This is a genomic window from Shewanella indica (assembly GCF_002836975.1).
Classification (GTDB): domain Bacteria; phylum Pseudomonadota; class Gammaproteobacteria; order Enterobacterales; family Shewanellaceae; genus Shewanella; species Shewanella indica.
Genome location: NZ_NIJK01000039.1, coordinates 1 through 110,159, shown reverse-complemented (window position 1 = coordinate 110,159; position 110,159 = coordinate 1). Strand labels below are relative to the sequence as shown.

The window sequence follows — 110,159 nt, the reverse complement described above, 5'->3', positions numbered from 1 at the left end:
TGCTGGCTCATCCGGTTACTCATTCAGGGTTCAGGTTACAACACGATGATCTCATATCTCGGACTTATTCGCACCTTCCCTAGGTAATCCTTTTTATTAGTAAATGTACAGGCAAGGTGAACTTCGTAACCATTTTCGATTGCTTTGAGGGCTATCGGCAATCTATGTGAAACAAAAAACCAATCCACATTGACAACAAATAGTAATTTTCTCATATTGAAGGGCGTTGTTGCCTAAATCAATCTTAGGTATGCCTTTTCCTAAAAGGGTTCCTGGTATTAATTGACCCTCTGGCGAATAGGCATACCCAGTCCTATGACTTTGTTCATCACTTTCACACCAGCCAGTGCCTCGCCGACTTGGCCGTTGTAGTCCCGCAGGCTCAATTTCGGGCTAATCAGTTGCTTGTAACGATACATAGCTGTTTCTGACAGGGAGCGTTGGTGATAGTCATTCTCTTGTTTCCATTGTTTGAGTTCATCACTTTTCAGAGCGCTGACGGCCTCGTTTCTGGGATGACCTTCTTCCCAATAACCTGCATTTTTTCGCGGCGGTATCGTAGGTTTACACCCTCTGCGTTTCAGCAGCTTATGACATTTTTTGGTGTCATCAGCACCGTCAGCTGACACTTGTTTTACCTTGCGCCTTAGTGGGTTTAATAACGTTGGGAGAACCTCACTATCTGCCACACTCTCTAAACTGACTTCGGCTGCGATGACTTCATGTGTGGCCGCATCTATCGCAAGGTGCAACTTACGCCAAGTTCGGCGTTTTTCCTTACCATGTTTACGCATTTTCCATTCACCTTCGCCATATACTTTCAGTCCTGTGGCATCGACAACTAAGTGAGCAATCGCGCCTCGGCAAGGGGGGCGGTAGTTAACTTTGACTGTCTTTGCCCGCTTGCTGATGCAGCTGTAACCAGGTGAAGTTAATTGCAGACTCATCAAACTAAACACTGAGTTGAGAAAACCTTCTAGTGCTCGCAAGGGGAGATTAAACAAACCTTTGAGCATTAAGGCGGTTTCTATCGCCGTGTCACTGTATTGAAATCCCCGACCTCGACCACCATGGTGTTCAGTGTGACACCAGAGGTTGAGCGCCTGCTCGTCTATCCAAAAAGTCAGTGAGCCTCGGTTGGTCAACGCCTTGTTATATTCCGGCCAATTGGTAATGCGAGATTTAGATTTGCCCGTCTGATAGCGGTTCCTGCGTGGTATTCACAGGATCTGATCGCATCTGAGACGGAAGGTTCATTCATTTAGGCAACAACGCCATATTGAAGTACTCGTATTATCAAAGCATACTTTATTCATTACAACATCACTCGCCCCAATATGAACCCAAAAGAAAATCGGCATGCTTACTACTAAATGGTTCCCAACCACTTCCATGGCAAAATGTAAACTCACCAAAATATATCTTTCCATCAACATTATATAAATCGATTCGTACATAAGGAAAATCTGAAGAGAGCTTCTCTGCTACATCAAACATTTCATCCATATTTTCTGGCCACTCGTAGTCAGTAGACACTTTCGAATATTTAGGTTGTATATCAAAGTCCAACATTCTTAGTTGTCTATCAAAAAGACTTCTCTTATGGGTTGTAAACCGACCTTCATCGATTTGAATTATAATTTTTTTTAAATTATTTTTTTTGAAAACGTGAAACTTATAATCTGAAGGTAATCTACCATCAGAATGCTTAAGAAGCTTTTCGAAAACGATTTTTGGAGACTCTATATCATAAAAATGCTCGTCAACAATATTACCTACATTTACTGTTAAGTATTGATTAAAACGATTAGTTAGTTCGGATTTATCAAAAGCATTTAAATCTGTTATAACTTCTACGTTTTCGCCGCCTCCCCCATTAGAAGTTTTCATGACAAATTCTGATGGCAAATCGTTAAAGTCACTTATAGATAACTTAGTAACTTCTTTTATCAATGGAATAAGGTATTCACCTCCTACCTTTTCAGAAACAAGTTCTCTAACAGTATACTTATCAACTAATTTAGAATATTTTTTTGGATCATCATTAAACTTACGGTGAATAATTTTTTCAGAAAAACTTCTAGGACACTTAAAGTTAGGGATATACCTATGAGTAATAATGAACCTAAAAAAAGTATATCCTTTGGGTGACAAAATATAACGGGATATATCTCTAATAATATTCTTTAACCTTCTATTCATTTAATCAATAACTCCGACAATGATAAAAAAAAGATGAATAAAAATCAGGATAATCAGATTCATTATATATTACACCTGGTTCTGTTAATTTAAAACCATTATTATAGAATGAGTAAAAATCAGATACTGAGGCTTCAAAATCTTTCACATCAATATGAAAACTATTTTTTTTATGCTTCGTATATTTTGAAATTTCACCAACAGGGTTAACTACAGGACAGAGCCCAGCTCTTAATGATTGAAAAACAGAAATTGCCATACCTTCAGCCAAACTAGGCTGTAAGTAATAGTGATACTGAGACATTGTATTTTCGACAATTGTAGGATGTAACTCACCGTTAAAACTAATAAAACCTTCAAGGGATCTAGTTTTTACGTAATGCTTTAGTTCATTTAAGGTACCATCATCTCGACCAAATAAATCAAATTTAACAGAAAGCCCTTTTTCTATTAATTTTTCAACAAATTCAATTGCAAACTGCAAGTTTTTTTGCCGACAATAACGTCCTACGAAAATAAATTTAAGTTCAACAAACTTTGATACATTTATACTTTCTACTTTTTCACGAAAGCAAACATTCATAGGAACATTTATTATTTTTTTATTTCTGATACCACAAAAATTTTTGACCAACCAGTTACTTGTATCAGTTGAATCACTAAAGATTTCAGAACAACACCGAAGCGATATACGTGTGACAAAATTATTGACTATATGTCCAAAAGCAGCTACATGTGCAAAATGAATCCTTTTGATATTTGTAAAAGCCAATTGACACAAAACACCAATTATATGTGCTCGCCACAAAGAAGTTACTAGAACATCTGGGCTTATCGATTTTACTGTTTTAAATGCATCAATATAACCATTACATATGTGGAGTCTTTTCTGACAAGTCTCTGGTAACGATTGCTTAATTTTATCACCTGTAGGTGTTACTGTAACAATGTGATAGAAATCTGACGAGTTCATTAATAAACTTAGAACGCCTACTTCAACGCCACCTACATCCATACCATTAACAATATGAACAATACGTTTTTCATTTTTCATGAAATATAACCTTTTCGTCTATAATACCAAAGCTTTCAGTTAAAGCATGATGGAAGCTAGTACCTGCTAAAATTACTTTTTCTGATGGAATCTCATGAATAGAAGATGAAAAAAGAGTTAGCGCCGATTTAAATTTAATAGAGTAGAACAAAAAAAACTGTGATGGAAATACGTTAGTTATTACATCAAACCCAAAACTAGCATAATCCGTTTTCTCTCGAGGGTGAGGTTTAATTATTGGATTTTCAATTCCATAATGTTCAACAAGTTTTTTATACAAATCAACCTTCTCATCTTCTGTGACAAAACCATCTTCTGAAATTGGTTGTGTCAGTACAACATTACGACCAGAAACTTGATCTGCAAGATTTTTCATATATATAGTATCTAAACCAAAAACTGACGTTATACTTTTCTTTTCATCATCATCTAATTTATTCCATTCATTTTCAAATGAAAAATGTATTCTTTTGTCATATAAAGGAGAATTTAAATTAACATTTTTACTAAGAACAATATGTTTAACATGTTTATCTAATCCATGCATTTTTTTGAATCTTGTAAAGGGAAATATAATATTTTTTAACTTAGAACGCGGAAACAGCTCTCCAATATAAGTCCTATCTCCGTCCTCAATAATAATTGCTTCTTTATTTAGGATTGAAGAAAAATAAGTACAATCTTGGCCAAAATGTTTATGATTTAAAAACCTTATCCTAACCAGCCATTGATAAATGTAATAGTAATAAAAATAATAACACATCCCTTTCAAAGACGAAAACTTATAAACAGGCAATGGAAACAGACTATTAGAAGGTAAACGTACTACTCTACTTAAATAGTTACTCATAACAAAATCTGTTTTTTTAACTTTTGGATCATTACATATTAAATATATCAATAAACCATGAAAATTATTGACTACACATAAATTTCTCTTATTCATAATGCCTTACTAGGCTCGATTGCCTATGCCTTATAATTTCAAAAATAAACCACCAATAGAATACATCAAAAAACGTATAAAACATCATTGTATCAGTTAATGCTCTAAATACGTATGACATAACAATAAAAATAGTTGGCCAAAAACATCTATACCTGAAAGCAATAAATACAGGAGAAAATATGAAAAAAGAAAATAAACCAGAGTTGGTTGCTAACGATATCAATGAATTGTGAGGAGCATACTCTCCAATAGCAAGAGTACCACAATAAGAATTGCCAAAACTATTAAAGCCTAAAAAGAGACTATGTACGTTAAAAGTGGATATATAACACTCTAATACTCTCTGACGATTTTCTCCAGTAAAGCCACTTTGTTCAAATCGAAATAAAGCAAACTCTATAGGTTCTTTTATATAATCCCAAGAGTAAAACAATAAGATGACAGTTGATAATGAAATAGCCCACTTCACCATCTTAGATTCATATATATACATCAAGACCGAAAACACAAGCAAACTCGAAATAATTCCACTTCGCCCACCAGCAAGTATACATACAATCAGGCCAACTAAGGATGCAATTAGCTTCACTCTCTGAGTACAATTTGACATATATATGTATGAAAACCCGAAAAGCATAAATATAGATATAAAATTCCTGCTATAACCATCAAAAACATCTTGGCTCAATGAAACACCAGAAAAGATCTTAAATAAAAAATAAGCCGTTATTAGAAAGTAAAAAAATAGTGCATATTTACAATCAACGCCATATTTTGAAACAATATATGCAATTGATATCGAGCAAAAAAAGAAATATAAAGGCTGATAAAATTCAAGTTTCCAAAACAGATGCGTGAATAAGATCATAATTCCGACAGAAAAAACCAAAAAAATATAGAATTGTGAATATTTTTTATTAGACAAAACCTCGGCAAATAATAATAAAAATACGCAGAACATTGGTAACGCTGCAATTAATTTTATTCCAGTGACAAAAAGAATCAAGACTGAAAGAAAGTACAAAAAAACCAAAAAATTTTGCACCATAGATTTAAAATTCATATAAACCTAATTGATTTATGTAATTGGAGATATTTACATTAATTTTATTAAAAGACCTAGAAATCATAATCAACACTCAAATGAAATCTTAAATTTTACACATTAAAAATGCAGTTCAATCTAACTAAAGTTATTTTCAAACTAACATCATAACAATATTAAAAACTTATCTTGATTTAATTTTATTAACACCTACAACGATACTGTTCTCTGGCACATTCTTGGTTACTACAGCATTCGCAGAGACCACACTATTTTTTCCAATCTCCACATTTCCTAAGATTTTAGCTCCAGCACCAATGATTACATCATCATTTATTATTTGTTTACAAAAAACACTATTACCATTTTCATTAAAATCTTTAGCCCCTAATGTAACACCCTGATGAATGGTAACTCTCTCTTTGATAACAGCACCACCTCCAATAACAATTCCAACTGGGTGCCTTAATATTAAACTTTTTGAAAGTAAAGCACCTTTACAAATCTCTACTCCATATTTTCTTAATAGCCTATATCTAAAGTATGAAGCAACATTACGAGATAATAAAAATGAACTTTCGTCAAAAAAAGATATTAATCTATAGTTTAACATAATCAACTCTGGAAGAGGTCGGTATATAATAAAACTAATTATTTTTTTTACTTTCATAAAGGCTCCAAGGCATAGATTTAACTTTCGATGCTAATATCCATGTACATATAAACCGTGCAAAAGATGATATTAAACCAATATATATTGCCCCTTCTAGGCCATATTTAGGAATAAATATAATAAGCAATAAAATATTCACCACTCCTACAATGATTGTTACAGTAGATAGTTTAGAATTTTTTCTGCTGTAAAAAATATAGTTGGTAACCATCAAATACATACCATAGAAAACCTGAGTCCAAACAACAATCGAAATAAAACTAGACACTTCTTGATATTTCTCACCAACAAAAATAAGGAAGAGATTAGGTCCTATAACCCCTCCTACCATTCCAATGGCAATCAAAACAAGCATGTATTTATATGTGTTAGATACTATTTTCCTATCAGTTCTTGAGCAATTTTTATTTAAATTTGAAAACAACCATGGTACATAAGCTTTATTGATTGCATCAAATATCATTGAAAGTACCATGCTAACCTGAATAACAGCCATATATAGACCTAAATATCTCATGCCTAAATAAGCACTAATAAAATATCTATCGGCCATATTTATAATTATCATTCCAATTGAGTGAGGTAGCAAAGGTAGTCCAAAAGATAAGACCTCTCGGAACCTATCAAGTTTAATACCTAACTTTAACTCGTTATATTTATATAAAAAAAGTATAGAGAATGAGCAAAATATAGCTGCTGTAAATATAGCAGAATAAATTCTGCTATAAGGGCCTGTATCTGAAAAGTAAATTAACCAAAGACAGCTAATTAACAAACAGAACGAAAAGGATAATTGAAACACTGCATACTTAAAAGCATTTTCTCTTACTTGCCATATAACTAATCGGACTTGATTAAAAGTATTTAATGTCGAATATAATATAGCCGACATTAAAATCCCTAGAGGCATAATCTCTTGAATTTTTCCCGCCCCCAACTTAAATAACAAAAATGAAAAAACACTAATTATAGTAGATGATAAGACTGCAATGCTCAATCCTGAAAATACATATGTGGAAAAATCGTAGTTATCTTCTTTATCATAAAATTTTCTAGCAATTGCGCCACTTACATTCAAACCAATAAATATACCCATCATGGGTAAAAGAGTTTGGAATAAAGCAATAAGCCCATAATCCTCTACTGATAAAGTTCTGGTGAGTATAGGAATAAGAATAAAAGGAGCTATAGAGCTGGTAATATTCGAAGCAATATATATTAAGGCATTTTTTTTCATACTAATTTAATTTTAAGATCTAACAATTTAATATACCTAACTCTAATTAGAGTTTGTTATTCATAAATACTTTCAATAATAACATTGCTTACAAGTACATAAACTTTTATTCATTTTATAATCATAGAAATAAAAATTTGCATATATAAACCGTAATGTTTATACATCAACAAAAGTTTTTTGTTTACTAGTTAACCAAGTCTCATTGTTTGTTAGATACTCTATAAATAGAGTATCGCTATTACCATATCCAAATTCTTGAATCGGCTCAAAATGTGTATACTTAGCTTTTGATATTGCATCTAGTATCTCTACCTGTGATTCTGGAGAGTTTATTATTGACAGAGCATTCGAGCGGTTGTCTTGTCGGGAGCCAAGATTTATTGATGGTATACCATAAAATGGCATTTCCCGTACGCCAGCACTGGAATTACCAATCATTAAGTCTGCATTTTTCAAAAGAGTCAAAAAATACTCGAATCGAATACTTGGAAATACTTTAAATCGAGGGTTATCTGATAATCTTTTTAACTCATTGATAATTATTTCAGAACCATGGTCATTATTTGGATAAATAACGATGTAATTTTCGTTACTCTCAAGAAGAGCATCAATGGTATTAGTGATATTTTCTTGGAGGCGATCGACCTCTGTTGTTACCGGATGATACATGAATACAGAGTATTCATTATAAGGTATATCGTATCGTGACTTCACTTCGTGTAGAGTTGGAAGGCTTGGTGACGTCATTATATCGAGATCGGGCGAGCCAATAACAAAGATAGAAGCATCAGACTCACCTAGTTGTATCAAACGAGACTTAGCCGCCTCGTTGGAGACAAAATGAAGGTGTGACATTTTTGATACTGAATGACGGATTAATTCATCAATCGTACCTGATACTTCACCACCTTCAATGTGTGCTACGAGTATGTTATTCAATGACCCAACAATAGCTCCAGCCATAGCCTCCACACGATCTCCATGGACTACAATCATGTCAGGTTGCAATTCTTTTACGTAGTCTGACAGTCCTTGAATGGTTTTTGACAATACAACGTCCATAGAGTCATGTCCGTTTTGGTTGATGTATTTGTATAGGGAACTGAAACCAGCTTTTTCTACCTCGTTAGCTGTCATTCCATATTTTGCAATCATATGCATTCCAGTGATAAAGATGTGCGACTCAAAATCCGAATGCTCCTCAACCTTTTTTATCAAACTTTTTAACTTACCAAAGTCAGCTCGCGTGCCTGTCAAAAATAATATTCTTTTCATATTTTATTTAACGTATTCTTTTTTAAGTTGAACATCTGCCGGAATTGATTGGGTCGCAACTCTACCAATAAGCGAATCATATTCTTCGGCAAGAAAATCCCCAGTGCCAGGGCGTTTTACCCAAAGGTTTTCACGAGTTAGTTCTTCACCTTCCTCAATCTCTGCAATGGTAACAACGCTAGCGTAGGCAAAATCAATAGTAACTTGTTCCTCTTTCGCTGCTTCTTTTTTGCCACCACGCATTTGAGCCATACGTTTAGATTGAAAAATCAACTCCGCACATTCTTTTGCATCCATAGAGCAAACTATATCCGGTCCTGGTCGATCTTTACTGTCGGTAAAGTGACGTTCGAGCACTGACGCTCCTGCAGCAACCGCACCTAAACAAGCTAGGTTGTCAATACTATGGTCAGATAAACCGACAACGGCATCAGGGAATGCTGTTTGAAGCTGTTCCATTGCACCAATTCTAATAAGGTGGTCTGGAGTTGGATAAAGATTAGTCGTATGCAATAGACAGAACGGCGTCTCATGCTTGCGGAAAATATTGACTGCCTTTTCAATAGAAGGTATGTCATTCATGCCTGTACTAAGAATAATCGGTTTTCCGAAGCTAGCAATCAGGTCAAGTAAAGGGTAATTGTTACACTCTCCTGAACCAATCTTATATGCTGGAACATTCATTCGCTCTAAACGCAACGCTGCAGCTCGAGAGAATGGCGTACTAATAAAGATTGCTCCTTTTGATTCAACATACTCTTTGAGCTTAATTTCATCTTCTTCATTAAGTGCACAACGCTCCATGATTTCATAAATTGAAACATCTGCATTGCCTGGTACAACACTTTTCGCTTCACCACTCATCTCGTCTTCAACCACGTGAGTCTGATGCTTAATAACCTCAGCACCGCCCTCAAGTGCAGCATCAACCATTTCAAAAGCAACTTCCAGAGAGCCTTCATGATTAATACCAATCTCTGCAATAACTAGCGGGTCATAGTCTAGACCAATTTTACGTCCAGAAATTTCAAATACAGGAGTTGTCATTTATTTGCTTCCTTAAGCTTTAATAGTCTTTTTACTTCAATCAGGTCTTCGAGCGTATCAATATCCGCGGAATCATCTTCTGACATGACGTAAGGGAATACATTTGTTCGTGGAAAGTGGTTATTCAATTTAAATTCACTAATAGAAAAAGTGTATATAGCACCATTCGGCTGAAAGGCTCTGGGTAAATCTTGTCTTCTCTGGTACGGAGCGTCATTACTATAAAGACCTGAAATAGAGCCATCTTTACGTTGGATGTATGATTTTATTGGTGTATGAGAGGGTTCAAAAACGCTAATGACAAAGTTAGCATTTACACTTTCATAAAGCTCTATCGCTTCGGTGATATGATGCGCTTCGCGGAGCGGCGATGTTGGTTGAAGGAGAACCATTCCCTTATATTGAGATTCTCCTCTATCTTCCAGCCATTTAATAGAATGCGATAAAACATCAATACTAGTTGCGGTGTCCGTCGCTAACTCATTTGGTCGCTCAATAATCTCTGCACCTAGACTTTTACTGATACTAGCGATTTCAGTATCTTCCGTTGAGACTAAAACTCGATCGATATAGGGGCACTCTAGGGCAGCCTGTATTGTCCAACCAATAAGCGGAGTACCACAAAGAGGAAGAACATTTTTCCGGGGCAACCCCTTCGAACCACCTCGGGCAGTAATCAAAGCTACGTATTTATCCGTCATATCAAACCATCATTTTTGCACTAATTGATCTCAGAAATTCAAGCCACTTGAGACACTTTTTATTCATTTTGAGACAGCCTATTTTCACTATCTCATTGTAATTACTTGTTTTTGCCTAGTTTCCTAAACCCGCCCCAATGGGCCCACAATTTCATTTTTTTAACTTTCTTTTCTAGCAAAATGCCTGACAAGAACTATCATCACGGCCAACATACCGCCTAACATAGTACCTAGTACGCAAATTAGTGCTCGCTTTGGCTTGGCTTTTTCTTCGGGGACAAAGGCTGGGTCGATTGTTTTAAATACATATTCATCCCGCACCTCGGCAAACATTATGGTTTTAGCCTGTTCTTCTACCAACTTGTAGAGAATGGCTCGAATGTCGGCAACATTAGTGAGCTCAATCTGTTTATTTAAAAAGTCGGTACTTCGGTTAGCCTCCGCAACATCCCGCTCTTTCATGGTTAGATTGATATCTGCAACTAACCAATCTAACCATTGTTTGGCTACAAAAGGAGATTTATGTTCTATCGTGATTTTAACCATCCCTGTCTCTTTATCTTTATTGACAGAAAAAACTTCTAAAAACTCTTTATGAGCCTCCTGTAAAGAAGGTTTTGGCTGAAATGGGGGCTTTACCTCACGCACCCAAGTCTTACTTTGTTGGTTATACATTTCAGGATCAAATGACAAACTGTTGTCGGCCATGTGCCACTTATCGACCGCCATTAGCTCAGGCAATATTTGGTGTTTTTCAATAAAGTTACCGATAAACTGCCTTGATTTGAGTACTTCAATCGCCAGTTGTGTCTTATCAGTGCCACCTTTGCCGCCTAAGTTAATCCCCGCCATACTGGCAAGGCCACCAAACTGGGAGGCAAGTCCCGCAAGCGCTCCTGCGCCCTGCTCTTCCGACGCCGGGGCCAATAATGCCTCCGATTTATAGATATTCGGTAGCATTAATGCGATAACCACAGAGGCGACGGCAAACACCAGGGTGATACCCGCAATAAGCCATTTACCTTGCCAAATTACGCTGAAAAGCTCACGAAGATCGATTTCATCATCTCTTAGCGCATTCGCCGCAAACTGTGCGTCAGGATGATGCTGAGGGGTAATATTTGATGTCATATTTTTTTATCTAGTAATAAGTGGTTTTGATTTTGCTCCAGAGCGGCTTAACGCCTCTCTGGAGCAAAGCCATTTTATTTTGGGGTTACAACCCGGAAATGCTTGCTACTGCCACCGCTGTGTTGTAAATGATTTGAGTCACCTGGCTCCAGAGTGTCAGGTTATCCTTATACTCTGTATCCAATGGAACTATGATGGTGTCCCCGGGTTGCAGATTATCTTCACTGCTGAACCACATGGAGCGTTTAGGCATCATTACCGAGCCATCAGCCTTTATTACATAGGTTCTGTCTTCATCAGCACGCTTACGGGTACCACCGGACATATCAAGATATTGGTCAAGAGTAATACCTTCTTTATACCTATGGGTCGATGCATGTTGTACTTCGCCCATAACTGCTATGGTCTGTTTGGTTGATGGCACATAGAGAATATCTTGATCTTCCATCTGGATATTTGCTTGGGATATCCCCACTGAGATAGCCGGCAAATCCACCACCAAACGGCCGACAGCCTGAATGCTTTCCAAATCTTTCAGCATCAATTGAGCATCGGCATAATTAACTAAGTTGCCATCCTTGGAGACCCCTCTGGTGGCGATATCCCGCCGCAGTTGGTCGGCCAACTTTTTGATTTCCATCTGCTCCTGCTTACGCACCGATTCCCGCACAAACACCGCAGAAGGGAGATAAGCGTATTCGGTAAAGCCACCGGCCCGTTGGATCACATCCTGCAGCGTTTCACCGCGGCGGATATTGTAAATACCCGGGAACTTAACTTCGCCACGTATTTCTACGGTTTGATGTTCCTGCCAATCAGGGGTGGTCATCACAGTAAGGATATCGCGCCCTTCCAGTGGCAAATCAGCAGTTTTGTTCCCCTGAAGCGCACTGGTTAAGTCCACGGTTTTATGCTCTATGGATGAACCGCCGGCATTGGTAACAGTGCGGGTTAACTCAGCCCTGGCTGTGTAGGCGCCTTCTTTCAGGCCCCCTGCTGCTTCAATTAAAGAGCTGACAGAGGCATTAACCGTCAGCGGGTACATACCCTCATGGCGAACCTGGCCGCCAACGGCAACAATTTTTACACTGTCACCGGCACGTGCCTGGGCGTTGAGTTTACTGATAACCGGGAACAAGAGTTCGCTACGATTCATCATGTAGCTATATTTGATTAAGTCAGTGTCATCAAACAGGTTCAATAACATCTTACTGACTTCTGAAATTACAACTGCCTGTTCATCACTTGTTGCATCGCTGTCATCAACCACTACCCCACCAACAGCGTTGCGCCTATGCAAAGTTTTACTTTGCAGCAGGTTGAAACCTGCCTTGAACAGATCATTTCCTATCAGCGAGTTACCCGAAAGCGAAGTCACCTTGGCCACTCTTTGCTTGACCAGCTTATTCAGCTCATATCGGTTAAGGCTATCGTCACTGAAGTTGAAAACAACCAGCTTATCTCTTGGTTGCAGTACCAGGTTTTCATCGGCGTCCTGATTAACAATCGCCTTTCCCGGTGCAAATTGGTAGACCTCTATGTTGCCGTAGTCATCCACCTCACGAAGCAAAATTGCATAATCCAAATCGGCGGATATTTGTAAATCAGACCAAATTGATTTGAGAATGTCATTCACTCTCAAACCTTGATGCCATTGGTACTTTCCAGGCCGAACAACAGCGCCAACCAGAGTCACGGCATTATCATATTGCCCTGAGGTTCCCTTAACCCTAACCACATCGCCTGCTTTGGCCACTGTTTTTTGACCTTTGGCTGAAGTGAGATCAACTGTGAGCAAAGATTTAAGGCCTTGGTCATTGTAACGTTCGACCACACTGGCCTTTGGATAGGAACCCGGCTTAACACCGGCGGCCATATTCACCACATCCCCAAAGGTTTCACCGCCTTTCAGCTCATAGATAGCAGGGCGACGCACTTCGCCGGCCACACTGACCAGCCCACCCACAGGAGGAATAAACACTACATCTCCGGATTGCAATCTCAGATCGCCGGAGGCATCACCGCGCATCAATAAGTCATAAAGATCCAGAGTACCGACCAATTTGCCGCCACGCTTCAGCTGTACCTTACGCAGCGAACCTATTTCATTCACGCCGCCGGAGACAAACAGCGCTTGAGTCATGGTTGACAGACTGGATACAGTGTAAGAACCGGGTTTGTAGGCATCACCGGCCACAAAGATACGAATAGAGCGCAGTTCACCCATAGTGATATTGGACTCTATGCCTATCATCTGGTGTTTGATGCGTTTTTTAAGGGTATCTTTGGCTTCGGCAAAACTTAAACCGGCAATACTGATAGGGCCGAGTTCAGGGAACTGTACAGTGCCATCGCGATTAACGGTAAGTGAGAACTCTCTATTGGTTTTACCGAAAAGTTGCACCATCAGGGTATCCCCTGGCCCCATCAGATACTCACTGGGAACCGGCACATCGGAAACCGGAGCAAAAGTGCTGGGTTCACCGGCAAACAAGGAGTAACCAAAACGCTTGAGAGCACTCTTGTCTGTTGCTTCAACCGTAAAGTCTAAAGTTGGCTTTTCGCCCCCATTAGCGCTGTTATCCTTTTTTTCTCTTGGATAAACAACTTGCGGATTGACCGGTTTCTGACTGATGTTACTGCCTCCACTCAATATGGAAGGATCTATTCCATACTGCTTGGCTAACCTTTCCTGTTCAGCGCGAGGCAATTTTTTGAATTGTTCGATCATTTGAGGTGATGGCGTAACAGCTTGAGCTTGCGAGCCAAGCAAAGCCAAAGCGCCGATACCCGCTATGATGAGTTTTTTGGTTTTCTGTAACACCAGTTGTCTCCGTAATGGTGAATAGCACTAAAAATCAAATGAACCTTTCAGCAATGCAACAACCGCGTTTAACGCCATAAGCGCTTCAACCCGGATTCCATTTGAGACCAACGCCTCTTACTTGCTGATTTTTTAAATGGCGGAAACTGAACAGTTTCCGGTTTAACTTCTCTGAACCTGATAATAGCGTTTAGCCGTAAACATCAGACTCATTGAGTTATACAGGTTTTCGCACCATCACAGGGTTACCGTTCCGCGTGGCGCTCAGAGAGCTTCGGCGTCCACTAAGAATATGAAACTATTCATATTCTTGTCTTTCAGACACGCTACCGTTCCGCGTGGCGCTCAGAGAGCTTCGGCGTCCACTAAGAATATGAAACTATTCATATTCTTGTCCTTCAGACACGCTACCGTTCCGCGTGGCGCCCAGAGGGCTTCGGCTTCCACTAAGAATATGAAACTATTCATATTCTTGTCCTTCAGACACGCTACCGTTCCGCGTGGCGCTCAGAGAGCTTCGGCGTCCACTAAGAATATGAAACTATTCACATTCTTGTCCTTCAGACACGCTACCGCCCATGGATTGCGGCCTCCAACTTGCCCTTTGCGATGCAAAAACTATATTTTTTAAAGCGTTAAAAAAATGCTACCCAAAGTCTTTAAGGTAACATTCATTTCCTGTACCAGGTCTTACTTTGCCGGGGGATTATATCCCACCCCCCCAAGTGATGCAGTTCAAAAAACACCCAACCCTTGTTAAGCTGAGCAATAATTCAACCACCAAGTTACAGCCAGACTATTTTTGCAAAAATGAAAAATATAAGATATTGATTTTTTGGAAAAAAATGCAAATTTATTCATAGTTCGCAAATGTTGAGCTTTGTAACAATGGGAAATGTCTTACACGGGCATCATGCAATTACGCACACGCTGCTTTAATTGCCTTTTGGTCCACTATTATGCTCTTGTGCTGACCAAGGAAAGTAAACAATACTTTACAGCGAGTATCGCCGCATTTTTCAGCAAATATGCCATCAAAATCAGTAAATGGCCCTTCGGTAAACTGTATTTTATCACCGGATTGCAGGGGCTTTTCTGTGATCAAGGGCGTAGCTAATTCACGTTGTTTGAGCTGATTGATCAGTTGCTCATCAATTGGCAGCAGTTTCTCACGGCAGTTAACCAAATTGGCAACACCGCGAGTAGAGCGGATCTGACGCACACTGGTCAGTTCAGGATCAAACTTGATGAATAGGTAGTTGGGAAACAGAGGTTGCTTTTGAACGACAGTTTTGTTTTTCTCTTTCCTTTCAAGCCGCACCATCGGCAAATAGGTCTCAAGCTCTTGGAGCATCAGATTCTGTTGAGCCCTCACTTCACTGCGAGGTTTACAGTACAAAAGGTACCAGGCCTTCATGGTGTTCTCACTACTTGGTTTCTGTCGGGTGACGTCCTATCACAGCGGGCAATCATATCAGACATAAGTTTACAATTGAAAGTGAATTTCAGGTTTCCCCCTCCCCCCACTTTGGTCTAATTGAAATTACGGTTACAAACCGAACAGGTCTGACCACACAAAGGCATGTATTGCTCATAAAGCCGCCGCTTCCCGGCCCTGAAATTGACTTTGTAACTGGATCCAGAGTATATAAGGTGAGCTTTGTTGCTTTTGATGAACAAATTACAATACAGAAAACCAAAGCCTCAATCACAGCGCATTAAAAGACATGCCCATAACACTTTACAAAACAGTGTGATGTTAACGGCAAAACAGCTGGGATAAATACAATCGCTTTCTGTGTCGACTTTTGTCACACGGCCAATTAACAATTTTAAGGTGGAAGACTTCATGAGCTTAGCAAAACCTCAGGGGACTGTGCTCGGACATCCCAAGGGATTGTTCCTGCTGTTCACAACAGAGCTTTGGGAACGATTCAGTTACTATGCGATGCGTGCCATTCTGGTACTTTATCTTGTTGACCAAGTAAGAACCCAAGGCGCAGGGGGGTTAGGCTGGACTCAAGCAGACGCTTTGAAACTCTACGCTTGGTTTACCGGCTTGGTCTATCTGACACCACTTTTAGGTGGATGGTTGGCCGACAATGTTCTTGGCCAGCGGAAAGCGATTTATATCGGTGGTGCCTTGATGGCGATAGGCCAATTCACTTTGGCAGCCCCCCATAGTTGGGTGCCCGGGATGGAGACCATAGTCTTTTATGCCGGTCTTGGTACCCTGATTGTGGGTAACGGCCTATTTAAGCCTAACATTTCAACCATGGTAGGTGACCTATATGAAGAAGGCGATCACCGCCGCGACGGCGCCTTTACCATCTTCTACATGGGTATTAACTTGGGTGCCGCCCTGTCCGGCTTTGTTGTCGCCTGGGCCTATACTAACTTTGGCCATAAAGAAATTATCGATGGCGTTGAAGTGACAGTTAACAACTGGCAAGCCGGTTTCTTCTGTGCCGGTGTCGGTATGCTGATCTCTCTGCTTATTCAGTTCCTTTTTGCCCAAAAACTCTTGGGTGATATAGGTACAGTTCCAGCAGCAAAAATTGAAAAACAACGTGCTGCCGAGCGCGGTGAAGTAAGAAAAGAACCCCTGACTAAAGTTGAACGTGATCGCATTAAAGTGATCATGGTGATGGGTCTGTTTACCATCATCTTCTGGGCGGGTTTTGAGCAGGCCGGTGGCTTGATGAATCTGTTCACCAATGAGTTCACCGACCGCTTTATTGGTAATTGGGAAGTGCCGACAACTTACTTCCAGTCACTGAACGCCATTTTTATCGTGGTTTTTGCCCCCGTGATCGCTTCTATCTGGATCCGTCTTGGAAATAGAGAACCCAACTCACCGGTTAAATTTGCTCTCGGCCTGATACTTTTGGCTATTGGCTTCCTGTTTATGATAGGTGCAGTACTGGAGATGGGTGGCGACGCCTCTGCCAAGTCCAGTATGTGGTGGTTGGTTGGTGCCTACTTCTTCCATACCATGGGTGAGCTTTGCCTTTCCCCTATCGGTTTGTCTATGGTCACTAAGTTGGCCCCTCTGCGTATCATGTCACTGCTGATGGGCTTTTGGTTCTGCTTTATTTTTATTGCTAACTTAACCGCAGGCTATGTAGGTTCCTTTATCGGTCACGGCGGCGAGAAAGAAGAACAACTGGCCAATGCCATGTCTATCTTCTCCGGCATTGCCATCACGGCAGCTATTTCAGGCGTGCTCCTCTACTTTATGGCCGATAAACTGGTCGATTGGATGCACGGCGCAGAAAGCAAAATTCACGATCACTCCGAAGAAGAAGCTTTGGAGCAAGAAATTGCCGTAACAGGTGAGCATGAAGCGATAAAACGCTAATAATCATTCGGTTACCGAATAAAAAAGGCTGCAGTATGCAGCCTTTTTTATCTTTTGCAATTTAATGACTTGCCACCTTGGCTTGGTCATTATGAAGCGTTACAACGACAGTTGCACAAAGCCCCCCTGGGGGATTTTGGGATTAAAACTCAGCCCCAGGAATCTGTCTTGTTGTAGCAGCATCCTATGTTCTGCCTCACTGGTAACTACACAAAGCTGCTCTGCGGGCATTAAGCTTCGAAATTGAGTTGTGGGCTTACCCCACTCAAGTAGGCCCAACTGCAGCGAATCTGCCAGCGCCAATGGCGTAATGCCATCTTGGTTACGTATATAACACCTCAGTCCCCTGCCCGCTTGGGCAATGGCTGCCCGGTAACTATCAAGTTCTATTGCCACGTAAATCATATCGCAATAGAGATCCAAGCCTGATTTGACCAAACGATCATTCAGATAGCTCAGCATGTTGAAGGGTTCTATCACCACAGAACTAACACCGGTACGATTAAGTTTAAGCTTCTGATTAACAAAACTCCGCATCAACACGCTGGCAAAAGCCGCGCGATTATCCTCCGGATGAAAGTGCGCCATATACATAATTAAATGATGGTTACCAACCATGGCAGAATCGATAAAGTAAGGACTTACCTGTTCGTGCTTGAACAAACTGTAATCCAATCTGGCCTTGGGATATTCAATACGGCTCGCGGGGAATAACTGTTGCTGCACGCATCTGGCTGCTTCTGCATTTTGCTCAAGCAAAGCCAGGTTTTCATTCAGCTCCATAAAAGAGAGTTCTTCCACGTCCCGATTAACAGCAGCGTGCTCCTGATCCACAGATGTCAGGCATTGATTAATAGCGTGCTCGATACTGTAAAGATCGGATACTGGCTTAACCAAGTAATCACAGGCACCTATCCGCAGAGCCTCGACTACATCGGCCATAACCTGATTTCCGGAGATCACAATGGAAGGAATAGCGGGGTTGATGCGCGACATCGCCTTGAGCATTTCCAAGCCCCCCATTCGAGGCATGGAAAGATCGGCTACCACCACATCATATTTCTGGCTTTTGAAACTCTGCAGCCCTTGCTCACCGTCCTCGGCTTCAACAACATTGGCGCCCCGTCCACTCAAAAAGGCGGCAACAATATTGCGAAAAACAGGGTCATCCTCAACCAGCAGTACATTGAGACTGTTCAGCGCCATGGTTAAATCCCCGCAGGTATCAATCGCCGGTAACGAGTAACCTTTAACCTCCTGCGGGTAGAGAAGCAGAGGGTGGGTTACTCCAGTTCCTGCATATATTCATCTAGCAACTCGTCTTCGTCCTCATTCGAAGGCACATTGCCGTCGTACACCTTATAGTCCATGTGCTGTATGTAAGCGTCTTTAACGAAAGTGTATGGATCGAGCGCGTTGTCTACTAATCTTTCTTGATCTATGGCAACTGAGCGTGCGTGGAGATTCTTCAGCCCCCACTTGATCACTGACTGCCACATAGTTAATTCTGACAAAGGAAAGTATAGACCATCCACCCAATCTGAAGCGAGTTCACGGGTGATATAAGGACCGAAGAATGGTGCCATAAAGTAAGGCCCGTTAGGTACACCGTAGTAACCCAGCACTTCGTTGAAGTCGTCCTGTTTACGGGGCATTCCCATCATATCGGCGACGTCAATCAGGCCGAGCAACCCCACGGTTGAGTTAACGGTAAAACGGCCTCCGGCATTCAAGGCCCAGCCCCACTTGCCTTGCAGCGTGTTGTTTACCAGACTGTGGGGCTCTTCCAGGTTAAGAACAAAGTTATTAATGCCTGATTTAACCGGAATGGGCAGATAATCGTTATAACCATGAGCAACTGGACGATAGAGATACCTATCCAGATAAAGGTAGTTGAAGTCCCACATGGCTCGGTTGAACCCTTCGATAGGATCCCGCGGGTCACTGTAGCTGATGCGTACGTCCTGTGTATTCTTTCCTTCACCGCTTTCTGCAGCCACTGCCGAATGAACCCCCAGGGCAGCCGCAAGCATCAGAATCCATTTAAACTTCATATTACTCTCTTTGTATAAGTACCACTGTAGTCAAACCGAAAAACTGTTAAAGCTTTGATTACTATGCGCCGATAACAAGATTATCCAGTGCGACAATCAACCTTCTACCAATGCCGATTCGGACGGATAAGGATACTTCGCTGAGGAAATAGATCAAATTTAAATTTACGATTGCCCATCAAGAAATCAACTAGAGGAGTGGGGTTTGCAACAATGGATCCAATCAAAGGTACAATCCCGCCTTCAGGGCCAGGGCCTTCCTCTCAAACAAACGTGTCTATTCCGCTGTTACCGGTAACTGTAGTGGATTTAGGTAGCGAGCTCAGATTAGAGTTGCAAAATACTCAGTACCAATTGCAGTTCGTCGAACCTCAGGCCAACACACAAGCTAAAGCACTTATATATCAGTCCAATACTGCCCTGCTGGAGCTGACCCGTCCCTTAGGGGAGATTATTCAAGGCAGGCCGGTGCAATTGCTGTGGCTGGCGAATGAAGTACAGATAAAGCTGCCGGATGCACTGATGCAGCTGGCAGCCAAAAATGGCATCAGCCAAACCGTACTGCAACAGTTGGCAGCCAGACCACAAGGCTACCCGCTACCCATGTTAACTGTTTCTCAGGCTGATATGCGCTTTGCCAACGGTACCAGCATAGCCTTTCCGGCGCAGTTACAACTACCGGCAGGAGAATATGTCGCCAAGGTCATCAGCAACAATCAAGGACTGCAGCTGGAATTAAGCCCTATTAACGCAAGACTGGATGTGAAACTATCGCCGGCCCCTGCTTTGTCAACAACAACGACCGATGTGGCAAATGAGCGTCTGATAACCAAGCCGGAACTCGCCCAAACCTATGCCAGGTTAATCAAACTTCTGGAACAACAACCCAAAGCTCAAGCGCCGCAAATAAACTCAGAGACCCGAGCGAGTATTGACTCCAAAACCAATTCAATAACGGCGCCTGGCAGTAAGGTATCGACAGCTGCATTACCTTTGACACAGCAAACACTTGATAAAATTAGCTTGGTTGAGTCAAGAGCGGCTGTTTTACCAAGGACAGACAAAGCTTCACTTCAGGCTTTACAACAGTTGGCAAGGACGACTACAGCAGAAAAACCAACCGCCCCAACGGAAAAGCCAACGACTAGGACAAGATCCGATAAAGTAACACCAGAGGCGCCGAAAACGCCCGAACTCAACTTTCTTCAGCGCGCCTTTAACAAAGCCGGAGCCATGCCGAGGGCCGAGGCGATGGCTCTTGAAGTCAAATACAACCAGGCGACAGAGCTACTCAAGCAGCTACCGGCATTATCGCCTGTCCCCCTGAGTGAACTGACCGAGCCCTCTTTGCTGAGAGCTGAACTACTGGGCCTCACTGGATTACAACTAACCCACCAACAAGCACCGTCGCAAACGCTGACACAAGCCGGTGCCATTACCACCTTGTTTCAGCTGTTGCTTGGCATCAGGGCCGGCAATCAAAACCTCAGTGTACCTCAGCGTTTGAAGCAATATTTAGAAGGGTTGCAAAGTCAATCCGGTCTGCAAAATTACCAACTGGCCTCGCTGGAAAAGCAAGGTACACTGGACGCCCTACAACAAATGTCTCAAGCGGTAGCACTCTATCAACAGGCCAATACAGATAACGGCGGTCAATGCTGGTATTTTATGCTGCCCTACTATCTCAACCAAAGAAATGAGCAACTGGAAGGCAAGTTCGAGCATCAAGAGTCGGATCAGGACACGGACAAAGACAAAGCCTGGCAGTTGCAGCTCAAGTTTAACCTGGGAATGGGCTCCTTGCTCATTAAAGCGCAAGTGAAGGATACCAAGGTCGACCTGCAGTTTATCGGCAGCACCCAAACCCTGATCAATAGAGTCAGTAATTTCCTGCAACCACTGTCGCAAAAGTTGCTTCAGTTAGGACTCACTCCCAATGAATTGAACGCCCATGTTGCCCCTGTACCCGCGTCCCTGTTGCCCGGCGATCATTACCTGGTACAACTGAAGGCCTGAGGAAAGACCATGCCCGAAGATTCAAACGACAAGCCAAACAAACCTCGTCAGGCGGTGGCCCTGAGTTATGATGGCAAAACTGCGCCCAAAATCACCGCCAAAGGGCAAGATCTGCTGGCTGAAGAGATTATCGCTTTGGCAAAAGAGGCGGGTATTCATATTCATCAAGACCCTTACTTAAGTGATTTTCTGCAAATGCTGGAGTTGGGACAAGAGATCCCCAAGGAACTCTATCAACTGATCGCTGAGCTGATCGCTTTTGTCTATATGCTGGATGGCAAGTTTCCCGAGCAGTGGAATAACCTGCATCAAAGAATTGTCGACAAGGCCTAAAGAAAGAGAGCTAACACAGCCAAAGGGTTACCTTGAAAGCTGCAACACCTTGAAGGGGATTCATTCGTTTTCATTACGATAGAAATAAAAAGAGCGCATCCAAGATGCGCTCTTTTTATTTGGTTGATTATCAGGCCCGGGCTGTCTTGCCATGCAAGCGAATTAAGAGTTCAGCTTCCGCTTTGGGTAGCTCACACTCACGGATCAGCTCATCGACACCGGCTCCCAGTTGCACCATTTTCATTGCCCGGCTGTATAGCTTGGCCTGAGGGTCCTGCTGCATTGACTCATCCAGACGAGCATTTTGCTGCGCGAGACGTTTTTCAAGCTCCAACACCCGACGGCCAACGCCTATGGTACCGCTACGCAGCTCCTGCAGCTCCCGCTTGAAGGACTCTCTTTGTCGGTCGCTTTCCTTGACCAGGACAGTTAACGCCTCAACCTTGTTCCTGAGCTTGTTGCTTTGTTTTTGCAGGTACAGCACCAGTCCGAGACAGGCAATGACATATACCAGCGCAGCGATCAAGAAACCATCGCCCATCATGGGTTAAAACTCCTTTTCCACCAAGGCCTATCAGATCTGTGCCAACTCGGCCCATTCATCATCTGAAAGCAGCTTGTCCAAGTCGACCAAGATCAATAGCTCATCACCACGGTTGCTGACGCCCTGAATAAACTTGGCACTCTCTTCGGTACCCACATTCGGCGCGTTATCGATTTCAGAACGGCGCAGATAAACCACCTCAGCCACACTGTCGACCAAGATACCTATCACCTGCTTTTCCGCTTCGATAATTACGATTCGGGTAGAGTCGTCCACTTCTGAGGAAGGTAAGCCAAAACGCGAGCGGGTATCAATAACAGTCACCACATTACCGCGCAGATTGATGATCCCCAATACATAGTGAGGAGCCCCCGGAACCGGGGCAATTTCGGTATAACGCAATACTTCCTGAACCTGCATCACGTTGATGCCATAGGTTTCGTTATCCAGCCTGAAGGTTACCCACTGGAGAACGGCATCGTCCTTGCTTGCAGATACCGCTGCTACATTTCTTGAATCAGTCATATTTACCTCAGTCTATCGGATCCTGACAACCTAACCCGGCATTGAGCATTTCAATCAATGCCTGCACATGTAAAATGCCACACATTTGTTCTTTCACTACTCCGGCCAACCAGGGGCGTTTACCTTGACTGCCTCGCCAGTTGACCTGCGACTTGTCAATTTTGACCGCATTGACCAAAGACTCACAAGCCAAACCCCAATTACTGTTCTCTAATACTACAAGATATTGATAATTTACGGATTGAGCCAGTTTATCATCATATTTTTCCGGCATAACCCAGGCACAGGTATCAACGATATTCAGTTGTGAATCCCGGTAGCCCTGAACCCCCATAAACCAGCTTGGGCGTCCAAAAATATGATTAATACGCTCTATTCTGACGATACCGCCCAGACTTATCAGCGGCACCGCCAATGTCAGTCCCGCCACTTTAAAGAACAATACTTGAAACTCGTCTTCCAGTTGATCCTTAAGCGGTTCTAGAGGCACTGCCGGTGCGCCGACTTGCGTCTCCAATTGCACCACTTCCTGTCGCTCAGGCTCTGTTAGCTCTTGGATCTGAGCCTGTTCGCTCACGGCGGCATCAGTTTGAACATTCAACTGTCCGGCAATAGCTTCCACCTGCGGTTCAAGCTTATTAACCGTTTTCAACGGCGTTTCTGTAGCCACTTCAGCCGCTTTCGTCTCAGCAACCGCCTCTTTAAACACCGGCGCCAACAACTGCTCCAGCGCATTGCGGTCAAGTGTCGGCGTCTTCTGCGCTGCCGGATATTGCTCGGCACTTGTATCAGGCCGGGAAATGACCGTCATCTTGGGCTCAGCCTCTATTGGCGCAGCAGTATTATCCCTTAACCCAGTGGGTGTCGTTTGGGCTGCCGGGTCAGACTCAGTCAGCAACAGGTTGAAATAATCAAAAACAGTCTCATCAACCGATTTTGACATGATTAAACTCCCCCGCCAGCAGATAATCGAGCAAACGCTCGTAGGCCTTCACCCCCCGCGTGTTGGGGGCATAGTGGGACGCCGGCAGGTGGGCCAAACTGGCGTCGCGAAACTTGGTATCCACAGGGATCACATCCGGCCATAAGGTATCGCCGTATACCTCGCCGAGATGCTGCAAAGCTGCGGGCGAAGCCTTGGTGCGTCTGTCATACATGGTTGGCACTATGGAGTAACTGTAGCGGATCTTCTTCGAGCGCCCCATCAGCTCCATAGTTTTGATCATTCTATCCAGGCCTTTAATCGCCAAAAACTCGGTCTGAACCGGGATCACTATATGTTGGCTGGCTGCCAGAGCATTGACCATCAATACCCCCAGCACAGGAGGACAGTCGACCAAGGCGACATCATAGTCATCCTCAACCGACTTGAGAATATTACGCAGCACCAGCCCCATGCCTTCCTGGTGACCAAGGGCGCGATCCAAAGTGGCCAACGCCATAGTTGCCGCCAAAAGATCGACTCCCTCAACCGAGGTGGGAACCGCATGCTGCTTTACCAAAGAGGTATCAAGCTGCTTATGAGCCAGAAACAGGTCATACAATGAGCCTGGCACCTCTTCCGAATCTATGCCCAAATAGTAACCCAGCGAAGCATGGGGATCTGTGTCTATCATCAGAACCCGCTGACCACGCTTGGCCAGCGTGCCCGCCAAACTGGCTACTGTTGTGGTTTTGCCCACTCCGCCTTTTTGGTTTGCAATGGTCCAGACCTTCACTTTCCGCCCCTTATTCTCGCCTTGTCGGCCAACTCGTGAAACGAGCCACTATTATTGTCGTTCTTGTCTTGTACGGCTACTCATTACCCTCTTCACGGGTAGTGACCCGGATCCCACCGTGAGGTAAACGTATTACTTTTACGCCATTTTCCAACTCCGTCACCCTGGCACCTTCAGTCTCAGCTTGGGGCGCTGGCGTTACAGCAGTGCCTTGAACCGTTATTTTTTCAGGGTTCTCTGCGGCCGCTGCAGCCCGGGGAGCTTGCACTTGAGGCGATACATCCGCTGCCGTCTCTGCCCCCGATGCCACCTTAGGTCTAATCACATCCAATAAGGATGCAGTCTGCTGCGGATGACGGCTCATCCAATCGGCAATAATCGCCGCCTGTTCATCCGGCACCATCAAGAGCACTTGGGACGACTCAAGCTGGGTGACTTCCTCACTCAGTTGCTGGTTCTTTTGTCGCAAATCCCAGTAAAGTGCAGCCACAACCAACAGGGCAACCAAACATAAAAACAGCGCCAACCGGTATCCCAGTATGCGCGTTTCGTTATCAGCCACGAGCCGACTCTCGCAATATCGCTTCAGCCATATTATCCAGCGAAATGGATTGGCTGGAAATGCCGGCAGTTGTCACAGCCTGCGGCATACCATAAACAACACAGGAAGCTTCATCCTGGGCCCAGATGGTAGCACCAACACCTTTAAGCATACGCGCCCCTTCACGGCCATCGGCGCCCATGCCCGTCAGGATAACCGCCAAAACATCACCGCCAAAAGCCTTGGAAGCTGACGCAAAAGTGATATCGACGCAGGGTTTGTAATTCATATCTTCATTGCCGGCGAGAATTTTAATCCGGCCTGTAGCCCCTGAACGCTCCAGCATCATTTGCATGCCGCCGGGCGCGAGATAGGCGCAACCGGGTCTGAGCATGTCGCCGTTGACAGCTTCTTTGACTTCTATCTTACACAAACCATTAAGCCTGCTGGCAAAGGCCGGTGTAAAAGCTGCCGGCATATGCTGTACCAATAAAATGGGATGCGGATAGTCCGCCGGAAACTGGGTCAATATTCGCTGTAATGCCACCGGCCCACCGGTGGAAGTGCCTATAACCAGCAATTTATATTGCTTGCCACTGGCTCTTGCAGGCGCCGCCCCCGCACTGCGTCTCTGCAATTGACGATTGGCTGAAATACTTGCTGCTGTGGCGCTCTGGCGCGGCAAACTGCTTGACGCTGCGGGCCGGTTTGACGAACCAAGCGGCGTAGGCGTTACGTTCGGCCGAACTATGGGGCGAAATATCCGCCTGCGTCCCAACGCCTTGACCCTTTGCTGCAGCAAACGAATCGCTTCATCCTTGTTGGTGGCAATATCTTCAAACCGCTTGGGAAGAAAATCCAAAGCCCCTGCGTCCAGCGCATCCAGGGTTGCCTTGGCGCCATCATGGGTTAAAGAAGAGAACATCAGGATAGGTGTCGGATGAGTGGCCATTATCTGCCGCACGGCGGTTATTCCGTCCATTATCGGCATTTCAATATCCATGGTGATCACCTGAGGCTTGAGCTCAGCGGCCAGCTTAACGGCTTCTGCACCGTTATTGGCCATTCCTATCACTTCAAGCTCAGGATCCTGATTGACTATTTCGCTGACTCGTCGTCGAAAGAAGCTCGAATCATCGACAACCAAAACTTTAATGGTCATTTAAATCCTTATACAGCACTTCAACGCTTGGACTTGGCGTAGTGCTTCAATAATCCTGGTACATCGAGGATCAGCGCAATACCGCCGTCCGATGTTATAGTGGCCCCCGCCATCCCCGGCGTACCGTGCAACATGGAGCCCAGCGGTTTAATTACCACCTCTTCCTGACCTATCAGGGCATCTACCACAAAACCTATCTGCATGGTGCCAAGCTGAACTATGACCACATGGCCATGTTTCTTGTCACCATGCTGGAAGCTCATCGGTTTACGGCTGAGCCAACGTTCGAGATAGAAGAGTGGCACCGCTTTGTCCCGAACGATCACAGTCAATTGCCCATCTACAATATTGGTCTTGGTTAGATCCAGATGGAAAATCTCATTCACGCTGGAAAGCGGCAAGGCAAACACCTGCTTGGCAACTTCCACCATCAGAGTGGGCATAATCGCCAAGGTTAAAGGTACCTTGATCTCCAGACGGGTGCCTTTACCCTTGACCGAGTCGATATGCACAGAGCCGTTAAGCTGAGTAATACGGGTCTTGACGACATCCATCCCAACACCTCGGCCGGAGATATCAGAAATCTCTACCTTGGTCGAGAAGCCGGGGGCGAAAATCAGGTTATAGGCTTCCTGATCGGACATTCGGGCGGCGCTATCTTCATCCAGCACACCACGACTTATGGCAATCTCTTTGAGTTTGGCAGCGTCCATACCGGCGCCGTCATCCTCAATTTTAAGCAGGATATGGTCACCTTCCTGACTGGCCGCCAAAGTAATAACCCCGGTTCTGGGCTTACCATTGGCCTCGCGCACATCAGGCATTTCAATACCGTGATCCACTGAGTTACGCACCAGGTGCACCAGGGGGTCGGCAAGGGCTTCGACCAGGTTCTTATCCAGATCCGTGTCTTCACCTATCATCCGCAGATCTATCTCTTTATTGAGACTGCGGGCCAAGTCGCGAACCACCCGAGGGAAACGACCGAATACTTTCTTAATCGGCTGCATCCGGGTCTTCATCACGGCCCCCTGCAGATCGGAGGTCACCAGATCCAGGTTGGCCAGCGCCTTGGACATCTCTTCATCTTCGCGGGATATCCCGAGGCTGACCAAGCGGTTACGTACCAATACCAGCTCACCGACCATATTCATGATCTCATCCAGGCGAGCCGTATCTACCCGAACAGTGGTTTCCCCCTGAGGCACACTGGTCGCAGCCTTGGCAGGAGATGTGTCTTTGGCAACAGCAGGAGCCTTGGCCTGAGGTTTGGCGGCCGCTTTAGGTGCCTCGACTTTGGCAGCAGCTGGAGCCGCCTTCGGCGTAGCAGCGGCATTCGCTGCCGGTGCTTTGGGTGCGGCTACTTGGGATGCAGATGCTTGAGATGCAGCAGGCGCTTTGGCACTTGCATTACCCGCAGCAGGCTCTGAACCACTGGTGTTAGCGCCAGGGCCGGCGCCTTTGCCGTGCAACTCATCGAGCAGTTTTTCAAACTCATCATCGGAAATTTCATCGGCATCGACACTGGCAGATGCGGCTTCCTCAACAACAGCACTGTTGGCTGCAGGCGCCGCGGCAAACTGCCCCTTACCATGCAATTCATCGAGCAGTCGCTCAAATTCATCGTCTGTGATGTCATCTGAAGAGGAACTTACAGGAGCGCTGTCGCTGGACTTGAGGGCGTCACTACCCAAAGCCGGAGCACTGCCGGCAGAAGGGCCCTTGCCTGAACCATGCAAGGCATCCAGCAAGGCTTCAAACTCGGCTTCATCAATTTCATCTATACTGGCTGCGCTGCCTTGAGTCGATGTCTCGGGAGTCTGTGAAGTTGGCTCCTCAAACAGCTCCACCGCGGCACTATCAAGCATGCCATCAAACAACTCATCAACACTCTCATCGCCGGTTTCTACTGCGGCAGGCGTTTCAGCCTGAGCCTGTTCTGAAGGTAAAGGCGCACCTGAGCTAAGCAGCTTGAGTTTTGCCAATAACACTTCATCTGCAGCTTCCTGCTCCTGGCCGGATTGGGTTTGGTTGAACATGGTGTTAATCGTGTCCAACGCTTGCAGTATGATATCCATCAACTCGGAGTTGACACTGCGCTTACCGGTACGCAATAAATCGAAGGTGTTTTCTGCCTCGTGACAGACATCCACCATGGGCCCTAACCCGAGGAATCCTGCACCGCCTTTGACCGTGTGAAATCCCCTGAAGATGGCGTTGAGCAAATCTGTATCTTCCGGATTGTTTTCCAGAGATACCAGCTGCTCTTGCAACAGCTCAAGGATCTCGCCAGCTTCAATCAAAAAATCCTGGAGTATCTCTTCATCAACATCAAAGGCCATTAAATTGACTCCTAATTAGAAACCCAGACTTGAGAGCAGATCATCGACTTCATCCTGACCATTCACCACGTCTTCGCGTTGCTCTGCGTTCAGTATGGGGCCTTCTGCCTCTATGCTCTTATCCTCAGCGCCGCAGAGATCATCCAGCGGCTGCTCACCGAACACTGTCAGCAACGAAACCAAGCTGTTTTCCACTTCCCGCACCAGCTCTATGACCCGACGGATCATCTGTCCGGTCAAATCCTGAAAATCCTGAGCCATCAGTATCTGATTCAGTAATTCCCGCAGCCGACAAGCATCGGCTTCACTCTGTTGCATAAAGTGTTGTACGTCATGACACAGGCCCTTGAACTCATGCAAGGCCAAATCACGGCGCATCAGCTTATCCCAGGCGGGTTTGACATTTTGCAGATTGGTACTCAGAGCATCCGACAAAGGCAAGCATTCTTCGACTGCGTCCATAGTTTTGTTGGCTGCTTGCTCTGTCATATCAATGACATAGGTAAGGCGTTCTTTGGCGTCTGGGATATCAGTGTTGGCAAGCTCAATAAGGCGGCTATCTACCTGAAAATCCACTAAGGCGTTGTGCAACTGGCGGGTCAGCTTACCGACTTCTTCGAACAGATCCCTTTGCAGGGGAGCCGCCAGTTCCCGCAGCAATTCGTCGGCCTTATCCTGCTCTCCCTGACTGAGCAGGGCAACCAATTCCTGTGCCTGCTCCAAAGTCACCAGCCCGGATGTCTCTGCTTTCATTGCATCACCCCACTCAACCGAGCCGTTCGAAAATCTTATCCAATTTCTCTTTCAACGTAGCCGCGGTAAAAGGCTTAACAACATAACCATTCACGCCGGCCTGAGCCGCCGCAATAATTTGTTCACGTTTGGCTTCGGCAGTTACCATTAACACAGGGATATGTTTGAGATGCTCGTCGGCACGAATCGCCTTGAGCAGGTCGATTCCCTGCATCCCAGGCATGTTCCAGTCGGTCACGACGAAGTCAAAGTCGCCCTTTTGCAGCATAGGCAGAGCTGTTGAACCATCGTCTGCTTCCTGGGTGTTATTGAACCCCAGGTCTCGCAACAAGTTCTTAATGATCCGTCTCATCGTTGAAAAGTCGTCAACGATGAGAATCTTCATATTCTTGTCCAAGGTTTCCTCCGGTGAGCTGACATACTTATAAGTTGCTCAATCATTAATTACGCTTGTGTCCAGTGCTTGAGTTTGGCTTTCAGCCTCAGCATGGCCTGACTATGGATCTGGCTCACCCGGGACTCACTTACCTCAAGAATGACACCAATCTCTTTTAAATTCAGTGCTTCGTCATAATACAGCGACAAAACCAAGGCATCGCGCTCTGGCAAGCGCTTAATGGCATTGGTTAAGGCTGATTGGAATTGGCTTTGAGCCAGGCCCTCAAAAGTGTCATCTGCCGGCATATCTTCCGACATCAACACATCGGGCGCTACCCCCAAATCTTCTATTCCTATGATTTTACCGGTGGAAACATCATTGAGAATATGATGGTATTCATCCAACGACATCTCCAATCGCTCGGCAATTTCACTATCACGGGCATCCCGCCCCAACTCCTGTTCGAGCTCATCCATCACCTGAGCGACTCGCCGGTTATTGCGATGAACCGAGCGTGGAACCCAGTCGCCACGGCGTATCTCATCTATCATGGCGCCACGAATGCGGATCCCGGCAAAGGTCTCAAACTTGGCGCCTTTGCTGCCATCAAACTTGGATGAAGCTTCCAGCAATCCCATCATGCCGGCCTGCAGCAGGTCATCGAGTTGAACCGATGCAGGCAGACGGGCAAGCAGATGATGGGCTATTCGTTTTACCAGCGGTGCATAATGCTCAACGATCTGTGTCTTATCGTTTAAACCTGCGTATGCAGCCGCTTTATTCACTCGTACCATCCTCTCGGTAATCTGTCCTTTGAACCAAGCGCTCAACAAAAAACTCGAGATGCCCCCCAGGTTGCTGAGGTATAGGCCAGCTCATAATCTTGTTTGCCAGTCCATGATAAGCAATACTGGCCGGAGACTTGGGATAGGCTTCCACTATCAATTTCTGTTTCCGCACCGACTTGCGCAGGTTCTCATCAAACGGAATGGTTGCCACAAGTTCAAGTGCCACATCCAAAAATCTGTCAGTTACTTTACTGAGCTTAGCAAATAACTCCATCCCTTCCCGCAAACTCCGTACCATATTTGCGACAATTTTGAAGCGGAACACACCATGCTCACGACTGAGGATCTTAATCAGCGCATAAGCATCGGTAATAGAGGTGGGTTCATCACAGACAACCACAAGTACATCCTGTGATGCACGGGAGAAGCTGAGTACCATATCCGATATCCCGGCAGCCGTATCGACTACCAAGATATCAAACTGGGTTTTCATTTCACTGAAGGCGCGGATAAGCCCGGCGTGCTGAGCCGCAGTCAGTTCGACCATGGCCTGAGTCCCCGAGGTGGCGGGAATAATACCTATTCCTTTTGGGCCTCGAACGATAATATCATCAAGCTCCGACTCTCCCGATAGCACATGGGACAAATTGCGTTCGGCGCGTAAGCCGAGCATCACATCCACATTAGCCAACCCTAAGTCAGCATCCAAAACCAGGACACGTTTGCCTTTTTCTGCCAGAGCAACCGCGGTGTTGATGGAGACACTGGTTTTACCCACGCCCCCCTTGCCTCCGGTCACGGCAATTACTTTTACTTTTTCGTTATTTGGTTGATTCATCATTCGTAAACCGCTCGCTTGGTCCCGGGTCATAGCTTTACTCAAATGCATAGGTCATCTCTTCTGACCTGGCTTTATTATTAAAATGACTTGCTTCAGTCTTGTTCAATATGGCCAATGCCTGCTTGGCCAAGGTCAGGGTATCAGCGACCTGCATATCCTCAGGAACCCTTTGACCATCAGTAATATAACTTAATGATAATCCACTTTGGATCAACACGCTCAACGCGGCACCCAAAGAGACGGACTCATCAAGTTTAGTTAAAACCGCCCCTGCGAGATCAATTCGCTGGAAATGACTTACCGCCTCTTCAAGCACCCGACGTTGGCCGGTCGCCGAGAGCACCAGATAGCTACGAATAGGCAAACGGGTATTGGCGGCAAGGTTATCCAGTTGTTGGTACAAGCGCATATCCCTTTGCCCCATACCAGCGGTATCTATCAAAACCAGCTTCCGGCTGCGGAACTGATACAGTATCTGCTCCAACTCATTGAGGTCATGAGCCTGCTTCACCGGACATCCCATTATTTTGCCATAAGTTGCCAATTGCTCAAAGGCTCCGATGCGATAATGGTCCATGGTAACCAACAATACGGAATCCGGGCCATGATGGGCAATAAAACGGGCCGCCAATTTAGCCAATGTCGTGGTTTTACCGACTCCTGTAGGGCCGACCAGCGCGACAATACCGCCCTGACGCATTAAATCATCACCCTGATTATCAAGCAGGTTTGCCAGACTTTGCGGCAAGGCATGCCCAAGCTCAGCACTTTGATAGTGCTGACTCAGCGATGCCAGACGCTCGGCAACTTCAGGGGAGAATTCGGCTTCCAGTAATTTACGTTCCAGCATGGCACCGACAGGATCGGTGCGGCTACGCTGATCCGCCATCAAACTGGACAGCTGATGAGTCAACAAGCCGCGCAGAGAAGCCAACTCTTCACGCATGGCCTCCATCTCTTGTTGTTGCTTGGCGCTATTGCCCTTACTTGCCCGCTCAGGTGTTTTTTCCCGCAGCTGTGGGGCTGGTTTATGCTCTTCAGTGAGCCCTTGGGCCCAAGCCGGCATCTCCAGTTCCTTGACGTTACTTTGCTGTCCGAGCTGTTCATTCAAACGGCTCTGTTGCCGCTCAAGTAAAGCCTGCAATGAGTCGGCCACAGGCTCTGGTTTGGCTTTTCTGTTAGCCTGTACATGCCCAGCGCCGAGGGAGACTTTATCCTCCCCCAATTCCATAAAAGGCGATGCAGTTGGTGCCGCTGCTGGCTTGGGGTCGTCATAATCAACCGCTGCCACTATTTCAATGCCGCCGGTAACCTTTTTATTGGACATGATCACGGCATCTGCGCCCAGAGTCTCTTTCACCTGAGCCAGGGCTGCGCGCATATCTTTGGCAAAAAAACGTTTAATCTTCACTCTCGGTTACCCCTGTTGGCCAACGGCTGCCACTATACGTATCTGTTTCTCGTCTGGGATCTCCTGATAAGAGATCACCCGCAGATTGGGAATAGTGTGCTTAACAAAACGAGACAAGGTTGAACGCAGCATGCCGGATGTCAGCAATATGGCGGGCTGACCGACCATTTCCTGCTTCTGGGCTGCGCCTGCCAGTGACTGTTGCATACGCTCTGCCAGTCCCGGCTCGATATTCGGACCTTCGCCCCCTGTCGCCTGCATTGACTGATGCAACATCTGTTCCAATTCTGGCGCCAAAGTTATGACGGGGATTTCCGGCTCAGGACCGGCTATCTCCTGCACTATCATACGCTTGAGGGCAATACGCACTGCGGCGGTCAACACCTCGGTATCATTACTCTTGGGCCCATACTCAAGCAAAGTTTGCACTATGGTACGCAGATCCCGAATTGACACCCCTTCATTAAGCAAGTTTTGCATCACTTTAACCACATTACCCAAGGTCATCACATCGGGAATAAAACCATCGACCAATTTGGGCGAATGCTTGGCCAGCATATCCAGCAACTGTTGCACTTCTTCGTAGCCCAGCAGTTTGGAAGCGTTGTTGGTCAAAAGTTGGCTGAGATGGGTAGCGACTACCGTGGCGGCATCCACAACCGTGTACCCCAGTGTTTGGGCGTGCTCTCTGAGCTCGGGTGCAATCCAAACCGCATCCAGGCCAAAGGCGGGATCTTTGGTTTCTATGCCATCAAGCTTACCGAATACCTGGCCCGGGTTGATTGCCAATTCGCAATCGTGACGCACTTCGGCTTCACCACTGGCCACCCCCATCAAGGAGATACGATAGGCATTTGGGGAAAGGTCCAGGTTGTCGCGGATATGCACCGCCGGCACCAGGAATCCCAGCTCCTGAGACAACTTCTTGCGAACCCCTTTGATACGGCCAAGAAGCTCGCCGCCCTGACCTTTATCCACCAAAGGAATAAGGCGATAACCTACCTCCAAGCCTATGGTGTCAACATGACGCACATCGTCCCAGCTAAGCTCTTTGGGTTCGCTAAGGCTTTTCTCGGTCGGCCCTTTCTTGGCCAGTTCCAGCGCCTGTTGTTTGTTCTTTTCATTGCGCTTATAGATAAAGAAAGCGCCCACAGAGGTCAGTACTGCAAAGGTTAAAAATGCCAGATGTGGCATGCCGGGTACTATTCCCATCACAAAGAGCACTGCCGAAGCGATCATCAAAGATTTGGGATTGTCGAACATCTGCTGTACGACCTGCTGTCCCATATCGCCGGACTCATTCTGGCGGGTCACCATCAGCGCCGCAGCTATCGACAACAGCAGCCCGGGGATCTGCGCTACCAAGCCGTCACCTATGGTCAGCAGGGTGTAAATCTCTACCGCTTGGGAAAAACTCAACCCGTGCTGGACTATACCTATGATGAAACCACCGAGAATATTGATCACCAAGATCAAAATACCGGCAATCGCGTCCCCTTTAACAAACTTGGAGGCACCATCCATAGAGCCGTAGAAGTCAGCCTCGCGGGTCACCTCTTCGCGGCGCACCCTGGCCTGCTCCTGGTTAAGGATCCCAGCATTGAGGTCAGCATCAATCGCCATCTGTTTACCCGGCATGGCATCCAAGGTAAAGCGAGCACTTACCTCAGAGATACGCCCTGCACCTTTGGTCACCACGGCAAAGTTGATGATAATCAGAATGAGGAACACCACTAGACCCACGGCATAGTTACCGCCGATCACCACCGAGCCGAAGGCTTCAATCACTTTACCGGCGGCATCACCACCATTGTGACCTTCAAGCAACACCACCCGGGTAGAGGCGACGTTAAGCGCCAGTCTGAGCAAAGTGGCAACCAGCAAAACGGTCGGGAAAGCGGCAAAATCCAGCGGCCTTTGGGTATAAACAGCCACCAAGAGCACCACCAGCGCCAAAGCGATATTGAAGGAAAACAGGATATCCAGCAGAAAGGCCGGCATAGGCAAAACTATCATGGCCAATGTCGCCAGCACCAGAAGCGGCGTGCCTACGCCCTTGAAGTTTGCCGGTTTTACTTGCCTCAGTTGCCCGAGCGTCGCTTTAACATCCATTCACTATTAGCCTGAAGTTTGACACTTGGGCTGAGTTCAGCAAGTTTCACGCCAAGTTCACCTCAATACTGCTTGTATTCATCCGGAATGGGTTGATTGAGAGGAATGGGTTTGGGCCGTGTGCCCTTGCCTTTTTGGTATTGCCTGAGCTGGAACACATAGGCGAGCACTTGGGCCACAGCGGTGAAAAGACCTTCGGGGATCTGTTGATTAAGCTTGGTGGTATGGTAAATCGCCCGCGCCAATGGCGGCGCCGACACTATGGCGACTTGGTGCTCCCTGGCAATTTCACGGATTTTAAAGGCCACATCGTCAACACCTTTGGCAAGCACAAAGGGCGCCGGTGACTTGTCGACATCATATTTTATCGCCACCGCAAAGTGCTCAGGGTTAACCACTATCACATCGGCATTGGGCACTTCGGTCATCATCCGCCGCTGGGCCATCTCCCTTTGCAACTGGCGAATACGGCCTTTGACTTCAGGCTTGCCTTCAGTGTCTTTGTACTCGTCCTTGACTTCCTGTTTGGTCATCCGCAACTGTTTGGCGTGATTCCAAATTTGAAACGGCACATCGATCACCACTATCACCAAGGTCGAAGCGCAGAGCAAAATAAAGATCCATACCAAGAGCTCCAGTGCATGGCGTATATTGCCCGGCAAGTGATCCTGCGACAACCTCAGGATATCGTCGAAATAAAAACTCAGCAGCAGATAAGCCGATAGTGCCACCACAGAAAACTTGGCAATCCCCTTGGCCAACTCCACCAGCGCCTGTACCCCAAACATACGTTTAAAACCGTTCAAGGGGTTCATCTTGCTGCCCTTGGGCATAAATGCCTGAGCCGAGAAACTAATACCACCGAGGACAATATTACCGACAAAGGCCACGAAACCGAGAAACAGAATAAAACCGGCCATAGGCCAACCCAGCTCGGCGGCAACTATACCCCAGACATTGAACATGCTGTTGGTATCGAATATCTGATCCCGCTCCATGGAGAAGAGACGGCTCATGACCGAGGCCAGACTAGCAGCCAGACTTGGCCCCAACATGGCAAAACCCATAGCTGCGGCCAATAATACCGCCGAGGTACCTAACTCTTTTGACCTTGCAACCTGCCCTTTCTCTCTGGCCTGTTGCAAGCGCCTGGAGGTTGCCTCCTCGGTTTTTTCCTGCCCATCTTCGTTTTCTGCCATCAGGGCACTCCATCCAGATTACAGGTCAGCTCCAGCATGTCACACAGCAACAGCTGCGCCGCATGCCAAACCTCATCGAAGTGAGCCATTACAGGCCCCAGCGTCAGCCACAGAATAATCAGCCCGCCTATCATGGTGACGGGAAAACCTATGGCAAAGATGTTCAATTGTGGCGCCGCCCGGGTCATTACCCCGAAAGAAAGGTTAACGGTAAGTAAAGCCACAATGGCCGAGATAGACATGGTCAAGGCGGCACCAAACATATAGCTGCCCCACTCGGCCAGGGTACGATAGTTGGCGATTTTTATCCCTTCATTGGATACCGGCAAGGTTTCAAAGCTTGCCACCAACATACGTATCATCACCAGGTGACCATCGACCGCCAGGAAGATCATGGTGGTGAGCAGCAAAAAGAAGTTACCTATCACAGGTGTCTGCTGCCCTGAGCTGGGATCCACCATGGAAGCAAAGCCTAAACTGGTTTGCATACCTATTATCTGCCCGGTCAGTACAAAGGTTTGCATAATGAGCAAGGTGACAAACCCCATGGCAGTGCCGATAAGAATTTGCTGAGCAGTAATAAATACCGCCGCCAGAGAGAAAAGCTCCACCCCGGGCATGGGCGGCAGGACGGGGGCTATCGCCACAGTCAGGGCCAGCGAAAGCAACAAACGGACTCTGGCAGGCGTGGTATTGGCACCGAAAACCGCCATCACCATCAACATGCTGGCCACCCGAAACAGGGGCCAAAGGTAGGCGGCCAGGGTTTGTTGAATGCTGTCGAACAATATCTCCATGGTTCAACCCACCACTTGCGGGATCCTGTGAACCATCTCGATAAAAAACTCCATCATGGTACGTACCAGCCAATGGCCGAGAAACATAAGTGCGAACAGAGTCATCAAGAGTCTGGGCAGAAAACTCAGTGTCTGTTCGTTAATAGAGGTTGCCGCCTGAAACACGGCCACAATCAAACCTATAACTAACCCGGGCACCACTATGGCCGAAACCATCAACACAATCACCGCCAGGGCTTCGCGAAAAATGTCGATCAGTGCCTCGGGAGTCATTTATGCCTCCTATAAACCGAAGCTGCCGGCGAGCGTACCCATCACCAGGGTCCAGCCATCGACCAGTACAAACAGCATAATTTTAAACGGCAAGGAAACAATCATGGGGGACAACATCATCATACCCATGGCCATCAGGATACTGGCCACCACCAAATCCAGTACCAGAAATGGCACGAACAGCATAAAGCCTATCTGGAATGCGGTCTTGAGTTCACTGGTGATAAAGGCCGGGATCACCACAGTCATGGGAGCATCTTCAGGATTGTTGATATTCTGATAACCTGAGATCTCAATAAAGGAGTTGAGATCTGTGGTGCGGGTCTGCGACAACATAAACTTTTTAAGCGGCGATTGTCCGGCATCGAATGCCTGCTGCAAGGTCATGCTGTCATTCATGTAAGGCTGCACTGCGTCATCATAGATACGGTCAAACACTGGCGCCATGATAAAGAAGGTCATAAACAGGCTCATACCAATAAGAACCTGGTTGGAGGGAGTCTGCTGCAGCCCTATCGCCTGCCGCAAGATAGACAAGACGACTATGATTCGGGTGAAAGAGGTCAGCATGATCACCATAGCCGGCAGAAAGCTCATGGCGGTCATCAGCAGTAAGATCTGCATGGTCACCGAATACTGGGTCGAACCATCCGGCCCGGTCGTCACGGTTACCGCAGGAAACAGCGCATCCTGAGCTTGGGCAAAGCCTGGCAATAATATCAGGGGAAGTAGCAGGAGTGGCCAATATTTCATCATGGTTTCACCCTGGCTTGTCTGAGCTTGGCGGCGAAGCTCTCGTTGTCTATAGTCACCGGCCGCTCCAGCTTATCCACCAGGGAAACTTGCGCCGCGGTAACTCCCAGCAGGTACTGTTGACCGTCCAACTCCACCAACACCAACCTTTCTTTTTGCCCCAGCGGGGTAACCGCCAGGGTCTTGATAGCCGATTGGCTGCCCGGCACCAGATTAAGGCGTTTAACCAGATAAGCCAGCACAAAAATCAGCGCCAGTACCAGGATAAGCCCACCCATCATGCTGGCCATAGTCGCCAGGCTATTGCCGCCGTCGTGAGTCAAGGCGGTTGCCGCCTGGGTCGTTGTTTGAGTCATGGCCACCGGCTTATTTAAGTTTCTTAATGCGTTCTGTCTGGCTTATCACATCCGTCAAACGGATACCGAACTTGTCGTTAACCACGACCACTTCACCGTGAGCAATCAAGGTGCCGTTGACCATCACATCCAGAGGTTCACCGGCGACTCTATCCAGTTCCACTACCGAGCCTTGGTTAAGCTGCAACAGATTGCGGATACTGATAAAACTGCGTCCCACCTCCATGGAGATAGTCACGGGAATATCCAAAATGGTATCCAGTTTGGCGGCTTCCTCTTCCGACAAGGGTTTGGCATCATTCTTCAGCTCATCCAAATCAACCGCTTTGGCCTCCTCTTCAGCCTGCTCAGCCATGGCGGCCGCCCAATCGTCCATCTCTTCAGTACTCATTCTCTCTCACCTTATATTTCCGAGATATCCTTGGATTTCCCTTTGCGGGTTACCAGCTGCAGTTCGGTCTTGACCGTTTCCGGACGCGGGATCTTGTCGCAGATCTTTAGCGCCAGGTTTTCCTTGACTCTCCCCAACTTACATCTGTAAGTAGGCAAGTCTTCAATCTTCATCACTATATGCTCAGGCAACTCAACCGGGATCACATCACCGGCCTTAAATTCCATCACTTCTCTTAAGGTCATCTCTTTTTCAAGCAAGCGCGCATCCAGCCCCACTTCGACATCCATGATCTCGTCTTTCAGCGCTTGAGACCAGCGCATATCGGTATCTTGCTTATCGCTTTGAACCCCGGCATCCAGCAACTCCCGGATTGGCTCGATCATAGAATAAGGCATGGTGATGTGGAAATCGCCACCACCACCGTCTACCTCAATATGAAAAGAGTTCACCACCACCACTTCGGTCGGGCTAACGATATTGGCCATCGCCGGGTTAACCTCTGAGTCCAGATAGTCGAATTCGACATCCATCACAGGCGCCCAGGCATCTTTGTAATCTTCAAAAATAATCTTCAACAGCAGTTGCACTATGCGCCGCTCTGTCGGGGTGAACTCCCGTCCTTCAATCTTGGCGTGGAAACGGCCATCACCACCGAAGAAGTTGTCCACCAGAATGAACACCAATCTGGCTTCCATGGTGATCAGTGCCGTGCCCTTGAGCGGACTAAAGCGCACCATATTCAAGCTGGTTGGCACAAACAGAGTGTGCACATATTCACCAAACTTGAGCATCTGTACGCCGTTAATGGAGACTTCGGCGGCCCGGCGCATCATGTTGAACATGCTGATCCGCAGGTGACGGGCAAAGCGCTCGTTGACAATTTCCAGGGTCGGCATCCGGCCACGGACGATACGATCCTGTGAAGAAAAGTCATAGGACTGAGCTTCAAGAGTCGACTCCTGCGAATCATCTTCTTCGACGTCGTCCACGCCATGCAGCAGCGCATCAATTTCGTCTTGGCTTAATAAATCACTCACGATATTGCCTTCGCCTCTTGTCCCTGTTACTGCATCACAAAGCCGGTAAACAGCACTTTCTCAACCACTTTTCGGCCTGTTACCGGTTGCAGCGTGTTTTGCACATTGAGCAGCGCCAACTGCCTGAGCTCATCCTTACCCGCCTGGCTGCTGAGCTTTTCGACATCGGCACCGCTGAAGGTAGTCAGCAGTGCATCTTCAATCAATGGAACATGCTTCCTGATAGTGACATCGTCATCACTGCCCCGCACCATAAGCTGCACCTTAATCTCCACCAGCCTGGAACGGTTGGCCCCCGGCAGGTTGAACAGAAATGGTCTGGGCATAGCGACATAGAAGGCTTCCCTGCTGTCGTTGACCTGAGTGACTTCGGTACCCTGCTCCCCCTTGGCTGCATCGTTCGCAGAATCATCTGAGCCACCCAGGAAAAACCACAAGCCAGCGCCAATCAGCAGCAACACCACCAGACCTATGCCACCGAAGATAAAGAGTTTCTTTCTACTTTTAGGCGCCTGCGCCTCTTGCAGCTCAAGCTCTTCTTGCTCTGCCATCCTCTTTCCTATCCCTTAATCAACCGCACTGCCCGCGGAAAAATGCCATCCCTATAGGTTACCTGCTCAGGCGTAATAATCTATACCCGAGCCATAACTTGTTGTGTGATTTGTGCTTTGTACCGTTTCTTCGACGGAAATTTCACCGTTGGTGCTCTCCTGGGCAAAACCACCGCCATTGCCACCTTGCTGCTCGCCTTGCTCACGACCACCTTGGGAAATATGGCTATCGGCCAGGTTCATTCCCTGCTCCTGCAACATTTCTCTCAATCTGGGCATAGCCTGTTCCAGCATATCCCGGGTTTGCGGTTGGGTGACATGGAACTGCACTTGGGTCTGATCGCCATGCACCTGAACCCTGACCATCATGGCTCCAAGCTCAGGTGGGTCGAGACGAATTTCAGCCTGTTGCACACCATTACTGACCATGGTGATCAACTGTTGCCGCATCACGGGGGCAAAGCGTTGCACCATATCGGCGGTTTGCAGTGATTGCTCCATCCCCTGCCTCAACGACAGTTGATATTGGGCCATCTCTCCCCGCTGGGGAGGCTGTAATCCTTGTTGATGCAGCTGTTGCTGGAATGGGCTGATATCTGTCTGGGTTGATGCCGCATCACCCTTGAGCGCCTGATGTATGGCGTCACTCACAGGGCTTCGCACCTCGGCAGCAGTCTGAGTACCTTTCACCTCAGCCTTGACTAAGCTGGCGAGAACATCCTTGGCGACAGCTTTGTCACTCTTGCCGTCAGCGCCAACAGCCGTTGCCGCCGCGGTCACCGCAGCACCCAACTTGCCGGCAGTATCTGTCTTGGCATTATCGGCAATTACGCTTTGCGCCAAGATCTTGTCACTCTTTTCCTCTGTGGCATTGAGCACAGCTTCACGAACCACAGCTGCCATACCATCCTGAGTCGCCGCCTTACGCGCTGACTTATCAGCATCCGCCCAGCCCATTTGTTGCTCGCCTTGCTGAGACTTGGCCTTATCTGCCATAACCGTCTTATCAAGAGCCAGCAAAGGAGCATCTATAGTTTCATCCTCTGCTTTGCTATCGCCTTTGCTTGCCGCTTCCTGATCAGTATCGGCCAGTTTGGCACTGTCTTGTTCACTCTCGTCGCCTTCGTCAGCGGTAATCAGTTCTGCGCCTTCCAGACTATCTGTCACTACCATGCCAAGCTCGACACCACTCTGTTTAAGGTTTTCCAAGAGCTTCATCTGCTCTTCGGGAGACATGGCCTTGATCTCATCTTCCTTGAGCCCGGTGAGAGCGGCAATCTGTGTTAGCAGACTTTGCTCATCGACTTCGGTGGCCATAGCGGTGACCATAGTGCCGTCTTCAGACGGCAAGTTCTTGCCCATGGCTATCTGCCCCAAAATGAGCGAGACATCAACGGCCTGTTCAGCATGGAGGTTTTCACTATCAAGACTGCCGCCGGGAAATGTCGGCTTAACGCTTTGTGAGTCGAATGAAAATTTAGTCTGCGCCTGTTGGTAAGCGGCGAAAAAAGCTTCGTTATCAGTAGATTGTAGTGCATCTGTGGCGGAAACTCCCTTGCCGCCCGCATTGCCGATCAGGATATTGGATAACTGCTGCATGCCTTCCTCCAGCACCTAGGCCCTCAATAGATAAAGATAGGCCGAGTCAGAATTAATGTCTCTGTCTCAAATAAAGCAAAATTCACGCCAACAAAAAATATAGAATGGATTCTTAAGGAATTGTCCGGGAATGAAAGTCTGTGGAAGCTCAGTGGTTCAGCTTGCGACGAAAAAACTGCTGGGAAGCAAACTCATCGATGAGTTTCTGCTCCTGTTTGGCGGCTTTGGCTTCGGCCTGCAGGGCTTTTTTCTCCAGCAACATCTCCACCGCCTTACGCTTTTGCTGCTTCTCCAGCCAATGTTGCTGCCGATAGCCCCGCTGCTTATCTGCCTCGGCAACCACGGCGAGTTGTTGCCCTATGGCATCATCTACCTGACGCACAAATCGATGAAACTGCTGGTAATAGGAGGCGCCAATGCTCTGCCCCTGCTGGGCATCGAGTTGCTTCATATAGTCGAGACGGTATTCCTGCAGCGCCTGCAACTGAGACTTACGCCTCTGGCATTCCATTTGCGCGGCTTTAAGCTGCAGTGCCGCCTGCTCTTCGGCTTCGACCGCCAGTTTCAACACTGTGTGCAAAGGATCGGGTTTCGCCATCTGTATTACTATTCCTTAAAATTGCCTGCCTTGCGGGCCTTAACCCGACTCTCTCAATCAGGCTCTGGCTACCCTATTCTCAGCACTTTTTTGTCGAGCCCCAAAACCCATGCACAGAGTGATATTACACCTTACATTGGGCTGCAAGCTGCCCCAACATCTGCTGGCAATCACTGAAACTAATAGCATCGCGCATCCCCTGCCGCAAAAAGGCGTTCATGGCGGGTTGCAGGCGTATGGCGTTGTCGATACGCGGATCCGAGCCTTGGGAATAGGCACCGATAGAGATCAGATCCCGGTTTTGCTGGTAGAGCGAATACACCTGCTTGACGCGCCGCATCGCTTCGAGGTGCGCCTCACTTATCACCATAGGTGCCACCCGGCTGATGGAAGCTTCAATGTCTATCGCCGGATAATGTCCTGAGTCGGCCAAGGCCCGCGACAGCACTATGTGACCGTCCAAAATGGCCCGCGAGGCATCGGCAATGGGATCTTGCTGATCATCCCCTTCGGTAAGCACAGTATAGAAGGCAGTGATCGAGCCCTGCCCTTCACCGCCATTACCGGCGCGCTCCACCAAACGGGGCAACTTGGCAAATACCGAAGGCGGATAGCCTTTGGTTGCCGGCGGCTCACCGACCGCCAGAGCGATTTCCCGCTGCGCCTGGGCATAACGGGTCAGGCTATCCATCAACAGCAGAACATCATAGCCGAGATCGCGAAAATACTCGGCTATCCGAGTCGAGGTTTCGCAGGCGCGAAGGCGCATCAAGGGAGAGGTATCTGCCGGAGCAGCTATGACCACAGAGCGGGCCCGTCCCTCTGCGCCCAGGATCTCTTCGATAAACTCTTTTACTTCCCGGCCACGCTCCCCCACCAGGCCAACCACAATAATGTCGGCCGTGGTGCCGCGGGTCATCATGCCAAGAAGCACACTCTTACCCACGCCGGAGCCGGCAAAGAGCCCCATACGTTGGCCCTTGCCCACGGTAAGCATGGCATTGATGGCTCTGACGCCTACATCAAGCGGTTCGGTAATCGCCCGTCTGGCCAAGGGGTTGATTGCCGGGCTGTGGCGCGAGGCTTGTTCGTCTGTGTGCAGGGCGCCCATACCATCGAGCGGCTGGCCGTTACCGTCCAGCACCCGACCAAGAAGACTCAAACCAACGCTGAGCCCGGTTTGCTCACCGAGCGGCATCACTTTGGCTCCGGGCAGCACGCCCCTGAGTTCTTCCACCGGCATCAGATACAATAGCTCATCGTCAAAACCTATCACCTCGGCAATAAGCTTACCCGCCATGGTATCTATAGCGCAGAGACTACCGACCGGCGCCCGGCAACCACTGGCTTCCAGCGTCAGGCCAACCACCCGCACCAACTGGCCGCTGGCAACCGCTTGAAACGGCGCTTGCTTTTCGGCCAAGTGTTTGAGTTCACTCAGCAGTTGGCTTCGGCGCTGCTGCATCATGAGCGTCTCCTTCGCTGGGCTGTTCGCCCTCTTGACTTGCGGTCTCGGCCTTGTCGCTCACAACGGCTGTTTGTTCATCTGCAAGCGTTTGCCCCTGCTCGCTGTCCGGTATAGGCGGGCTTTGCCTATCGTCTATTGCGGCCTGTTGCTGAGCAGCCCTTTTCGCCAACATGGATTGTTCGGCTTCAAGATTGGCAAACACCCCGTCCAAACGGGTTTCCAGACGCATATCCACTTGCGAGCGTTGGCTGTCCACCACACAATCGCCCCGGTTGAGGCCGGGATCGGCTTCCAGTGTCCAGCGGTTACGTGCCAGTTGTTCTTCACCGTAGAGCTCGCTGACCAAAGCCATATCTTCGGGATGCAGGCGCAGATTCACTTTCTGCTCTTTGAGAGGCAGGGCATCTATCCCTTGCCTGAGCGCCGCCAGTATATGTTCCGGGTGGGTCTTCAGCTCATGGGCAATAAGATTGCGCGCCAAAGTGCCGACCAAGGTCAGCAAAGATTCTTCTATCTGGGTATCCAGCAGCGCCAGCGGCGCCTCGAACTGAGCGAGCAAAGCGTCGAAACGCTCTATCATGGCGGCGGCCTGTTGCAAGCCTTCTTCCCGGCCTTGCTCAAGCCCCTGGGCAAAACCTTCACTGTGGCCCTGTTCCAAGCCCTGAAGACGGCCTTCCTCCAGGCCTTTGGCCAGCCCTTGTTCCTTGCCTTCGGCAAAACCTTCCTGCTCGGCTTGCTCGCGGATAGATTCGATTTCAGCCAAAGTCGGTGGTGATACAGCCTCTTCGGCGGCCTTGGGCTCTATGCGTCCAGGCTTATAGCCAAACAGATTACTCGGCTTAAGCGGCATGGCGTCACCCACATCGGGCAACTGCCAATGAACAAACTCGTCTGCTTCATCCGGCGGCAAAATGTTGTGGGACACCTTTTTGTCAGTCATTCAAACTCGCCTGTCAGAGGAATTCTTCACTGCCGCCGCCACCGAGCATAATTTCTCCGGCATCGGACAAGCGACGGGCGATGGACAATATCTCTTTCTGGGCCACTTCCACTTCGCTGATACGAATTGGCCCCATGGCCTCGAGATCGTCACGCAGCAATTCGGCGGCACGTTTGGACATATTGCCGAGGATCTTTTCCTTCAATGGCTCATCGGCGCCCTTGAGCGCCTTCATCAGTACATCCTGCTGCACTTCCCGCAGCAGCGTCTGAATACCACGGTCGTCGACATCAATAAGGTTTTCGAACACGAACATCAAGTCCTGGATCTGCTGCGCCATCTCTTCGTCGGACTCGCGCAGGGTTTCCATCAGTTGGCTCTCTACCCCGGTATCCAGGTAGTTCATAATGTTGGCAGCAGCCTTCAAGCCACCCATCTTGGCGGCCTGGGCGCCACCCTGACCGGCAAACTGTTTCTCCATGATGTCGTTAAGCTCCTGCAGTGCTGCAGGTTGCACCTCTTCGAGGTTGGCGATACGCATCATCAAATCGAGACGGGTGTTTTCCGGGAACTGGGCAAAGATTTCCGCCGCCTGATCCGGTTCAAGATAGGACAAAACAATGGTTTGGATCTGCGGGTGTTCATTCTGGATGATAGTCGCCACCTGCCTGGCGTCCATCCACTTGAGCGAGTCGAGGCCTTTGGCGCCACTGCCCATGACAATCTGCTCGATAAGGTTACCGGCCTTGTCTTCACCCAGCGCGGTAGTCAGTGCCTTGCGCACAAACTCTTCGCTGTTAAAGCCTATGGAGGAGTATTTCTGGATATCATCCAGAAACAGCTTGTGAACCGCAACCACCTTCTCCTGGCCGAACTCCTGCATGGCCGCCATGGCCATACCCACCTTTTGAACCTGTTTGGGTTCCAAGTGTTTGAGAATAGAGGCCGCATCGGCTTCACTGAGACTCAGCAACAAAATGGCGGTCTTCTCAATCCCGTTGAGATTCTTGACGTCGAAGCCGCTCTCGGCTGGTTTATCCGCTTTTTTTTCAGGCATCTTCTTGCAACCAGTTCTTCACCACTTGGGTGGACAGTTCAGGTTCATTGGCCACCAGAGCACGTATGGCCTTAATCATATCATCATCTTTGTGCAGATCCGGTATCAGAATCGAACCGTCATCGGCATAGCTGTATTCACTTTCAGGTCGGTTGAGCATGCCCAGGGTGTCGGCAGCGTACTGATCTTCAATATCTGCCAGCTCATGCCCCAGCGCAGGTTCATCCGGCATATTCTGGCCATCGGGATAGATGAGGCGTTTGAGCATGGGACGCACCACGAACAGGATAAGCACCAAAATCACCAAGGCACCTATGCCGAGTTTCATCGCCCGCCAGAACCAGGGCTGCTCCCACAGAGGTGGCTCAGGCAAATCTTCAACCAGTTGATCCATAAAGGGCACAGTCACCACTTCTATCATGTCGCCCCTTTGGCTGTTGAAGCCAACGGCGCCTTCCAGCAAGCGACGGATATTGGCCATCTCTTCACCTGTGCGAGGCACTCTGGCGACCTGACCATTTTCACCGGCAGCACCTGCCTTGTAGTCGACCGCCACTGAGACACTGACCCGGCGTACCACACCTATCTGCTGACGGGTATGGCTGATGGTGGTATCCAGCTCAAAATTACGGGTCGCTTCCCTATGGCTGTTGCCTGAAGTAACACTGCTGCTTTCTGCGGCATCGGCAGCGTTTTCAGGAATATTGGACTCCATCGGCGGCTGATTGGAAAGGGCTCCGGGGATGCCGCCACTGCTGCCACCAACGCTGTTGTTTTCCACTGTCATTTCACTGCGAAGTGATGGCAGATCCGGGTTGAAACGCTTGGCTGTTTGCTCGACGGCGGTGAAGTCCATGCTGACATCCACCTGGGAAGTGAAATTTTCCGGGCCGAGGATCGGCATCAGAATCGAATCTATCTTGTTGCGGTATTCGTTTTCTTTTTGCTGCACCAGCTCAAGCTCGCGTCTGGCGCGGGCAGATACCCCATCCTGACTGCCTGAGTTCAGCAAGCGGCCGTTGGAGTCTGTCACAGTCACCCGGCTGGGATCCATGTCATGAACTGCAGAGGCAACAATATCTACTATTGCATCAACCTCTTCCTGGCCCAAACCGCCCCTGCGGGTACTGACCACCACTGTGGCACTGGGTTTGGCGCGATTGCGGGCGAATACATTTTCCTTTGGCAGCGCCAGGATCACCTTGGCACGGCTGACACTATTGAGCTCTTCAATCGCCCGCGCCAGATTCATCTCCTGACTCTGCTTCAGCCGGGCTTGTTCCATCCGCTGACTGACACCAAAGCCGGAATCCTGGCTCAGATAATCCTTGGCATCGGCGCTGGAATCTATACCGGCGCGGCTCAGCATCATCTTCACGTCCTGGTACTTGTCTTCAGGCACAGTAATCACATCGACTTCAATCTTGTACGGCACCCGGTTCTTATCCAGTACATCGAGAACCTGTACCATCTCCTGGGTATCCATCTTGCCCAGTGGCCGATATTCAGGCTCCTGAGCCCAAATCATCACAAATACCGCCAGTGCCAGACAGATAGCCAATGCCAGGATCATGGTGATCTGCCGCAGCATATCCACTCCCCCGAGGGAGCCCAATACACCCGACTTATTTTCCTGTTGGGCCCCATCCAGCGTAGTTCCAGCGGCGGAAACATTGGATCCTGCTACTAATTCTGTGCTCACTGTGCGTTCCTGTTATCCGGGATCTGTGATGCAAGCAGGCCTTAAACAGGCATGCTCATAATCTCTTTGTAGGCTTCAACCAGCTTGTTGCGCACCTGCACTGTGGCCTCGAAGGCAACGCTGGCTTTCTCGCGGGCAATAACAGTGTCAGACAGAGACACAGTGGTGTCGCCCATCTCCAGCCGGGTAGCCAGATTGGATGATGTGCTTTGCAACTCACTGACATTGCCGACCGCCTGGGCCAGCAATTGGCTAAAGTCGGCCCCTGAGGTATTGCCCACCTGACGTACAGGCGAAGACTGAAATCCCGTTGGGGCAATTTCACCTTTAAGTGATTGCATTTCCTGCAATAAAGAATTGGCACCTATTTGCATCTTCTCACTCCTGTCGTCAGCGAATTGACGAAAAACCTGGGTTACCGGACTCTATGCAATTAGTTTGCCAAAAGTGGAATAATCAAAATTGAGATGGCTAAAGGCCCTGTATTCAAGCAGAGCCAGAGGAAAAACATAAAGATTGGAAAGCGGCCTGACGGCCGCTTTGGGCGATATTCAGGCGGGCACCTCTATGCCCATCTCGCGCATGCGCGCCATCTTGTATCTGAGAGTGCGGGCACTGATCCCCAATTTCTCGGCTACCAGCTTGCGACTGCCCTGACACTGGGCCAGAGTCTCGAGAATAATCACATGCTCCTGAGCCTTGAGCTCATCACCGAGCGCCTCAGGCGTTTCCTGGGCTGTGGTATCTCCCAGCGCAACATCCTGCAAATCGATAATGATATCGCCGGCTTCTATCTGCCCTTGATTCAAGATCAGTGCACGCTGGATCACGTTATCCAGCTCACGGACATTCCCCGGCCAGCGGTGGGCCAACAAACGCCGCACGGCAGCATCGCTAAGAGCTGGAACCGGGTTAATTGCCGCATTTTCGGCATGGCGTGCCAACAGATGCTTGGCCAGCGGAATGATATCCGCCGGTCTTTGATTCAATGCCGGCCAGGCAAGCGGGAACACATTGATCCTGTAATAAAGATCTTCGCGAAACTCGCCCTTGGCCACCATCTCTTTCAGATCCCGGTTGGAAGTTGCCAGTACCCGGACATCGAGCTTAATGGTCTTGCGGCCCCCCAGGCGTTCAACCTCACGCTCCTGCAGCACCCGCAGCAGCTTGGCCTGCAAAGACAGCTCCATCTCGGAAATCTCATCGAGCAGCAGTGTGCCACCATGAGCTTGTTCAAACTTGCCGGGGCAAGCCTGATAAGCCCCGGTAAAGGCGCCTTTCTCGTAGCCAAACAAGGTGGCTTCGAGCATATTTTCCGGGATGGCAGCGCAGTTAATCGCCACAAAAGGCCCGTCAGGTCTTTGGCTGTGCTGATGAATATAGCGAGCCAACACCTCTTTGCCCGAGCCGCTGGGGCCACTTATCATCACAGAGGCGTCAGAAGCGGCTACCCGCTGCGCCAATGCCAGCAAGGCCAAGCTCTTTTCATCAGCCACTACGGGGCTGCCACTAACCACCTTGGGGCGTAAATAACGACTCACCTGATTAAGCAGCACCTGAGGAGCAAACGGCTTGGCGAGATAATCTACCGCTCCCAACTTGATAGCACTGACGGCATTATCAATAGTGGCATAGGCCGTCATCAACAGGACTGGCAGCTGCGGATGTTGCTGACGCAGATAATCCAGCAGCCCCATACCGCCGATACCCTCCATCTGTACATCGCTTATCACCATGTCAAAACGATTACCTTTCAAAGCCGTTATCGCTTCTTCGGCGCTGGCGACGTCAACACACTCGTAACAGGCCAGCAGCAAGGTATCGAGCAGCGCTTCCCGGAGCGCGGCGTCATCTTCCACCAAAAGAATTTTTGCTTCGCTCATACCGCCCCCCCTTGAGAAGCTGTCATCAGTGGGAAGCTCAGCGTAACGGTACAACCGGCGTCCAACTCACAGCTGAGATCCAATTTGCCGCCGTGGCTGCGCACGACTGACTGCACCACCGCCAGCCCAAGTCCTGTGCCCTGACGCTTGGTGGTAAAGAAAGGCTCCAACACCTGTTTTTGCATCTTGCTATCAAGCCCCTTGCCGTTATCTATCACATCAAGGCGCAGTACCTGGTCACAGCTCAGGCGCAGAATGACGTTTGTGGCACCGGCTTCCAGGCTATTGATCACCAGATTATTGATGGCAGAGCTCAATCCATGAAGATTGACCTGCATCTCGCGGTCACCTTCAAGTTGCAGACTCAATTCGGCGTTTTGCTTGGCGGCAATTGGCTCGCAGTTGGCCATCACTTTTTCCAGCACTGTCGAGAAAGGCACTCTGTCGCAGGCTTCCTCTTGCTTACCTTTGGCAATCAACAACATATCATTGACCTGCTGCTCCAACTCGGAAAGTCTGTCGAGCAGTTTGCCCTGAAAACGCTCTCTGGAGCCGGTATCCAGCCTTGGGCTGCCCAAATTGGCGGCATAAAGTAAAGCGGCAGAAAGCGGAGTGCGTATTTGGTGCGCCAGAGTGGCAACCATTTTTCCCAGAGCAGACAGGCGTTCAAGGTGGGAAAGGTTTTGCTGCAATAGCCGGGTTTCGGTGAGATCGGTCAGCATAATCAGCTGCCCCTGCTCAGGTGTCAGCGGCGTAATCGCCAGTTTCACCCGGCGGCCATTGCGCAGGGAAACTTCATGACCATCGTCTTTTTGCGGTGCGAAGGCGCGATTGATGATAGTCAGCCAGCGCTGACCCACCAGAGGAACACCCAACAAAGATTCGGCAACCGGGTTGGCTTCGCTGACCAAGCCGTCACCATTGAGGATAACGACGCCCGAAGGCATGGCCTGCAGAATATGCTCCATACGATTGGACATATTGGCGGCTTCCCTTACCGGGATCCATTCGCGGCCATGATGAGAGATGGTTTCGAGCTGTGCCAGCGGGCTTGCAGACATATTAACCCCGTCAAAAATACGATGCTGACAGGGTTAATGCAGACTTTATGCCAACTTAAAAGTCAAAAATTATCAGGATATTAATCTTTACTCATGCCGTATTTACGCATTTTCTCCACCAGAGTGGTACGGCGAATACCCAGCATTTCAGCGGCGCGGGCAACGACATTATCCTGCTGATCCAGTGCTTGGCGTATCATATCGATTTCCAACTCAGCCAAGAGATCCTTGAGATTGACTCCTTCAGGCGGCAGCTCACTGGGGAAACGGGTATCAGGCAGATCAACCGGTTCTTCGTCATTGAAGATAGATGCCAAGGCATCACGCTCAAGCTGTTCTTCGCTAACCTCAACCGAGTACTCGGGCACATCAATATGACGGTATTTAACCGGTAGATCATTAACGTCGACCAGACCACCCGGATAGAGGATAGTTAACCTCTCAACCAGATTGGACAGTTCACGGACATTACCGGACCAGCCATGTTCCTTAAGCGAGTCGATGGCACGCTGGGTAAAACGCACCCGGCCCTTACCTTCGTTGAACACCCGGCTGACCAACTCCTGCAATAATAGCGGGATATCATCCCGGCGCTCACTAAGGGGCGGCATTTCGATGGGAAATACATTGAGACGATAGAAGAGATCTTCGCGAAACTCTCCTTCTTCAATCATGGTTTCCAGATTTCTGTGAGTCGCGGCCACTACCCGTACATCGGCGTTAATCGCCTTGTTGCCACCCACACGTTCAAACACTCTCTCCTGCAACACCCGCAGCAACTTGACTTGCATCTGCAGTGGCATATCGCCGATTTCATCGAGGAACAGAGTGCCGCCTTCGGCCAGTTCAAAACGCCCCTTACGGGAGCTGATGGCGCCGGTAAAAGAACCTTTCTCATGACCAAATAGTTCACTTTCCAACAGTTCCGGCGGAATGGCACCGCAGTTGACCGGAATAAAAGGGCCATCACGACGCTCTGAAAGATAATGGATATTACGGGCAACCACTTCTTTACCGGTACCAGAGGGGCCCAGCACCAACACTGTGGCATCAGAGCCGGCCACCTGGTTGATCAGGTGGCGCACATTGGCGATACCTTCGCTACGGCCAACAAGACTGCGGAACAGTTTGGTTTGATTGGCACTGGTAGGTACCTGAGGCCGCTTGACCTGGCCAAAAACCTGACAGAAGTGCAATAACTCGGTTAACTGGGAATAGCTCAGGGGTTCATCAATCCGGCCAAGCAGATTCGAGGAGCTAATGCTACTCTGTCCAAGCAGCAACATGGGCTGCCATGGCAGTTTGAACATCAGAGATTGTAATGCATCACCCTCTACGCTATCTGCAACCAAAATCATGGCCCGACATCGAGTTTCCGGCGATTGTGCATCAATTGTATCGGGAGCCACGACTTCGACTTGCTCACCAATAAACTCTAAAACACAAGACAAGCGATTGGTACGCTCAGAGGGGGGTCCGACAAGTAAAATTCGTTGATCTGTATGCATCATTCAGTGGGCCGCTAAGCTTTGGCAATTATGGATTCGCATTAATTATTAGTGTTAGTTGCTCTGGAAAGTCTGGCAATGCTTTCTTCACATACTCAGCTAAATTTGTAGCAATGCTGAATATTGTATTATCGGCACGATATAAGCAAGCCTAGGATGGCTTTTCTGCCTACCCCTTCCAGATTTTAGTCTAAATTCAGGGTACAAACACCGATATCGTCAATTAAATGACGGGTGTCAAAAAGGCGCTTTAAGCGCCTTTGTTCAGAGTGAGCAATAACTCAGCGATTTTCTTCATGAGCCGTAAGGTGATGTTTATCGGCGGGGATAGCATCCCAGGCTTCTTTGATATCCCGCAGCACAGCCGCAACATCATCCAGAGCCTGCACATCATTGTTGAGATTCGCCTCTGTAATACGTCGCAGCATAAAGTCGTACAAATTGCTGAGGTTGGTAGCGATTTCACCACCGGCTTCCATTACCAAGCTTCCTCTTAACCCCTGGATAATACCAATAGCTTTACCCAAGAGGACGCCTTTTTGGGCAACATTATTTTGCTCCATCGCAGCTTTGGCCTGCGCGATTCTTTCCAAAGCCCCGCTGAACATCATTTGAGTGATTTTATGAGGACTCGCCTCAGAAAGCTGGCTTTCCAGAGAAACTGTTCTATACGACTGCAGTGAACCTCTCATAGCTCGTTCCTACCTTTCAAAATCTAGGGATCGATAAACATTCAGTTTGCGATCATTCCCCCGGAGCGTAATCAAAGTATCGGCATAGGCTTTCCTAACAACAGAAATCCGACGTTCTATGTCCAAAGTCAGTTGGTGTTGTTGTTCCAATACATCTTGACTACTTTCCAGTGGTAATGTTACCAACTGTTCGATTAATTTTTGGCGCTCGAATACCAAACCTTGCAAGACTCTGGCCAACTCTTCATGTTCTTCCAACTGCTCCATCAAGCATTGCTCAAGTTGGTCTACTACCCCCACAAGCTTCTTGGACAAATTTGCCAACTCGTCCAACAGTATCTGCTGCTCCAAATTCAATTAACCTCCATAATAGAGTTACTTATCATTGGATACCAATCCAGGGAGAGAATTCAAACGCTGGCTCAGCAAGGCTCCTTGAGAGTTGAGTTGACCAACCAATAAATCCATCGCATTGTATTGTTTAGTGAGCCTAGCCTCATAAGCCTTCATTTTTAATTCCAGAGACTCGCGTTCATCTCCAATCCTGGCCAGACGATTATCCAGTGATTCATCACGACTATCGAGCAATCCGCCAGTTTGGACATAGGTATCACCAACGCTTTTCATTTTAGCCGCGAATCCATTCTCTTCATTGGTAAAAAAGTCTGTGACATTGGCTAAATCATTTTCCAGCACTTCTTTTAGACGATCTTCATCAAGTTCCAAGGAACCATCGCGGGTAGTCTTGATCCCCAGATTGGCCAACGCCATACCTTCACCGTAAGACGATGAGATAGCCCCCCTAAATTGCCCTTGTAAACTCCGGATAAGAGAGTCACCTTGAAATACGCCTGACTGCTTGGTCTTAGGATCATAACTCGACATCCCACGGGCCGTTTCCATCATGCTGTTATAGGCATCAACAAACTCTTTAATCGCCTTGGTTGCCCCAGCCCTGTCCGGCTCTATAGTCAGAGTTGTACTTTTATCGGCATCCGCATCCTTGAGGTTTAATGTCACCCCCTGAATGGCATTCTCAACCTCATTGGAATTTGATGTCACCTTCAAACCATCAACATACAATATGGCATCTTTAGCGGCTTGAACTTCCGTCATTGCGAAAGTATCTGCCAACGCAGTGCCAGTATCATCTGTAGCCGATAATTGAATCTGATTGTCTGTTCCGGTCTTATTGGAAGTCAGCACCATCTGGGGGCCGGCATCACTGTTGATAATAGTCGCCGTGACCCCTACATTATCCTCTGCGCTATTGATTTTTTTCACTATATCCTGCAGCGAATCATCACTGTTGACCTCAATTGCAAAGCTTTCACCTGCAACATCAATGTCCAGCGAACCACTGCCAATAGGGGAGGTCACGTCGGTTACATTGGCCGAACCCAGCTTTTGGCTCTGCGCCAACTGTTCAACCACCAGGTTGTAACTGCCGGCAACGGCATCCGGCGTCGCCTTGGCCGATAAATAATCGCTCTTGGATAAGTTGGAAGTAAAGCCGGTAAAGGTTTTGCTTTCAGACAAGGGTTTCAACTTATCCATAAACTCGGAAATACTGCTTTTCAACGCACCTATCGCCGAAATTTGAGTGTTGATCAACCCTTCTGTCTGATTGAGCCTAGCTTCCTTGGGGGCTTTCTCGGCATTAACCAAAGCAGAAACAATACCACTAATATCCAGCCCAGAACCTATGCCGGTCGCAGTTAAACCCGCCATGCTAACCTCCTAAATATTGTGACGTACCAGTTACGCCTCAGTCTTCATCAATACACCGGCAATTTCAGACATTTTCTCAGCCAAGGCCAAAGCCTCTTCGGAAGGAATTTGTCTTATCAGTTCACCCGAGTCCATATCCATCACACTGACAACTGGCATTCCTTGCATCTCATCGACCCTGAATTCCAACCCCTTACGCATCATGCTCATCATATCAGTCAGAGAATCTGTCAGCGCTATCAGGGTATCAGTATCTACTTCAGCCTCGACTGGCTTTGCGGACGCAACACCGGCTAGCTCTGTTGGATTCAAAGCAGCTTTCGTGCCAACTTCAGCCAACTTGTCTGAGCTGCTATTCTGTTGTGCCCTGTCATATTTTTCAGTTGCTGGCGTTGCCACAACTGAAATTGCAGGAGCCATTTGTATTTCACCGCTCATAGGTTTCTCCCTACTCACTGTTACGGTTTGCCACAAACTTAAGGACGCACTTTCATCCTTTGGACATCTGGCAATCGGTCACATCATAACCAGTACAACAAAAGCCATAAAGGACTAAAACATCATCCGATGACATTGCAAACCCATTATTCCCGGTACGTCAAATAAAAGGGAGGGCACTAAGCCCTCCCCCTCCTGATTATAACCTTTTATGCCTTAATCGCTTGGATTACAGCAGTGACAGAGCCACCTGAGGCAATTGGTTAGCCTGGGCCAGCATGGCTGAAGAAGTCTGAGACAAAATCTGCTGCTTGGTCATCTGTGCCGTTTCCTTGGCAAAGTCCACGTCCTGAATCCGGCTACGGGCGTCTGAAACGTTAGTAGAGATGTTGTTCAGGTTGTTGATAGTAAAACTCAGACGATTCTGCACCGCACCCAAATCTGCTCGTTGGCTATCAATGCCGGCAATTGCAGCATCAATCACGCTAACAGCACTCTGTGCTCCATCGGCAGTGGATATGTCAACACCTTCAATTGCTGAAAATCCTGAATCGTCCTCGCCAACTGTTACGGCAACGTCTGCTTTAATGTCCGAAGAATCACCCTTAGTAGCTTTTGATACTGTCAAAGCAGTACTGCCATTTTCCATAAAACCACTGTACTTCAACTCTGTGCCAGCAGTGTCTTTAACAACAGAAACTCCAGTATCGGCTAAAGCAGTATTGATTGCAGACGCCAAACCATCAATATCTGATACATTTGTAAAGTCAACTGTAAGCGTTTTTGTCTTACCGTCCGCATCAGTGTAACCGAACTCCAAAGCCTCGTTACCGGTTTTACCAATCAAACCGGTAACGTTAGCAGCTGCAAAAGTACCCGTGACTTCCTTTCCTGACTTGCCTATTGCATCAGCGCCCACATCTCCCAACGTGACGGAAATCGTTTCATTGGCATTGGCGCCCACCTGGAAGGCCTGAGTTCTGTAGCTGCCGTTAAGTAGTTTCTGACCACCAAAAGCTGTGGTATCGGAAATACGGGTCAATTCTTCCTGGAGCGAGGTAATCTCTTTTTGCATAGCAGCACGGTCTTCAGCCGAGTTGGAGCCGTTGGCCGATTGCAGTGACAAATCACGCATCCGTTGCAAAATATTGGTGGACTCCTGCATGGCGCCTTCGGCCGTCTGGGCGATGGAGATACCATCGTTAGCGTTGCGTTGGGCTACATCCAGGCCGTTGATCTGACTGGTCAAACGGTTAGAGATCTGCAGACCGGCAGCATCGTCTTTGGCGCTGTTGATACGCAGGCCACTGGACAGACGCTCCATGGAGGTTTTCAATGCACTGTTGGCATTATTGAGGTTCTTTTGTGAACTCAGGGAAGTCACGTTGGTATTGACGGAAATGGCCATAATAGGTTCCTCTCTTGCTGGTTGACCGCTGGCTGGCTGTCAAGCCAAGCGGAGCTAATCTGTTACAGTCACTGTAACGGCAGCCAACTGAGAGACTTTAGCCAAAAAATCATCATTTTTATAAATTATAACTAATTAATTGTATTTTAATGACTTTTATACAGTCGTGCTATTGCTATAACTTAATTTCCCGCTCACATTAATGAGTAAAACCCACAGCAGCGGCTTTGGCCGCTGTTGTGGGTTGATACCATTGCAGTTTTTATTTACCTGTCAAGTTTAACCAAGCAGTGACAGAGCTACCTGAGGCAACTGGTTAGCCTGGGCCAGCATGGCAGAAGAAGTCTGAGACAAAATTTGCTGCTTGGTCATAGTGGCCGTTTCCTTGGCAAAGTCCACATCCTGAATCCGGCTGCGGGCATCAGACACGTTGGTACCAATACTGTTCAGATTATTGATTGTAAAACTCATCCGGTTTTGCACCGCACCCAAATCTGCTCGTTGGCTATCAATGCCGGCAATTGCAGCATCAATCACGCTAACAGCTCTCTGTGCTCCATCTGCGGTGGATATGTCCAAATCTTCCACTGTAATCAGCCCTGTATCATCACCACCCAAGGCCAATGCTGTCTCTGGCGTGACTGCTGCTGGTGTAGCTGCATCATCCACTGCTGCTAACGTCAATGCATCACCATTGTTTGCAATACCACCAAAGTTAATATTGCCAGAGTCCACACTCACAGTGCCCCCCGTATCAGCAAGAGCTGTGTTTATCTTGGCCGCCAAGCTATCTGCATCATCACCTGTGGCAACGTCTACTGTAATATTGCTTGCAGTGCCGCCAGCAGGAGTGTACCCAAATGTTAAAGTACCTGAAATGCCATCGCTGTTGTTATCATTTGTTGTCAACGCTGCAATGTTTGCTGCACTCAATTGACCTGCAACAGTCTGCGCACCCTTGCCTATTGCATCAGCGCCCACATCTCCCAATGTGACGGAAATCGTTTCATTGGCATTGGCGCCCACCTGGAAGGCCTGAGTTCCGTAGCTGCCATCCAACAACTTCTGATTCCCAAAAGAGGTGGTCTCAGAGATACGAGTTAACTCTAACTGCAGGGCCGACAACTCTTTGTGCATGGCGGTGCGGTCTTCGGCCGAGTTGGAGCCGTTGGCCGATTGCAGTGACAAATCACGCATACGCTGCAAAATATTGGTGGACTCCTGCATGGCACCTTCGGCGGTCTGGGCGATAGAAATACCGTCATTGGCGTTGCGTTGGGCCACATCCAGGCCGTTGATCTGACTGGCTGGTCAGACGGTTGGAGATCTGCAGACCGGCTGCATCGTCTTTGGCGCTGTTGATACGCAGGCCACTGGACAGACGCTCCATGGAGGTCTGCAGATGGTTGTTGGCGCCGTTAAGATTTTTCTGCGCCTTCAATGAAGTTACGTTGGTATTAACGGTAATAGCCATGTTGAGTTCCTCTTCCTAGTTTTAGCGCCAAGACTCGGAGCTTGGCTAAAATTGTTAACAACTTATCTGACAGACGGGTAGGTCTTTGTTTACTGTTAAATAAAGTCAAACAGGGAAACAGAACCCACTCTACTGAACACATTTGAAACGGCGTTCAAGGCCAACTGCTGTTTTTGAAATTCGGTTATCGCCGCGGCGTAATCGAGATCTTCCAGCAGTGACAATGCCGACTTATTCACCAACTCTTCTTCTGCATGATTGCTGCTGTAGCTTTCGAGGCTCTTGAGACTATTGCCCGCAACGCCTCTGGCTACACCGAGTTGAGTCATACCACTATCAAGATTATCCAATAACTGTGCCAACTCAGCTTGTCCGTTGGGGGTATTGATCAGATCGGGATCCTCCAGCAGGGTTATCGCCTGTTGAATGGTGTCGAAAATAGGTACCTCGGCCTTAGGTTCCATGGTGAAGGAATCCCCGCCAGCCGGCGTGCCATCCAGCTTCACCTCTATACCGTTGAAGCTCACTGGATTACTGGCATCGAAGTTAGCCACATTGCTGACAGCCGTACCGCTTGAATCCAACACTTGCAAATCAACCCCACCAGCGCCGTTATCGGTAAAGTTAAAGGTGTAGGTATCAGCCACATGGCTCCCAGGAGGGCTTATTTTGGCACTGAGTACCCTGAACTCCCCGGTTTGCGGGGCCAAATAATTGACGCCGTAGTCACCCAAGGCGTTGGCAGCATTCATAAAAGCCGAGTCCCCGGGAATATTGGTGCCCATAGCAACCCCTTGTGCCACCAAGGCATCACGAACGCCGCTATCACCGCTGTAAACCATGTTGCCGCTGGCATCGAAGGCAAAGGGCTGAGTATCTGTGTTGTATCCGGCAAACAGGTAATTGCCTGACTCATCCTGGGTATTGGCAATACTTAGAAGTTCATCCAAACTGCTGCGCATTTCATCGGCAATAGTTTGCCGTTCCGAGGGACCAAGGGTGCCATTTACTGCACGCAGCATCTGTTCACGAATGCCGGTGACCAAAGTTTCGGCGCTGCCGAGCTTACTTTCCGCCAAAGATAAGCGGTTTTTGCTGTAATCCACATTCTTGAGATACTGCTGCACCAGCGCGTTTTGCTGATAGAGGTTGTCTATGCCGATAGCTGCCACCGGGTCATCACCGGCAGTGTTGACCTTTTTACCGCTGGAGAGCTGTTCGAGGATCCTGTTGGTATCGGTTTGCTTCTGCAGAATGCTGTTTAAATTCTGCTGGTACATCTGTGAAGTTGAAATACGCATCTCTCAAGCTCCTATCGAACCGAACTGAACAGGGTGTCGAACAGGGCATTGGCCGTAGTCATGATCCGTGCCGATGCCTGATAGGCCTGTTGGAACTGCATCAAATTGGCCGCTTCTTCATCCAGGTTAACTCCCGACTCCGACTGCACCCTGGCATAGGCCTGGTTGTAAATGGCCTCTGCCGAACCGGCCCTGACTTGGGCAGATTTGGTTTGGCTGCCAATATCCAGCTTGGTCTTTTCAAACACATCACCCAGGGTCGACTTACCGTTATTCATTATCTTGCTGTCACTGAGTTTGGCCATGGCCAAGGCATTGGTGTTGTCACCCGGCGCAAAGCTGAGATCAAAGGTGAAACTCTCACTACCGCCACTACTGCCATCGACTTCAAAAGTAAAACCAAAGGCGCTGATCTGCGGCGGAGTACCCGCAGCCGTCCCGGTTGCCAAAGAAGCGCCGTTGACATCAAATACTTCATAGGAAGGCGGATTGACACTGGTATCCAGGGTGAATGTCAGCTCACTGTCAGTCACGGGGAAGTTAGCCGCGCTTCTGTCGTCTATGCTGACCAACTTCACTGAAGTGCTGCCTGAATTACCTGCGTTAGCGGTAATTTTCGGCGCCGCTGCGGCAATACCCTTGGGATCTGACATCACCACACCTATGTTGGCCGCCGCATTGGCCGTTGGCCGTATTTCAAACCTGTCACCGGCAGCCATGGCACCGGCATCAATTTTGATACTGAAGCCGTTGGCGCCTTCCAGAGTATCGCCGTTGAGCGTCAAATTGGTCACCGCCCCCGTCTTCATGTCCTTGAGTTCATAATTACCGGCATTGGTATAGTTCAGCTCATAACTGCTGCCGGACAGGGCGCCGACATCATCGATATTAACGCTCAAAGAAGCTGTGCCCGCGTTGCCGGAATAGGCGCCGACACGGCCAGCGGCAATCACAGGGTCATTGATATCGGTAAAAATGGGTTGTCCGAGTTCGCCATTGAGATCAAAACCCTGGGACTGCATCTCGTTAAAAGCATCGGCAATCCCCAGCGCCAACTGCCCCAGCTCATGGCTGGCGGGCATCAGGGTGTTGTCACGAAAATCAAATAAGGCGCCCAGTTGCCCCCCAAGCTTGGCGGGGTCGGCCTTCAACTCGTTGCCCCCGAGGCTATAGGTCAGCTCTGGCTCATTGGGGAAGGGGTCACCTGCGGTCATGCCCATGGTCATGGCCACTTCACCGGATACCAACATAAAAGAGCTACCCAGCATGATGGAGCGAGCACCGTTTTCCAGCGGGATCACATTGACTTCGGCGTACTGGCTTAACTCTTTAATCAGCGCATCTTGCTTATCCAACAACTGCGCATCGTTACCGGGTGACTTCATCAGTTCAAGATTGATCTGCGCCATCTCTTTACTGATCTCATTGATCCTGGTGGTAATGCTTTCAATCTGATCATTGGTTTGCTGCACCTGACCTGTCAGATGACTCTGCATTTGATTGAGATTCTGCGCCAGTTGCGAGGCCGAATTGAGCACAGAGCCGCGGATCCCCAGATCCGCTGGCAGGTCAGCCAAACTATTGAGACCGGAGAAAAAGTCATTCAATGAGGCTGGCACCGCCTTGCCTATTTGGGAAAACAGCTGATCCAGCCCGCTGAGCTTGGTGTAGCTGGCCTCGGCAGCACTGAGCCCTGTCTGACCGATACGCAGCTCTCTGGCAGCATAATCATTGTAGATACGCTTTACATCCTGCACATAAGTACCTGTGCCATAGAAGTTATTGCCAAGACGCATTGAGGTGGAGCTGCCCTGTATAGCCACCTGGCGGTGATAGCCTTCAGTATTGACGTTGGCAATATTGTTACTGGTCACCCCCAATTGTGATTGGGCAGCCAGGATCCCGCTGCGGGCTATATTGAACAGATCCATAGACATGGGTTATCGCTCCTGCACCTTTACTGGCCCGGCTTTGAGCCGAACTCCTGCAACAACTGACCAAAATCGGCCTTGATGGTATCCAGCACTTTCATCACCTTGTTGGCATATTGAGGATCCGTGGCGTATCCCGCCTCGGCCAGTGCCTTGATAAACTCGTCGGGATTAGCGGCCATCTTGCGCGCCTGGCTGTAACGATCGTTATCGGAAATAAAGCGGACAAAGTCGTTAAAGCTCTGCTCAAAACTGTCGTACACCCGAAAGTCAGCTTTTTGCCGCACAGCTGTGCCCTGCTCATATTCCAGGGTAGACACCGCCGCTTTCTCACCCTGCCAACGTCTGTCGGCCTTGATATTGAACAGGTTGTTACTGGACTCACCTTTATGACCACGGACCATTTTCTGGCCCCAACCGGTTTCCAGAGCCGATTGCGCCAGCAGCACTTCGGGTTGAGTCCCCAAGGCATCGGCAGCAGCCTTGGCATGAGGATAAAGCTGTCTGACAAACTCTTCCTGACTGCCGATTGCCGGCCGCGCCTGCCGCCATGACGGCAATACTTTGCCGCTCAATACCTGCTGCAGACTGTCACTGCTTGGCAGCGCGGATGCTTTGGCCGCAGTCGCTTCAACACCGGATATCTTCTCTGCCTGGCCGCCGCTCAAGGCCGCGACACTGCGGTTATCGACATCGCCGCGGAGCACTGAGGCCGGGGTAATGCCGGAATTTTCCGGTGACAACTGCTGCACCATGAGATCCGCCAGCCCCAGCATGCCTTTGGAGGACAGCTCCACCGACATCTGCTGATCGTGCATCTGCTCGTAGAACTTGGTGTACTGGCTGTTCATCGGGCTGTCGGATTCAAATATCGCGTTGGCATCTCGCATGCTTTTCATCAACATCTGCACAAAGATGCCTTCAAACTGCTGCGCGACTTCCTTAAGCGCTGCTTTTTGATCCTGCTGCGCCTGGGCTCTGAGCTTGTCCAGCCCACCGAGATCCAGAAATTGCGCCGCGTCAGCCATTTTGTTCATAGTCGATAAACCAATGTGCCATTAATCAGATGATGATGAGTTCACCATGCAAAGCCCCTGCCATCTTTAAGGCTTCGAGGATTGCCAACACATCCGATGGCGCCGCGCCCACCATATTCACCGCCCGCACCAACTCATCGAGGGAAGTGCCCGGGTTGAACATAAACATACGTCTATTGTCCTGAGCCACATCTATGGTGCTGTTGCTGGTCACCGCAGTCTGGCCACCGGCCAGGGCGTTGGGCTGAGAAACCTGAGTCGCTTCGGCAATGGTGACGGTAAGGCCGCCATGGGTCACTGCCGCCGGCAGGAGTTTTACGTCCTTGCCGACCACTATGGTGCCGGTGCGGGAGTTGACTATCACCTTGGCCGACTCATCGGCAGGCTCAACCTGAATATTTTCCAGGGTGGCCAGGAAAGATACCCGCTGCGACACATCTCTGGGGGCACTGACCTGAATGGAAGAAGCATCGAGCGCCCGTGCCATACCCGGGCCGAGTAAGCCATTAATGGCATCGGCGGTGCGCTTGGCGGTGGAGAAATCGGCTCTGTGCAGGTTAAAAGTCAGGTGATCGCCATTACCGAAGGGGCTGGCCACTTCACGCTCGACTATGCCGCCGTTGGGAATACGGCCCACGGTTGGCGTGTTCTGGATAACCTTGGAGCCATCAAGGCCCTCGGCACTGAAACCGCTAACCACCAAACTGCCCTGGGCGATGGCGTAAACATTGCCGTCCACCCCTTTAAGGAAAGTCTGCAGCAAAGTACCGCCGCGCAGGCTCTTGGCTTCACCCAGGCTCGATACCGTCACATCCAGGGTTTGTCCCGGCTTGATAAAGGGTGGCATATCGGCATGCACTGCCACCACGGCAATATTCTTGATCTTGGGCCTGAAGTTATCCGGCAAATTGATGCCGAAATTCTTCAACATGGTCTTGAAGGTCTGCTCCGTGTAACGGGTCTTCTCCCCGGTGCCCGGCAAACCGACCACCAGACCGTAGCCTATCAACTGGTTATCCCTGACCCCTTGGATATCGGCGATATCCTTGATGCGCTCGGCCTGTCCCGGCAGAGAAACCAGCAAACAGGCTAGTGCCATGATTAATTTGATTTTCATGAGCTTATCCTCAGAAAGGCCACCAGTCAGAGAGGAAGAACTGGCTCAGCCAGCCCACCTTTTGCGAATCGGCAAAGGTGCCGGTACCGCTGTATTGAATACGGGCATTGGCGACTTTGGGTGAATCTATGGTGTTCTCGGGAGTAATATCCTGCGGCCGAATAATGCCGGTTACCCGGATAAACTCGTCGCCATTATTGATGGTGATCCACTTTTCACCGCGAATAACCAGGTTGCCATTGCCCAGCACCTGCATCACATTGGCCGAGATCTGCCCGGAGAGGCTGTTGCTCTGATCGGCATCGGCCTCACGATTGGTATCCATGCTGTCGCCGTAACGGAAATCCAGCGGATTGCCCTTGATGGTGACATTGCTGCCGCCCATGTAGAGCGGGTTCACCGACATGTCCGAGCCTTTCTTGATCTTGTTACCGACGCTTTTCTTCGCCTGGGTTGACTCCACCAGCACCACAGTGATGATGTCCCCTACCCTGTGCGCCCGCAGATCCGAGTAAAGCGAAGACGCCTGGCTATCCTGATAAATAGAGCCGGTCGGCGCTATCCGGGTTGGCGGTGCTTCAGGATACACAGGCGCATAATAGGGATCATCGGCTATGGGTTTATTCTGGGTAGCAGTGCAAGCCCCCAGAAACAAAGCCGGAATGATAAGGAACATGGGTTTCATCACATCACCTCATCACAGATTCTGGTTCACGTAGGCCAGCATCTGGTCTACGGCCGAAATGACTTTGGAGTTCATTTCGTAAATCCGCTGACTCTCAATCAGGTTAACCAGCTCTTCGGTCACGTTAACGTTGGAGGTTTCCAGCGAGCCCTGACGAATGGAGCCCAAACCGTCGAGCGAAGCCGTGCCCTGAATCGGGGTACCGCTGGCGCCCGTCTCCAGATAGAGGTTTTGCCCTATGGGATCCAGGCCGGACGGATTGATGAAATCAGAGATGGTCAGCTGGCCCACCACCTGGTTTTCGGCGGCGCCCGGGGTTTTAACCGACACTTCACCTTCGGCGGAAACGGTGATACTGGTGGCATCGTCCGGAATGGTAATGGCAGGCTGCAGCACATAGCCGGCGCCGGAAGTCACTATCTGGCCGGTATCATCCAGAGTGAACTGGCCGTTGCGAGTGTAGGCTGTGGTGCCATCGGGCAGTTGGATTTCAAAGAATCCCGGGCCTTCAATCATCATATCCAGCGCGTTGTCTGTGGTTTGCAGATTACCCTGGGAGAAAATCTTCTGGGTGGCTACCACCTTGGTACCTGCGCCCAGGTTAAGGCCATTGGGCAGCTTGGTGTTGGAAGCACTGATACCACCGGCCTGATTGACCGTCTGGTACAGCAAGTCTTCAAATATCGCCCGGCCCTTTTTGTAGCCTATGGTGCTGGCATTAGCGACGTTATTTGAAATCACCGAGATGTCTGTTTGCTGGGCATCTAACCCAGTCTTACTTATCCATAACGCGGGATGCATATCAATTACTCCTAGCTAATGCGCATCAGTGAAGCGGACGACTTGTCGTTCTCTTCTGCGGTTTTCATCATTTTTACCTGCAGCTCAAACTGACGTTGCAACTCAATCAGGTTGACCATCTCATCCACGGCATTGACATTGCTGCCTTCCACGGCGCCGCTTTCCACGTTGACAAAGGGATCGGCGGCGGCCGGATTACCATCCAGAGTGCGGAACAAGCCATCTTCACCGCGCATCAGGTTCTGATTGCCCGGGTTGACCAGCTTGATGCGCCCCACTTCTTCTATCACCTCGGCGGTTGCGCCCTGGGGACGAATGGAGATAGTGCCGTCTGTGGCAACCTGAATTTTGTCTATCGGCAACGGCAGCACTATTGGGCCGTTATCACCCATCACAGGGTTGCCCCTGTCATTACGCAGCAAACCTGTGGTGTCAAAACTCAGACTACCGGAGCGGGTATAGGCCTCACTACCATCGGCGGCCTGCACCGCAATCCAGCCTTGATCTTTGATGGCAATATCCAGATCCCGCCCGGTCGATTTGATAGGGCCGGACTGAAAGTTGGCCGAGGGCGACTCTGTCATGGCGAACACCCGGGTCGGCAAGCCTTCGCCGAAGGCTTGCATCGCACGAGCCTGAGCCATGTCGGCCTTGAAACCATCAGTATTGGCATTGGCCAGGTTGTTACCCCTAACCGCCAGCGCATTCATGTTTTGTTTGGCGCCAGTCATGGCGACATAGAGAAGTTTGTCCACCTGCTGCTCCGTCAATCTTTTTACCTATTCAGGTAAAAGCAAACATCGTGCCAATAAAATGAGCAGTTGAGCACTAGGACAGCAGAAGAACTTCAGTAACTTGGGAATTAATAGGCGAAGGTGCGGCAAGACATTGCCGGGCGGCAATGTCTTGCACAGGAAGGCTTAGCGGATCTGCAATACGGTTTGCTGTAGTGTATTGTTCACTTCCAGAGTACGGGAGTTGGCCTGGAAGTTACGTTGGGCCGAAATCAAATCCACCAGCTCAGTGGTCAGGTCAACGTTGGATTGCTCCAGTGTGGATGAACGGATACTGCCAAACACACCGCTGTTGGCCTCACCGGCCAGCGCCGCGCCTGAATCCAGGCTGGCTTTCCAGGAGGTATTACCCACCTGGCTCAGTCCCTGCTCATTGGAGAATCGTGCCAACGCCACCCGTGCCAGAGGTACTGTTGAGCCATTGCTGTACTTGGCAGAGATCAAACCATCAGTACCCACTTCAACATTGGTCAAACGGCCCACTGTCACACCATCCTGCGTCAATTCCGTGGCGTTGAACTTTTCCGAGAACTGGGTCGGATTGTTGAAATCTATGGTTATCGCTTGAGTGCCGTCAGCAGCCGGACCAAGAACGTTGGCCCCGCCAACTCCCAACTGCTCTGTGGTGATCACCGCAGGATCGGAACCTATATAACCGCCGACATCGTTGAACTTAAGCACAGCTCCGGTCCAGCCACCTGCAGTTTGTGCTGTGCCTGTACCATCCGCAGTACCGTCACCGTTAGTGTCCGTGTTGTAGGTTCCGGCGCCGCCACCCAGATTGACCGGCTTGTCGTCAATGGCGTAGTAGGCCACCCAGTTACTCTCACCGGTATGAGCACCATTTTCCGGACGCACAAAATAAGTGGTCAAGGTGTGGGAGTTACCCAGAGAGTCATAAATGGTCACTGCAGTGGAGTTATTAAAAGTATCTGACTTGGATGGGTCAAACAAAGCCGGGTCTTTAGTTTCTTGAGTGGAGTCCAGGTTCATGCTGATGCCAACATTGTTGGTTTTCTGCGGGCTACCGGCAGTATCCGGGATCTGCACCGGCTTGGTGGTAGTCAGACTTACAGAAGTGGAGTTACCATCTTTATCGACCGGGAAGCTCTGCAGATAATTACCGGCAGCATCGACCAAAAAGCCGTTGTCATCACGCTTGAAGGCTCCGGCGCGGGTGAAAGAGTAATCCTGACTGCCGACACTGGATGATGTCACGAAGAAACCACCACCGTTGATCGCCATATCCAGCGCGTTGTTGGTGGAGTTCAGGTTACCCTGATGGAACTGCTGCGCCACCTGAGTGGTGGTGACACCGCCGCCCACTGTGGTTCTGCCGTTGGAGAAAATCGAGCTGGCGTACACATCGGCAAACTCGGCCCGGGATTCTTTAAAGCCTATCGTATTGACGTTGGCAATATTGTTGGCCGTGGTATTGAGATCTTTCTGCGCCGCAGCAATCCCACTCAGAGCAATGTTAAAAGACATAATTCACCTCATGATTTTTAGATACTGTCCGGCACCGCCGGGGCAGAAACAGAATTAAACCTCGGAAACAGCCAGCACATCGGCGAGCCTGATCCCGCCAATACCTCTTAGGTTCAACACGGCGCCGGTGGCAGAGTTGAGTGATACACTGGTCACGTGGGCATAGGAACTAACGATAAGATCCTGGGACTTACCATCAACAACCCCGCTGGCCTTCATGGTATAGATGCCTGTATCGACAGGGTTTCCGTCCTTATCCAGGCCATCCCATTCCACATCTATATTGCCGCCGGCACTACCGTCGACCTCGAAGGTTTTGATCACCTGACCGGCTTCATCTTCAATCGTTACTTTAATTGAAGGGATCTTTTCCGGTGATGTGATCACCCCTTTGAGCGTTGGGTCTTCCTCGGAAACATAGCCGGTGCCCGCCGGGATCAGCACTTTCTGCCCCACCAAGCCTGATGCCTGCAATGCCTGACTCGAAGTCATTAACGAATTGAGGTTAACTATTTCTTCATTCAGGTTAGAGATACCATCCACTGTGGCAAACGACGCCATCTGGGCGATCATCTGATCGTTATCCACCGGCTTGAAAGGATCCTGCATAGACAACTGCTGACTGAGGAGCGAGAAGAAGTCTTCCTGGGTCAGTTGTTGATTATTGCTTTTCTTGGTTTCAGTACCCGATTGCACCTGGATACTGTCGAGAAAAGGGTTAACTGAATTGACGCTCATGGGCTATGCCTCCGTTATTTGCCCATTCTCAGGGTTTGTTGCAGCATGGACTTGGCTGCATCGGCTACCTGAACATTCATCTGATAGGAACGGGAGGCGGAAATCATATCGGCCATCTCTTCCACTACATTGACATTGGGTTTGTAGATAAAACCGTCGGCATCGGCCATGGGATGATCCGGCGAATACTCTTTCAGCAAGGGTTTATCGCTTTCCACTATGCCTTTGACTTTGACCGCTGCCCCTTGTTGCTGTTGGCCATTAGCCTTGGCCAGTTCGGCCTCAAAAATGGGATGCCGTGCCTTGTAGGTCTTATCGATACTGGAAGAAACAGAATCTGCGTTGGCTATGTTACTGGCGGTAGTATTCAAACGTACCGACTGCGCCGACATTCCCGAACCCGCAACATTGAAAATATTGTACAAACTCATGATTAATCTCCTTTCAATGCCTTTTTCATGCCGGCGAACTTACCGTCGAGGAACCCAAGCGACATCTGATATTCAAGCGCATTTTGCATAAAGGCCTGCTGCTCTTTTTGCATATCGACTGTGTTGCCATCCCCAGTGTCCGGTTGATCCGGCACCCGATATTGCACATGTTGGGCTGTCAGCGCCTTGAGGTCGAAATGCTTTTCAGACGTTGCCGCCATATTCATTCCCTGTTGCCGCCCTTTGGCCGCCTGCAACGCCGAAGAAAAGTCCACATCCCGAGCCTTGTAGTGCGGGGTATCGGCATTGGCTATATTGCTGGCAAGCACTTCGGCACGCTGGGCGCGAATACCCAGAGTGTATTGATGTATGCCAAGGGCCTTATCAAAACTGATCGCCATAAAACCGCCTCCTCCAATGACTCGACAAAAACAAAGCAAGCTTTGTGCCAGGAATGATGGCTATAGCAACAGATGAGAAATGGATTGCGATTGACTTGAGAGATAAAAAAGAAAGAGCCCATCAAACTTGACAGGCGGCCATTGAAAAACATTGAAAATCAAGGAATTAGATAACTAATTTTTCTTTTGATAATAAATACCGGGATTGCAGCGAATCATATCGAATTCATCGGTCAAACCGGCAATCGACTCACTGGCCCCTAAAAACAATATCCCCTTGGGATTGAGAGCGGCAGCAAATTGCCGCAGTATTTTTGCCTTTGCCTCCGGGGCAAAATAGATAAGTACGTTACGGCAAAAAATGATGTCGAACTTGCCAAGCAAGGTGTAACTTTCAAGCAGGTTGTGAGCCCGAAAACTGACCAAACGACGAACATTGTCCTTTACCCGCATATTGCCATTGGGCAGGGCTTCAAAAAACTGACGCTTACGCTCTTCAGACAGGCCCCGGGCCAATGCCAGCTTATCGTACTCGGCATTTTTACAACGCTCGAGCATGGACGGCGATAGATCGGTGGCCTGGATTATCGCCCCACCCGGCAGAGCTCCCGGCTTACGCTGTTGATATTCGAGCACTGTCATCGCCAGTGAATAGGGCTCCTGGCCGGATGAACAGGCTGCCGACCAAATCTTCAACGGCCGACCCAACTTGGCAAAACCGGGCAATAATGTATTGCCAAGTAATTCAAAAGGATACTTGTCCCGAAACCAAAGAGTTTCGTTGGTCGTCATGGCATCAATGACTTCAGCCCGTAATTGGCGCTCTGTGGGTCGCATCGATTGCTTAACAACGTCCGACAGGGATGGCAAACCATATTTCCCCATCAAAGGCGCCAAACGGCTGCGAACCAAATACTGTTTGTTCTCACCCAATACAATGCCACTGTGCTGCTCAAGAAACAGCCTGAATTGATTGTACTCAGTTTCCGCGAGAGATTTATCTGGCACCTTAGTGTCCTAACTATCCGTAAAAACGTCACTGCGAATTGAGGCAGCAACATTTAAAAACTGGGGCTGCGTTATACCCCAGCCCCCTTTGCAACACAAGCAGACCAACTCACTATAGCCATAAAAAGTCACAGCAGACAAAGGCTATAGACTCAGATGCTTGTTAACAGCAGAAGCCAGTTCGTCGGGGTTGAACTTGGCAATAAAATCATTGGCGCCCACTTTCTGTACCATGGCTTGATTGAATACCCCGCTCAACGAGGTATGCAGCACTACCTTGATATTTTTCAGCTTGGGATCATCACGGATCTCGGCGGTCAGAGTGTAACCATCCATTTCCGGCATTTCGATATCCGAAATAATCAACGGGATTTCATCGGCAACATTGTCCATACCAGACGCTATATTCTTCAGTTTTTCCAATGCTTCCCGACCATCTTTAGCGGTATCTATCTGCAGATTCAACGAAGACAATGCACGAATGATCTGCTTGCGCGCCACAGAGGAGTCGTCAATCACCATAATATGATAATGCTGCTCCCTGTCGATTGTGAGAGATTCATCCATTTCTTGGCTGATATCTGTCTTGACCGGTGAAATTTCATCAAGAATTTTCTCCACATCGAGGATTTCAACCAGTTCACCTTCGATTTCCGTCACAGCGGTCAGGTAAGAGTATCGTCCCGCTCCTTCCGGCGGCGGCATGATAGACTCCCAATTCATGTTAATGATCCGCTCAACTGAACGAACCAGAAAACCCTGCACGCTGCGGTTGTATTCGGAAATAATGATGAAGCAATCCTTGACATCATCTATGGGTTTACCGCCGGTCGCCGCACTGAGGTCGATAACAGACACAGTCGTACCACGAATATGGGCCACGCCCTTAACAAAGGAGTTCAACTTGGGCAATATCGTCAGTGGTGGGCACTGCAAAACCTCTTTGACTTTGAATACATTGATACCGAATCTTTGTCTGCCGTTAAGTTTGAACAACAGAAGTTCGAGGCGATTTTGTCCAACCAGTTGAGTGCGTTTATTGACTGATTCAAGAATGCTCGACATAAGGCTGCCTTGTTGTCTTTATATTGAGAAATACCCGCTGTCCCACAGACAGGCATACTATTTGCTTTATCCAAGACACTGATGCCCAGTCAAATTTCTGACTAAACCTAAGGTGAAGCCAGTACTGGGAACCGCGAATCATTGAAAGTATAGGTGTAATCTGGCGAGACAAGCTAGCCTGTTCATTATGAAAGTAAATATTGCATACCTTTTGGCTACAATTTTAATGCCCATCGCAACAATGGCGGCAGAGAGCAGCTTCGTTCCCAGTATATCGGCCATGGAAAGCCTGGCTAAAGAGGCAGTGGCCAAAAAAGTGCTGGCGGGCACAGATGCACAAATTACCATCACCCCGCAACGACTGGATTCCAGGCTCACGCCCCCTAGATGCAATTCACCTTTGACGGCCGAACTTGCCAGCGACAGAGAGATAAGCCGCAACAATACGGTGCGCATAGGTTGTAACAGCCCGGAGCTAAGCTACCCGTGGCAAATCTATGTCTCGGTACGGGTAGATATCAGTTATCCTGTGGTGGTGGCCACTCAAACTCTGGCTCCGGGCACTGTGCTGGGGCCGGAAAATCTGGCGCTGCGTTACATAGATGAAACCAGTCTGCGCGGCCAGCAGTTCGAGGATATTGCCACAGTGACGGGTACCCGCCTCAAGCGGCGCATAGCCAAAGACTATCCGTTATTTGCCGCCAATCTCTGTTTTGTTTGCAAAGGCGACAGAGTCTCTATTTATGCAGGTAACGAGAAGTTTCAAATAAAAACTGTTGGTGAAGCCCTGCATGATGGTAACCTTGGAGAACAGATTAGGGTAAAAAACACTCGCTCAGACAAAGTGTTGGAGGCTACCGTCACCAATGTGGGCGAAGTGGAAGTTCGAATGTAAAAAATGCTAAAGTTCTCCTTGGCTATGCCGATAAGACAGCAAGGTAATCAGAGAAAAGGCTGGAGCCGCGATGGCTATGGATATTAAACAACTGCAAAATCAACCCAGGGTGAATACAGGTTCACTCCCCAAGAACACGGCTCAGAGCAATCAAACAGCTCAGCAAGGGGCTGCTCCGCAGAAAACCGACTCGGTTGTGGTGTCGCAGCAAGCGCAGCAGCTGCAAGGAGTTCAGAGTAAAATGGCCTCCCTGCCGGAAATAGATCAAAAGAAGATCAGCGAAATCAAATTGGCAATCGCCGAAGGCAGATACAAGGTTGACCCGGAAAAACTGGCAGCCAACATATCTCAATTTGAATCAGAACTGAGCGCACTCAATAAAGGATCCTGATGCCTGATACCCCGGATATAACCAGCCTGATAGCAAAGCAGATGACTCAACTCGAGCGTCTGCTGAACTTGATTGAGCAGGAAAAAAATGCCCTGCTCGATCGCAATGCCGATAATCTATTGCAACTAGCCCAAGACAAGAGCAATCTGCTCAATGAGGTCAAGGCAGTCGATGAGGCGCTCTCCTCTCATCCTGAACAAACTAAACTCAGTCAGTCGCCATTGGCCGAACAGGTCAGTGAAGCCCGCGAACTATTGGCTACTTGCCAACTACGCAATCAGGAAAATGCCGGCCTGATAGAGCTGAGTATGGCCAGTATCAATCGCCTGGCACAGGCGCTGCAGGTGAGCCGCAATGCCTCCAGTCTGACTTATGACGGCAAAGGCAAGACTTCAACCATCGCCACTCTGGGCAACGATCTCAAGGCTTGATTTAAAGCCCTGCTGCTGTTCCATTGCTTAAGCTAATTCAGTAAGTTCGGCTTCTTGGTGCGACCCAAACTCCTGTCCCCCCTTGCCTTCCCCCGACTAAACTCAGGGCGCTAAAGCCAAGGGGGTCAAATACAAGATGCCCCCCAGAACAGAACGTATACCCTGCTCTCAATTCAGCAAAAATTCTTAAGCCACAAAAAAAGCAGCCAAAGAAGGCTGCTTTTGACTTATACCCATTACCCTAAAAATAAGTGATCTCTTTCACTCTTTGGGGGCGATTTTGTTGCTGATACAGATCCCACACCTGGGCGAAGTCCAGCTCCAGCTCGGTCACATAATGATCGCCGGCCGGATAACTGCGCACAACCCTGGCGCCGCGGATCACCCCGGAAACCGAGGCCTGGATATTATCGCCTTTCAACATCCAGTCACTGACCTTGCTATCAGCCGACAAACGTTGGCCATAAACTTGTTCGGCCAGTTCCCGATAAGCGGCAATCTTGGATGCTTGCATCGCCATCAGCACCTTTTGCGACTGTTCCTTGGCTGGTTGGCTGGCCAGCGGGGCATAGCCTATTGCCGTCAATTTGGGAAAACTGCTTGGCGCCTCTGTCTCCCACTGCACATATCTGTCCTTATCGGCGCAGCCACCCAGAACTAACGCCAATGCCAGCGTGACCAATGTCAGTGTGTTGTTCCAATACTTCATTACTTGTCTCCCACTATCCGACTCTTATCTTCTCCGCGGTTTTCATAGCGATAAAGCAGGCCTTCTTTTGACACCACCTTGTGGGATGGCGCCAGATAACCCGGTAGTTGCGCCTCAAGCACCCGCGCCCCGGCCGTCGAAAGCACCCGATTGTTATTGACGTTAACAATCCGACTGTTGAACAAGATCTCACCTTTAGCCTGGCTCATGCTGGTGACCAGTACATGATCCACCGCAATATCCGTCGGCAATTGTTGCCAGTCGCGGGTAAGAATAAAATCCCCCTGTGGCGTTACCCGCACCGCTTCGGCCAGGTTCAAATCCACCAGATTAAAGCCGCGCTGATGAAAAGCCGTCATTAAGCTCTGCTGTAGCTGTGAGGCCAGTGCGTTACTGCCTTGCATATCCTCCACCATCGCAGGCGTCATCACCAATAGCGGCTGAGTCGGTTTGAGAGCATCATTATGGATTACCAATTCATCCACCAACTGATGTGCCAATAGATTGACTGGTGCTTGTTGCGGCTTGAACTCAGCTTGCGGTTGCTGTGATGTCGTACTGCAGGCAGACAGCAGAAGTAAAGGCAATATACACAGGGCTTTATACATAATATCCGTCTCACTGTTGCCGGAGTGGGCTGTTAACTTCATTCAGGAGCCTGACGTAAACCTTGAACCAGCAGGCTTATTCTACTTAGTCAGTCATACAACACCTGCAGGATTGACCCAAGGACGTTGCAGACAGTAATAGTGTCGGTAACATCGTCAGCACCAATAATGCCAAGCTCTTTTTATTTGCATTAAAACTATGCAAATAAAATACCAACCAAGAACTTAGGGAAAGTGCGAACAAGCCCCCATATGTGCTCTGCTCCGGCGTACAGGTCTGGATGCAACGGCAAATGCCCCCAGGCCTTTGCAAGAAGCACAACACAGCAGGCAGGCCCGTAAGCCACACAGCAACCTATTCCCTACATCAAGAAAGTGCCACGAGAACTTATTCGCACCTTCCTTAGCCCTCAGCGTCCACCGGCGAGTTCTCTGGTTTAGTCGTGTTTAACAACTTTGAGAAATAAGCCTAATTGAGCATCTCATTGGCCGTAGTAACTGACATAAAATGGCCGAACCACTTGTATTACTTATTTATCCAGCCTTGCTCTTTCAGACAACAAGGTTTGTCGAAAGCTTCTTTGGCTTTATCGGCAAATGCTTGCCGTTCTTTAGCCTGGCATTCACAAATAACACAGTCCCCCCTGCCTTGCTCTGGCATAAAATTTGAATACCAAGCGATACCAACTTAAGTGGCGGCAAAATTCCGTCACCCTGACTTCCATTTTGAGGAACCGCCTTATGAGATTGTGCCCCTTGTTCTGGCTGCCGTTGCTGGGCATCAGCCTCAACGCCATGGCAGAGTGGACCGAGGCCCGAGGTGAAGCCAAAATAATCAATGGCAATCTAACCCAGGCACGGGAAGCGGCAATGGACAACGCCATCAACATGGCACTGCTCTCCCGTGGTGGCAGTTTTCAATCGACCCAGAGTGTCAGCCAGGGGCGCTTGACCCAAAACGATTTCAGCCTCTCCAGCCAGGCGCAGATAAGCAGTGTCGAACTGGTCAGCGAAATGCGCCAGGGAGACAAGCTCAAAGTGGTTATGCGGCTCGATATTCTCGACGGCCCGGATAACAAGTGCCAAAGCTCAGCCATCAAGGCCGCTATCCTGGTCCCCCAGGCCGCCATTAAAGACAGAAGCCAACTGCGTTATGGTCAGTTGGAAAACTTCCAGCGAAGCCTGTCCGAACGGATAGCAGCAACGCTGGATAAACAATCCTCCACCAGCTTTGCTCACCTGCACGCCAACGAGCGGCTGGATATCAAAGAGGAGCTTATCAATATCCGCGGCTACCGCCTGCCGACCTGGATAAGTGAAATTACCGACAGCCAATATCTGTTGCTGCCGCAAATCATAGATATCTCCACCGAACCGGTCGAATCCGGCTTTATGGGCCTATGGGACAACGAGCCGCAGCGGCTATTTCAGTTGCAACTCAGCCTCTATCATGGGATCAGCGGCGAACAGATCTGGTATCAGAACTACAGCATTTCTGCCCCCTGGGAGTTTGCCAAAAATGAATCCGTCCCTCCCAACAGCGACAGATTCTGGCGCGCCAGTTATGGACAAGCCATAGACAAGGTGCTGGCCAATGCCAGTAAAGATATCGATATGGCACTGGCCTGCAGACCGCTGCTGGCACAGATAGTCGTGCGCCAACAAGATAGAGTGATACTCAACCTGGGGCGACGCAACGGCATCCGCGTGGGTGATCAGTTCCAAATAGTGCTGCAACAAAACCTGCCCGACCGCATGAACCAGATGCGCGCCGTGGCCGGAGAAACCCGGGCGAAAATCACCATAGTTCAAGTCACAGAGGAAAGTGCCATCGCAGTGCTCAGTGGTGAAAATGCCGCCCTTAACATTCAGGTGAATGACATCGCGATTAAGATTTAAGCAATTAAATCCAAAGCCTTTTCATCCGGGTGAAAACCAGTATAATCACTGGCGTCTCCCTATAGCTCAACAGGATAGAGCAGTCGCCTCCTAAGCGACCGATCGGGGTTCGAGTCCCTGTGGGGAGACCAGCATTTTCTTCTTGTGCCTGCTTGCATAAGTCTCAAGCTTTTTTAGAACCCATCCTCTGCCGATTCAGGCGCTTCAAATTAATGATTTTGTTCTCTGATAGTTTTCTCTTTTAAAAACATTGAGTTGGTGATGTAGCTATCGTTGTTTTAAGCCAACCAACTTGGATTTAGCTTCCCGCTAAGCAATAACCCATCACCTGCGGTGCGGATGGGCAGGAAGCTCGAATGCCGTGAAGGACAGGACGTCCGAGAACGGTCCTTTTGGCACAGGCGATCCTGTGACATGACGAGAGCTGCGCTGTAACATGCTTTCGAACGCGAGTCATGGATGGTGAGCTGGCCGTTAAACTGGGAAGTTGTTGTGACCCCATCCCTTATCTCCATGGATGGGGTGTATGCCGACATCTGTCTGGAACAAATTCGATAGTAGCCTCGACGAAAACATCTGACCTACAAGGACGTAAGAAATGCCGAATTTGTCGGGAACAAAATTCGGCCCTGTTTTCGACGGTCACAGTTCCGCCTGAGCCTGGGAATTAGGTGTATACCTATGACCTTTCCCACAAATTTATCCGGAATAAATTTGAACAGCTTTAGCTGGCCCGTGGGGAGAGGTCAGAGAAAATTCTACTTATTGCTGCGGTTATTTTCGGAGAGACTACCTCCCGCGGCAAAGCCCGAGATGTGTTCATCTCGGGCAAAGGGAACTAACGTACCCGATTGAGGAAATGAAGATGTTTCTCATATTGGTCAAGAATATCAGCAATCAGTTGATTGCGGTTGTAACCACAGATGTTGTATTGCTGAGCGCCTTCATTCAAATAGACTTCAATGTATAACTGCGATTTGGGACGAGATTGACTACGTTCGCCAATAAAGGACGGAATGCTCGCTTCTCGTGCCCAAGCACCATAGACAAAGTTACGTTCATCTCCGTGGTCAACCATCAACGAACACGCGTGTTCATGTGATGTGATGTGTGTGTTGATCCCGTTTTGTTTGAAGACATCGGCCACTTCATGCATCACCGCCATAATGTCATGTTGTAAAAACTGTAGCACTTCTGTTTTCTCTGGGATCGTGATGAGTTGCTCTAGATGTTGCTGCCAGCCGATCTCCTGGATCCGCGCTAAAGTACTCGGTGTCGCTTGATTGAGGTGATGGGCACTATCAATTTTGACCATCTCTTGTCTGAGTGACTTCAGTAGTCCAAAGCCAACCAGAATTAACACAGGGGCAAAAGGCAGTGCAGAAGCTAACGAGGCCGCTTGTAAAGCAGAAAGGACATTCTGCCCCCCGGCTAAAATCAATGCCGCAGCCACTAGACCTTCAGAAACAGCCCAAAAGATCCGCTGTTTTGCGGGTGTCTCATCGCCATCTTTGGCAGTTAAGGTGTCAATGACCAGAGAGCCTGAATCGGAAGACGTCACAAAGAAAGTAAAAATCAACAGGGTAGCAACCACCGACGAGATGCTAGCGAGGGGTAAGGTATCTAAGAAGCGAAACAGAGAAGTTGGGGTATTCGCAAACACTTGCTCAACCAACTGCGGCATGCGCTCTGTCATGATACCGTGCAGCGCCGTATTCCCAAAGACCGTCAGCCAAATAATCGTGACCCCGACAGGCACAAATAAGACACCCAAGACAAACTCTTTGATGGTCCGTCCGCGTGAAATTCTGGCCACGAACATGCCGACAAAGGGTGACCAAGCAATGAACCAGGCCCAATAGAACAGCGTCCATCCGCCTAAAAAAGAGTTGGTTTTGTCACTGTTGATGTAGGCATAGCTATTGAAAGTCATTTCGACCAGCGAGGAGATGTAGCTCCCGACATTCTGGGCCAGTGACTGGAAAATAAAGAGTGTGGGGCCCGTGATGGCCACGAAGATCAGTAACACGGCAGCAAGATTTAGGTTCCACTCCGATAAACGGCGGATCCCATTATCCAATCCGGTCACCACCGAGAGGGTTGCCATGACGGTTACAATCGCGATGAGAACCAATTGGGTGAGCGTGCCAAAGGGGATCTCAAACAGATAGTTTAAGCCGGAATTGATCTGTAACACGCCCAGTCCAAGGGAGGTTGCGATCCCAAACATGGTTCCAAAGACCGCTAAAATATCAACGGCATACCCAATCGGGCCGTAAATTCGTTTGCCGATGATCGGGTAGAGTGCTGAGCTGATCCGCAGTGGCAAACCATGACGAAAACTAAAATAGCCCAACGCCAGGGCCACAATGGCGTAAACGCCCCAGGCATGGACACCCCAGTGGAAGAAGGTGTGGGTCATCGCCTGACGTGCAGCCTCAACGGTTTGCGGCTCACCCTCTGGTGGGTTTGCAAAGTGAAAGATGGGCTCGGCCACCCCATAGAATATTAATCCTATCCCCATCCCAGCGGAGAACAGCATCGCAAACCACGAGCGAGAGCTATATTCGGGTTTGCTGTGGTCTGGTCCCAGTTTGATTTTCCCAAATCGGCTAAACGCGAGGATCAGTGTGACAATCAGGTAAAACCCCATTGAGAGGAGATAAAACCATCCAAATGTCTCAATGATCCATGATTGGAGCGAACCAAACCAACGGCCTGCGGTTTCAGGCATCGCGATGGTAAATAAGACGAACAGGACAATGAGTCCTGCGGATGGATAAAAAACAGGTGGGTTGATCCCCGCCATACGGGGTTTCGTGACTTCAGTTGGATTACTCATAATCAGATGGCTTGATTCACCTTATTGTTGGTGGATGGTCGCTTCGCAGCCTGATCTGCTCTTGTGCGCCGAGCTTGCGTCGATGAGATGCTGAAAAGGTGGGCAAATATGGACGATGCAGCAAACGTGAACGTGAAAACCTATTCACGATTGTGAGTGCTGGCGAAAACATGTGGTTCAGGGCGAAGGGCGGCTTGTTTCATATGGCTGGTATTGTGAAAGATGAGCCGATATTATGAAAACAATAATTTCTGATAGAAGTATTATGAAACGTGATAATAGAACCGTTGAAAAGTCGTCCTTTTGATTTGGTGCTGCTCAAAACCTTTGTGCAAGTGATCGATAGCCAAGGTTTTACTGCTGCTGCTGAAGCCTTGCATCTGGCACAGTCCACCATCAGTGCTCATGTGAAACGGCTCGAAAGTCAGGTTGGAACGCCTCTGCTAGAGAAAGGTCAGCGGATCCCGTTCCCGACCCCAGTGGGACGGAAGGTCTTACTGCACGCTAGGCGATTGCTCAGCCAAAATGCATTGGCATGGCAAGATATCGTTGAGCCGAGGATCGATGGGAGCGTGCGGCTGGGGATCCCCGATGATTATTTAGTCTATATGCCAACGGTCTTGTCGGAGTTTGAGCGTCGCTTTCCAGATGTAGAGCTACAGGTTTATTGTGGATTGAGTGTCGAGTTGCTCGATCAGATGCAGGCGAAAATGCTCGATTTAGCCATCACCACTCGACAACCTAAAAGTCCGGGTGGTGAAGTGCTCTGCCAAGAGCAGACCGTCTGGGTCGGTGCAGACCGACTTGAGATCCAAAAACGGCAACCTCTGCCGCTGGCGGTCTCGAAAGATGGGCTCTGTATTTTTCGTCAACGAGGGATCGATGCGCTCAAGAGTGCAGGTATTCCGTGGCGGATCGCCTATACGAGTGCCAGTCTGTCAGGGTTAACTGCTGCTGTCAGAGCGGGGCTTGCTGTGACGATCCTCACTCCTTCCATGGTGCCTTCAGGCTTGCAGATCCTGACATCTGAGCATGGAATGCCCACGCTACCCATGACGGAAATTGCACTCCATTTACAACCTGAAGCCGAAACCAATGAAGCCACACGCCGTCTTGCCAACGGGATCCGAAAATATATCCATAGGTCAGTGAGTTAAACTTACAGAGGCGTTGCTCCATCTATGGGAGTCGTTCTGTAGTGGCATAGTTGAGAACCACTAGAGAACCACAGGACGGAACCACTGGAAGAGAGAACCACAGGACATCCTAAACATTTTACAGAGAACCACAGGACATCCTAAACATTTTACGGACTGAGAAGCATACCTTGCGGTCTCAATCTCTTATAAATGACGATGAATGATTCGAAGTAGACTCTCTAAGATGAGTAATCTGCGTGCTTCATGCAAAAACTGCGGTTGCCAAGCATGCCAACGGCAGGCTTAAGCCTGTTTATGCAAAATCACCAAGGGTTTAAGGTTAATGGGGATGTATTGCTTGGCTTTGTTGCTTACCCCGGCACCATTTACCACCATATTTGGCCTTCATCGCACACATGGCATCCCATCGGCCACTCATGCCACTGTACTGACGGCGAAACTCCTTGGCGGAAGTTATCCAGGCATCGTCACTGATACCAAGCTCAAGCAGTAGTTTGGGACTGGAACAGGCAATATAGCCACGCTTGTCTTCCCGCACCGCCCGGCCTGTCCAATCAATCAGCTCCAGATAGTCGGCAAAGTGAAACGGAATGCCGCTTTGTTCGGTGGCAATTGTCGCACCATCAAATTGCAGCAGTAGCTTAACTGAAGCGTTGGCAGTTGCTGGCTCAGCAACTTCCTCTATACGCTCCTGAATGGATGTGTAATCAGAAGTTTGCAGCGAATCTGCAATACCGGCGCGAATGGGATTTAAATCCACATACATCATGCAGGCCAGCAGCGCCTGTTCATCGAGCAATGCCTGCGACTTAAAACGTCCTTCCCAGAATACGCCCTTACAGCCATCTTCTCGATTGGCCTTACGGGCGATATCTTCGTTTAAACAGCGCATAAACCAACTGATACTGCCAAGGCGTTCCTGCCAATCGCTAATCAGCGTATCCAACAGTATTCGCTCACCTTCTGAGAGACTATCGCCCTTGAGGAACTTTGCCGCCACAGGATTGCCACTAAAGAGCCCTGTCCAGCGCTCAATGACTTCAAATGGCGACAACGATTGTTGCGCTGCAAGGTCGATTTTGAGCACCAAATGGTAGTGATTACTCATGACCGCATAAGCGCAAACGTCGATGCAGAATATTGACGACAACTGCCTGATTTTATCCACTATCCAGCCACGTCTATGCTCGTAACTGCGCCCCGACAGTGCATCTTCACCACACAAAAACGCCCTTCTCACGCAACGGTTAATCACGTGGTAAAAGGGCGTACTTTCTGCATCTATCAACTGGCGACGGGCAGTGGTCATAACCAACCTCGACTGAGCTTTGATGGGTATTTCAAAGCCTAGTCGAGGCTGTGTGAAACATCAAAAAGATATGGCTGTCCTGTCTTTTTCCTGTTAACCAACCTCGACTGAGCTTTGATGGGTATTTCAAAGCCTAGTCAAGCCTGGGCGAAACATCAAAAAGATATGGCTGTCCTGTATTTGACTCGTTATTTATGAAACATCAAAAAGATATGGCTGTCCTGTATTTGACTCCATCCTGTATTTGACTCCAACTGGTGATTGACCGACGGAGATCATGAATGGTGACACTTTTGCCCTTGCCTTCGCCCACAGTCCCGCTCTTTCAGTTATCCGGTCCTAGAAGCAGCCCTGACTGGATTTTTCGGTCACACCGCCTGTAAGGCTGTTATCCGCATAAACATCATTCCAGTATTACTGGCCTATATCTATCCCATTGATTGTACGGGGCCTTCAACTCTTGTAAAATCCGTCAGCAGGCTTGAGTGCGGGCCACTTTTGTGGTCACTGGAAGGAAAATCGGTAAATGGAATTAGTCAGCTCTTCGCATTGCGCGGCATCTTATGCTGCGCCTCCATCTGTAATTTTCGATGCCATATTCGGTGCACTTTTCGATGCACTTTACCGGGCATCTTGCAATCCATCTCGTTCTACATTTTCCGGCGCACTATCGACAGCGAATCAGGCCAAATCCAGGGCTTGTGTCCCCCTAAGCCCAAGTTCATCAGAACGATAAAACTACGGCGTTAAGCATCTGCAGTGGCCAACAGGCTAATAACCATACCCTACAATAAGTTGTTTATATTATGTCCCAATTTATAGAATCCCTCCCCGACTACTTTAATGCTGTTAAAAACAGTGACGGCTTTCCTGAAAAGTTCATCAACGACCTTTTCCTGATTGGTAAATGCAGCGCCGATACCGACTGCGTGAAAGAGATCCGCCAACTGCTGAAACAGCATGCGAGCCAGGATATTCAGAATGCCTTCAAGTGCCGCAAGAAACTGATTAAAGGCGAGAAAGAGCCTGATATGAGAGATGTCTTCTGTGTCCTTTGCGAGTATGCCAGCCTGTCGGCCGAGCTGGATGTCGATTACCTCTATGCCAGGCTTGGACATACCATCATAGATATTCGAGCCGGTCAGCCGCTGGAGGCACTCTGCGAGCAACCCGAGCTGTTGGCGCGTTTCCCCTCGGTGACTTTTCTGGCCATCGAAGAAGTGCCCTTTTGTGGACAACAGTTGCCCGAAAGTATCGGTAGCCTGCCACTGCTTGAAAAGCTCAACATTGAAGGCGATTACAAGACACTGCCCAAGAGCATTGAAAAGCTAAAGAAACTGCAAGAGTTTAAAATTGACTCAGTGCCGCTGGAAAGTCTGGATCTTGATTTTCGCCAACTGACAAACCTCAGCAGCCTAACCTGGTACGATACCCCTATCTGCGGCGCCGAGCTGTTTGATTTACCGGCGGGATTGACCAAGATTGATTTGGCGTTAGTCCCGGATTTACAACGCCTTGGCACTAACTTGGATAAGCTGCCACAGCTGCAACACTTAAAAATCTCATGCTGTCCCCAACTTGCATCTATTGATGAGCAACTGACCTTAGCCAACCTCAATAAGCTGACACTATGGAAAAACCCGTTATTGAGTTCAATCCATGCCAATACGGTGCTTGGCAATCAAAAAACATCTTTCACTAATGGCATAGATATCCGCTTTGCCCCAAAGGTATATGAAGATATAACCCGGCTTAAGATCCAAGAAAAGAAACTGCTGGCATTGGTCTGTGAGCATGCTGCATGTTTTCCTCATCTCAAAGAGTTGCACCTGGGTTATGCCAGAGACTTAACCGGCATTCGCTTCCCTTTCAGGGCGTTTTCGCAACTGGAGAGCATCTGGGGGGCAGATTTCGGCGACGACGGCTTCTGGGATGAACTGCCTCTATGTCAAAGCCTTAAAAACCTTAGTTTTAATTCGACCAACTCGGAAACCATCCCCGAGTCGTTTAAAAAGATAGCGGCGCTGGACAGCCTCAGCATAATAAACGGCCAAAAACTCACCATAGATGCGTCATTGTTGCCGCGAAACATCAAAAAGTTGGAAATCGACCGTTGTCATCGCCTTATTGCACCGACCAGGCTACTAACCCTGGATGAACTCATTCTAAACCATTGCCCGGTGGACAATGAACGGCAGCTGTTCAGCAATATTTCTACAGCTGTGATGAAATACTACCCTGACGATGGCACGCCAAACACGGGGAAAGAGCTGTCTCAATACCTGCCTCAGCCAGAGCGACTCACCTCCTTCACCACTAGACTGGCGACAGCTAAAATCGCCGATCTATTAATGCATTGCCCCAATCTAGTGTCGCTCAATATTGACCCAGCCCAAGTTGAGACTGAGCTTGAGGATGGATGCGCGGACCCAAGGGAGACTTTACCTGGTTTGAATTGCCCCGCCGTTACCCAGTTGACCTCGCTGGAGCTGCACAATACCAACATCGTTACCCTTGGCCCATTGCTAACGAGCAGCCCCAAGCTTGAAATAGTTAAACTCAACAAATTCAACGATTTCCCTGCCAATGTTTCGCTGCCACGGCTGAAAACCCTGTTGATTTCACGCAGTGATCTTAAAACCCTGGCCTCACTCGATGCGCCGGCATTGGAAACCTTGAAACTGGTCCTGTGTTATGAGTTTGGTCTGGAAGCCACCAAGGCCTTGGTGAAATATACCCGCTTGCATCACCTTAAACTGATGGGAATGCACAAGAGCCTGGATCATTTCCCCATAGAGCTTAAAGCACTACCGTTAAAACGGCTTTCTCTGAGAGGCGGCGATATCAAGGTTATCCCTGATTTTATCGGTGAGTTTACCGAGTTGGATACCTTATCTCTGGAGGATTTTGTCACTGAGTCTCTACCCGAGTCCATGTTGGCGCTTGAGAAGCTGGAACGCTTGAGTATCGATTGCTGCAAATTCCTTAAACCCATCCCTCCCAGCTTCAGAAAGCTCAAGCTGAAAGTCCTTTGTTACACCATAAGCAAATTCGGCGGTTTCAACATGAACCCCAAGCTGTATCAAAACTTGCTGACCCCGAATTACACCGAGCAGACCAAGTATCTCGACGATTAAGCCGAGCAATTGCAAAAGCGTGTCTGAATCTCTCTTTGGTTAAGCCAGACAAAGAGTGATTCGGCGCACTCATGCCGACTCAGGTCGTAATCTCCCGTACTCAAAACGATAGAGATGATCGGCCAATCTGGCTGTTTGATGTTCACAGTGAGAAACCATCACCAGGGTACAATGGCCGGCGAGGCGTTTTATCAAGGCTTCAATTTGTGCAGTAGCTTCGGGATCGAGTGAAGAGGTAGGCTCATCGAGCAATAAGATATCCGGCTCAAAAACCAGGGTGCGAGCCAGGCAAAGGCGCTGCTGTTGCCCGCCGGATAAGGTTGAGGCCGGTGCCGACAGGCGATCTTTGACCTCATCCCACAACGCCGCCTGCTCAAAAGCTTGCTGCATCTGTTTCAGCGCGGCCTCCCCCTGCAGGTTACCGACCACTTTCAAGGGGAGTAACAGGTTTTGCGCCACACTGCCGGGAAGCAGCTGCGGATGTTGAAACACCATACCAACTTTACGGCGCAAATAGGGTAACTCTGTGGTTTTCAGTTGATTGACCGAAAGCGGCTTATCTGCCACGCAAAGCGTTATCTCCCCCCGGGTGCGACTATGTTGATATTCGTCATTGAGGCGATTGAGCGCCCGTAACAGGGTGGTTTTTCCCGAGCCTGACGGCCCGCTGAGCACATTGATCCGCCGCCGATGGATCTGCATATTGATGTTTTCGAGTGCCGCTTGTTGACCAAAATACACACTGAGGTTAGACACAGTGCCCGCGACATCCGCAGCCTTTGATAACGCCATACTAATGATTCCTTCCGGAAAAACGTGTCACCCAGTTGGCCGTGGAAAATACCGTGGCAGTTAAACACAGGAGTGTCAGCGCGGCACCAAACGCCATCTGCAATTCGGCCTCGCTCTGATACTGGGCACTGTAATAAAAAATCGTAAAAGGCAGGGCTTCAAACCGTTCAAAGATCCCGCCAGGTAACCCCGCATTGGCAACGGCGCCGGTCAGCATGATCACCGCGGTATCTTCTGCGGCCCGGCCGATAGCCAACATGATGCCGCCGCGGATCCCGCGCTCGGCCTGGGGCAACAATACAAAGCGCAAAGCTTGCCACTGTGTCATGCCGAGTGAGAGTGCGGTTAAACTCAAAGACACAGGCAGCGCCTGCAGCGCCGTGCGGGTAGAAACGGCCAGATAGGGAATGATCAACATCGCCAGGCAAAATGCCGACAGTGCCAAACAAGTGTTGGCAGAAGGCTGCAAGGTGTTGCGCAGTAACAGAATAAGGGTAAAGCCAAATAAGCCCATCAATATAGAGGGAACGCCGGCCAGGATATCGACCGCCAGCTCCAATAGCACCTTTGCCTTGGATGTTTTCGCAGTTGCCAGCCAAATTCCGGTTGCCAGCCCGGGCAGCAAGGCGATCATCAAAGCACTGGCAACCACCGCCAGGGTTCCAACACAGGCAGGCCAAATCCCATCCCAGATAGGCGCCTGTCCCAAGAAACCTTTTAAGGGTTCAGTATCACCAAAATAGAGCGACAGGCTGAGCGTGGGAACGCCTCGATATAGAATAAATCCCAGCAGTGACAAGAGACACAGCAACAGCATGGCGCTGCAGAATAAACACCAATAATGGAAACACTTGGCTTTCAAGACCCAGAACCCTCGGTGGTGGCCTTGGCAGACGAGGTCATATAGCGGATCAACAGAGTCACCAGCACACTGATAGTGAGCAGCAACAAACCGGCGGCAAACAGTGAGTTATACATGGCGCTGTCATTTTCCGTGGCCAGCACCAAGCCAATATGCGCCGTCAGGGTGCGAACCGAATCAAATACACTGCCCGGAAGCTGTGGCGCATTGCCGGCCAGCATCAAAGGCAGCAAGGTATCGCCTATGGCCCTGCCAAAACCGAGTAAGGCGGCGCTGGCCATGGCGCGGCGGGCATTGGGTAATACCAGATGATACAGGGTCTGGAGATCGCTGAACCCCAGAGAAGCAGACACCATTCTGAGTTCTTTGGCCAAAGGGCGACATTGGCTGTCCAACATCATCACCATCACAGGCAAGATCAACAGCACTATCACCAGAGTGGCACTGATGAGGCTGAACCCCGAACCGGTTCGAAAGGTTTCCCGGATCAGCGGCACCAGCAAAAACACAGCGGCCAACCCATACACCACGGTCGGGATCCCGGCCATCAAGCGGATCAGCGCCCGGATAAAACGCGCAGGCCTTCGATAGCGAGGTAATAAACAAAACCCTGTGATGCCAAGGGCGATAGGAAATGCCAACAGTAAGGCCAGCAGTCCCAACAAACCGGAGCCGGCAATCATGGCAACTATGCCAAATTGCCCCTGCTCCGGTTGCCAGTGTAACGACAACACGCTGGTTTGCGGGTTGAAAAACACCGGCAATGCAAACCACATCAGAAACCCAAACAGCAGCACTATCAGCAATAATACTGATGCGGCCAGAAGTTGCAGTATCCGCTCAGCGGAGATCTGTGTGGTCATGAGTCATTAATGTCCGACAGGAATATATCCGGCTTCACGGATAAATTCAGCGCCGTCTGGGCCATAGATATAGTCAATAAACGCCTGGGTCAGTCCCTGAGGTTGTCCCTTGGTATTCATATACAGCTTACGCACTACAGGGTATTCGCCGGAAGCACAGGCTTCATTGGTGGGCAGCACATTATCCAATATCGGCGCTTTCACTGTCTGATCGATATAACCGACACTGCTGTAACCTATGGCACCGGGATCGCGGGCAATCGCAGTTTTCATCGCACCATTGGAAGGCACAACATTGGCCTGAGTAGAAACCGGCGACTTATTCAGCAACTTTTTAACGAATACCGAGCGTGTACCGCTGGCTTCATCACGGGTGAAAATATTGATCTGCCGATCTTCACCGCCCAGGCTCTTCCAGTTGGTTATTTTACCGGAATAGATATCCATCACCTGTTGCGAGCTCAGCTGTTGAATGGGGTTGGTCGGATTGACGATAACCGCAACGCCATCGATGGCAAATGGGAAAGAAAGCAGACCGTATTTCAGTTCGCCTGGCTTCAGAGGGCGGCCGGTATTACCGATTTCAACCAGTCCCTTGGCAACCTGCTGCGCACCCACGCCACTGCCACCACCGGCAATTGTAATGCGAATGTCGTTATTGGCAGACATAATGGTTTTTGCCGCCTGCTTCATCACAGGGATATGCGCGGTACCACCGGCAATGTTCAAGGTACCGGACAAGTTTTCAAAGCGATCGAGCTCAGACGCCATGCCAACAGCAGGAACCGCCAGCACAGAGCATAATAACAACTTGATAAATCTGAATTTAAGTCGCATGTCATTTCCTTTGGAATGCACTTGAGCCGAAACAGTCAGCCCAAATAAAGAGGTGTGGTTCAGTGCCGAGCCTCACGGCGCGCAATGATAACAATCACATCAAATCAACCTTTTGACTCAAATCACAAATAAACCCAACAAAAGTAACCGCCCCAACGACAGGAACCTATGACAGTCAGGAACAAACAACCGAAACCGAGCTCAGAATGATTTCCATACTGGCACTGCAGCTCAATATGCTGCCGTTGGCCGAAACTACTCTGGCTGAGTTAAGCCGCTTGAACGACAGTTTTCTACCGCAGTATGCCCATGTCTTACGCCTCGATGGTAAAGGACAGCAGGCACTGGAAACCTATCTGGATTACCTCGGCAAATACCCGCAAGACTTGCAGGTATGGTTGAAACTGGCGTTGTTTATGCGTGCAGTGCAACAAAATGAAGCCGCCATCACCGCATTTTCCAAAGTCCTCGAGCTCGACCCCAATAATCTCAGCGCCAAGCAGGGATTAACCGAACTGCAAACCCCGAATTAGCGAAGGTGCAAGCAAGCCCCATGTTTGCTCTGCGTCGGCTTACAATCTGGGATGCAAGACGTGGTTCGCAGCAAATGGCTCAAGTCCTTTGCCAGTGGCACGCCTTCCCCTCGCCGCCGCATGCGGCCTTTCTTTTCCCCTTTCGCCACCGTTATAATGCCCCGGCAAATAAGCGCAGTTCCGGAGAACAAAACTTGAATCACAGCTATATTCCACTCGATCAATATCGCCGCAAATGGATCTTCAACCATAAGGATCTGCCGGTCAGTGACCAGGATAAGACGGCTATATTGCCGCTGGATCAAAAGAGCGCCATGGAAGTGTGGAATCGCTGGATAAGCAACAAAAGCAGCTGTGCCGAAGACTTTACCAAGGGCGATTGGGCCAGCCGCAGCTCCACCTGGCACCAGACCGAATACTGGCAAAGCCATTGGGACAGCGAAGACAACAGCCTACCGGAACCCTTGGCCGATTTTATCGATTGGCCGGCAGATGCCCCTGTGTATTTCTGCTATGAAAAGTATCAGGTGATCCAAACTCGCTGGGAAATCTTTGCCCGTAACTGGAAATGCTTTCTGTTTTTCGATGATGGCCCTTTGCTGATAAGTCCCAAACACAAGCAAGCCGTCTGGTTCAGTCAAGATGGCAACTTCAAAATGGGTCTGCGGGGCTAAGGAAGGTTTTTGGCAAACATTCAGTGAGCAAGAAGAACCTTGCCGGTTCAGCCACTCAGAACGACCAATACCAAGAGAACAAGATGAAAAAAATAACCTTAACCGCTCTATTACTTGGCTTATCGCTGTCTGCCACAGTGGATGCCCGCGAAATTGCCGGTGAAAATATTCCAGATACTCTGAGCATTCAGGCGGCAACGCCGCTTAAGCTCAATGGTGCCGGGGTTCGTAGCAAGTTCTTTATGGATCTCTACATAGGCAGTCTCTATCTGCCAACAAAAGCGACCACTACAGCCGAAGTATTTACGCAGCCTCAGGCGGCGGTCAGCTTGAAAATAGTCTCGGGTCTTATCACCGCAGATAAGATGCGCTCGGCGATAACTGAAGGTTTCGATGACGCCACAGGCGGCAAAACCGAAGCTATACAAGCCGATATCGACCGATTTATGAGCCTGTTTCAGGAAGAGATCAAACAAGGCGACAGCTTCCTCCTGTATACCAGCCAGGAAAACGGTGTCAGTGCCTACAAGAACGGTGAGTTGCAAGACACTATCGCCGGAGAGAACTTTCGCCGCGCGCTGCTGAATATCTGGCTCGGCGATGAACCGGCGCAGAGCAGCCTGAAAAAAGCGATGCTGGCCGACTGAACTCCTCAGCCAGAAAATCGCTCAATCGAAAGGGAGAAGTTGCCCGCCACGGCGGGCAACTCAATCAAAAACGATAGCTAAGATGAACAGCGCCTGCCGGATAGTTATCCAACTCGCGCTTGATCTCAGGTTCACTCAACTCAAGTTCCGGGTTGATGAAGTAACCCACATAGGCGTTGAGATTGAACCCTTGTCCCAACTGCCAGCCCAAACGGGCGAAGCTGCTGATTTCGGTCAATTCCAGCGTTTGCTCATTTTCCCCCACCAAGATCCGCTCGGTGCGCTGGGAGGCTCCCAGCCCCAACTCCATATCCGGTGAGATCCGATAACTGAACTCTATCCCGGCCGGACCGGTAAAACCTGCCTGAAACGGGTTGCCCACCCGCCATCTATCACTGAGTTGCCAATCGATAAGCAGATAAGGAACCGTACGCACCTCACTGATATCATTAAGATATGCAATACCAAAACCCAACATATTACCCGAGTTGAACCTGTGAACAGCACCGGCTATCACACCATAACTTTCGGCATCCGAAGAGGAGACTTCATCACTGTAGGCATACTGTAACTGAGGCGTTAGCATCAAGCTCCAGTGTCTATTCAGATTATATCTCAGGCTGATGGAAGCTGAATAACGCTGAGCAGAGTCAAACTGGCTGGCAGCAAAAATCCTATCGGCAACACTATTGTCAGGTAAAGCGGAAAAATCCCAGTCCAGTTTGTCATAACCCAGGCTGACACCCAGCCCCCAACGTTTATCCAGTTGCCAGTCAGCCCGCGCGCCCAGAAGATAACTGCGACGCCCCAGTTCCCCGCCACCATCAATATCCGAGTCGGCATTTTCAAAAGTGGCCAGACTCAGGCTATAGCGGGATGTCGAAGCCTCTGCGGCAAGCAACCCTGCACTGGCACTCAAAGTGCTCAGCAAGATAACTGTAGCCGTTTTGTTCATCTCATGTCCTTTTGCCGTTTAAATAAAACTCAATTATAACCGTACGCTACCCCAACCTATGCGCTTTAAGAAACAATCCGGCCGTCTCAAGGCAATAATCCCTGTGCTGCGCCTCGAGTTGCCCCGTGTCCAGCCCCAACTCTTTTCTGAGCCGTAGCTCACCAAATAACATCAGGCTCAGCCTCACCGCTGCTTGGCGCTTATTGCCGAAGTGATAACCGCCATGACGCTCAACCTGAGTAAAGAAATCCACCAGCAACCCCAACATGTACTCGGGTCCGGCATCGAAATAAAGCTGCGCCGGTTCCGGATGAGTATCGACCTGGGAAACACAGGCGCGATAAACGGTAATAGCATCTTCACTGACGATCAGCTCGCCGAAATACTCGGCAAACACCGCCAGCGCCTGCTCCGGCCGGGCGGCGTCGGCCAACAGTTCTTCGGCAACCTGACGCACCACACACTTGGACTCGATAGCCGCCACAAACAGCTCATCCTTACAGCCAAAATGAGCGTAAACCGTTTGTTTCGATACCCCGGCCCTCTTGGCCACTTCATCCATGCTGGTATGGGGAAACCCCTGGGCACAGAAGAGTTCAATAGCGGCCTCCAGTATCTGAATCCGCTTCTGTTCACTACGAGTTAATTGCTGATTATTCATAACCTTATGACTTACACCTTGTTCGGCAACGTCTTGGAAGGCATTAGAACATAAAATAGACTAGACAGTCCAGTTCAGCCAATTTAGACTAGCAAGTCCAATTTAACTTATTGCTAACAAGCGGTAATCAGCACAGGGAGACGTCATTGCAACAGCGCATCAAGGAAGTTAAAAAACCAAATGCTTCGGGGCCGAAAATCAAATTTACCCAGCCCCAAGGTTCGGGCCGCAGCGCGCTGTTGGCAGCCCTTACCTTGATGTTATGCCTGTCAGCCTGCCACCCACAGCCCGTTGAGCAAAGTGAAACCAAGCCCGCAGTGGTCAGCAGTGCCGCTCTTGTACTCAAGCCAAGTTACACCAAGCTGCAGCAATTCAGTGGCAGCGTGCGCGCCGGCAATACCACAGGCATAGGTTTCGAGCTCCCAGGAAAACTGCAAAAACTCCTGGTAGATACCGGCGATAGAGTCGAGCGAGGACAATTGCTGGCACGGCTGGATACCAGCTTGCTGGAAGCCGAACAGACCGAATTACAGGCGGCACTGGATCAGAATAATGCCGATATCAAACTGGCCCAGGCAACGTTGAAACGCTCACTGGAACTCAGAGCCAAACAATATCTTTCCGAGCAGCAGCTCGATGAACTCAAAGGCAAACTGGCCAGCTTGGAAGCCGGGCACGCCAGGCTGGGAGCCTCACTGAAAGCCAATGAACTTAAACGGCAAAAATCGCTTCTCATCGCCCCCTTCGCCGGGGTGATAGCCGCCAGAGAGCATAATCTCGGTGAAGTCATTGCCCTGGGCAGCCCGGTCTTTACCTTGGTGCAAAGCAACAATTTGCAAGCACTGATAGGGGTGCCGCTGAATATTGCCGAGCAGTTGCAACCTGGTGTAATTCTCAAGCTCAGAGTCGCCGAACACTATTACCAGGCCAAGTTAAAAGGGATCAGCGGCCAAATAAATCCCGTCACCCGCACAGTACAACTCAGGTTTAGTATCGACTCTGCCTCTGAAACCACACCTATCAATGGCGAACTGGCTTATTTGCAGTACCGCCGTGAAGTTCTCCGTGAAGGCTACTGGGTCCCGGTGTCGGCGCTCACCGACGGTATTCGCGGTCTGTGGAATCTGTATGTGCTCAAACAAGATACCGATGGGTTTAAACTGCAGCGCCGTGATGTGGAAATTCTCTATACCGAAAGCGACAACGCCTTTATCAGCGGCGCCATCAGCCCGGGAGAGCAGTTTGTCACCACGGGCCTGCATAAGCTGGTTGCCGGGCAAAGAGTCGCGCCAAGCGCCGCATCAGCAGCAAGAGGTGGACAATGAACCCTCTTATTAAGGCTTTTGTCGAGAATGGCCGCCTCGCCAGCCTATTGATAGCCCTGTTGCTGGTTGCCGGGCTCGGCGCCATATCCAGCCTGCCACGCACCGAAGATCCCCATATCACCAACCGCTTTGCCTCTGTGATCACCAGCTATCCAGGAGCTTCGGCCGAACGGGTCGAGGCACTGGTGACTGAAGTACTGGAAAATGAGCTGAGACGACTGGAAGAACTCAAGCTTGTCCAGTCCACCTCAAGACCCGGGGTCTCGGTGATTCAACTCGAGCTCAAAGATACCGTCACAGCAACCGAGCCGGTCTGGTCCAGAGCCAGAGATCTGCTGGCCGACAGCAGCAACCGCTTGCCGGCAAGTGTCAATCCACCGGTACTCGACGATCAACTGGGTTACGCCTATACCGCCATCATAGGCCTGGGATGGCACGGCGGCGGTGAAGCGCGCCCCGACATTCTCAGCCGTTACGCCAAAGAGTTGCAAAGCAAACTGCGGCTCTTGAGCGGCACAGACTTTGTCAAACTCTATGGCGCGCCGACGGAGGAAATTCTGGTCACGCTGGATGGCGAACGTATCAATCGGCTCGGGCTGACACCGGGAGCCGTTGCCGACATTCTCAATCGCGCCGATACCAAGGTGTCGGCCGGTGAAATCAACAATCAGAGCTTCCGGGCATTGGTGGAGGTTTCCGGCGAGCTGGATTCGCTGGAGCGAATCCGTCAGGTGCCGCTGAAGACCGACCGTTTCGGGCAACTGATCCGCCTTGGCGATATCGCAACAATCAACCGCCAGCCCAAAGATCCGTGGGATAATCTGGCGCTGCTTAACGGTGAGCCCGGTATTATGGTGGCCGCCCGCATGCTCAACAACACCCGGGTGGATATCTGGAGTGAACAAGTGCGCCGGATCACAGCCGAGTTGGAACAAAGTTTTCCCGCCAATATCCGCATGCAATGGCTATTTGAACAGGAAGGCTACACCAACGAGCGCCTGCAGGAACTGCTGTTCAATCTGCTGCAGGGGTTTGTGCTCATTCTTTTGGTGCTGCTGGTGACTGTCGGCATGCGCAATGCGCTTATCGTCGCCTTGTCACTGCCACTGACGGCACTATTTACCCTGGCCTGCATGAAGTTTACCGGCCTGCCCATTCATCAGATGTCGGTCACCGGCTTGGTGGTGGCACTGGGGATCATGGTGGATAACGCCATTGTGATTGTCGATGCCATTGCCCAGCGCCGCCGCGAGGGTATGAGTAAGCTGCAGGCGGTCAACACCACCATCAGGCACCTGTGGCTGCCGCTTGCCGGTTCCACCATCACCACCATGCTGGCATTCGCGCCGATAGTGCTGATGCCTGGCGCCGCCGGCGAGTTTGTCAGTGGTATCGCCATTTCAGTGATCTTTGCCCTGCTCGGCTCTTACCTCATCTCCCACACCCTGATAGCCGGTCTCGCCGGGCGTTTCAGCCGCGCCAGGGACAACAATCGCTGGTATCACCACGGAGTGAACTTGCCAAGGCTGGCCGGTGCCTACCGTCATAGCTTGCAACTGGCACTCAACTATCCGAAAACTGCTGCGCTGCTGATCGGTATCTTGCCGCTGACAGGCTTTGTGGCCTCCGGGCAGATGACAGAGCAGTTTTTCCCGCCTTCGGATAGAAACATGTTCCAGCTGGAGCTCTATCTTTCGCCCCATGCCAGCCTGGCGAGGACAGAGCAAAGAGTCAAACAGCTCGATAGAGAGCTACGCAGTACTGACGGCATAGAAAGCGTCAACTGGATCATAGGCGGGAACGTGCCCTCGTTTTACTACAACCTGACGCAAAAACAGCAGGGCGCCAGCCAATACGCCCAGGCGATGATAACAACCCGCGACTTTCGCACCGCCAATCGCTTAATCCCCGAGTTGCAACAGCAACTGGATAGAGACTATCCGGATGCGCAGATCCTGGTGCGTAAACTGGAACAGGGCCCGCCCTTCAACGCCCCTGTGGAGCTAAGGCTCTATGGCCCCAACCTCGACAGCCTGGCCGAGCTTGGAGATGAGGTGCGGCGACTACTGGCCGAGACCCGGGATGTAATCCACACCCGGGCAACCCTGAGCCCAGGGGCTCCCAAGGTGTGGCTGCAACTTGATGAAGATGCCAGCCTGATGGCTGGCCTGAGTCTGGGAGAAATCGCTTCGCAAATCCATATGTCCACCACAGGCATCACAGGTGGCAGTTTGCTGGAGCAAACTGAATCGCTGCCGGTGAGAGTCAAGCTCGGCGCCGGTGTCGGCGAACAGCAATCCAAACTGTCGCAAATAAGCTTGCTGGCGCCCAATGGCAAATCGATTCCGCTTTCGGCCGTAAGCCAAAGTCATATCAATGCCAGCCGCGGCGCCATTCCTCACTATAATGGCCAGCGGGTTAATATACTCGAAGCCTATATCGCCTCAGGAGTGTTGCCGCAAAAAGTACTGGAGCGGATTAAACCCAAGCTTGCCAAGCTCAATCTGCCCGCCTCCTACCGGATAGAGATAGGCGGTGAGAGTGCCAAACGCGATGAAGCCGTGGGTAATCTACTCTCCAATATCGTCTTGGTAATCACCTTATTGCTGAGCGTATTGGTGCTCTCCTTTAACTCTTTCAGACTCACAGGGATCATTCTGCTCAGCGCCCTGCAATCGGCGGGGCTCGGATTGTTGGCGGTCTGGGCTCTGGGTTATCCCTTTGGCTTTACGGTGATAATAGGTCTGCTGGGCTTGATGGGCCTGGCTATCAATGCCGCCATAGTGATCCTGGCGGAGCTCGAGTCCGAGCCTACGGCGCGCCAGGGCAACACAGACGTGATTCTTGCCGGGGTCATGCGCTGCAGCCGCCATATCGCTTCGACCACAATCACCACAGTGGGCGGCTTTCTGCCGCTGATCCTGGCCGGCGGTGGTTTTTGGCCGCCCTTTGCCATCGCCATTGCCGGGGGCACGGCGCTGACCACCCTCTTGTCTCTGGTTTGGGTACCTGTGGTCTACTCCCTGTGGTTGAAGCCACAGCCCGAGTGTTCTCGCAACTTGCCGCTGAAAAATAAATATTGACCCCAAAAGACAAGCGCGGGCCAGATCGTCGTCGCTATTGATGTTGCGCGTATCGCCCTAGTATCAACCCGCTTGCGCCTCAAACTGCTTTGCAGCGCTTTGTTCGAGCCTCTCCCAAGTCTCTGCGGACAGGAATGTATGTTGCCCCATGAGCAATATTCATCTTTATTGCCAATCTTCTCTTATTAATCATATGGTTATAACCACTTATTTTCCATCATCTGATTTACCCACTTTATGGTTTAACCAACAGCGCAAACAAAGTTGCAAGCGTCATGTAACACATTTTTCGAATATAATATAAAAAACAAAAAGTTATCCTTGCGACACCGCTATAATAAAGCATCTTCTAAAATAAAAGGTCGGGTCCATAGTTAGATTCAGGTCAAAACTTGTTTAACCTGAATGAGATAAAGTTCAACAAACCGGTCAAACAGGAATAACGATAATGAATTACCGCAACTGGCCTATCGCCAAACAGATCGGCACACTGGCTTTTGTGCTGACAATTTTGGTGTTTGGCGTTCTGAGTAGCATCTCCTACCTGACAGCCTCATCTACCCTGAAAGAGAAAGCGATAACCGCCATGGAGCAACAGGTTCATGGGGTCGATGATCTGCTGGCATTGCAATACGAGAGCTTGCTATCCCTGGCTCATCGCAATGCCGATGTATTCAGGGCCATGTATCCGGGCCAATTCCATAAACCGGAAAACAAGACGGTTAGAGTTCTTGGAATGGATACCCCTGCATTGATGCATGAAAAGGAACAGCTCAACTCTTCCCGCAGTAAAGTTGACCGATATGCCAACCTCACCGGCGGTAATGCCACTGTATTCGTTCGTGACGGCGATGACTTCCTTCGTATAGCAACCTCGCTGAAAAAGGCCGATGGCAGCCGCGCGCTGGGGACATATCTAGGCACAAAACACCCTGGCTATCAAAAACTTATTCAGGGTCAGGACTATGAGGGCTATGCCAAGCTGTTCGGCCGCGACTATATGACAGTTTACCGTCCGGTCAAAGACGTTCAGGGCTCGGTGATAGGTATTCTCTACATAGGTTTCGACATTAGCGATTCCCTGGTTCAGCTGCAGCAATCGGTCAAACAGCTTCGCCTGGAGGAAAGTGGCACCTATCTGCTGCTGCGCCGCGCCGACAAAGTGGTAGTGGCTCATCCAAGTTTACCTCAGGGTCAAACCATCACAGAGGCCGATCTGGACGGCATGCCACTTGATGAACTAATGAACAGTGAGGGAGTTAAAAGCTACCTCAATGGCAAAGGTGTGGAGATGATTGCCTACAGTGCCACTATCCCCGGCTGGAACTGGGAGCTTATTGGTCAGGTTAAGGCCGCCGAGCTGAATGAAGAGAGCCAAACTCTGCTGCTAATCAATGCCATGGTCGCCGTGGTTGGCATTTTGGTTATCACTATTTTGCTCTCTGTTGTACTGGTACGCACCGTCAGGCCGTTACAAACTCTGCAACGTCATATGGAAAACCTGGGCAAAGGCGATTTCAGCCAAGCACTGCCAAAACTCGACAGCCGCAGCGAAAACGAAGTGGTGCGGATAAGCAACAGCGTCACCGAAATGACCATGGGGCTCAAGCAACTGCTTCAGGCGCTGCAAGGCTCGGTACAGACGTTGGAATACCAGGCAGAACAAGCCCAGGAAGTCGCCCGTCTCAACGGCGATGAAGCCCAGGCTCTGATGGCTCAAACCGATCAAATCGCAACCGCTATCGAGGAGATGTCCACCTCGATACGCGATGTCGCCAATCACGCCGGAGAAAGCGCCAACCAGAGCCAACAGGTGGACGAAGCCTCCCGCGCAGGTCACCAGCAACTGACTCAGGTAGTACAGGGACTGGAAACTCTCAGCATACAACTGAGTGAAAGCCATATTGCGGTCGAAGGTGTCGCCAAAGAAAGTGAAGCTATTAACACCATTACAGAAGTTATCAATGGTATCGCCGAACAAACCAACCTGCTGGCACTGAATGCCGCCATCGAAGCCGCCCGAGCCGGTGAACAAGGACGCGGTTTTGCTGTGGTGGCCGATGAGGTGCGCACCCTTGCAAGCCGCACCCAGGCGTCGATTTCGGAAATCGGTCAGACCATCACTTCGCTGCAAGCCAAGGTCAAAGATACGGCTATGCGCATGGATCAGAGCCATCAGTTGGGTAATCGCTCCGCCGAGCAGGGAGAGGAAGCCAACAATCAGTTAACTGCCATTGCCCAGCGAATTGCCGATCTGGCCGTATCTGTCAGCAGTATTGCCAGCGCTACCGAACAACAAAGCGCTGTAGCCGAGGAAGTGACCCGCAACCTGCATCAGATAACCGATCTGGCCCGTGAAGGCGATATCCGTGCCACAGAAACAGTCACCTCAGCCAAAGAGCTGACAGAGTTGGCCGCCGCACTGAAAAAACAGATAAGTGTCTTCAAAGTCTGAGAAATGAGGAAGTCTCGGCAAAAGTAAAGGCTGAGAAATGACATGGAAAACACTTGATGCCATAAGCCGCCCAAATAGAGAACCCAGCTAAGCTGGGTTCTCTTGTGTTATAGCAAGGGTTACTGCAACTTCAGTTGCAGTAACCCAGATAAGCGGTCAATCCTTTGCAATGATTATCCAATAATTATCGACTCGTATTCTCAGGGCGTTAACCGAAGAACAAACGCCAAAGCCAAGAGGCGTCCAAATCTTCCTTGCATTGATTGTACTGGGCAGCATAACGACGGGAGCGATTGTCCACCTTATCGGCCACCCGCACCAGCCAGGCCTTGCTGCGGTAACTGCCACGTTTGTAGCCGCCCCAGCCTTCGTGATAATTGAGATACTGGTTACGGGCGTCCCACTTGGACACGCCATTGATCTTATGGCTCTTGTAGATAAACCAGCCCATAAAATCCATTGCATCATCAAAATCGCTGCGACTGGCCCAGCTGTTGCCGGTCTCACGCACATAATCGTCCCAGGTCATGGTCTTGGCCTGGGCATAACCATAAGCGTCACTGGCGCGCCCGATGGGAATGATCCACAAGAAATATTCCATAGGTGGCGCCGCATTATGCTTGAAGGAGCTCTCCTGATACATCATAGCCAAGGGCACATGCACGGGAACGCCCCACTTTTCGCGGGCATCCTTGGCGGCGTTGTACCAAGATCTGTGCTCTTTGAAGATGGCGCAGATATTATCGGGATCTTTGGGAGGCGAAGTGGCGCAGCCGCCCAAAAACAGGGAAGCGGCAATCATAAGCGCCGGGGCAAATTTGGATAACAACTGTTGCTTCACGAGAAATCTCACGGCTTTCAAAGGCCAGGCCTTTGCTTGAACTTGAGCTCAAGTGTCGCCCGAGTCAAACATCAAATGCAACCTGAGCCTCTGAAAAAGTGAGCTTTATTGTGTCTTAGGCAGTTCACATTCATGAACTTCCTGTTGCCAAACCACAGGCTCCCAGTAGTCGGTATCTTTGCCGGTATAGCGCCTGTCGGTATTGAACTTGGCCGCCAGGTGATAACGTTGCCCGGCTTCCACCTGCAACTTAAGTTCCTTGGGTGTGCGGGCCGACAGCCGTACCTTGAGCTCAGGTGAATCTATCAGCTCAGAGACGGTAAAACTGTGTTCACCCGGTGGTAACTGATAGTTGGGTTTAGAGATCACAGGTTGGCCATCAAGATGGGTGACCACCAGGCGATAAAACTGCTGCTCCCGATCCGGCTCCAGATAACCTGAAACCGTACCACATTCGCGCCCGGGCTCAGGAGCACTGGCGCAGGCCGACAGCAACACTGCTGCGGCCGAGATTAACAACAAAGACTTCACTGACTGACTGCTTCCTTGGCTGGTTCATCGGCAAAATACTGAACCAGAAAATCATCAAAACTCAAACCTTCTGCGGCTTCCAACTGCAACTGACTCTCGATTGAGGCCTGGGCTTCAGCTTCAAAAGAAGCCAGCGCCGCGGCACTCAGCGGATAATTCAGCAGCTGCTGCTGATATTCTTTTGCCAATGCCATCACCCAGGCGCCGTGATCCAGCCCCTTTTCCGCCAGGGTCTTCATCACCTGCCCAGACAGGGTTTCATTCGGGTCGATAACGGCTTGATGCCACTTGGCCAGCGCCTGCTGATATTGGTCGTCATCTTTTCCATCGAGCAGCTCGGCCAATTGCTGCAACTCGGCAAACAGAGCTAGCATCCACTGCTCGCGCGCCACAGGCACGCCATTTTGATTCAGCATCAAACCAGGTTTACGCCCTTCCAGCACCACGGCCTTAAGATTGGCGCCTATCTCTTGCTCACCGGCGGCGTCTGTGGTCGCCGAAGGACTCAACAAACAGTAGAGCAGGAACAGATCCAGAAAACGCACCTGAGAGGCTTCAATACCGATAGCACTGAAGGGGTTTACATCCAGCGCCCGCACTTCGATATATTCCACCCCGGCTCTTGCCAACGCCTCGGAGGGTTTTTCACCGCTACGGGTCACCCGCTTGGCGCGAATGGGGGCATAGAACTCATTTTCTATCTGCAACACATTGGCGTTGAGCTGGCGATATTCGCCGTCGACTTTCACCCCTATGTTGGCAAAGTTGTCCGAAGGCATCTTGATAGCGGCACGGATCCCCTGAAGGTAATCCGCCAGCGAGTTATAGCTAATACTGAGCCGCTCCTGTTCCTTGTTGGTGTAACCCAAATCACTCATTCTCAGTGAGGTGGCCCAGGGTAGATACAGGGTGCCAAGGCCCATTTTTTCAAAATCCAGCTCTGTCTGCTGCTCTTTGATGAAAGAGTGGCACAACGCCGGCGAAGCACCAAACAGATAAGGCAGCACCCACACCAAACGACGATAGTTGCGGATAAGGCCGAAGTAACGTTCCGAGATAAAATCACAACGGGAAACCGACTTATCACTCTGGGCATAGAGCAGATCCCAAAGCTCATCAGAAACCGAGAAGTTAAAGTGCACCCCTGAGATGATCTGCATCAAGGCGCCGTATCTGTAGGTCAGCCCCTTGCGATAGAGGGTCTTCATCCGCCCAGCATTGGAACTGCCATATTGGGCAATGGGAATATCCTTCTCGTCGCCCACATAGCAAGGCATGCTCACGGGCCAAAGCTGTTGTCCCTTAAGCTGATTGAGAGTAAAAGCATGGGTTTCGGTGAGGCCGGTGAGCAGCTCATCTATGCTGTGGGTGACCGGCGTAATGAACTCGAGCAACGCCTCACTGTAATCGGTTGTGATCCGCGAGTGAGTCAGGGCCGAGCCCAGAGTTTTGGGGTGACCATCCATAGCCAGGTGCCCGCTGGCATCAATTCTCAAGGCTTCTCGCTCAATCCCACGGCGCATATCCTTAAGTGCGGCGCGACCTTCGGCTCCTTTGAGCATTGCGACAGATTCGGTAAATGACTTCAAATTCTTGTTCTCTGCTTGGGCGGCCTAAGCCTTTATCTGGCCAATAGACCCGGGCATACCTGCTCCGCTTTCATCTTTTGGTATTCAGCACCAAAAGGCACAGGACTGCTCTGTGTGACGGTTGCCCAAAAATAAAGCCTAAGCGGCCTTTCAGGCAAGTGTAATTTAAAAGACACAGGCGGTGATGCCCTTTCAAGCATCACCGCCTTGCGTAGTGGCAAGCGAGTCGTAACCCGCTGCGGTTAAGATCAATATGGGGTCAAAGTGGCCGTTTTACAAGGGCAGATTGATCACTGAATAACCCATTGCCTTAATCCCGGGCTCAATAAGATTTTTATCCCCGACCACCAATATCTGCATGCTGGCAGGATCCAACCATTCTTTAGCCAATTCATTGAGGCTGCCCAGCGTGGCATCATTGATAATCTCATCCTGACGGGCGGTAAAATCATCGCTCAGACCGTACTTCTGGATCATGCGGATAAAACCGGCCTTTTGATAAGGCGTTTCATAATCCAAAGCCTTACCCTGAGAGATGGAGGCCCGCATAAAGTTAAGCTCTTGTGTCGTCATCCCCTTATCATGATAAGCCTTGAGCTCCTTGATAAACTCGGCCAGCGCCTTGTCGGTGACATCACTGCGAACGCTGGCACCCGCTTTGAAGTAGCCCTGCTCAATCCCACCACTGAAGAAGCTGCGGGCACCATAGGTGTAGCCCTTGTCTTCCCTGAGGTTAAGGTTGATACGGCTGTTGAAGGCGCCGCCTAAAGGATAGTTCATCAAGTAAGCCTTGAAGAAGTCGCCCGTGGCATCGTAAGGCAGGGCACGCTTGCCTATGCTGATAACCGACTGGGCCGCTCCCGGCTTATCGATAAGGAATACCACTCCGGGTTTGCCCTCGGGCAGCTCACTCAAGGCCGGCAAAGACACCGCCTGACCGCCCCAGGACTCTAATCCCTTGAGCTTGCCGATTAACTGCTCGCGTGGCAGGTCGGTTACCGCCACCAGTTGAGCGTTACCGGCGCGATACTGCTCCTTATAGAAAGCCTTGATATCATCGAGCGTCAGCTGGCTGACACTCTCAAGCGTGCCGTTATCATTGACACCGAGACTGGTCTGGCTGCCAAACAGCAACTTGCTGAATCCCTCTTCGGCCAGATAGTTGGGATCCGATGCCAGATGTTGCAGGCTCTGCAACTGTTGCTGTTTTACCCGCTCGAAATCGGCTTCCTTGAAGCCTGGCTCAAACAGCCTTTCTTCGACTATTGCCAGGGTCTTATCCAGGTTTTCGGTCAAAGCCGAGATCCGGATGCTGCTTTGATAGCCGCTACTGTCAAACATCACGGAAGATCCCAGCAGCTCCAGCGCCTGGGCCAGTTCTTCACTGCTGCGTTTGGCGCTGGACTCATTAAGCATGGCCGCGGTCAAACCGGCGAGCCCGGCCTTTTCCACCGGCACCAGTCTGTGACCGCCGTTGAGATAGATAACCAGCTCGGTAGTAGGCGTTTCATGGCTTTCGGTGCCCATGACACTGATACCGTTGTTCAGCTGGGCAGACCAAAGCTTGGGCACCTGCATGGAGGGCGCCTTGCCGGCAGCGGGGATCTTACTGCGATCGAAACTGCTGTTGGCACTTACGGCCTGCTGCAACCCGGCAACGGCTTCGGCGGCAACCCTTGGCTCAGGCGGGGTAAAGTTATCGGCCTTGGCCACCAGCGCCTTGGCGCCCATGGGCACAACGCTCATCACCACGCTGGGCTTATCCTTGATGTAGCGCTTGAATACCCGCATCACATCTTCTTTGGTCACAGCATCATAGCGGGCCAAATCTTTGGCTATCTGATTGGGATCACCGGCGAATGTCTGGTTATAGGCCAGGTTGGACACCTTGCCCGACACACTCTGCAGCGAGAAGATACTGTCGGCGCGGAACTGCACCTTGACCTTCTGCAGATCTTCATCTGTGACGCCCCGCTGTTCAAATTCGGCAATCGATTCGCGGATCTTGTCCTCTATCGGCGCCAGTGCTCCGCCCTTGGCCGGATTGGCCAAGGCGTAGATGGACATTTGACAGGCAAGCTCCTGGCAAGGATGACTGACCCCGGCCTGCACCGCATAACCATCTTTCACCAGATTCTTGTAAACCAGCGAGGTCTTGCCGCCTCCGAGAATATTGGCCAGCAGATCCAGCGCAGCCTCATCCTGGTGACGGGCATAAACGGTTGGGAAGGCCATGCGGATGAGTGGCAGATGGACCTTATCTTCCATCGAGATATAGCGGCTCTTGTCCAGCGTTACCAAAGGCTTGGCCTCGTCTGCTACTTCAGGCCCTTTGGGAATATCGCCAAAGTACTTGCTGACCCAGGCCAGTGTTTGCGCGGTATCTATATCGCCGCCTATGGTCAGAGTGGCATTGTTGGGGCCATACCAGCGCTGGAAAAAGTGTCTTACATCGTCAGGCGTGGCGCGGTCGAGATCCTCCGGCCAACCGATAACAGGCCAGGAATAGGGATGACCTGCGGGATAAAACGCCTGATTGAAGCGTTCATTCATCCGCCCATAAGGACGGTTATCGATGCGCTGGGCCCGTTCGTTTTTCACGGTTTCCCGCTGCACTTCAAATTTCTTGTCGGTCAGGGCCGGAAGCAGGTAGCCCATGCGATCCGACTCCAGCCAAAGCATTTTTTCCAATTGATTACTGGGAACAGTTTCAAAATAGTTGGTGCGGTCTGTGTTGGTGGTGCCGTTCAAGGTGCCGCCGGCTTCGGTGACTATCTTGAAATGCTGTTCATCGGCCACATTTTCAGAGCCCTGGAACATCATATGTTCAAACAGATGAGCAAAACCACTGCGCCCCGCCTGCTCTCTGGCCGAGCCCACATGATAGGTCACATCCACATGCACCAGAGGATCAGAATTGTCCTGATGCAGTATCACGGTTAGGCCGTTGGCCAAGCGATACTTGCTGTAAGGGATACCGACTTCACCGGCCTTGGGGGTGACCGACTCGATGAGAGTCACTCCTGCCGGCAGTTGTACCGAGGAAACCTCAGCCAATCCTGTGTCGGTTTGCACTGAGCAACCCGCCAATGCGGCCGAAATCGCCGCCGCCAATAACCATTTCTTCAAAATGTTACTCCTTCAACCGGAAACCAAACTCAAAAACTCATTGCAGCCACTCTAAAGCCAACAACACAATTATCAAATAGCGCAGGCCCTTGCCTGTCAAAATCATCAGAGTGGATTTTGTAAGAGGAAGTTTCATCCAACCTGCTAAAAGGCACAGAATATCGCCAATCAGCGGCACCCAGGAAAGTAACAAGGCCCAATAGCCGTAGCGCTTCAGCAACGCCAGCGCCTGCTTGTGGCGACCGCTGTCGAGTTGCTCGGGCGTGACCGCCTTGCGCCCCAAGAGCCCAAGTAGATAGCTGCTCAAGGCCCCCAAGGTGTTGCCTATAGTGGCGCTAAGCAGCAGCGACCATGCCATCTCCGGCTGTTTGTCCAGCAAAGCCAGCAACAAGACTTCCGAGCCTCCAGGCAGCAATGTCGCCGCCAAAAAAGCGCCGCTGAACATCAGCCAGAGTTCCCACATATGATACCTTCCTGCATACTGCTTGAATCAAAGGCCCGGCCAGGCGGACTTTAAAGATAAATGGATAAATACTGATTTTTTAGTGCTGAAAGATATAAGAAAATGGCGCCCTTGCCCAGCTGAGTCTCAAGAGTTTAAATCATACAATCGCGATAGAAAGCCACAAAACCAGGGGTTAAAACCAGCCCTAAGATAGACAAGGAAAGGAGTCATAAATGCAGGAGCTGAACTTTATTCAATCTGTTCAGGAGCGGGATATTGATTTGATGTTGCTGGAGGAGTGCCACACTTCAATGGCCTTCTGCAATTGGTTGGTTTCCCGGGTATATGAATTCCACCACATCGTAGAGTTTGTCGGCGCCTGGCATTCTGTCATTCACAACCAATACGGCGAGTCGGATCTCGTGGTGATTTTCAAGTCCAATGACGGCTCCCATCAAGCCATTCTTATCGAAAACAAGATAGATGCAACGCCACAACAGCAACAAGGGTTAAGGTATCGCTACCGTGGCGAGCATGGGATAGAACAGGGCTATTGGGTCGATTTTCGCACCTGTCTGTTGGCTCCGCAAAAATACCTGGCATCCAACAATGAGCCCTATGATAAAACCATCGCCTATGAGGAACTCATGGCGTACTTTGTCGCCCAAGGGGCATGGTACCGGGCACGGCTTATGGCCGAGAGCATCAGCAAGCAAAGACGCGGATACCTGCCCAGCATTAGCCCCGAAGTCACAGAATTTGCCAGGAGTTATCTTGAGTTTGCGAAAAGACATCACCCGGAGTTGAACCCGGAACCCCCCAAAAACCGCGCCGCCGGACATTCCTGGCTGCATTTCTACCCGCTACTGCCCAATAAGCAAATCCGCATCGTTCATCAATTGGCAGGAAGCCTGGTCAAAATCATGTTTCTGGGAGCAGCCGAGCAGCTTGATATGCTCACACAAGCCTTCGGTGCATATGCAAGCACAGGACTCATGATCAAACGCTCCGGCAAGTCTGTCGTGATGGAACTGCCTACGCCGCCCATTGACCCTTTTAAAGACAAATTCGAAGATGTCCAACCACAAGTGCAGCAATCCATTGCCCAAGCCAAGAAACTGAGGCAGATGTTAATTCAGGTGCTGGCGGATAAAGGCATTGCAGCGAGCAATATTAAAGCATCTGACTGGTACTCCGTAAGCATCCCAGTCTATGATTAAGCCATATCTCTTTGAATAGTGAGCAATCATGGCCCGTCTTTTGTTTCTGCCTATTATCCTGTCCCTATTCTGGATAGCATTTTTACACTTCAATAGAGTCCCTCTGGCGCAGGGGAAACGCGGTTTTATTTGGATAATTGGCGTCAGTGGCACCTTGATAGCCCTGTTGTCACTGGCCATCTGGCTGACGGCCTGAGCTTTTGATAAGCCCTTGAAATGAGCCTTTGAAATGATTGCTTGAGCTAACCCAGAGAGCACCAAAACCCGCGCGTTGCAGATTGCCCGCTAGCAAGCCTTAAAACCGATAACCGGCGCGGCCACTGGCTACGCCGGTTATTTTTTAACGTCATGGCACTCAGCTATTCAGCGCTTAAAGCACTCAGTTGCCCAATACCGCCAGCAGAATACCGGCAGCGACCGCACTGCCCAGCACACCGGCCACATTGGGGCCCATGGCGTGCATCAACAGGAAGTTTTGCTGATTGGCCTCTAGCCCAACCTTATTCACCACCCTGGCGGCCATGGGAACAGCCGAGACCCCGGCGGCACCAATCAAGGGGTTGACCTTGCCGCCACTGAGTTTACACATAAGCTTGGCCATCAAGACCCCGGCAGCGGTGCCAATGCTGAAAGCCACCGCCCCGAGCAGCAAGATCCCCAGCGTTTCGACCCGAAGAAACTGCTCGGCCGAGAGCTTGGAACCCACCGCCAATCCGAGGAAAATAGTGACGATATTGATAAGTTCGTTTTGCGCCGTGTTGGAAAGTCTATCCACCACTCCGGATTCGCGCATCAGGTTTCCGAGACAGAACATGCCCACCAGGGGAGTCGCTGTCGGCAAAAACAATATAGTCATTCCCAGCACCATAAGGGGGAAGATAATCTTCTCCTTCTTGCTGACTTCCCGTAGCTGTTCCATCTTGATCTGCCGCTCGGCTTCCGTGGTCAAAGCTCGCATGATGGGAGGCTGAATAAGCGGCACCAAGGCCATGTAGGAGTATGCCGCCACCGCAATGGCGCCTAACAAATCAGGCGCCAGTTTGGAGGCGAGGAAAATGGCCGTTGGACCATCGGCGCCGCCTATAATGGCAATGGCACCGGCATCCTGCATACTGAACTCAAACCCGGGTACCAGGTTCAGGGCTATCGCACCAATCAGGGTGGCGAAGATCCCGAACTGAGCGGCCGCGCCCAGCAATAGCGTCTTGGGGTTGGCTATCAGGGCACCGAAATCTGTCATAGCTCCGACCCCCATAAAGATCAGCAGCGGAAAAATGCCGGTATCTATGCCCACGTGATAAACATAGTAGAGCAGCCCATTTTCCTCGGTAAAACCTGCGTTGGGGATATTGGCCAAAATGGCGCCGAAGCCGATGGGCAGCAGTAACAATGGCTCAAACTTGCGTACTATTGCCAGATACAACAGCAAGGCGCCAACCAACATCATCAAGGCCTGTGGCCAGGTAAAATGCGCTATTCCCGTCGCGGACCAAAAAGCGAGTAAACCATCCATAATCGCTCCTTAGGCCAGCGCCAACAGCTTGGTACCAACGCTGACGGCATCGCCTTCCTTGACCAGAATACGACTGACCACACCATCGGCCTGAGCCCGGATCTCAGTTTCCATCTTCATCGCTTCGAGGATGATAACGACATCACCGGCGCGAACGCTGTCTCCGGCGACCACCTGTACCTTAAAGATATTGCCGGAAAGCGGCGCGCTCATCTCCAGTTCCGGGCCAGAGACAGCAGGAGCCTGCACAGGGGAGGCCTGGAGCTCTGCCACCGGCAAAGGCGCTATCTGATTGATATCACCGCCTTCACTGACCTGCACCACAAAGCGCTGCCCCTGTACATCCACGGTATAAACCTCCGGCTGACGACCACCAGCCTTGGTTTGAGTTGCTTGTGGCTGAGGAGCTTCCAACTCTGGCTTAGGTTCAAATGCCGCAGGATTGCCACGGTTCTTAATAAACTGCAGGCCAATTTGCGGGAACAGTGCATAAGTCAGCACATCATCGTCGCGCTCTTCACTAAGGCTCAGGCCTTGTGCCAACGCTTTTTCGGCCAGTTCGGCCCGCAGATGTTCAAGCTCAGGCACGAGCAGATCGGCCGGGCGGCAACTGACAGGCTCGGCCCCCTGCAACACCCGCTGTTGCAATTCACTGTTTACCTTGGCCGGGGTGGCGCCATATTCGCCCTTGAGCACGCCTTCCGTCTCCTTGGTGAGCGACTTATAGCGCTCGCCCATCAGCACATTGATTACTGCCTGAGTACCGACAATCTGAGAGGTGGGGGTCACAAGTGGAATAAAACCCAGATCTTCCCGCACTCTTGGGATCTCCTCGAGCACCAGATCCAGCTTATCCTCGGCGCCCTGCTCTCTGAGCTGGTTTTCCATATTGGTCAGCATGCCACCCGGCACCTGAGCCCGCAGAATGCGTGAATCTATGCCCTTTAGTGCCCCTTCGAAACGGGCATATTTTTTTCTGACTTCACGGAAATAGGCAGCAATCTCCTCCAGCAGCGCTAAGTCATAGCCTGTCGCCCTATCGGTATCTTCAACCATGGCTACCAGAGTTTCTGTGGCACTGTGACCATAGGTTTGACTCATGGAAGAGATGGCCGTATCCAGCACATCGACCCCGGCCTCAATCGCCTTTTGATAAGTGGCAGTCGATAACCCTGTGGTGGCATGGCACTGCATGGTGATCAAGAGATCGGTTTCCGACTTCAAGCGGCTTATTAGCTCAAATGCCTCCATCGGCTTGAGCAAACCGGCCATATCCTTGATACAGAGTGAATGGCAGCCCATATCTTCCAGCTGTTTGGCCATGGTCAGCCAGGTTTGCAGTGTATGTACTGGGCTTGTGGTGTAAGAAATTGTGCCCTGGGCATGGGCACCGACATCAATCACGGCTTTCAGCGCGGCTTGCAAGTTGCGCACATCATTCATGGCATCGAACACCCGGAATACATCGACCCCGCTCTCATGGGCGCGCTCGACAAACCGGGTCACCAAGTCGTCACTGTAATGGCGATAACCCAGCAAATTCTGGCCCCTCAATAACATCTGCTGCGGGGTATTGGGCATGGCCTGTTTCAGCGCCCGGATCCGCTCCCAGGGGTCCTCACCCAAATAACGGATACAGGCATCGAAGGTAGCACCGCCCCAGGATTCCAGGGACCAGAAGCCAACACTGTCCAACTTGGCGGCGATTGGCAACATATCGTCGATACGCATTCTGGTTGCCAATAATGATTGGTGAGCATCCCGTAGGACAACGTCGGTTAATGCTAAAGCTTTACTCATCTTTCTTATCCATCAGATTACGGCAGTTAAGCCTGTTTGCGGTATTGGTGAATGGCACAGCTAATAGCTGCCAACTGTTGCGGCGTGGGCGCACCGGCCTGGGGCGCGACTGTGAATTGCGCCCCTCCCATGCCCTGAGTTTGTGACTGACTCTGTTCCAAATTGGGTTTGGGGGCCAAATAGCGTGCCGATACTCTGATCCCCAAAATCAGCAGCCCCAAGAACAGATAAACCAGCCCCATACCAAGCAGCATAATCCCCACGGCTTCCAAGAGTTGCTCAGAAAGCGACATTATATCTTCCTCATTTTGTTAACAGATTGGCAGGCCTTTTCCTGTCTATGATTTGCTTGGGGCGATAACGCTCACTCCCCCAGGAGCTAACACCAATAATAAATATGCGAAAAAATATGATTTTCTGTCATTAGATGTTTTAGCCTAGCAGGCCAGCCTCTGCCAGACTATGTGACTTAGGTCAAAAACGATAACCAATCTATAACAAACAACCCCTACCAATGTAAATTGGTCATACCAAAATAAATCAATAAAACTTCAAAGAGGATGATGATTCATAAATATTCATCTTGAGTTTTTAAGGAAAAGACAATGACACTATCAATATGAAGTAAAGCTGACATAGAGAATGTCTGTAAGACCAGTGAGCTTCAACATAGAGGCATTATGAATATAAATGGGGAGCCGTTAATTTTATCCGGGTAAGTTCGCTTCCCGCGGTGAAGTTGTCCGTGATGGATTCCCTAAAAATCAATCAGCCCGGTTAGCAGCCGCAGCCTGAAGCAACAGCGAAATGGTAAGCAAAGCAGGTGTAAGGCCCAGAGGAGGACTTTATCGCAAGGCGCAAATGAACCTGTATCTCCGCGGGCAAGTTTTCGGATAAAACACCACAGGAAAGTAATTACAAACGGGTAAGAGTCAGATAGCAAAACGCCCCGCGATTGCGGGGCGTCTTACTTCTTTGCTATTTGGTGCGCATGGAAGGAGTCGAACCTCCGACCGCCTGGTTCGTAGCCAGGTACTCTATCCAGCTGAGCTACATGCGCTTAATCCGGAACTCAGAAAGCTTGGCTCTCAGAGTATAGTAAAGAATGGCGGAGAAGGAGGGATTCGAACCCTCGATGGGAGATAAAGCCCATACTCCCTTAGCAGGGGAGCGCCTTCGGCCACTCGGCCACCTCTCCGCGTAAATTGGTGCGCATGGAAGGAGTCGAACCTCCGACCGCCTGGTTCGTAGCCAGGTACTCTATCCAGCTGAGCTACATGCGCTTA

Annotated in this window: 99 protein-coding genes, 4 tRNA genes and 1 pseudogene; 18 read left to right on the top strand and 86 right to left on the bottom strand. The window is 49.8% G+C overall.

Features of this window, described 5'->3' with window-relative positions; translation table 11 throughout:
- Positions 1–278: 278 nt before the first annotated feature.
- The 13 genes from CX650_RS13620 to rfaH form a co-directional block, all read right to left on the bottom strand.
- Positions 279–1,220, bottom strand: a complete 942-nt coding sequence (locus CX650_RS13620) for an IS5-like element ISSpu16 family transposase (RefSeq protein WP_101096105.1) — start codon at positions 1,218–1,220, stop codon at positions 279–281.
- A gap of 103 nt (positions 1,221–1,323) precedes the next feature.
- A complete protein-coding gene (locus tag CX650_RS13615; RefSeq protein WP_101096104.1) occupies positions 1,324–2,202 on the bottom strand; it encodes an ATP-grasp fold amidoligase family protein in 879 nt (292 codons plus the stop codon).
- 4 nt (positions 2,203–2,206) lie between these two features.
- Positions 2,207–3,256: a glycosyltransferase gene (locus tag CX650_RS13610; RefSeq protein ID WP_101096103.1), complete on the bottom strand. Its 1,050-nt coding sequence runs from the start codon at positions 3,254–3,256 to the stop codon at positions 2,207–2,209.
- Positions 3,246–4,202, bottom strand: coding sequence for a glycosyltransferase family 52 (locus tag CX650_RS13605; protein ID WP_101096102.1), 957 nt, complete (start codon positions 4,200–4,202; stop codon positions 3,246–3,248). Before CX650_RS13605 ends, CX650_RS13610 begins: the two co-directional genes overlap by 11 nt.
- A complete protein-coding gene (locus tag CX650_RS13600) occupies positions 4,195–5,268 on the bottom strand; it encodes a hypothetical protein (protein ID WP_101096101.1) in 1,074 nt (357 codons plus the stop codon). The genes CX650_RS13605 and CX650_RS13600 overlap by 8 nt, the downstream gene beginning before the upstream one ends.
- Before the next feature lie 166 nt (positions 5,269–5,434).
- Entirely contained in the window at positions 5,435–5,920 is a 486-nt protein-coding gene (locus tag CX650_RS13595; protein ID WP_101096100.1) for a serine O-acetyltransferase, read from the bottom strand.
- Entirely contained in the window at positions 5,898–7,160 is a 1,263-nt protein-coding gene (locus tag CX650_RS13590; RefSeq protein WP_101096099.1) for an oligosaccharide flippase family protein, read from the bottom strand. Before CX650_RS13590 ends, CX650_RS13595 begins: the two co-directional genes overlap by 23 nt.
- Before the next feature lie 159 nt (positions 7,161–7,319).
- A complete protein-coding gene (neuC, locus tag CX650_RS13585) occupies positions 7,320–8,438 on the bottom strand; it encodes a UDP-N-acetylglucosamine 2-epimerase (RefSeq protein ID WP_101096098.1) in 1,119 nt (372 codons plus the stop codon).
- A gap of 3 nt (positions 8,439–8,441) precedes the next feature.
- Positions 8,442–9,485, bottom strand: a complete 1,044-nt coding sequence (locus tag CX650_RS13580; protein ID WP_101096097.1) for an N-acetylneuraminate synthase family protein — start codon at positions 9,483–9,485, stop codon at positions 8,442–8,444.
- Positions 9,482–10,186: an acylneuraminate cytidylyltransferase family protein gene (locus tag CX650_RS13575; protein ID WP_101096096.1), complete on the bottom strand. Its 705-nt coding sequence runs from the start codon at positions 10,184–10,186 to the stop codon at positions 9,482–9,484. Before CX650_RS13575 ends, CX650_RS13580 begins: the two co-directional genes overlap by 4 nt.
- A gap of 159 nt (positions 10,187–10,345) precedes the next feature.
- Complete coding sequence (locus CX650_RS13570) at positions 10,346–11,317, bottom strand: Wzz/FepE/Etk N-terminal domain-containing protein (RefSeq protein ID WP_101096095.1); 972 nt, start codon at positions 11,315–11,317, stop codon at positions 10,346–10,348.
- Positions 11,318–11,402: 85 nt separating this feature from the next.
- Complete coding sequence (locus CX650_RS13565; protein ID WP_101096094.1) at positions 11,403–14,141, bottom strand: SLBB domain-containing protein; 2,739 nt, start codon at positions 14,139–14,141, stop codon at positions 11,403–11,405.
- A 919-nt stretch (positions 14,142–15,060) separates the two neighbouring features.
- Positions 15,061–15,558, bottom strand: a complete 498-nt coding sequence (rfaH, locus tag CX650_RS13560) for a transcription/translation regulatory transformer protein RfaH (protein WP_101096093.1) — start codon at positions 15,556–15,558, stop codon at positions 15,061–15,063.
- A 432-nt stretch (positions 15,559–15,990) separates the two neighbouring features.
- On the opposite strand from rfaH, the gene CX650_RS13555 reads away from it, so the two are divergent.
- Positions 15,991–17,502, top strand: a complete 1,512-nt coding sequence (locus CX650_RS13555) for a peptide MFS transporter (protein ID WP_101096092.1) — start codon at positions 15,991–15,993, stop codon at positions 17,500–17,502.
- Between the two features lie 99 nt (positions 17,503–17,601).
- Here CX650_RS13555 and CX650_RS13550 read toward each other — a convergent pair whose 3' ends face one another.
- The gene (locus tag CX650_RS13550; RefSeq protein WP_039035663.1) at positions 17,602–18,708 is read right to left on the bottom strand and encodes a response regulator; all 1,107 of its coding nucleotides are present in this window, start codon (positions 18,706–18,708) and stop codon (positions 17,602–17,604) included.
- A gap of 77 nt (positions 18,709–18,785) precedes the next feature.
- The gene (locus CX650_RS13545) at positions 18,786–19,556 is read right to left on the bottom strand and encodes an MlaA family lipoprotein (RefSeq protein ID WP_101056086.1); all 771 of its coding nucleotides are present in this window, start codon (positions 19,554–19,556) and stop codon (positions 18,786–18,788) included.
- A gap of 303 nt (positions 19,557–19,859) precedes the next feature.
- On the opposite strand from CX650_RS13545, the gene CX650_RS13540 reads away from it, so the two are divergent.
- Both CX650_RS13540 and CX650_RS13535 read left to right on the top strand, forming a co-directional pair.
- Positions 19,860–21,572: a hypothetical protein gene (locus CX650_RS13540; RefSeq protein WP_157823029.1), complete on the top strand. Its 1,713-nt coding sequence runs from the start codon at positions 19,860–19,862 to the stop codon at positions 21,570–21,572.
- Positions 21,573–21,581: 9 nt separating this feature from the next.
- Positions 21,582–21,905, top strand: a complete 324-nt coding sequence (locus CX650_RS13535; RefSeq protein ID WP_101096090.1) for an EscU/YscU/HrcU family type III secretion system export apparatus switch protein — start codon at positions 21,582–21,584, stop codon at positions 21,903–21,905.
- A 130-nt stretch (positions 21,906–22,035) separates the two neighbouring features.
- Here CX650_RS13535 and CX650_RS13530 read toward each other — a convergent pair whose 3' ends face one another.
- The 50 genes and pseudogenes from CX650_RS13530 to CX650_RS13285 all read right to left on the bottom strand — a co-directional run bounded on the left by CX650_RS13530 (position 22,036) and on the right by CX650_RS13285 (position 70,737).
- Complete coding sequence (locus tag CX650_RS13530; protein ID WP_101096111.1) at positions 22,036–22,446, bottom strand: DUF2802 domain-containing protein; 411 nt, start codon at positions 22,444–22,446, stop codon at positions 22,036–22,038.
- A gap of 33 nt (positions 22,447–22,479) precedes the next feature.
- Positions 22,480–22,974, bottom strand: a complete 495-nt coding sequence (locus tag CX650_RS13525; RefSeq protein WP_101056083.1) for a chemotaxis protein CheW — start codon at positions 22,972–22,974, stop codon at positions 22,480–22,482.
- 7 nt (positions 22,975–22,981) lie between these two features.
- Positions 22,982–23,917 carry a chemotaxis protein CheW gene (locus CX650_RS13520; protein ID WP_101096089.1) on the bottom strand — a complete coding sequence of 312 codons (936 nt, stop codon included), beginning with the start codon at positions 23,915–23,917 and terminating at the stop codon, positions 22,982–22,984.
- Complete coding sequence (locus tag CX650_RS13515; protein WP_101056081.1) at positions 23,901–24,692, bottom strand: ParA family protein; 792 nt, start codon at positions 24,690–24,692, stop codon at positions 23,901–23,903. Before CX650_RS13515 ends, CX650_RS13520 begins: the two co-directional genes overlap by 17 nt.
- Positions 24,693–24,768: 76 nt before the next feature.
- Positions 24,769–25,254 carry a membrane anchored protein in chemotaxis locus gene (locus CX650_RS13510; RefSeq protein ID WP_101096088.1) on the bottom strand — a complete coding sequence of 162 codons (486 nt, stop codon included), beginning with the start codon at positions 25,252–25,254 and terminating at the stop codon, positions 24,769–24,771.
- Positions 25,247–26,395 (bottom strand): protein-glutamate methylesterase/protein-glutamine glutaminase, encoded by a 1,149-nt coding sequence (locus tag CX650_RS13505; RefSeq protein ID WP_039035655.1) that lies wholly within the window; start codon positions 26,393–26,395, stop codon positions 25,247–25,249. Before CX650_RS13505 ends, CX650_RS13510 begins: the two co-directional genes overlap by 8 nt.
- A 20-nt stretch (positions 26,396–26,415) precedes the next feature.
- Positions 26,416–28,737 (bottom strand): chemotaxis protein CheA, encoded by a 2,322-nt coding sequence (locus tag CX650_RS13500; protein ID WP_101096087.1) that lies wholly within the window; start codon positions 28,735–28,737, stop codon positions 26,416–26,418.
- Positions 28,738–28,752: 15 nt separating this feature from the next.
- Positions 28,753–29,490 (bottom strand): protein phosphatase CheZ, encoded by a 738-nt coding sequence (locus CX650_RS13495; protein ID WP_039035653.1) that lies wholly within the window; start codon positions 29,488–29,490, stop codon positions 28,753–28,755.
- A gap of 13 nt (positions 29,491–29,503) precedes the next feature.
- Entirely contained in the window at positions 29,504–29,887 is a 384-nt protein-coding gene (cheY, locus tag CX650_RS13490; protein ID WP_025011074.1) for a chemotaxis response regulator CheY, read from the bottom strand.
- 47 nt (positions 29,888–29,934) lie between these two features.
- Positions 29,935–30,654 carry an RNA polymerase sigma factor FliA gene (locus tag CX650_RS13485; RefSeq protein ID WP_101096086.1) on the bottom strand — a complete coding sequence of 240 codons (720 nt, stop codon included), beginning with the start codon at positions 30,652–30,654 and terminating at the stop codon, positions 29,935–29,937.
- Positions 30,647–31,528, bottom strand: a complete 882-nt coding sequence (locus CX650_RS13480; protein ID WP_039035673.1) for a MinD/ParA family protein — start codon at positions 31,526–31,528, stop codon at positions 30,647–30,649. The genes CX650_RS13485 and CX650_RS13480 overlap by 8 nt, the downstream gene beginning before the upstream one ends.
- 4 nt (positions 31,529–31,532) lie before the next feature.
- Positions 31,533–32,909 (bottom strand): flagellar biosynthesis GTPase FlhF, encoded by a 1,377-nt coding sequence (gene flhF / locus CX650_RS13475; protein WP_039035651.1) that lies wholly within the window; start codon positions 32,907–32,909, stop codon positions 31,533–31,535.
- 6 nt (positions 32,910–32,915) lie between these two features.
- Complete coding sequence (flhA, locus tag CX650_RS13470) at positions 32,916–35,021, bottom strand: flagellar biosynthesis protein FlhA (RefSeq protein ID WP_039035650.1); 2,106 nt, start codon at positions 35,019–35,021, stop codon at positions 32,916–32,918.
- A gap of 62 nt (positions 35,022–35,083) precedes the next feature.
- Positions 35,084–36,220: a flagellar biosynthesis protein FlhB gene (flhB, locus tag CX650_RS13465; RefSeq protein ID WP_101096085.1), complete on the bottom strand. Its 1,137-nt coding sequence runs from the start codon at positions 36,218–36,220 to the stop codon at positions 35,084–35,086.
- Positions 36,220–37,017: a flagellar biosynthetic protein FliR gene (fliR, locus tag CX650_RS13460; protein ID WP_101096084.1), complete on the bottom strand. Its 798-nt coding sequence runs from the start codon at positions 37,015–37,017 to the stop codon at positions 36,220–36,222. The genes flhB and fliR overlap by 1 nt, the downstream gene beginning before the upstream one ends.
- Before the next feature lie 3 nt (positions 37,018–37,020).
- Entirely contained in the window at positions 37,021–37,290 is a 270-nt protein-coding gene (gene fliQ, locus CX650_RS13455; protein ID WP_039035647.1) for a flagellar biosynthesis protein FliQ, read from the bottom strand.
- 9 nt (positions 37,291–37,299) lie between these two features.
- Positions 37,300–38,046 (bottom strand): flagellar type III secretion system pore protein FliP, encoded by a 747-nt coding sequence (fliP, locus tag CX650_RS13450; RefSeq protein ID WP_101056073.1) that lies wholly within the window; start codon positions 38,044–38,046, stop codon positions 37,300–37,302.
- Positions 38,043–38,399: a flagellar biosynthetic protein FliO gene (gene fliO, locus CX650_RS13445; RefSeq protein WP_101056072.1), complete on the bottom strand. Its 357-nt coding sequence runs from the start codon at positions 38,397–38,399 to the stop codon at positions 38,043–38,045. Before fliO ends, fliP begins: the two co-directional genes overlap by 4 nt.
- Before the next feature lie 10 nt (positions 38,400–38,409).
- The gene (gene fliN / locus CX650_RS13440) at positions 38,410–38,790 is read right to left on the bottom strand and encodes a flagellar motor switch protein FliN (RefSeq protein ID WP_039035644.1); all 381 of its coding nucleotides are present in this window, start codon (positions 38,788–38,790) and stop codon (positions 38,410–38,412) included.
- Positions 38,791–38,801: 11 nt separating this feature from the next.
- A complete protein-coding gene (gene fliM, locus CX650_RS13435) occupies positions 38,802–39,830 on the bottom strand; it encodes a flagellar motor switch protein FliM (RefSeq protein WP_039035643.1) in 1,029 nt (342 codons plus the stop codon).
- 26 nt (positions 39,831–39,856) lie between these two features.
- Positions 39,857–40,381, bottom strand: a complete 525-nt coding sequence (fliL, locus tag CX650_RS13430; RefSeq protein WP_039035642.1) for a flagellar basal body-associated protein FliL — start codon at positions 40,379–40,381, stop codon at positions 39,857–39,859.
- Between the two features lie 66 nt (positions 40,382–40,447).
- Positions 40,448–41,980: a flagellar hook-length control protein FliK gene (locus CX650_RS13425; protein WP_101096083.1), complete on the bottom strand. Its 1,533-nt coding sequence runs from the start codon at positions 41,978–41,980 to the stop codon at positions 40,448–40,450.
- A gap of 148 nt (positions 41,981–42,128) precedes the next feature.
- Positions 42,129–42,578: a flagellar export protein FliJ gene (gene fliJ / locus CX650_RS13420; RefSeq protein WP_039035641.1), complete on the bottom strand. Its 450-nt coding sequence runs from the start codon at positions 42,576–42,578 to the stop codon at positions 42,129–42,131.
- Between the two features lie 124 nt (positions 42,579–42,702).
- Positions 42,703–44,043: a flagellar protein export ATPase FliI gene (fliI, locus tag CX650_RS13415; protein ID WP_028779131.1), complete on the bottom strand. Its 1,341-nt coding sequence runs from the start codon at positions 44,041–44,043 to the stop codon at positions 42,703–42,705.
- On the bottom strand, positions 44,012–44,986 hold the full coding sequence (gene fliH / locus CX650_RS13410; protein WP_101096082.1) for a flagellar assembly protein FliH: 975 nt from the start codon (positions 44,984–44,986) through the stop codon (positions 44,012–44,014). Before fliH ends, fliI begins: the two co-directional genes overlap by 32 nt.
- Before the next feature lie 13 nt (positions 44,987–44,999).
- Positions 45,000–46,043 (bottom strand): flagellar motor switch protein FliG, encoded by a 1,044-nt coding sequence (gene fliG / locus CX650_RS13405; protein ID WP_025011061.1) that lies wholly within the window; start codon positions 46,041–46,043, stop codon positions 45,000–45,002.
- A complete protein-coding gene (gene fliF / locus CX650_RS13400; protein ID WP_101056065.1) occupies positions 46,036–47,745 on the bottom strand; it encodes a flagellar basal-body MS-ring/collar protein FliF in 1,710 nt (569 codons plus the stop codon). Before fliF ends, fliG begins: the two co-directional genes overlap by 8 nt.
- A 41-nt stretch (positions 47,746–47,786) precedes the next feature.
- On the bottom strand, positions 47,787–48,119 hold the full coding sequence (fliE, locus tag CX650_RS13395) for a flagellar hook-basal body complex protein FliE (RefSeq protein WP_039035638.1): 333 nt from the start codon (positions 48,117–48,119) through the stop codon (positions 47,787–47,789).
- Positions 48,120–48,296: 177 nt separating this feature from the next.
- A complete protein-coding gene (locus CX650_RS13390) occupies positions 48,297–49,628 on the bottom strand; it encodes a sigma-54-dependent transcriptional regulator (protein ID WP_101096081.1) in 1,332 nt (443 codons plus the stop codon).
- On the bottom strand, positions 49,625–50,689 hold the full coding sequence (locus CX650_RS13385) for a sensor histidine kinase (protein WP_101096080.1): 1,065 nt from the start codon (positions 50,687–50,689) through the stop codon (positions 49,625–49,627). The genes CX650_RS13390 and CX650_RS13385 overlap by 4 nt, the downstream gene beginning before the upstream one ends.
- An 80-nt stretch (positions 50,690–50,769) precedes the next feature.
- Positions 50,770–52,200 carry a sigma-54 dependent transcriptional regulator gene (locus tag CX650_RS13380; protein WP_039035635.1) on the bottom strand — a complete coding sequence of 477 codons (1,431 nt, stop codon included), beginning with the start codon at positions 52,198–52,200 and terminating at the stop codon, positions 50,770–50,772.
- Between the two features lie 278 nt (positions 52,201–52,478).
- Positions 52,479–52,889, bottom strand: a complete 411-nt coding sequence (fliS, locus tag CX650_RS13375) for a flagellar export chaperone FliS (RefSeq protein WP_101096079.1) — start codon at positions 52,887–52,889, stop codon at positions 52,479–52,481.
- A 9-nt stretch (positions 52,890–52,898) separates the two neighbouring features.
- Positions 52,899–53,246, bottom strand: a complete 348-nt coding sequence (locus tag CX650_RS13370; RefSeq protein ID WP_101096078.1) for a hypothetical protein — start codon at positions 53,244–53,246, stop codon at positions 52,899–52,901.
- An 18-nt stretch (positions 53,247–53,264) separates the two neighbouring features.
- Entirely contained in the window at positions 53,265–54,620 is a 1,356-nt protein-coding gene (fliD, locus tag CX650_RS13365) for a flagellar filament capping protein FliD (RefSeq protein WP_101096077.1), read from the bottom strand.
- Positions 54,621–54,650: 30 nt separating this feature from the next.
- Positions 54,651–55,058, bottom strand: coding sequence for a flagellar protein FlaG (locus tag CX650_RS13360; protein WP_224866650.1), 408 nt, complete (start codon positions 55,056–55,058; stop codon positions 54,651–54,653).
- Between the two features lie 229 nt (positions 55,059–55,287).
- Complete coding sequence (locus CX650_RS13355; protein WP_101096076.1) at positions 55,288–56,466, bottom strand: flagellin; 1,179 nt, start codon at positions 56,464–56,466, stop codon at positions 55,288–55,290.
- 279 nt (positions 56,467–56,745) lie between these two features.
- Positions 56,746–57,940, bottom strand: a pseudogene (locus tag CX650_RS20560) (flagellin).
- A 95-nt stretch (positions 57,941–58,035) separates the two neighbouring features.
- Positions 58,036–59,241, bottom strand: coding sequence for a flagellar hook-associated protein FlgL (gene flgL / locus CX650_RS13345; RefSeq protein ID WP_101056059.1), 1,206 nt, complete (start codon positions 59,239–59,241; stop codon positions 58,036–58,038).
- A gap of 11 nt (positions 59,242–59,252) precedes the next feature.
- Positions 59,253–61,178 (bottom strand): flagellar hook-associated protein FlgK, encoded by a 1,926-nt coding sequence (gene flgK / locus CX650_RS13340; RefSeq protein ID WP_101096075.1) that lies wholly within the window; start codon positions 61,176–61,178, stop codon positions 59,253–59,255.
- Positions 61,179–61,198: 20 nt separating this feature from the next.
- The gene (gene flgJ, locus CX650_RS13335) at positions 61,199–62,209 is read right to left on the bottom strand and encodes a flagellar assembly peptidoglycan hydrolase FlgJ (protein WP_101056057.1); all 1,011 of its coding nucleotides are present in this window, start codon (positions 62,207–62,209) and stop codon (positions 61,199–61,201) included.
- Positions 62,210–62,234: 25 nt separating this feature from the next.
- Positions 62,235–63,326 carry a flagellar basal body P-ring protein FlgI gene (locus CX650_RS13330; RefSeq protein ID WP_025011052.1) on the bottom strand — a complete coding sequence of 364 codons (1,092 nt, stop codon included), beginning with the start codon at positions 63,324–63,326 and terminating at the stop codon, positions 62,235–62,237.
- A 10-nt stretch (positions 63,327–63,336) separates the two neighbouring features.
- A complete protein-coding gene (gene flgH, locus CX650_RS13325; protein WP_229800070.1) occupies positions 63,337–64,002 on the bottom strand; it encodes a flagellar basal body L-ring protein FlgH in 666 nt (221 codons plus the stop codon).
- Between the two features lie 21 nt (positions 64,003–64,023).
- A complete protein-coding gene (gene flgG / locus CX650_RS13320; protein ID WP_025011050.1) occupies positions 64,024–64,812 on the bottom strand; it encodes a flagellar basal-body rod protein FlgG in 789 nt (262 codons plus the stop codon).
- A gap of 11 nt (positions 64,813–64,823) precedes the next feature.
- The gene (gene flgF, locus CX650_RS13315; protein WP_101096073.1) at positions 64,824–65,567 is read right to left on the bottom strand and encodes a flagellar basal-body rod protein FlgF; all 744 of its coding nucleotides are present in this window, start codon (positions 65,565–65,567) and stop codon (positions 64,824–64,826) included.
- A gap of 165 nt (positions 65,568–65,732) precedes the next feature.
- Positions 65,733–67,094: a flagellar hook protein FlgE gene (gene flgE / locus CX650_RS13310; protein ID WP_101056053.1), complete on the bottom strand. Its 1,362-nt coding sequence runs from the start codon at positions 67,092–67,094 to the stop codon at positions 65,733–65,735.
- 54 nt (positions 67,095–67,148) lie between these two features.
- Positions 67,149–67,832: a flagellar hook assembly protein FlgD gene (flgD, locus tag CX650_RS13305; RefSeq protein ID WP_101056052.1), complete on the bottom strand. Its 684-nt coding sequence runs from the start codon at positions 67,830–67,832 to the stop codon at positions 67,149–67,151.
- Positions 67,833–67,846: 14 nt separating this feature from the next.
- Positions 67,847–68,263: a flagellar basal body rod protein FlgC gene (gene flgC / locus CX650_RS13300; protein ID WP_025011047.1), complete on the bottom strand. Its 417-nt coding sequence runs from the start codon at positions 68,261–68,263 to the stop codon at positions 67,847–67,849.
- Positions 68,264–68,265: 2 nt separating this feature from the next.
- Complete coding sequence (flgB, locus tag CX650_RS13295; protein WP_039034362.1) at positions 68,266–68,664, bottom strand: flagellar basal body rod protein FlgB; 399 nt, start codon at positions 68,662–68,664, stop codon at positions 68,266–68,268.
- A 174-nt stretch (positions 68,665–68,838) separates the two neighbouring features.
- Positions 68,839–69,672, bottom strand: coding sequence for a CheR family methyltransferase (locus CX650_RS13290; RefSeq protein ID WP_101096072.1), 834 nt, complete (start codon positions 69,670–69,672; stop codon positions 68,839–68,841).
- 144 nt (positions 69,673–69,816) lie between these two features.
- Entirely contained in the window at positions 69,817–70,737 is a 921-nt protein-coding gene (locus tag CX650_RS13285; RefSeq protein WP_101096071.1) for a chemotaxis protein CheV, read from the bottom strand.
- A gap of 187 nt (positions 70,738–70,924) precedes the next feature.
- On the opposite strand from CX650_RS13285, the gene flgA reads away from it, so the two are divergent.
- The 3 genes from flgA to CX650_RS13270 all read left to right on the top strand — a co-directional run bounded on the left by flgA (position 70,925) and on the right by CX650_RS13270 (position 72,454).
- Positions 70,925–71,632, top strand: coding sequence for a flagellar basal body P-ring formation chaperone FlgA (gene flgA, locus CX650_RS13280; protein ID WP_039034365.1), 708 nt, complete (start codon positions 70,925–70,927; stop codon positions 71,630–71,632).
- 70 nt (positions 71,633–71,702) lie between these two features.
- Positions 71,703–72,023 (top strand): flagellar biosynthesis anti-sigma factor FlgM, encoded by a 321-nt coding sequence (gene flgM / locus CX650_RS13275; RefSeq protein ID WP_101056049.1) that lies wholly within the window; start codon positions 71,703–71,705, stop codon positions 72,021–72,023.
- The gene (locus CX650_RS13270) at positions 72,023–72,454 is read left to right on the top strand and encodes a flagella synthesis protein FlgN (RefSeq protein ID WP_101096070.1); all 432 of its coding nucleotides are present in this window, start codon (positions 72,023–72,025) and stop codon (positions 72,452–72,454) included. The genes flgM and CX650_RS13270 overlap by 1 nt, the downstream gene beginning before the upstream one ends.
- 241 nt (positions 72,455–72,695) lie before the next feature.
- Here CX650_RS13270 and CX650_RS13265 read toward each other — a convergent pair whose 3' ends face one another.
- A complete protein-coding gene (locus CX650_RS13265; RefSeq protein ID WP_101096069.1) occupies positions 72,696–73,163 on the bottom strand; it encodes an LPP20 family lipoprotein in 468 nt (155 codons plus the stop codon).
- Positions 73,163–73,813, bottom strand: coding sequence for a FlgO family outer membrane protein (locus CX650_RS13260; protein WP_229800063.1), 651 nt, complete (start codon positions 73,811–73,813; stop codon positions 73,163–73,165). Before CX650_RS13260 ends, CX650_RS13265 begins: the two co-directional genes overlap by 1 nt.
- 699 nt (positions 73,814–74,512) lie before the next feature.
- Between CX650_RS13260 and CX650_RS13255 the strand changes: the two genes are divergently transcribed.
- Positions 74,513–75,670, top strand: a complete 1,158-nt coding sequence (locus CX650_RS13255) for a flagellar assembly protein FlgT (RefSeq protein ID WP_101096068.1) — start codon at positions 74,513–74,515, stop codon at positions 75,668–75,670.
- 55 nt (positions 75,671–75,725) lie between these two features.
- Positions 75,726–75,801: transfer RNA gene (locus CX650_RS13250), tRNA-Arg, on the top strand.
- A gap of 707 nt (positions 75,802–76,508) precedes the next feature.
- Here CX650_RS13250 and CX650_RS13245 read toward each other — a convergent pair.
- Positions 76,509–78,512, bottom strand: coding sequence for a BCCT family transporter (locus CX650_RS13245; RefSeq protein WP_229800065.1), 2,004 nt, complete (start codon positions 78,510–78,512; stop codon positions 76,509–76,511).
- A 272-nt stretch (positions 78,513–78,784) separates the two neighbouring features.
- Between CX650_RS13245 and CX650_RS13240 the strand changes: the two genes are divergently transcribed.
- Positions 78,785–79,669 (top strand): LysR substrate-binding domain-containing protein, encoded by an 885-nt coding sequence (locus CX650_RS13240; RefSeq protein WP_200887992.1) that lies wholly within the window; start codon positions 78,785–78,787, stop codon positions 79,667–79,669.
- Between the two features lie 322 nt (positions 79,670–79,991).
- Here CX650_RS13240 and CX650_RS13235 read toward each other — a convergent pair whose 3' ends face one another.
- Positions 79,992–80,981 carry a transposase gene (locus tag CX650_RS13235; protein ID WP_101096067.1) on the bottom strand — a complete coding sequence of 330 codons (990 nt, stop codon included), beginning with the start codon at positions 80,979–80,981 and terminating at the stop codon, positions 79,992–79,994.
- An 806-nt stretch (positions 80,982–81,787) separates the two neighbouring features.
- Between CX650_RS13235 and CX650_RS13230 the strand changes: the two genes are divergently transcribed.
- Positions 81,788–84,118 carry a leucine-rich repeat domain-containing protein gene (locus CX650_RS13230; RefSeq protein WP_101096066.1) on the top strand — a complete coding sequence of 777 codons (2,331 nt, stop codon included), beginning with the start codon at positions 81,788–81,790 and terminating at the stop codon, positions 84,116–84,118.
- A 69-nt stretch (positions 84,119–84,187) separates the two neighbouring features.
- Here the strand turns inward: CX650_RS13230 and CX650_RS13225 are convergent, their stop codons facing one another.
- From CX650_RS13225 to CX650_RS13210, 4 genes are read right to left on the bottom strand one after another with little or no spacing between them, the layout of a single operon-like run.
- A complete protein-coding gene (locus CX650_RS13225) occupies positions 84,188–84,910 on the bottom strand; it encodes a phosphate ABC transporter ATP-binding protein (RefSeq protein WP_101056593.1) in 723 nt (240 codons plus the stop codon).
- A gap of 1 nt (position 84,911) precedes the next feature.
- On the bottom strand, positions 84,912–85,772 hold the full coding sequence (locus tag CX650_RS13220) for a PstA family ABC transporter permease (RefSeq protein ID WP_229800066.1): 861 nt from the start codon (positions 85,770–85,772) through the stop codon (positions 84,912–84,914).
- A complete protein-coding gene (locus CX650_RS13215) occupies positions 85,769–86,635 on the bottom strand; it encodes a PstC family ABC transporter permease (RefSeq protein ID WP_101096064.1) in 867 nt (288 codons plus the stop codon). Before CX650_RS13215 ends, CX650_RS13220 begins: the two co-directional genes overlap by 4 nt.
- Before the next feature lie 6 nt (positions 86,636–86,641).
- Positions 86,642–87,472, bottom strand: coding sequence for a phosphate ABC transporter substrate-binding protein (locus tag CX650_RS13210; RefSeq protein ID WP_101096063.1), 831 nt, complete (start codon positions 87,470–87,472; stop codon positions 86,642–86,644).
- 206 nt (positions 87,473–87,678) lie between these two features.
- Here CX650_RS13210 and CX650_RS13205 point away from each other — a divergent pair, with 206 nt between their 5' ends.
- The 3 genes from CX650_RS13205 (at position 87,679) to CX650_RS13195 (ending at position 89,326) form a co-directional block, all read left to right on the top strand.
- On the top strand, positions 87,679–88,005 hold the full coding sequence (locus tag CX650_RS13205) for a tetratricopeptide repeat protein (RefSeq protein WP_101096062.1): 327 nt from the start codon (positions 87,679–87,681) through the stop codon (positions 88,003–88,005).
- A 194-nt stretch (positions 88,006–88,199) separates the two neighbouring features.
- The gene (locus tag CX650_RS13200) at positions 88,200–88,679 is read left to right on the top strand and encodes a DUF2947 domain-containing protein (RefSeq protein ID WP_101096108.1); all 480 of its coding nucleotides are present in this window, start codon (positions 88,200–88,202) and stop codon (positions 88,677–88,679) included.
- 83 nt (positions 88,680–88,762) lie between these two features.
- The gene (locus tag CX650_RS13195) at positions 88,763–89,326 is read left to right on the top strand and encodes a chalcone isomerase family protein (protein WP_101096107.1); all 564 of its coding nucleotides are present in this window, start codon (positions 88,763–88,765) and stop codon (positions 89,324–89,326) included.
- Between the two features lie 64 nt (positions 89,327–89,390).
- On the opposite strand, the gene CX650_RS13190 is transcribed toward CX650_RS13195, so the two are convergent.
- Positions 89,391–90,281: a DUF6268 family outer membrane beta-barrel protein gene (locus CX650_RS13190; protein ID WP_101096061.1), complete on the bottom strand. Its 891-nt coding sequence runs from the start codon at positions 90,279–90,281 to the stop codon at positions 89,391–89,393.
- Between the two features lie 46 nt (positions 90,282–90,327).
- A complete protein-coding gene (locus CX650_RS13185; protein ID WP_101096060.1) occupies positions 90,328–90,942 on the bottom strand; it encodes a TetR/AcrR family transcriptional regulator in 615 nt (204 codons plus the stop codon).
- Positions 90,943–91,199: 257 nt separating this feature from the next.
- On the opposite strand from CX650_RS13185, the gene CX650_RS13180 reads away from it, so the two are divergent.
- From CX650_RS13180 to CX650_RS13170, 3 genes are all read left to right on the top strand, one after another.
- Positions 91,200–92,267, top strand: a complete 1,068-nt coding sequence (locus CX650_RS13180; RefSeq protein ID WP_101096106.1) for an efflux RND transporter periplasmic adaptor subunit — start codon at positions 91,200–91,202, stop codon at positions 92,265–92,267.
- Complete coding sequence (locus tag CX650_RS13175) at positions 92,264–95,350, top strand: efflux RND transporter permease subunit (protein ID WP_101096059.1); 3,087 nt, start codon at positions 92,264–92,266, stop codon at positions 95,348–95,350. The genes CX650_RS13180 and CX650_RS13175 overlap by 4 nt, the downstream gene beginning before the upstream one ends.
- Before the next feature lie 448 nt (positions 95,351–95,798).
- Positions 95,799–97,805 carry a methyl-accepting chemotaxis protein gene (locus CX650_RS13170; RefSeq protein ID WP_039034386.1) on the top strand — a complete coding sequence of 669 codons (2,007 nt, stop codon included), beginning with the start codon at positions 95,799–95,801 and terminating at the stop codon, positions 97,803–97,805.
- A 208-nt stretch (positions 97,806–98,013) separates the two neighbouring features.
- On the opposite strand, the gene CX650_RS13165 is transcribed toward CX650_RS13170, so the two are convergent.
- The 5 genes from CX650_RS13165 to CX650_RS13145 form a co-directional block, all read right to left on the bottom strand.
- Complete coding sequence (locus tag CX650_RS13165) at positions 98,014–98,607, bottom strand: transglycosylase SLT domain-containing protein (protein ID WP_039034419.1); 594 nt, start codon at positions 98,605–98,607, stop codon at positions 98,014–98,016.
- 144 nt (positions 98,608–98,751) lie between these two features.
- On the bottom strand, positions 98,752–99,177 hold the full coding sequence (locus CX650_RS13160) for a hypothetical protein (RefSeq protein WP_039034387.1): 426 nt from the start codon (positions 99,175–99,177) through the stop codon (positions 98,752–98,754).
- Positions 99,174–100,739: a glutamate--cysteine ligase gene (gene gshA, locus CX650_RS13155; RefSeq protein WP_101096058.1), complete on the bottom strand. Its 1,566-nt coding sequence runs from the start codon at positions 100,737–100,739 to the stop codon at positions 99,174–99,176. The genes CX650_RS13160 and gshA overlap by 4 nt, the downstream gene beginning before the upstream one ends.
- Before the next feature lie 300 nt (positions 100,740–101,039).
- On the bottom strand, positions 101,040–103,895 hold the full coding sequence (locus CX650_RS13150) for a M16 family metallopeptidase (RefSeq protein ID WP_101096057.1): 2,856 nt from the start codon (positions 103,893–103,895) through the stop codon (positions 101,040–101,042).
- Positions 103,896–103,932: 37 nt separating this feature from the next.
- On the bottom strand, positions 103,933–104,358 hold the full coding sequence (locus tag CX650_RS13145) for a YqaA family protein (protein WP_071477249.1): 426 nt from the start codon (positions 104,356–104,358) through the stop codon (positions 103,933–103,935).
- Between the two features lie 215 nt (positions 104,359–104,573).
- Here CX650_RS13145 and CX650_RS13140 point away from each other — a divergent pair, with 215 nt between their 5' ends.
- Both CX650_RS13140 and CX650_RS20165 read left to right on the top strand, forming a co-directional pair.
- Positions 104,574–105,560, top strand: coding sequence for a PD-(D/E)XK nuclease superfamily protein (locus CX650_RS13140; protein ID WP_189484313.1), 987 nt, complete (start codon positions 104,574–104,576; stop codon positions 105,558–105,560).
- 28 nt (positions 105,561–105,588) lie between these two features.
- Positions 105,589–105,756 (top strand): hypothetical protein, encoded by a 168-nt coding sequence (locus tag CX650_RS20165; RefSeq protein ID WP_167388646.1) that lies wholly within the window; start codon positions 105,589–105,591, stop codon positions 105,754–105,756.
- 183 nt (positions 105,757–105,939) lie between these two features.
- On the opposite strand, the gene CX650_RS13135 is transcribed toward CX650_RS20165, so the two are convergent.
- The 6 genes from CX650_RS13135 to CX650_RS13110 form a co-directional block, all read right to left on the bottom strand.
- Positions 105,940–107,073, bottom strand: a complete 1,134-nt coding sequence (locus CX650_RS13135) for a sodium ion-translocating decarboxylase subunit beta (RefSeq protein WP_101056581.1) — start codon at positions 107,071–107,073, stop codon at positions 105,940–105,942.
- A 9-nt stretch (positions 107,074–107,082) separates the two neighbouring features.
- On the bottom strand, positions 107,083–108,873 hold the full coding sequence (oadA, locus tag CX650_RS13130; protein WP_101096056.1) for a sodium-extruding oxaloacetate decarboxylase subunit alpha: 1,791 nt from the start codon (positions 108,871–108,873) through the stop codon (positions 107,083–107,085).
- 26 nt (positions 108,874–108,899) lie between these two features.
- The gene (locus CX650_RS13125) at positions 108,900–109,166 is read right to left on the bottom strand and encodes an OadG family transporter subunit (protein WP_101096055.1); all 267 of its coding nucleotides are present in this window, start codon (positions 109,164–109,166) and stop codon (positions 108,900–108,902) included.
- 690 nt (positions 109,167–109,856) lie between these two features.
- Positions 109,857–109,933, bottom strand: a tRNA-Arg gene (locus CX650_RS13120).
- 46 nt (positions 109,934–109,979) lie between these two features.
- Positions 109,980–110,071 (bottom strand) — tRNA-Ser (locus tag CX650_RS13115).
- Positions 110,072–110,079: 8 nt separating this feature from the next.
- Positions 110,080–110,156 (bottom strand) — tRNA-Arg (locus CX650_RS13110).
- Positions 110,157–110,159: the final 3 nt, after the last annotated feature.

Excerpts from the sequence above, each read along its gene's own strand:
- CX650_RS13615 (WP_101096104.1), bottom strand. The coding sequence starts at position 2,202 with ATGAATAGAAGGTTAAAGAATATTATTAGAGATATATCCCGTTATATT.
- CX650_RS13610 (WP_101096103.1), bottom strand. The coding sequence starts at position 3,256 with ATGAAAAATGAAAAACGTATTGTTCATATTGTTAATGGTATGGATGTA.
- CX650_RS13605 (WP_101096102.1), bottom strand. The coding sequence starts at position 4,202 with ATGAATAAGAGAAATTTATGTGTAGTCAATAATTTTCATGGTTTATTG.
- CX650_RS13600 (WP_101096101.1), bottom strand. The coding sequence starts at position 5,268 with ATGAATTTTAAATCTATGGTGCAAAATTTTTTGGTTTTTTTGTACTTT.
- CX650_RS13595 (WP_101096100.1), bottom strand. The coding sequence starts at position 5,920 with ATGAAAGTAAAAAAAATAATTAGTTTTATTATATACCGACCTCTTCCA.
- CX650_RS13590 (WP_101096099.1), bottom strand. The coding sequence starts at position 7,160 with ATGAAAAAAAATGCCTTAATATATATTGCTTCGAATATTACCAGCTCT.
- neuC (WP_101096098.1), bottom strand. The coding sequence starts at position 8,438 with ATGAAAAGAATATTATTTTTGACAGGCACGCGAGCTGACTTTGGTAAG.
- CX650_RS13580 (WP_101096097.1), bottom strand. The coding sequence starts at position 9,485 with ATGACAACTCCTGTATTTGAAATTTCTGGACGTAAAATTGGTCTAGAC.
- CX650_RS13575 (WP_101096096.1), bottom strand. The coding sequence starts at position 10,186 with ATGACGGATAAATACGTAGCTTTGATTACTGCCCGAGGTGGTTCGAAG.
- CX650_RS13570 (WP_101096095.1), bottom strand. The coding sequence starts at position 11,317 with ATGACATCAAATATTACCCCTCAGCATCATCCTGACGCACAGTTTGCG.
- rfaH (WP_101096093.1), bottom strand. The coding sequence starts at position 15,558 with ATGAAGGCCTGGTACCTTTTGTACTGTAAACCTCGCAGTGAAGTGAGG.
- CX650_RS13555 (WP_101096092.1), top strand. The coding sequence starts at position 15,991 with ATGAGCTTAGCAAAACCTCAGGGGACTGTGCTCGGACATCCCAAGGGA.
- CX650_RS13550 (WP_039035663.1), bottom strand. The coding sequence starts at position 18,708 with ATGGCGCTGAACAGTCTCAATGTACTGCTGGTTGAGGATGACCCTGTT.
- CX650_RS13545 (WP_101056086.1), bottom strand. The coding sequence starts at position 19,556 with ATGAAGTTTAAATGGATTCTGATGCTTGCGGCTGCCCTGGGGGTTCAT.
- CX650_RS13535 (WP_101096090.1), top strand. The coding sequence starts at position 21,582 with ATGCCCGAAGATTCAAACGACAAGCCAAACAAACCTCGTCAGGCGGTG.
- CX650_RS13530 (WP_101096111.1), bottom strand. The coding sequence starts at position 22,446 with ATGGGCGATGGTTTCTTGATCGCTGCGCTGGTATATGTCATTGCCTGT.
- CX650_RS13525 (WP_101056083.1), bottom strand. The coding sequence starts at position 22,974 with ATGACTGATTCAAGAAATGTAGCAGCGGTATCTGCAAGCAAGGACGAT.
- CX650_RS13520 (WP_101096089.1), bottom strand. The coding sequence starts at position 23,917 with ATGTCAAAATCGGTTGATGAGACTGTTTTTGATTATTTCAACCTGTTG.
- CX650_RS13505 (WP_039035655.1), bottom strand. The coding sequence starts at position 26,395 with ATGACCATTAAAGTTTTGGTTGTCGATGATTCGAGCTTCTTTCGACGA.
- CX650_RS13500 (WP_101096087.1), bottom strand. The coding sequence starts at position 28,737 with ATGGCCTTTGATGTTGATGAAGAGATACTCCAGGATTTTTTGATTGAA.
- CX650_RS13495 (WP_039035653.1), bottom strand. The coding sequence starts at position 29,490 with ATGAAAGCAGAGACATCCGGGCTGGTGACTTTGGAGCAGGCACAGGAA.
- CX650_RS13480 (WP_039035673.1), bottom strand. The coding sequence starts at position 31,528 with ATGACCCGGGACCAAGCGAGCGGTTTACGAATGATGAATCAACCAAAT.
- flhA (WP_039035650.1), bottom strand. The coding sequence starts at position 35,021 with ATGGATGTTAAAGCGACGCTCGGGCAACTGAGGCAAGTAAAACCGGCA.
- flhB (WP_101096085.1), bottom strand. The coding sequence starts at position 36,220 with ATGGCAGAAAACGAAGATGGGCAGGAAAAAACCGAGGAGGCAACCTCC.
- fliR (WP_101096084.1), bottom strand. The coding sequence starts at position 37,017 with ATGGAGATATTGTTCGACAGCATTCAACAAACCCTGGCCGCCTACCTT.
- fliQ (WP_039035647.1), bottom strand. The coding sequence starts at position 37,290 with ATGACTCCCGAGGCACTGATCGACATTTTTCGCGAAGCCCTGGCGGTG.
- fliP (WP_101056073.1), bottom strand. The coding sequence starts at position 38,046 with ATGATGAAATATTGGCCACTCCTGCTACTTCCCCTGATATTATTGCCA.
- fliO (WP_101056072.1), bottom strand. The coding sequence starts at position 38,399 with ATGACTCAAACAACGACCCAGGCGGCAACCGCCTTGACTCACGACGGC.
- fliN (WP_039035644.1), bottom strand. The coding sequence starts at position 38,790 with ATGAGTACTGAAGAGATGGACGATTGGGCGGCCGCCATGGCTGAGCAG.
- fliL (WP_039035642.1), bottom strand. The coding sequence starts at position 40,381 with ATGGCAGAGCAAGAAGAGCTTGAGCTGCAAGAGGCGCAGGCGCCTAAA.
- CX650_RS13425 (WP_101096083.1), bottom strand. The coding sequence starts at position 41,980 with ATGCAGCAGTTATCCAATATCCTGATCGGCAATGCGGGCGGCAAGGGA.
- fliJ (WP_039035641.1), bottom strand. The coding sequence starts at position 42,578 with ATGGCGAAACCCGATCCTTTGCACACAGTGTTGAAACTGGCGGTCGAA.
- fliI (WP_028779131.1), bottom strand. The coding sequence starts at position 44,043 with ATGCAGCAGCGCCGAAGCCAACTGCTGAGTGAACTCAAACACTTGGCC.
- fliH (WP_101096082.1), bottom strand. The coding sequence starts at position 44,986 with ATGACTGACAAAAAGGTGTCCCACAACATTTTGCCGCCGGATGAAGCA.
- fliG (WP_025011061.1), bottom strand. The coding sequence starts at position 46,043 with ATGCCTGAAAAAAAAGCGGATAAACCAGCCGAGAGCGGCTTCGACGTC.
- fliE (WP_039035638.1), bottom strand. The coding sequence starts at position 48,119 with ATGCAAATAGGTGCCAATTCTTTATTGCAGGAAATGCAATCACTTAAA.
- CX650_RS13390 (WP_101096081.1), bottom strand. The coding sequence starts at position 49,628 with ATGAGCGAAGCAAAAATTCTTTTGGTGGAAGATGACGCCGCGCTCCGG.
- CX650_RS13385 (WP_101096080.1), bottom strand. The coding sequence starts at position 50,689 with ATGTCTGCAAGCCCGCTGGCACAGCTCGAAACCATCTCTCATCATGGC.
- CX650_RS13380 (WP_039035635.1), bottom strand. The coding sequence starts at position 52,200 with ATGATGCATACAGATCAACGAATTTTACTTGTCGGACCCCCCTCTGAG.
- fliS (WP_101096079.1), bottom strand. The coding sequence starts at position 52,889 with ATGAGAGGTTCACTGCAGTCGTATAGAACAGTTTCTCTGGAAAGCCAG.
- fliD (WP_101096077.1), bottom strand. The coding sequence starts at position 54,620 with ATGGCGGGTTTAACTGCGACCGGCATAGGTTCTGGGCTGGATATTAGT.
- CX650_RS13360 (WP_224866650.1), bottom strand. The coding sequence starts at position 55,058 with ATGAGCGGTGAAATACAAATGGCTCCTGCAATTTCAGTTGTGGCAACG.
- CX650_RS13355 (WP_101096076.1), bottom strand. The coding sequence starts at position 56,466 with ATGGCCATTTCCGTCAATACCAACGTGACTTCCCTGAGTTCACAAAAG.
- flgL (WP_101056059.1), bottom strand. The coding sequence starts at position 59,241 with ATGCGTATTTCAACTTCACAGATGTACCAGCAGAATTTAAACAGCATT.
- flgK (WP_101096075.1), bottom strand. The coding sequence starts at position 61,178 with ATGTCTATGGATCTGTTCAATATAGCCCGCAGCGGGATCCTGGCTGCC.
- flgJ (WP_101056057.1), bottom strand. The coding sequence starts at position 62,209 with ATGAACAAAATGGCTGACGCGGCGCAATTTCTGGATCTCGGTGGGCTG.
- CX650_RS13330 (WP_025011052.1), bottom strand. The coding sequence starts at position 63,326 with ATGAAAATCAAATTAATCATGGCACTAGCCTGTTTGCTGGTTTCTCTG.
- flgH (WP_229800070.1), bottom strand. The coding sequence starts at position 64,002 with ATGTTCCTTATCATTCCGGCTTTGTTTCTGGGGGCTTGCACTGCTACC.
- flgG (WP_025011050.1), bottom strand. The coding sequence starts at position 64,812 with ATGCATCCCGCGTTATGGATAAGTAAGACTGGGTTAGATGCCCAGCAA.
- flgE (WP_101056053.1), bottom strand. The coding sequence starts at position 67,094 with ATGTCTTTTAACATTGCTCTGAGTGGGATTGCTGCGGCGCAGAAAGAT.
- flgD (WP_101056052.1), bottom strand. The coding sequence starts at position 67,832 with ATGAGCGTCAATTCAGTTAACCCTTTTCTCGACAGTATCCAGGTGCAA.
- flgC (WP_025011047.1), bottom strand. The coding sequence starts at position 68,263 with ATGAGTTTGTACAATATTTTCAATGTTGCGGGTTCGGGAATGTCGGCG.
- flgB (WP_039034362.1), bottom strand. The coding sequence starts at position 68,664 with ATGGCGATCAGTTTTGATAAGGCCCTTGGCATACATCAATACACTCTG.
- CX650_RS13285 (WP_101096071.1), bottom strand. The coding sequence starts at position 70,737 with ATGTCGAGCATTCTTGAATCAGTCAATAAACGCACTCAACTGGTTGGA.
- flgA (WP_039034365.1), top strand. The coding sequence starts at position 70,925 with ATGAAAGTAAATATTGCATACCTTTTGGCTACAATTTTAATGCCCATC.
- flgM (WP_101056049.1), top strand. The coding sequence starts at position 71,703 with ATGGCTATGGATATTAAACAACTGCAAAATCAACCCAGGGTGAATACA.
- CX650_RS13270 (WP_101096070.1), top strand. The coding sequence starts at position 72,023 with ATGCCTGATACCCCGGATATAACCAGCCTGATAGCAAAGCAGATGACT.
- CX650_RS13265 (WP_101096069.1), bottom strand. The coding sequence starts at position 73,163 with ATGAAGTATTGGAACAACACACTGACATTGGTCACGCTGGCATTGGCG.
- CX650_RS13260 (WP_229800063.1), bottom strand. The coding sequence starts at position 73,813 with ATGAAGTTAACAGCCCACTCCGGCAACAGTGAGACGGATATTATGTAT.
- CX650_RS13255 (WP_101096068.1), top strand. The coding sequence starts at position 74,513 with ATGAGATTGTGCCCCTTGTTCTGGCTGCCGTTGCTGGGCATCAGCCTC.
- CX650_RS13245 (WP_229800065.1), bottom strand. The coding sequence starts at position 78,512 with ATGAGTAATCCAACTGAAGTCACGAAACCCCGTATGGCGGGGATCAAC.
- CX650_RS13235 (WP_101096067.1), bottom strand. The coding sequence starts at position 80,981 with ATGACCACTGCCCGTCGCCAGTTGATAGATGCAGAAAGTACGCCCTTT.
- CX650_RS13230 (WP_101096066.1), top strand. The coding sequence starts at position 81,788 with ATGTCCCAATTTATAGAATCCCTCCCCGACTACTTTAATGCTGTTAAA.
- CX650_RS13225 (WP_101056593.1), bottom strand. The coding sequence starts at position 84,910 with ATGGCGTTATCAAAGGCTGCGGATGTCGCGGGCACTGTGTCTAACCTC.
- CX650_RS13215 (WP_101096064.1), bottom strand. The coding sequence starts at position 86,635 with ATGACCACACAGATCTCCGCTGAGCGGATACTGCAACTTCTGGCCGCA.
- CX650_RS13210 (WP_101096063.1), bottom strand. The coding sequence starts at position 87,472 with ATGCGACTTAAATTCAGATTTATCAAGTTGTTATTATGCTCTGTGCTG.
- CX650_RS13205 (WP_101096062.1), top strand. The coding sequence starts at position 87,679 with ATGATTTCCATACTGGCACTGCAGCTCAATATGCTGCCGTTGGCCGAA.
- CX650_RS13195 (WP_101096107.1), top strand. The coding sequence starts at position 88,763 with ATGAAAAAAATAACCTTAACCGCTCTATTACTTGGCTTATCGCTGTCT.
- CX650_RS13190 (WP_101096061.1), bottom strand. The coding sequence starts at position 90,281 with ATGAACAAAACGGCTACAGTTATCTTGCTGAGCACTTTGAGTGCCAGT.
- CX650_RS13185 (WP_101096060.1), bottom strand. The coding sequence starts at position 90,942 with ATGAATAATCAGCAATTAACTCGTAGTGAACAGAAGCGGATTCAGATA.
- CX650_RS13180 (WP_101096106.1), top strand. The coding sequence starts at position 91,200 with ATGTTATGCCTGTCAGCCTGCCACCCACAGCCCGTTGAGCAAAGTGAA.
- CX650_RS13175 (WP_101096059.1), top strand. The coding sequence starts at position 92,264 with ATGAACCCTCTTATTAAGGCTTTTGTCGAGAATGGCCGCCTCGCCAGC.
- CX650_RS13170 (WP_039034386.1), top strand. The coding sequence starts at position 95,799 with ATGAATTACCGCAACTGGCCTATCGCCAAACAGATCGGCACACTGGCT.
- CX650_RS13165 (WP_039034419.1), bottom strand. The coding sequence starts at position 98,607 with ATGATTGCCGCTTCCCTGTTTTTGGGCGGCTGCGCCACTTCGCCTCCC.
- gshA (WP_101096058.1), bottom strand. The coding sequence starts at position 100,739 with ATGCTCAAAGGAGCCGAAGGTCGCGCCGCACTTAAGGATATGCGCCGT.
- CX650_RS13145 (WP_071477249.1), bottom strand. The coding sequence starts at position 104,358 with ATGTGGGAACTCTGGCTGATGTTCAGCGGCGCTTTTTTGGCGGCGACA.
- CX650_RS13140 (WP_189484313.1), top strand. The coding sequence starts at position 104,574 with ATGCAGGAGCTGAACTTTATTCAATCTGTTCAGGAGCGGGATATTGAT.
- CX650_RS20165 (WP_167388646.1), top strand. The coding sequence starts at position 105,589 with ATGGCCCGTCTTTTGTTTCTGCCTATTATCCTGTCCCTATTCTGGATA.
- CX650_RS13135 (WP_101056581.1), bottom strand. The coding sequence starts at position 107,073 with ATGGATGGTTTACTCGCTTTTTGGTCCGCGACGGGAATAGCGCATTTT.
- oadA (WP_101096056.1), bottom strand. The coding sequence starts at position 108,873 with ATGAGTAAAGCTTTAGCATTAACCGACGTTGTCCTACGGGATGCTCAC.
- CX650_RS13125 (WP_101096055.1), bottom strand. The coding sequence starts at position 109,166 with ATGTCGCTTTCTGAGCAACTCTTGGAAGCCGTGGGGATTATGCTGCTT.